General features: G+C 67.6%; 110 protein-coding genes and 2 pseudogenes (1 of these 112 only partly in view). 61 read left to right on the top strand and 51 right to left on the bottom strand.

Features of this window, described 5'->3' with window-relative positions; all coding sequences use genetic code 11:
* Both uxuA and GGR04_RS08905 read right to left on the bottom strand, forming a co-directional pair.
* Window positions 1-854 carry the 5' portion of a mannonate dehydratase gene (gene uxuA / locus GGR04_RS08910; RefSeq protein WP_183199508.1) on the bottom strand. 352 nt of this gene lie to the left of the window's left edge, so only the first 854 of its 1,206 coding nucleotides appear in the window; the start codon lies at window positions 852-854; its stop codon lies off the left edge, out of view.
* A gap of 39 nt (window positions 855-893) precedes the next feature.
* Window positions 894-1,625, bottom strand: coding sequence for a GntR family transcriptional regulator (locus GGR04_RS08905; RefSeq protein ID WP_376769846.1), 732 nt, complete (start codon window positions 1,623-1,625; stop codon window positions 894-896).
* Window positions 1,626-1,742: 117 nt separating this feature from the next.
* Between GGR04_RS08905 and uxaC the strand changes: the two genes are divergently transcribed.
* The 6 genes from uxaC to GGR04_RS08875 all read left to right on the top strand — a co-directional run bounded on the left by uxaC (window position 1,743) and on the right by GGR04_RS08875 (window position 8,991).
* Window positions 1,743-3,143 (top strand): glucuronate isomerase, encoded by a 1,401-nt coding sequence (gene uxaC / locus GGR04_RS08900; RefSeq protein ID WP_183199507.1) that lies wholly within the window; start codon window positions 1,743-1,745, stop codon window positions 3,141-3,143.
* Between the two features lie 57 nt (window positions 3,144-3,200).
* On the top strand, window positions 3,201-4,379 hold the full coding sequence (locus GGR04_RS08895; protein ID WP_183199506.1) for an ABC transporter substrate-binding protein: 1,179 nt from the start codon (window positions 3,201-3,203) through the stop codon (window positions 4,377-4,379).
* A 261-nt stretch (window positions 4,380-4,640) separates the two neighbouring features.
* Window positions 4,641-5,753, top strand: a complete 1,113-nt coding sequence (locus tag GGR04_RS08890) for an ABC transporter ATP-binding protein (protein ID WP_183199505.1) — start codon at window positions 4,641-4,643, stop codon at window positions 5,751-5,753.
* Entirely contained in the window at window positions 5,750-6,658 is a 909-nt protein-coding gene (locus GGR04_RS08885) for an ABC transporter permease (RefSeq protein WP_183199504.1), read from the top strand. Before GGR04_RS08890 ends, GGR04_RS08885 begins: the two co-directional genes overlap by 4 nt.
* A gap of 4 nt (window positions 6,659-6,662) precedes the next feature.
* Window positions 6,663-7,508, top strand: coding sequence for an ABC transporter permease (locus tag GGR04_RS08880; protein ID WP_062203619.1), 846 nt, complete (start codon window positions 6,663-6,665; stop codon window positions 7,506-7,508).
* 7 nt (window positions 7,509-7,515) lie between these two features.
* Window positions 7,516-8,991 (top strand): mannitol dehydrogenase family protein, encoded by a 1,476-nt coding sequence (locus GGR04_RS08875; protein ID WP_183199503.1) that lies wholly within the window; start codon window positions 7,516-7,518, stop codon window positions 8,989-8,991.
* A gap of 85 nt (window positions 8,992-9,076) precedes the next feature.
* Here the strand turns inward: GGR04_RS08875 and eutC are convergent, their stop codons facing one another.
* The 3 genes and pseudogenes from eutC to curA form a co-directional block, all read right to left on the bottom strand.
* Window positions 9,077-9,853 (bottom strand): ethanolamine ammonia-lyase subunit EutC, encoded by a 777-nt coding sequence (gene eutC, locus GGR04_RS08870; RefSeq protein WP_183199502.1) that lies wholly within the window; start codon window positions 9,851-9,853, stop codon window positions 9,077-9,079.
* 28 nt (window positions 9,854-9,881) lie between these two features.
* Window positions 9,882-11,291, bottom strand: a complete 1,410-nt coding sequence (locus GGR04_RS08865; RefSeq protein WP_183199501.1) for an ethanolamine ammonia-lyase subunit EutB — start codon at window positions 11,289-11,291, stop codon at window positions 9,882-9,884.
* A gap of 86 nt (window positions 11,292-11,377) precedes the next feature.
* Window positions 11,378-12,415 (bottom strand): annotated as a pseudogene (gene curA / locus GGR04_RS08860) (NADPH-dependent curcumin/dihydrocurcumin reductase).
* A gap of 148 nt (window positions 12,416-12,563) precedes the next feature.
* On the opposite strand from curA, the gene GGR04_RS08855 reads away from it, so the two are divergent.
* Window positions 12,564-13,238: a spermidine synthase gene (locus GGR04_RS08855; protein WP_183199500.1), complete on the top strand. Its 675-nt coding sequence runs from the start codon at window positions 12,564-12,566 to the stop codon at window positions 13,236-13,238.
* A 3-nt stretch (window positions 13,239-13,241) separates the two neighbouring features.
* Here the strand turns inward: GGR04_RS08855 and GGR04_RS08850 are convergent, their stop codons facing one another.
* The 4 genes from GGR04_RS08850 to GGR04_RS08835 all read right to left on the bottom strand — a co-directional run bounded on the left by GGR04_RS08850 (window position 13,242) and on the right by GGR04_RS08835 (window position 16,457).
* A complete protein-coding gene (locus tag GGR04_RS08850) occupies window positions 13,242-14,186 on the bottom strand; it encodes an NAD(P)-dependent oxidoreductase (RefSeq protein WP_281383071.1) in 945 nt (314 codons plus the stop codon).
* Window positions 14,187-14,207: 21 nt separating this feature from the next.
* On the bottom strand, window positions 14,208-14,699 hold the full coding sequence (gene greA / locus GGR04_RS08845; protein ID WP_183199498.1) for a transcription elongation factor GreA: 492 nt from the start codon (window positions 14,697-14,699) through the stop codon (window positions 14,208-14,210).
* Between the two features lie 196 nt (window positions 14,700-14,895).
* The gene (derI, locus tag GGR04_RS08840; protein WP_183199497.1) at window positions 14,896-15,357 is read right to left on the bottom strand and encodes a D-erythrulose-4-phosphate isomerase; all 462 of its coding nucleotides are present in this window, start codon (window positions 15,355-15,357) and stop codon (window positions 14,896-14,898) included.
* Between the two features lie 119 nt (window positions 15,358-15,476).
* The gene (locus GGR04_RS08835; protein WP_183199496.1) at window positions 15,477-16,457 is read right to left on the bottom strand and encodes a sugar-binding transcriptional regulator; all 981 of its coding nucleotides are present in this window, start codon (window positions 16,455-16,457) and stop codon (window positions 15,477-15,479) included.
* Window positions 16,458-16,695: 238 nt separating this feature from the next.
* On the opposite strand from GGR04_RS08835, the gene tkt reads away from it, so the two are divergent.
* From tkt to GGR04_RS23925, 10 genes and pseudogenes are all read left to right on the top strand, one after another.
* Complete coding sequence (tkt, locus tag GGR04_RS08830; protein ID WP_183199495.1) at window positions 16,696-18,705, top strand: transketolase; 2,010 nt, start codon at window positions 16,696-16,698, stop codon at window positions 18,703-18,705.
* Between the two features lie 93 nt (window positions 18,706-18,798).
* Window positions 18,799-19,566 (top strand): triose-phosphate isomerase, encoded by a 768-nt coding sequence (locus GGR04_RS08825; RefSeq protein WP_183199494.1) that lies wholly within the window; start codon window positions 18,799-18,801, stop codon window positions 19,564-19,566.
* A gap of 43 nt (window positions 19,567-19,609) precedes the next feature.
* Window positions 19,610-20,674, top strand: coding sequence for a class II fructose-bisphosphate aldolase (gene fba / locus GGR04_RS08820; RefSeq protein ID WP_183199493.1), 1,065 nt, complete (start codon window positions 19,610-19,612; stop codon window positions 20,672-20,674).
* A gap of 99 nt (window positions 20,675-20,773) precedes the next feature.
* Window positions 20,774-21,937, top strand: coding sequence for an HPP family protein (locus tag GGR04_RS08815; protein WP_183199666.1), 1,164 nt, complete (start codon window positions 20,774-20,776; stop codon window positions 21,935-21,937).
* 88 nt (window positions 21,938-22,025) lie between these two features.
* Window positions 22,026-22,652 (top strand): TetR/AcrR family transcriptional regulator, encoded by a 627-nt coding sequence (locus GGR04_RS08810; protein ID WP_183199492.1) that lies wholly within the window; start codon window positions 22,026-22,028, stop codon window positions 22,650-22,652.
* On the top strand, window positions 22,645-23,808 hold the full coding sequence (locus GGR04_RS08805; RefSeq protein ID WP_183199491.1) for an isovaleryl-CoA dehydrogenase: 1,164 nt from the start codon (window positions 22,645-22,647) through the stop codon (window positions 23,806-23,808). Before GGR04_RS08810 ends, GGR04_RS08805 begins: the two co-directional genes overlap by 8 nt.
* On the top strand, window positions 23,808-24,200 hold the full coding sequence (locus GGR04_RS08800; RefSeq protein WP_183199490.1) for a hypothetical protein: 393 nt from the start codon (window positions 23,808-23,810) through the stop codon (window positions 24,198-24,200). The genes GGR04_RS08805 and GGR04_RS08800 overlap by 1 nt, the downstream gene beginning before the upstream one ends.
* Window positions 24,201-24,228: 28 nt before the next feature.
* Entirely contained in the window at window positions 24,229-24,348 is a 120-nt protein-coding gene (locus tag GGR04_RS24735; protein WP_512698876.1) for a biotin/lipoyl attachment domain-containing protein, read from the top strand.
* A 145-nt stretch (window positions 24,349-24,493) separates the two neighbouring features.
* Window positions 24,494-24,658 (top strand): annotated as a pseudogene (locus GGR04_RS24550) (hypothetical protein); the annotation flags it as partial.
* A gap of 57 nt (window positions 24,659-24,715) precedes the next feature.
* Window positions 24,716-24,907 carry a Clp protease/crotonase-like domain-containing protein gene (locus GGR04_RS23925; RefSeq protein ID WP_246393031.1) on the top strand — a complete coding sequence of 64 codons (192 nt, stop codon included), beginning with the start codon at window positions 24,716-24,718 and terminating at the stop codon, window positions 24,905-24,907.
* Window positions 24,908-24,926: 19 nt separating this feature from the next.
* Here the strand turns inward: GGR04_RS23925 and GGR04_RS08790 are convergent, their stop codons facing one another.
* Window positions 24,927-25,946, bottom strand: a complete 1,020-nt coding sequence (locus GGR04_RS08790; RefSeq protein ID WP_183199489.1) for a GntR family transcriptional regulator — start codon at window positions 25,944-25,946, stop codon at window positions 24,927-24,929.
* Window positions 25,947-25,961: 15 nt separating this feature from the next.
* Entirely contained in the window at window positions 25,962-27,500 is a 1,539-nt protein-coding gene (locus tag GGR04_RS08785) for a D-arabinonate dehydratase (protein WP_183199488.1), read from the bottom strand.
* Between the two features lie 223 nt (window positions 27,501-27,723).
* Here GGR04_RS08785 and GGR04_RS08780 point away from each other — a divergent pair, with 223 nt between their 5' ends.
* Window positions 27,724-28,464, top strand: a complete 741-nt coding sequence (locus GGR04_RS08780) for a pyridoxine 5'-phosphate synthase (RefSeq protein WP_183199487.1) — start codon at window positions 27,724-27,726, stop codon at window positions 28,462-28,464.
* A 3-nt stretch (window positions 28,465-28,467) separates the two neighbouring features.
* Here GGR04_RS08780 and GGR04_RS08775 read toward each other — a convergent pair whose 3' ends face one another.
* The 4 genes from GGR04_RS08775 to GGR04_RS08760 form a co-directional block, all read right to left on the bottom strand.
* A complete protein-coding gene (locus GGR04_RS08775) occupies window positions 28,468-28,758 on the bottom strand; it encodes a hypothetical protein (protein ID WP_183199486.1) in 291 nt (96 codons plus the stop codon).
* 461 nt (window positions 28,759-29,219) lie between these two features.
* Window positions 29,220-29,561: a hypothetical protein gene (locus GGR04_RS08770; RefSeq protein WP_183199485.1), complete on the bottom strand. Its 342-nt coding sequence runs from the start codon at window positions 29,559-29,561 to the stop codon at window positions 29,220-29,222.
* Window positions 29,562-29,708: 147 nt separating this feature from the next.
* Entirely contained in the window at window positions 29,709-30,044 is a 336-nt protein-coding gene (locus GGR04_RS08765; protein WP_183199484.1) for a hypothetical protein, read from the bottom strand.
* An 11-nt stretch (window positions 30,045-30,055) separates the two neighbouring features.
* A complete protein-coding gene (locus GGR04_RS08760; protein ID WP_183199483.1) occupies window positions 30,056-30,388 on the bottom strand; it encodes a hypothetical protein in 333 nt (110 codons plus the stop codon).
* A 689-nt stretch (window positions 30,389-31,077) separates the two neighbouring features.
* On the opposite strand from GGR04_RS08760, the gene GGR04_RS08755 reads away from it, so the two are divergent.
* Window positions 31,078-31,293, top strand: a complete 216-nt coding sequence (locus GGR04_RS08755; protein WP_062203690.1) for a cold-shock protein — start codon at window positions 31,078-31,080, stop codon at window positions 31,291-31,293.
* Between the two features lie 158 nt (window positions 31,294-31,451).
* On the top strand, window positions 31,452-32,495 hold the full coding sequence (locus tag GGR04_RS08750; protein WP_183199482.1) for a BA14K family protein: 1,044 nt from the start codon (window positions 31,452-31,454) through the stop codon (window positions 32,493-32,495).
* A 17-nt stretch (window positions 32,496-32,512) separates the two neighbouring features.
* Here GGR04_RS08750 and GGR04_RS08745 read toward each other — a convergent pair whose 3' ends face one another.
* The gene (locus GGR04_RS08745) at window positions 32,513-33,154 is read right to left on the bottom strand and encodes an MBL fold metallo-hydrolase (protein ID WP_183199481.1); all 642 of its coding nucleotides are present in this window, start codon (window positions 33,152-33,154) and stop codon (window positions 32,513-32,515) included.
* 109 nt (window positions 33,155-33,263) lie between these two features.
* Window positions 33,264-34,154: a branched-chain amino acid aminotransferase gene (locus tag GGR04_RS08740; protein ID WP_183199480.1), complete on the bottom strand. Its 891-nt coding sequence runs from the start codon at window positions 34,152-34,154 to the stop codon at window positions 33,264-33,266.
* Between the two features lie 289 nt (window positions 34,155-34,443).
* On the opposite strand from GGR04_RS08740, the gene GGR04_RS08735 reads away from it, so the two are divergent.
* From GGR04_RS08735 to GGR04_RS08720, 4 genes are all read left to right on the top strand, one after another.
* Complete coding sequence (locus GGR04_RS08735; RefSeq protein WP_376769845.1) at window positions 34,444-34,974, top strand: MarR family winged helix-turn-helix transcriptional regulator; 531 nt, start codon at window positions 34,444-34,446, stop codon at window positions 34,972-34,974.
* Between the two features lie 5 nt (window positions 34,975-34,979).
* Window positions 34,980-35,711 (top strand): response regulator, encoded by a 732-nt coding sequence (locus tag GGR04_RS08730; RefSeq protein WP_183199664.1) that lies wholly within the window; start codon window positions 34,980-34,982, stop codon window positions 35,709-35,711.
* A gap of 8 nt (window positions 35,712-35,719) precedes the next feature.
* Window positions 35,720-37,150, top strand: coding sequence for an ATP-binding protein (locus GGR04_RS08725; protein WP_183199478.1), 1,431 nt, complete (start codon window positions 35,720-35,722; stop codon window positions 37,148-37,150).
* 107 nt (window positions 37,151-37,257) lie between these two features.
* The gene (locus GGR04_RS08720) at window positions 37,258-38,274 is read left to right on the top strand and encodes a zinc-binding alcohol dehydrogenase family protein (protein WP_183199477.1); all 1,017 of its coding nucleotides are present in this window, start codon (window positions 37,258-37,260) and stop codon (window positions 38,272-38,274) included.
* Window positions 38,275-38,309: 35 nt separating this feature from the next.
* Here GGR04_RS08720 and GGR04_RS08715 read toward each other — a convergent pair whose 3' ends face one another.
* The 4 genes from GGR04_RS08715 to GGR04_RS08700 form a co-directional block, all read right to left on the bottom strand.
* On the bottom strand, window positions 38,310-38,675 hold the full coding sequence (locus tag GGR04_RS08715) for a tRNA-binding protein (RefSeq protein ID WP_183199476.1): 366 nt from the start codon (window positions 38,673-38,675) through the stop codon (window positions 38,310-38,312).
* Entirely contained in the window at window positions 38,672-39,508 is an 837-nt protein-coding gene (gene proC / locus GGR04_RS08710) for a pyrroline-5-carboxylate reductase (RefSeq protein WP_183199475.1), read from the bottom strand. Before proC ends, GGR04_RS08715 begins: the two co-directional genes overlap by 4 nt.
* The gene (locus tag GGR04_RS08705) at window positions 39,508-40,008 is read right to left on the bottom strand and encodes a type III secretion system chaperone family protein (RefSeq protein WP_183199474.1); all 501 of its coding nucleotides are present in this window, start codon (window positions 40,006-40,008) and stop codon (window positions 39,508-39,510) included. The genes proC and GGR04_RS08705 overlap by 1 nt, the downstream gene beginning before the upstream one ends.
* Window positions 40,009-40,329: 321 nt before the next feature.
* Window positions 40,330-40,614 (bottom strand): accessory factor UbiK family protein, encoded by a 285-nt coding sequence (locus tag GGR04_RS08700; RefSeq protein WP_183199473.1) that lies wholly within the window; start codon window positions 40,612-40,614, stop codon window positions 40,330-40,332.
* A gap of 145 nt (window positions 40,615-40,759) precedes the next feature.
* Between GGR04_RS08700 and lgt the strand changes: the two genes are divergently transcribed.
* The 10 genes from lgt to GGR04_RS08650 all read left to right on the top strand — a co-directional run bounded on the left by lgt (window position 40,760) and on the right by GGR04_RS08650 (window position 49,877).
* Window positions 40,760-41,620, top strand: coding sequence for a prolipoprotein diacylglyceryl transferase (gene lgt / locus GGR04_RS08695; RefSeq protein ID WP_183199472.1), 861 nt, complete (start codon window positions 40,760-40,762; stop codon window positions 41,618-41,620).
* Window positions 41,617-42,726 carry a class I SAM-dependent methyltransferase gene (locus GGR04_RS08690; RefSeq protein WP_183199471.1) on the top strand — a complete coding sequence of 370 codons (1,110 nt, stop codon included), beginning with the start codon at window positions 41,617-41,619 and terminating at the stop codon, window positions 42,724-42,726. Before lgt ends, GGR04_RS08690 begins: the two co-directional genes overlap by 4 nt.
* 32 nt (window positions 42,727-42,758) lie before the next feature.
* Window positions 42,759-43,565, top strand: coding sequence for a peptidoglycan editing factor PgeF (pgeF, locus tag GGR04_RS08685; RefSeq protein WP_183199470.1), 807 nt, complete (start codon window positions 42,759-42,761; stop codon window positions 43,563-43,565).
* A gap of 26 nt (window positions 43,566-43,591) precedes the next feature.
* Window positions 43,592-44,746: a M24 family metallopeptidase gene (locus GGR04_RS08680; RefSeq protein ID WP_183199469.1), complete on the top strand. Its 1,155-nt coding sequence runs from the start codon at window positions 43,592-43,594 to the stop codon at window positions 44,744-44,746.
* Between the two features lie 187 nt (window positions 44,747-44,933).
* A complete protein-coding gene (locus tag GGR04_RS08675) occupies window positions 44,934-45,866 on the top strand; it encodes a ribose-phosphate pyrophosphokinase (protein ID WP_183199468.1) in 933 nt (310 codons plus the stop codon).
* A 334-nt stretch (window positions 45,867-46,200) separates the two neighbouring features.
* A complete protein-coding gene (locus GGR04_RS08670; RefSeq protein ID WP_183199467.1) occupies window positions 46,201-46,863 on the top strand; it encodes a 50S ribosomal protein L25/general stress protein Ctc in 663 nt (220 codons plus the stop codon).
* A 78-nt stretch (window positions 46,864-46,941) separates the two neighbouring features.
* Window positions 46,942-47,670, top strand: coding sequence for an aminoacyl-tRNA hydrolase (gene pth / locus GGR04_RS08665; RefSeq protein WP_183199466.1), 729 nt, complete (start codon window positions 46,942-46,944; stop codon window positions 47,668-47,670).
* Between the two features lie 75 nt (window positions 47,671-47,745).
* The gene (ychF, locus tag GGR04_RS08660; protein ID WP_183199465.1) at window positions 47,746-48,849 is read left to right on the top strand and encodes a redox-regulated ATPase YchF; all 1,104 of its coding nucleotides are present in this window, start codon (window positions 47,746-47,748) and stop codon (window positions 48,847-48,849) included.
* 66 nt (window positions 48,850-48,915) lie between these two features.
* Window positions 48,916-49,368, top strand: a complete 453-nt coding sequence (locus GGR04_RS08655) for a MaoC family dehydratase (protein ID WP_183199464.1) — start codon at window positions 48,916-48,918, stop codon at window positions 49,366-49,368.
* Entirely contained in the window at window positions 49,365-49,877 is a 513-nt protein-coding gene (locus tag GGR04_RS08650; RefSeq protein WP_183199463.1) for a MaoC family dehydratase, read from the top strand. Before GGR04_RS08655 ends, GGR04_RS08650 begins: the two co-directional genes overlap by 4 nt.
* Window positions 49,878-49,927: 50 nt before the next feature.
* Here GGR04_RS08650 and GGR04_RS08645 read toward each other — a convergent pair whose 3' ends face one another.
* Window positions 49,928-51,124, bottom strand: a complete 1,197-nt coding sequence (locus GGR04_RS08645) for a GGDEF domain-containing protein (RefSeq protein ID WP_246393047.1) — start codon at window positions 51,122-51,124, stop codon at window positions 49,928-49,930.
* Between the two features lie 30 nt (window positions 51,125-51,154).
* On the opposite strand from GGR04_RS08645, the gene GGR04_RS08640 reads away from it, so the two are divergent.
* Window positions 51,155-51,766, top strand: coding sequence for a hypothetical protein (locus GGR04_RS08640; RefSeq protein WP_183199461.1), 612 nt, complete (start codon window positions 51,155-51,157; stop codon window positions 51,764-51,766).
* 87 nt (window positions 51,767-51,853) lie between these two features.
* Here GGR04_RS08640 and GGR04_RS08635 read toward each other — a convergent pair whose 3' ends face one another.
* From GGR04_RS08635 to GGR04_RS08615, 5 genes are all read right to left on the bottom strand, one after another.
* Window positions 51,854-52,813: a cytochrome c1 gene (locus tag GGR04_RS08635; protein WP_183199460.1), complete on the bottom strand. Its 960-nt coding sequence runs from the start codon at window positions 52,811-52,813 to the stop codon at window positions 51,854-51,856.
* A gap of 23 nt (window positions 52,814-52,836) precedes the next feature.
* On the bottom strand, window positions 52,837-54,135 hold the full coding sequence (locus tag GGR04_RS08630; RefSeq protein WP_183199459.1) for a cytochrome b: 1,299 nt from the start codon (window positions 54,133-54,135) through the stop codon (window positions 52,837-52,839).
* A 14-nt stretch (window positions 54,136-54,149) separates the two neighbouring features.
* Window positions 54,150-54,710, bottom strand: a complete 561-nt coding sequence (gene petA, locus GGR04_RS08625) for a ubiquinol-cytochrome c reductase iron-sulfur subunit (RefSeq protein WP_183199458.1) — start codon at window positions 54,708-54,710, stop codon at window positions 54,150-54,152.
* Between the two features lie 215 nt (window positions 54,711-54,925).
* Window positions 54,926-56,809 carry an ABC transporter ATP-binding protein gene (locus tag GGR04_RS08620; RefSeq protein ID WP_183199457.1) on the bottom strand — a complete coding sequence of 628 codons (1,884 nt, stop codon included), beginning with the start codon at window positions 56,807-56,809 and terminating at the stop codon, window positions 54,926-54,928.
* Window positions 56,806-58,698, bottom strand: a complete 1,893-nt coding sequence (locus tag GGR04_RS08615) for an ABC transporter ATP-binding protein (protein ID WP_183199456.1) — start codon at window positions 58,696-58,698, stop codon at window positions 56,806-56,808. Before GGR04_RS08615 ends, GGR04_RS08620 begins: the two co-directional genes overlap by 4 nt.
* 181 nt (window positions 58,699-58,879) lie before the next feature.
* Between GGR04_RS08615 and GGR04_RS08610 the strand changes: the two genes are divergently transcribed.
* On the top strand, window positions 58,880-59,353 hold the full coding sequence (locus tag GGR04_RS08610; RefSeq protein WP_183199455.1) for a tRNA (cytidine(34)-2'-O)-methyltransferase: 474 nt from the start codon (window positions 58,880-58,882) through the stop codon (window positions 59,351-59,353).
* Between the two features lie 32 nt (window positions 59,354-59,385).
* On the opposite strand, the gene GGR04_RS08605 is transcribed toward GGR04_RS08610, so the two are convergent.
* Window positions 59,386-60,201 carry a metallophosphoesterase family protein gene (locus tag GGR04_RS08605; RefSeq protein WP_183199454.1) on the bottom strand — a complete coding sequence of 272 codons (816 nt, stop codon included), beginning with the start codon at window positions 60,199-60,201 and terminating at the stop codon, window positions 59,386-59,388.
* A gap of 627 nt (window positions 60,202-60,828) precedes the next feature.
* Between GGR04_RS08605 and GGR04_RS08600 the strand changes: the two genes are divergently transcribed.
* Complete coding sequence (locus GGR04_RS08600; RefSeq protein WP_183199453.1) at window positions 60,829-62,157, top strand: O-antigen ligase family protein; 1,329 nt, start codon at window positions 60,829-60,831, stop codon at window positions 62,155-62,157.
* 313 nt (window positions 62,158-62,470) lie between these two features.
* Window positions 62,471-64,156: a right-handed parallel beta-helix repeat-containing protein gene (locus GGR04_RS24270; RefSeq protein ID WP_312857429.1), complete on the top strand. Its 1,686-nt coding sequence runs from the start codon at window positions 62,471-62,473 to the stop codon at window positions 64,154-64,156.
* Window positions 64,157-64,280: 124 nt separating this feature from the next.
* On the opposite strand, the gene GGR04_RS08590 is transcribed toward GGR04_RS24270, so the two are convergent.
* The 3 genes from GGR04_RS08590 to GGR04_RS08580 all read right to left on the bottom strand — a co-directional run bounded on the left by GGR04_RS08590 (window position 64,281) and on the right by GGR04_RS08580 (window position 69,168).
* Window positions 64,281-65,354 (bottom strand): glycosyltransferase, encoded by a 1,074-nt coding sequence (locus tag GGR04_RS08590; protein WP_183199452.1) that lies wholly within the window; start codon window positions 65,352-65,354, stop codon window positions 64,281-64,283.
* A 121-nt stretch (window positions 65,355-65,475) separates the two neighbouring features.
* Window positions 65,476-66,720, bottom strand: a complete 1,245-nt coding sequence (locus GGR04_RS08585) for a lipopolysaccharide biosynthesis protein (protein WP_183199451.1) — start codon at window positions 66,718-66,720, stop codon at window positions 65,476-65,478.
* A gap of 201 nt (window positions 66,721-66,921) precedes the next feature.
* Complete coding sequence (locus tag GGR04_RS08580; protein WP_183199450.1) at window positions 66,922-69,168, bottom strand: polysaccharide biosynthesis tyrosine autokinase; 2,247 nt, start codon at window positions 69,166-69,168, stop codon at window positions 66,922-66,924.
* Window positions 69,169-69,791: 623 nt separating this feature from the next.
* On the opposite strand from GGR04_RS08580, the gene GGR04_RS08575 reads away from it, so the two are divergent.
* The 8 genes from GGR04_RS08575 to GGR04_RS08540 all read left to right on the top strand — a co-directional run bounded on the left by GGR04_RS08575 (window position 69,792) and on the right by GGR04_RS08540 (window position 76,713).
* The gene (locus GGR04_RS08575; protein WP_183199449.1) at window positions 69,792-71,105 is read left to right on the top strand and encodes a nucleotide sugar dehydrogenase; all 1,314 of its coding nucleotides are present in this window, start codon (window positions 69,792-69,794) and stop codon (window positions 71,103-71,105) included.
* A 73-nt stretch (window positions 71,106-71,178) separates the two neighbouring features.
* Window positions 71,179-71,634, top strand: coding sequence for a glycosyltransferase family protein (locus tag GGR04_RS08570; protein WP_210291715.1), 456 nt, complete (start codon window positions 71,179-71,181; stop codon window positions 71,632-71,634).
* A 237-nt stretch (window positions 71,635-71,871) separates the two neighbouring features.
* Complete coding sequence (locus GGR04_RS08565; protein ID WP_183199447.1) at window positions 71,872-72,309, top strand: glycosyltransferase family protein; 438 nt, start codon at window positions 71,872-71,874, stop codon at window positions 72,307-72,309.
* A 20-nt stretch (window positions 72,310-72,329) separates the two neighbouring features.
* Window positions 72,330-72,797: a glycosyltransferase gene (locus tag GGR04_RS08560; RefSeq protein WP_210291714.1), complete on the top strand. Its 468-nt coding sequence runs from the start codon at window positions 72,330-72,332 to the stop codon at window positions 72,795-72,797.
* An 8-nt stretch (window positions 72,798-72,805) separates the two neighbouring features.
* Window positions 72,806-73,900, top strand: coding sequence for a Gfo/Idh/MocA family protein (locus GGR04_RS08555; protein ID WP_183199445.1), 1,095 nt, complete (start codon window positions 72,806-72,808; stop codon window positions 73,898-73,900).
* Window positions 73,901-73,916: 16 nt separating this feature from the next.
* The gene (locus GGR04_RS08550) at window positions 73,917-74,804 is read left to right on the top strand and encodes a hypothetical protein (protein ID WP_183199444.1); all 888 of its coding nucleotides are present in this window, start codon (window positions 73,917-73,919) and stop codon (window positions 74,802-74,804) included.
* A gap of 96 nt (window positions 74,805-74,900) precedes the next feature.
* A complete protein-coding gene (locus GGR04_RS08545) occupies window positions 74,901-76,088 on the top strand; it encodes a glycoside hydrolase family 5 protein (protein WP_183199443.1) in 1,188 nt (395 codons plus the stop codon).
* An 85-nt stretch (window positions 76,089-76,173) separates the two neighbouring features.
* Window positions 76,174-76,713: a serine O-acetyltransferase gene (locus GGR04_RS08540; RefSeq protein WP_183199442.1), complete on the top strand. Its 540-nt coding sequence runs from the start codon at window positions 76,174-76,176 to the stop codon at window positions 76,711-76,713.
* Between the two features lie 11 nt (window positions 76,714-76,724).
* On the opposite strand, the gene GGR04_RS08535 is transcribed toward GGR04_RS08540, so the two are convergent.
* From GGR04_RS08535 to GGR04_RS08520, 4 genes are all read right to left on the bottom strand, one after another.
* The gene (locus GGR04_RS08535; protein WP_183199441.1) at window positions 76,725-78,317 is read right to left on the bottom strand and encodes a M10 family metallopeptidase C-terminal domain-containing protein; all 1,593 of its coding nucleotides are present in this window, start codon (window positions 78,315-78,317) and stop codon (window positions 76,725-76,727) included.
* 140 nt (window positions 78,318-78,457) lie between these two features.
* Window positions 78,458-79,342 (bottom strand): C40 family peptidase, encoded by an 885-nt coding sequence (locus tag GGR04_RS08530; protein ID WP_183199440.1) that lies wholly within the window; start codon window positions 79,340-79,342, stop codon window positions 78,458-78,460.
* Window positions 79,339-79,689, bottom strand: coding sequence for a MarR family transcriptional regulator (locus tag GGR04_RS08525; protein WP_183199439.1), 351 nt, complete (start codon window positions 79,687-79,689; stop codon window positions 79,339-79,341). Before GGR04_RS08525 ends, GGR04_RS08530 begins: the two co-directional genes overlap by 4 nt.
* A 73-nt stretch (window positions 79,690-79,762) precedes the next feature.
* Entirely contained in the window at window positions 79,763-81,157 is a 1,395-nt protein-coding gene (locus tag GGR04_RS08520; RefSeq protein WP_183199438.1) for a leucyl aminopeptidase family protein, read from the bottom strand.
* A 103-nt stretch (window positions 81,158-81,260) separates the two neighbouring features.
* On the opposite strand from GGR04_RS08520, the gene GGR04_RS08515 reads away from it, so the two are divergent.
* The gene (locus GGR04_RS08515) at window positions 81,261-82,178 is read left to right on the top strand and encodes a tetratricopeptide repeat protein (RefSeq protein ID WP_246393028.1); all 918 of its coding nucleotides are present in this window, start codon (window positions 81,261-81,263) and stop codon (window positions 82,176-82,178) included.
* 12 nt (window positions 82,179-82,190) lie between these two features.
* Here the strand turns inward: GGR04_RS08515 and GGR04_RS08510 are convergent, their stop codons facing one another.
* The 3 genes from GGR04_RS08510 to GGR04_RS08500 all read right to left on the bottom strand — a co-directional run bounded on the left by GGR04_RS08510 (window position 82,191) and on the right by GGR04_RS08500 (window position 85,303).
* Complete coding sequence (locus GGR04_RS08510) at window positions 82,191-83,000, bottom strand: inositol monophosphatase family protein (RefSeq protein WP_183199437.1); 810 nt, start codon at window positions 82,998-83,000, stop codon at window positions 82,191-82,193.
* 50 nt (window positions 83,001-83,050) lie between these two features.
* Window positions 83,051-83,950, bottom strand: coding sequence for an ROK family protein (locus GGR04_RS08505; protein WP_183199436.1), 900 nt, complete (start codon window positions 83,948-83,950; stop codon window positions 83,051-83,053).
* Window positions 83,951-84,082: 132 nt separating this feature from the next.
* Window positions 84,083-85,303, bottom strand: a complete 1,221-nt coding sequence (locus tag GGR04_RS08500; RefSeq protein ID WP_183199435.1) for an ROK family transcriptional regulator — start codon at window positions 85,301-85,303, stop codon at window positions 84,083-84,085.
* 339 nt (window positions 85,304-85,642) lie between these two features.
* Here GGR04_RS08500 and GGR04_RS08495 point away from each other — a divergent pair, with 339 nt between their 5' ends.
* The 6 genes from GGR04_RS08495 to GGR04_RS08470 all read left to right on the top strand — a co-directional run bounded on the left by GGR04_RS08495 (window position 85,643) and on the right by GGR04_RS08470 (window position 91,866).
* Window positions 85,643-86,680: a substrate-binding domain-containing protein gene (locus GGR04_RS08495; RefSeq protein ID WP_183199661.1), complete on the top strand. Its 1,038-nt coding sequence runs from the start codon at window positions 85,643-85,645 to the stop codon at window positions 86,678-86,680.
* A gap of 209 nt (window positions 86,681-86,889) precedes the next feature.
* Window positions 86,890-87,939, top strand: coding sequence for an ABC transporter permease (locus GGR04_RS08490; protein ID WP_312857428.1), 1,050 nt, complete (start codon window positions 86,890-86,892; stop codon window positions 87,937-87,939).
* A complete protein-coding gene (locus GGR04_RS08485; RefSeq protein ID WP_376769844.1) occupies window positions 87,936-88,745 on the top strand; it encodes an ATP-binding cassette domain-containing protein in 810 nt (269 codons plus the stop codon). Before GGR04_RS08490 ends, GGR04_RS08485 begins: the two co-directional genes overlap by 4 nt.
* Window positions 88,746-88,819: 74 nt before the next feature.
* A complete protein-coding gene (locus GGR04_RS08480; RefSeq protein WP_210291713.1) occupies window positions 88,820-89,824 on the top strand; it encodes a beta/alpha barrel domain-containing protein in 1,005 nt (334 codons plus the stop codon).
* 3 nt (window positions 89,825-89,827) lie between these two features.
* Window positions 89,828-90,895 (top strand): carbohydrate kinase family protein, encoded by a 1,068-nt coding sequence (locus GGR04_RS08475; RefSeq protein ID WP_183199434.1) that lies wholly within the window; start codon window positions 89,828-89,830, stop codon window positions 90,893-90,895.
* Entirely contained in the window at window positions 90,892-91,866 is a 975-nt protein-coding gene (locus GGR04_RS08470; RefSeq protein WP_183199433.1) for an alpha/beta hydrolase, read from the top strand. The genes GGR04_RS08475 and GGR04_RS08470 overlap by 4 nt, the downstream gene beginning before the upstream one ends.
* A gap of 24 nt (window positions 91,867-91,890) precedes the next feature.
* Here the strand turns inward: GGR04_RS08470 and GGR04_RS08465 are convergent, their stop codons facing one another.
* From GGR04_RS08465 to GGR04_RS08420, 9 genes are read right to left on the bottom strand one after another with little or no spacing between them, the layout of a single operon-like run.
* Window positions 91,891-92,994, bottom strand: a complete 1,104-nt coding sequence (locus GGR04_RS08465) for an ABC transporter ATP-binding protein (protein ID WP_183199432.1) — start codon at window positions 92,992-92,994, stop codon at window positions 91,891-91,893.
* A gap of 35 nt (window positions 92,995-93,029) precedes the next feature.
* Window positions 93,030-94,004: an ROK family protein gene (locus tag GGR04_RS08460; protein ID WP_183199431.1), complete on the bottom strand. Its 975-nt coding sequence runs from the start codon at window positions 94,002-94,004 to the stop codon at window positions 93,030-93,032.
* Window positions 94,004-94,711: a ribulose-phosphate 3-epimerase gene (locus GGR04_RS08455; protein WP_183199430.1), complete on the bottom strand. Its 708-nt coding sequence runs from the start codon at window positions 94,709-94,711 to the stop codon at window positions 94,004-94,006. Before GGR04_RS08455 ends, GGR04_RS08460 begins: the two co-directional genes overlap by 1 nt.
* On the bottom strand, window positions 94,708-95,547 hold the full coding sequence (locus GGR04_RS08450; protein ID WP_183199429.1) for an alpha/beta fold hydrolase: 840 nt from the start codon (window positions 95,545-95,547) through the stop codon (window positions 94,708-94,710). Before GGR04_RS08450 ends, GGR04_RS08455 begins: the two co-directional genes overlap by 4 nt.
* The gene (locus GGR04_RS08445) at window positions 95,544-96,365 is read right to left on the bottom strand and encodes a sugar phosphate isomerase/epimerase family protein (RefSeq protein WP_183199428.1); all 822 of its coding nucleotides are present in this window, start codon (window positions 96,363-96,365) and stop codon (window positions 95,544-95,546) included. The genes GGR04_RS08450 and GGR04_RS08445 overlap by 4 nt, the downstream gene beginning before the upstream one ends.
* Window positions 96,365-97,441 carry a Gfo/Idh/MocA family protein gene (locus GGR04_RS08440; RefSeq protein ID WP_183199427.1) on the bottom strand — a complete coding sequence of 359 codons (1,077 nt, stop codon included), beginning with the start codon at window positions 97,439-97,441 and terminating at the stop codon, window positions 96,365-96,367. The genes GGR04_RS08445 and GGR04_RS08440 overlap by 1 nt, the downstream gene beginning before the upstream one ends.
* Before the next feature lie 11 nt (window positions 97,442-97,452).
* Window positions 97,453-98,271, bottom strand: coding sequence for a sugar phosphate isomerase/epimerase family protein (locus GGR04_RS08435; protein ID WP_183199426.1), 819 nt, complete (start codon window positions 98,269-98,271; stop codon window positions 97,453-97,455).
* A 5-nt stretch (window positions 98,272-98,276) separates the two neighbouring features.
* A complete protein-coding gene (locus GGR04_RS23910) occupies window positions 98,277-99,806 on the bottom strand; it encodes an ABC transporter permease (RefSeq protein ID WP_246393026.1) in 1,530 nt (509 codons plus the stop codon).
* Window positions 99,807-99,835: 29 nt separating this feature from the next.
* A complete protein-coding gene (locus tag GGR04_RS08420) occupies window positions 99,836-101,245 on the bottom strand; it encodes an ABC transporter substrate-binding protein (RefSeq protein WP_246393019.1) in 1,410 nt (469 codons plus the stop codon).
* Window positions 101,246-101,460: 215 nt separating this feature from the next.
* Between GGR04_RS08420 and GGR04_RS08415 the strand changes: the two genes are divergently transcribed.
* Window positions 101,461-102,603, top strand: coding sequence for a Gfo/Idh/MocA family protein (locus tag GGR04_RS08415; protein WP_183199424.1), 1,143 nt, complete (start codon window positions 101,461-101,463; stop codon window positions 102,601-102,603).
* A gap of 54 nt (window positions 102,604-102,657) precedes the next feature.
* Here the strand turns inward: GGR04_RS08415 and GGR04_RS08410 are convergent, their stop codons facing one another.
* Window positions 102,658-103,686, bottom strand: coding sequence for a beta/alpha barrel domain-containing protein (locus GGR04_RS08410; RefSeq protein WP_183199423.1), 1,029 nt, complete (start codon window positions 103,684-103,686; stop codon window positions 102,658-102,660).
* 244 nt (window positions 103,687-103,930) lie between these two features.
* Between GGR04_RS08410 and GGR04_RS08405 the strand changes: the two genes are divergently transcribed.
* Window positions 103,931-104,743 (top strand): DeoR/GlpR family DNA-binding transcription regulator, encoded by an 813-nt coding sequence (locus GGR04_RS08405; RefSeq protein ID WP_210291712.1) that lies wholly within the window; start codon window positions 103,931-103,933, stop codon window positions 104,741-104,743.
* Between the two features lie 3 nt (window positions 104,744-104,746).
* On the opposite strand, the gene GGR04_RS08400 is transcribed toward GGR04_RS08405, so the two are convergent.
* Complete coding sequence (locus tag GGR04_RS08400) at window positions 104,747-105,553, bottom strand: DeoR/GlpR family DNA-binding transcription regulator (protein WP_183199422.1); 807 nt, start codon at window positions 105,551-105,553, stop codon at window positions 104,747-104,749.
* A gap of 253 nt (window positions 105,554-105,806) precedes the next feature.
* Here GGR04_RS08400 and GGR04_RS08395 point away from each other — a divergent pair, with 253 nt between their 5' ends.
* On the top strand, window positions 105,807-107,609 hold the full coding sequence (locus GGR04_RS08395) for a site-specific integrase (protein ID WP_183199421.1): 1,803 nt from the start codon (window positions 105,807-105,809) through the stop codon (window positions 107,607-107,609).
* 12 nt (window positions 107,610-107,621) lie between these two features.
* Here the strand turns inward: GGR04_RS08395 and GGR04_RS08390 are convergent, their stop codons facing one another.
* Window positions 107,622-108,296, bottom strand: coding sequence for a recombinase family protein (locus GGR04_RS08390; protein ID WP_183199420.1), 675 nt, complete (start codon window positions 108,294-108,296; stop codon window positions 107,622-107,624).
* A 207-nt stretch (window positions 108,297-108,503) separates the two neighbouring features.
* On the opposite strand from GGR04_RS08390, the gene GGR04_RS08385 reads away from it, so the two are divergent.
* From GGR04_RS08385 to GGR04_RS08375, 3 genes are all read left to right on the top strand, one after another.
* Complete coding sequence (locus GGR04_RS08385; RefSeq protein ID WP_183199419.1) at window positions 108,504-109,118, top strand: hypothetical protein; 615 nt, start codon at window positions 108,504-108,506, stop codon at window positions 109,116-109,118.
* A gap of 193 nt (window positions 109,119-109,311) precedes the next feature.
* Window positions 109,312-109,764: a hypothetical protein gene (locus GGR04_RS08380; protein WP_183199418.1), complete on the top strand. Its 453-nt coding sequence runs from the start codon at window positions 109,312-109,314 to the stop codon at window positions 109,762-109,764.
* Window positions 109,761-110,075: a hypothetical protein gene (locus GGR04_RS08375; protein WP_183199417.1), complete on the top strand. Its 315-nt coding sequence runs from the start codon at window positions 109,761-109,763 to the stop codon at window positions 110,073-110,075. The genes GGR04_RS08380 and GGR04_RS08375 overlap by 4 nt, the downstream gene beginning before the upstream one ends.
* Here the strand turns inward: GGR04_RS08375 and GGR04_RS08370 are convergent.
* Entirely contained in the window at window positions 110,059-110,346 is a 288-nt protein-coding gene (locus GGR04_RS08370) for a hypothetical protein (protein WP_183199416.1), read from the bottom strand. The genes GGR04_RS08375 and GGR04_RS08370 overlap by 17 nt on opposite strands.
* 844 nt (window positions 110,347-111,190) lie before the next feature.
* Between GGR04_RS08370 and GGR04_RS08365 the strand changes: the two genes are divergently transcribed.
* Window positions 111,191-111,367: a hypothetical protein gene (locus GGR04_RS08365; RefSeq protein ID WP_183199415.1), complete on the top strand. Its 177-nt coding sequence runs from the start codon at window positions 111,191-111,193 to the stop codon at window positions 111,365-111,367.
* Window positions 111,364-112,623: a hypothetical protein gene (locus tag GGR04_RS08360; RefSeq protein WP_183199414.1), complete on the top strand. Its 1,260-nt coding sequence runs from the start codon at window positions 111,364-111,366 to the stop codon at window positions 112,621-112,623. Before GGR04_RS08365 ends, GGR04_RS08360 begins: the two co-directional genes overlap by 4 nt.
* Window positions 112,624-112,674 lie beyond the last annotated feature (51 nt).

Here is a 112,674-nt window from a genome sequence, read left to right as displayed (position 1 = left end):
GCACGCACGCCCAAGCTTCCGGTGCAGAAGCACATGCCGTTGGCCGGCGACGGGACGGCATCGAACAGCGCGGCATAGTCGGCTTCGGTGGAGGCGACGCGCGGCAGGCCGAAGAGCGGGCGCGGCGGATCGTCCGGGTGCAGCGTCAGCTTCACGCCGAAGGCCTCGGCCGCGGGCGTCACGGCCGCGAGGAACTCGGCCAGATGCCGGCGCAGCGTCGCGGCATCGACGTCTCGATAGGCGGCGAGCCGGTCGCGGAAGGCGGGGATCGTCATCGCCTCGGTGGTGGAGCCCGGCAGCGCGCTGGCGATGTTGCGCACGAGATCGGCCGCCGCCTGCTCGTCCATCGCCTCGAACACGGTGCGGGCCCGCGCCTGCTCATCCGGCGTGTAGTCCTGAAGCGCGCCGGGACGCTGGAGAATGTGCAGCTCGAACGCCGCGAAGGTCTCGAAGTCGAAGCGCATCGCGGTGGCACCGGTGTCGGTGACGAAGTCGAGATCGGTGCGGCACCAGTCGACCACCGGCATGAAATTGTAGCAGACGACCCCGATGCCGGCCCGCCCGATGCTCTCCAGGCTGGCGATCCAGGCCTCGATCTCGGCCTTGGCCGCGCCGCCCGTGCGTTTCACCGCATCGGGGATCGGAATGCTCTCGACCACCGACCAGCGCAGGGGCACTCGCCCGACCGGCGTCGTCTCGATCAGGTCGCGTCGCGCCTCCACCGCCTCGCGCGTCCACACCGCGCCGATCGGCGTCTCGTGCAGCGCCGAGACGATGTCCGTCGCGCCGACCTGCCGCACCTCGTCGAGGGTGACGGGCGCCTTCGGCCCGAACCACCGCCAGCCTTGCCGCATGAGAGATCTCCTTGGAAATGGGCCCGCGGCACGTGCCGATCAGGCGAAATAATCGGGAAAGCGACCACGCAACTCCGCGACGTCGGGAATGACGGCACCGAGATGGTCGGTCATCGCGGCGAGCGCGGCGTCCCGATCGCCGCGAACGATGGCGTCGCGGATGATCCGGTGCTCGGCGATCACGCTGTGCGTCCGGCCGAGGACGGGCAGCGTCAGGCGCCGTGCCCGGTCGATCTGCACCTTCACCTGCGCCAGCAGGCGCCAGATGCCGGGATGCCCGCCGATGGCTGCGATCTCGGCATGGAACGCCTCGTCGGCCTCATGGAAGAGACCGAGTTCGCCATGCTCGGCCGCGATCTGCTGGCGCAGGATCACCGCGTCGAGGCGCAGGCCGCGCCGGGGATCGCCGGACGCGGCGGCCGCCTCCACGGTGATGCCCTCCAGCGCCTTGCGCACGAGCACCGCCTCGGGAATTGCCGTCACCGGCACGCGCGAGACGAAAGTGCCCGACTGCGGAAACACGTCCACCAGCCCGAGTTCGGTAAGGCGGATCAAGGCTTCCCGCACCGGCGTCCGGCTCACGGCGAAGCGCTCCAGCAGCATCTTCTCCTGCAGCGGCGTTCCCGGCGGCAGGTCCAGCGCCACGATCTCGGCGCGCAGGGTCTCGAAGATCAGCATGGCCGACGTCTGCCGACGTCGTTCCACGCCGACCACGCGGTACGCGGGTAGGGGCATGGACAGAGTGGCGACGGCATCGGCTTCGTTCGACATACCCCCTCCTCCACGCTTTCGTCCCGCCATTGACATTCTAGTATATCAATCGTTAGGTCGTGCCAACACGGCAGTTGGCAGGATCGGCGAAGCCGCTCGCGGCGGAGAGGAGCAACGATGGCGCTGAACCCGGATCGGCTTCTTCCGCTCGAGCCCGAACCGCGGGCGGTCGCGCGCCGGCTGTTCGCCGAGGTCGAGCGGCTGCCGATCGTCTCGCCGCACGGGCATACCGACCCGCTCTGGTATGCCGACGATGCACCGTTCCCCGATCCGGCCCGCCTCTTCGTCGTGCCCGACCACTACATCTTCCGCATGCTCTACTCGCAGGGCGTGCCGCTGGAGGCGCTCGGCGTGCCCCGAATCGACGGAGCCCCGAGCGAGACCGACGGGCGCGCGATCTGGCGCATCTTCGCCGAGAATTTCGGGCTGTTCCGCGGCACGCCGTCCCGCCTCTGGTTCGAGCATTCGATGGAGCGGGTGTTCGGCATCGAGGAGCGGCTCTCCGCCGCCAATGCCGACACGCTCTACGACGCCATCGCCGCCCGGCTGGCGGAGCCGGAGATGCGCCCCCGCGCACTCTTCGACCGCTTCGGCATCGAGGCGATCTCCACCACCGACTCCGCGATCGACGATCTCGCCGCACACGACCGGATCCGGGCCTCCGGCTGGACCGGCCGCGTGCTGCCCTGCTACCGGCCCGACGCGGTGATCGACGCCGACCGACCGGACTTCGCGGCCTCCATCGCCCGGCTTCTGGAATTGACGGGGCAGCCGCAGACCTACGCGGGCTATCTCGAGGCCCACCGCATCCGCCGCGCCTACTTCAAGGCGCGCGGCGCCACCGCCACCGACCACGGCCACCCGACGGCGCGCACGGCGGCGCTGACGCCGGCCGAGGCGGGGCTCCTGTTCGACAAGGTTGCCGGCGGCGGCGCAAGTCTGGCGGAGACCGAGCTGTTCCGGGCACAGATGCTGACCGAGATGGCGCGCATGAGCCTCGACGACGGGCTGGTGATGCAGATCCACGCCGGCTCGATGCGCAACCACAACGCGGCCCTCGCCGCCCGCTTCGGCCTCGACAAGGGCGCCGACATCCCGACCCGCACCGACTACGTGCGGGCGCTGAAGCCCCTGCTCGACGAGCTTGGCAACGAGCCGCAGCTGACGATCATCCTCTTCACGCTCGACGAGACGGTCTACTCGCGCGAGCTGGCGCCGCTCGCCGGCCACTATCCGGCGCTGCGTCTCGGTCCGCCCTGGTGGTTCTTCGACAGCCCGGAGGGCATGCGCCGCTTTCGAGAGACGGCGACCGAGACGGCCGGCTTCTACAACACGGTCGGCTTCAACGACGACACGCGCGCTTTCCTGTCGATCCCCGCGCGCCACGACGTCGCGCGCCGGGTCGACTGCGCCTATCTCGCGCGCCTCGTCGCGGACGGGCGTCTCGACGAGGACGAGGCGCACGAACTCAGCCTCGATCTCGCCTACCGGCTCGCCAAGCAGGCGTACCGGCTCTGACAATCCGGCCGGCGGACGGGAGACCGCGCATCGGCCATTTCCGGGAGGAGCACCACCATGCATCTGACGCGCAGACGTTTCATGGGCACCACGGCCGCAGGCCTCGCAGGCGCCACGCTCTTCGGCGGCAAGGCCTTCGCCGCGCTCGCCAAACCCTCGTCGCCGGTGACCATCACGGTGGTCGACGTCGCCGGCAATCTGGCGCTGACGCAGGCCGCGATGCAGCGCTACACCGAGATGAAGCCCGAATGGGCGAGCCGCATCGCCTTCACCAAGGCCCCCGCCCCCGAGCTTCCCGCCAAGCTCAAGGCCCAGCAGAACGCCGGGCGCCTCGACATCGACCTCGTTCTCACCGGCACCGACGCGCTCTCGGCCGGGCTCGACCAGGACCTCTGGACGGACCTGACGCCCTACAAGGGCGACCTGCCGAATCTCGAGGGGATCTACATCCCGCAGGCCTTCAAGATGCAGGCGATGGCCAAGGACCGGGGCGTCGTCGTCTCCTACTATCCGTCCGGCCCGTTGATCGAATACATGCCCGACCGCGTGCCGACGCCGCCGAAGACGGCCGAGGAGCTGCTCGCCTACACCAAGGCCAACCCCAACAAGTTCATCTACGCCCGCCCGTCCAACTCCGGTCCGGGCCGCACCTTCCTCATGGGCCTGCCTTACCTCCTCAAGGACGCCGATCCGCGCGATCCCGAGAAGGGTTGGGACAAGACCTGGGCCTTCCTCGAAGAGCTCGGCCAGAACATCGAGTACTACGCGTCGGGCACCACGCAGACGATGCGCGAACTCGGCGAGGGCACGCGCGACATCGTGGTTTCGACCACGGGCTGGGACATCAACCCGCGCGTTCTCGGCGTCGTGCCCGCGGAAGCGCAGGTCGGCACGCTCGCCGGCTTCCACTGGGTGACGGACGCGCACTACATGGTGGTGCCGAAGGGCGTCTCGGACGAGAAACTCGCCGTGCTCCTCGACCTCATGAACTTCATGCTCACGCCCGAAAGCCAAGCCTACGCCTACGACCAGGGCTATTTCTATCCCGGCCCAGCGGTGAATGACGTGCCGCTCTCGATGGCGCCGCAGGAGAGCCAGGACGCGATCAAGGAGTTCGGCCGGCCGCAATACGACCAGTGGATCGCCGAGAACCCGCTTGAGACGCCCCTCGACGCCGACAAGATCGTCGCCGCCTTCCGCATCTGGGACGAGCGGATCGGCGCCAAGAAGAGCTGACGCGCGCCGCAGCCAACCGCCGCGACGACGCGCTTCGACACCTGCTCTCGTCCGCCGCTCAATCGAGCGGCCGAGAGCACCCGATCCGGTGCCCTCGCCCTTCGGCCCGTTCGGGTCGGGGCGAGGGTGGAGACGAGGTGAACCGCGCGCGGCAACGGCCAGCCGGCCGTCCGAGCCGCCTTTGCGAGGCGGCCTCGTCCGCTTCGATCGTCGGCGCCTCGCCGACGCATTTTCTTTCGAGCCGTTCCGGAGCGCCCCGCGATGAACGCCCATTCCACCGCCGTGAAGCCCTCCGGTCGTCTCGCCACTTCCCAAGCGGGCAGCGGAAGGCTGGAACTGCGCGGCCTGCGCCGCTCGTTCGGCTCCTACCATGCGCTCGCCGGCATCGACCTCACGGTGGAGAAGGGCGAGTTCATCGCGCTGCTCGGCCCTTCGGGCTGCGGCAAGTCGACCGCGCTCAACTGCATCGCCGGCCTGCTGCCGCTGACCGGCGGCGAGATCCGGCTGGACGATCGCCGCATCAACGAGTTGCAGCCGGAAGAGCGTGGCTTCGGCATGGTGTTCCAGAGCTACGCACTGTTCCCGCACATGACGATCCGCAAGAACGTGGGCTTCGGCCTGACGATGCAGGGCGTGGCGAAGGCCGAGGCCGAGAAGCGCATCGACCGGGCGCTCGATCTCGTGCGCCTGCGCGAACAGGGCGACAAACTGCCGGGCCAGCTCTCCGGCGGCCAGCAGCAGCGCGTTGCCATCGCCCGCGCCATCGTCATCCGCCCGCCGCTCGTGCTGATGGACGAACCGCTCTCCAATCTCGACGCCAAGCTGCGGCTGGAGATGCGCGCCGAGATCCGCGCCATCCACGACGCCATCGGCTCCACCACGATTTACGTCACGCACGACCAGGACGAGGCGCTCTCGCTCGCCGACCGGATCGTGGTGATGAGCGGCGGCGTGATCCGGCAGACCGGCACGCCGGAAGACCTCTACGAGCGGCCGAACCACCTCGATGTCGCCGACTTCATGGGCTTTCGCACGCGCATCGAGGGCCGCGTCGCCGATCACGGCGTCGGGCGCACCACGATCGAGGCTGGCGGCAGCCGCTTCGTGCTCCACCGCTCGACCGAACTGGCGCAGGGCGCTGACATCGTCTTGTCGATCCGGCCCGAAGATCTTGTGGCCGAGCGCTCCGGCGACGGCCTTCGCGCCGTGGTGCGCTCCAGCGAATACCGTGGCCGGGCCTATTTCGGCGTCGCCGTGCTGCCGGGCGATGCGCTCGCCTATTTCCGCTCCGACACGCCGGTGGCCAACGGAGAGACGATCGTGCTTTCGCCCGATCCGCAGCGCACGCTGATCTTCGCGGGCGACGCGCGATGAGCGACGCGGTGCTTCCCTCCCGCGCCGAGCCGCGCTCCTCGCTGCGCACCCGGCTGGCGGCCAAGGGGTTCGACGTCACGACCCTTCTCGTGCTGCCGGGCCTCGTGTCGATCCTCGCGCTCTTCGTCTACCCGTTCCTCTACGGGCTGGTGGATTCGCTCACCCCCGAGACCGGTGCCTGGTACGAGAACTACCGACGCTTCTTTTCCGACCCGTTCCTCTACAACACGATCGGGGCGACGCTCTGGCTGGCGCTGCCCGTGACCATCCTCAACCTCGCGCTGGCGGTGCCCATCGCCTTCCGCGTGCGGCTGATGCGCCGGCAGAAGCTCCTGACGATCCTTCTCGTCCTGCCGATCACTCTCGGCACGGTGCTCGTCGCCGAAGGCCTGCTGAACTTCCTGGGCCCGCAAGGCTGGTTCAACCGGACGCTGATCCTCGTCGGCCTTCTCGACGCGCCCATCCGCCTGACGAACAACTACTGGGGCGTCTTCGCCTCGCTGTTGATCACCGGCTTTCCCTTCTCGTTCCTGCTGACGCTCTCCTACGTCTCGGGCATCGACCCTGCCATCGAGCACGCTGCGGCAACGCTCGGAGCCAACGCCTGGGAGCGGTTCCGCCGCGTGTTCCTGCCGCTGCTGGTGCCCGGCCTCGCCGTCACCTTCTGCCTCGCCTTCGTCCAGGCCTTCGCGGTCTTCCCCTCCGCGGTGCTGCTCGGCGCCCCGGCGGGGCCGACGCGCGTCATCTCGATCGCCGCCTATTCGGCGGCCTTCGAGGAGTACAATCACTCGCTGGGATCGGCGATCGCCATCATCATGGGCGTCGTGCAGCTCGTCGTCGTGCTCGCGGTGCTGACGCTGCGCCGCCTGTTCTATCGCGGCCCCACCGGCGGAACGAAGGGTTGAACCGATGATCAGGGATCGCGGCCTCGGGTCGAAGCTCTGGCGCGCCGCCGTCTGGGGCGTCACCATCCTCTTCGTCCTCAACCTCCTCGGCGTCATCGGCGCCGTGGTCACCAACTCGCTGGCGACGCGCTGGCTCGGCACCTGGCTGCCGACCGGCTGGACGACGCGCTGGTATTTCGACGCGTGGCGCGAGTTCCAGCTCACCGAGGTGCTGCTCGTCACCTTCCAGATCGTCTTCCTCGTGACGATCCTCTCGGGCCTCATCGGCATCACCACGGCCTATGCGCTGGCGCGGCGCGAGTTCGCCGGCAAGCGCTTCGTGGTGCTGGTCTTCCTGCTGCCGCTGCTGGTGCCGCCCCTCACCTACGGTATCCCGCTGGCGACGCTGCTCTATCAGGTCGGCCTCGGCGGCACGTTCTGGGGCGTCGTCATCATCAACCTCGTGCCGTCCATTCCCTTCGTCGTGCTGGTTATGATCCCCTTCATCGAGCAGATCGACCCGCGCATCGAGGCGGCCGCGCGCGTCTTCGGCGCGCGCACCGGCAGCCTGTTCCTGCGCATCCTGCTGCCGCTGCTCCTGCCGGGCATGCTGGCGGCGCTGCTTCTCGTGCTGGTGCGCACCATCGCGATGTTCGAGCTGACCTTCCTCGTTGCCGGCCCCACCAGCCAGACGCTCGTCGTCTCGCTCTACTACGCCGTCTTCGCGGCGGGCGTTCGCGCCTCGCAGTCGATCGACGCGATGGCCGTGGTCTACATGGTGACGACGCTGTTCTGGCTCGTGCTGGCGCTGCGCTTCGTCAACCCGACGCAGATCGTCGCCCGCGCCAAGCAGCCTTCCAACGCCCACTGAGCCCGTGATGACACGCCTGACCGAACAGACCCTCGCCGCGCTGCCCGAAACGGTCGAGCGCCCCCGCTACGACCGCACCGCCCTGAAGCCCGGCATCGTCCATCTCGGCCTCGGCGCCTTCCACCGCGCCCATCAGGCCGTCTACACCGAGCGGGCGTTGGCCGGCGGCGACCTGCGCTGGGGCACGGTTGGCGTCTCGCTGCGCTCGGCCGAGACGCGCGACGCGCTTCAGCCGCAGGACGGGCTCTACACCGTGGCGGTGCGCGACGGCACGGGCGACCGGTTCCAGGTGATCGGCGGGATCCTTCGGCAACTGGTGGCACCGGAAGACCCGGCCGCGGTGCTGGCCGCGCTCGCCCATCCCGATGCGCGCATCGTCTCGCTGACGGTGACGGAGAAAGGCTATTGCCACCGCCCGGCGACGGGCGAACTCGACGAGAGCCATCCCGACATCGTCCACGATCTCGCCAACCCGCAGGCGCCGCGCTCGGCGCCGGGCTTCGTCGTCGAGGCGCTGCGCCTGCGCCGCGAGGCCGGCCTGCCGCCGCTCACGGTTCTCTCCTGCGACAACCTTCCGTCCAACGGGCATACGGTCGCCAAGGTGGTGCGCCGGCTCGCCGAGCTGCGCGATCCCGCGCTCGGCGCCTTCGTCGCCGCCGAGATCGCCTTTCCCTCCACGATGATCGACCGCATCGTTCCCGCCACGACGGACGCCGACCGCGCGATGGTCGCCGCGGCTCTCGGGGTGGAGGACCGCTGGCCTGTGATGACCGAGCCCTTCTCGCAATGGGTGGTGGAGGACCACTTCCCGAGCGGGCGTCCGCAATGGGAGGAGCACGGCGTCACCTTCACGCGCGAGGTCGGCGCCTTCGAGACGATGAAGCTACGGCTTCTGAACGGCAGTCACTCGACGCTGGCCTATCTCGGGTATCTCGCCGGCCATGAGACGGTGGCCGAGACGATGGCGGCGCCCGGCTTCGAGCCGCTCGTGCGCGCGCTGATGACCGAGGAGGTCTCGCCCACCCTGCCCGATCTCGCTGGCTTCGACGTGGCCGCCTATTGCGAGGAGTTGCGCGCGCGCTTCCGCAACCCGGCGCTGCGCCACCGCACCTGGCAGATCGCGATGGACGGCTCGCAGAAGGTGCCGCAGCGCCTGCTCGGCACGATCCGCGACCGCCTCGCCGCCGGCCAGCCGTTCGATCGTCTGGCGCTCGGTCTCGCCGGCTGGATGGTCTACGCCGCGGGATGCGACGAGCGGGGCGAGCCAATTGACGTGCGCGACCCCCTCGCCGGGCGCATCCGCGAGGCGACGCAGGCGGCATCGACGCCCGAGGCGCTGGTCGCCGCCTATCTCGGCTTCGGCGAGGTGTTCGGCGCGGACCTCCCAGCCTCCGAGGTGTTCCGCTCGGCGGTGACGCGGCAGGTCGCACGGCTGCGAGAGGCCGGTTCGGCGGCAACGGTGGCTTCCACAGCGGCCGGCTGACGCTGCGCCATCCCGCCTGACGCAGGTCGCGCGCAAAGCTCGACGCTCGCATCGCCGTCGGCCGGCTTGCCGGATGGAGCAGCCCCTATTCGAGCACGGGCGCAGACGCGCCATCGATCCGCGTCGCGCCCTCGTCCTCCTTCAGGGCCACGCCGGTGACGCCGCGCTTCAGCGCCTCGCGCACCAGCCATGCGAGCTTGTCCGCTGCCTGCTCGTAGCTGAGCCCGCCAAGGCTATGGACGTTGGAGATACAGTTGCGCTCGGAGTCCCGCCGTCCGCGCAGGGGGTCGAAGGTCAGGTAGATGCCGAGGCTCTCGGCGACGCTGAGGCCCGGCCGCTCGCCGATGAGCACCGCCACCAGCCGGGCGCCCAGCGCCGCGCCGACATCGTCGCCGAGCGCAACGCGCGCTTGGGTGGCCACCACCACCGGCGCGATGCGAAGGTCGCCCAGCCGCCGCACGGCAGCGTGCAGCAGCGGCGCCGCATTCTGTGCGACCGCCGTGGCCGACAGCCCGTCCGCCACCACGAAGGCGATGTCGAAGCCGGTCTCGGCGTTTGCCAGCGTTTCGATGGAGGTAGGCGAAAGGCGGCGCCCGAGGTCGGGCCGCCGAAGATAGGTGGCGCGGTCCGGCGCCTCGCTCGCCAGCGTCAGCACCTCGTGCCCGCCGAGCGCCGCCGCAAGCGCTTCGACGTCGAGCGGAGCGTGCACGGCGTCGCGCGCCTTGGCATGGGCCGCCTGGAACTCCAGCACCGACTGCAGCGGCATGGCATCGCCGCGTCGTCCGAGCCCAATGCGCGCCGTCGTGGCGAGGCGCAGCGGGCCCCAAGGGTCGATCGGGCCGGGAGGCTTGGGATCGCTCATGATGCGCCCCCCGTGAAGACGATCGCGCTCACGCCGCGGCTCCGGAGACCAGCGGAATGCGGTCGAGCATGCGCGAGACGCGAGGGTCGCGCATCTCGAGTTCGCGCAGGCGCCCCTCGCCCGAGACCATGCCCATCTTGTCGAGCCAAGCCTCGAACTCGGGAGCCGCCTTCACGCCCATGACCGCGCGAAGGTACAGCATGTCGTGGAACGACAGCGACTGGTAGTTCAGCATGATGTCGTCGGCGCCGGGCACGGCGATGAGGAAGGTGCAGCCGGCGGCGGTGAGCAGCGTCATCAGCCCATCCATGTCGTCCTGGTCGGCCTCGGCATGGTTGGTGTAGCAGACGTCGCAGCCCATCGGCAGGCCGAGGAGTTTGCCGCAGAAATGGTCCTCCAGCCCGGCGCGCACGATCTGCTTGCCGTCGTAGAGATATTCGGGGCCGATGAAGCCGACGACGGTGTTCACCAACAGCGGGTCGAACGCGCGGCAAACCGCGTAGGCCCGCGCCTCCATCGTCTGCTGGTCGACGCCGTGATGCGCTTCGGCCGAGAGCGCGGCGCCTTGCCCCGTCTCGAAATACATGACGTTCTCGCCCACCGTGCCCCGCTTCAGGCTCCGCCCGGCCTCGTGCGCCTCGCGAAGCACAGCGAGATCGACGCCGAAAGAGCGGTTGGCGGCCTCGCTGCCCGCCACCGACTGGAAGACGAGATCCACCGGCGCGCCGCGCTCGATGATCTCGATGCAGTTGGTGACGTGCGTGAGGACGCAGGTCTGCACGGGAATTTCGTATTGCTGGCGCAAGCCGTCCAGCATCTCCATCAGCGCCACGGCGTTCGGCACGTTGTCGCTCGCCGGGTTGATGCCGATCACGGCATCGCCGACCCCGTAGAGCAGCCCGTCGAGCACCGAGACGGCGATGCCGCGGGGATCGTCGGTCGGGTGGTTGGGTTGCAGCCGCGAGCCGAGCCGGCCGGGAAGCCCGAGCGTGGTTCGGAAGGCCGTGACCACCCGCACTTTGCGCGCCACGGCGATGAGATCTTGGTTGCGCATCAGTTTCGACACCGCCGCCACCATCTCAGGCGTCAGCCCCCGAGCGATCGCCGAAAGGGCCGCAGTGTCGGCCTCATGCGACAGAAGCCAGTCTCGGAAGCCGCCGACCGTCAGATGCCGGATGGGCGCGAAGGCGGCCGTGTCGTGCGTGTCGGCGATGAGGCGGGAGACCTCGTCCTCCTCATAGGGCACGAGCGGGTGGTCGAGGAAGGTCGCCAGCGGCAGACCGGCCAACGCCAGTCGCGCGGCGATCCGCTCGGCGTCGGAAGTCGCGGCGAGCCCGGCCAACTCGTCGCCGGATCGCCGCGGAGAAGCGGCTGCGAGGAGGCGCTTCAGGTCGGCGAAGCCGTATCGCGTGCCGCCGAGATCCCAGTGATAGCCCAAGGCTCACCTCCGTTGCGCTGACGCCTACCAGCATATTCCTTCGGCAGCACGAGACAATGCCCGTCTTCGTGGCAGCGAAGATCCCGTCAGCCGTCGGCGACCTTCACGACGAGCTTGCCGAAGTTGCGACCCTCCAACAGTCCGATGAAGGCATCTGGCGCGGCATCCAGCCCCTCGACCACGTCTTCACGCGCGTGCACACGGCCCTCAGTGAGCCACCCGCTCATTCGCTCGAAGAAGCGCTCGTAGCGGCCCTCGCCGTAGTGATCGCCGATGATGAATCCTTGCACGAAAAGACGTTTGCGCAGGATCGCGCCCATCAGGCCCGGCAGGCGATCAGGGCCCTCCGCCTAGCCGTCGGCATTGTACTGCGCGATCAGCCCGCAGACGGGGATGCGGGCATGGACGTTCAGAAGCGGCAGCACCGCTTCGAAGACCGCACCGCCGACGCTCTCGAAATAGACGTCGATCCCGTCCGGGCAGGCGCGGGCGAGTTGCTCGGCGAAATCCGGTGCGCGATGGTCGAGACCGACGTCGAGGCCGAGCGTCTCGGTGAGATAGCGGCACTTCTCGGCCCCGCCGGCAATGCCGACCGTGCGGCATCCCTCGATCCTGGCGACCTGACCGACCACCGCACCCACGGCGCCGCTCGCCGCGGCCACCACCACCGTCTCGCCACGCCGGGGACGGCCGATGTCGAGAAGGCCGGTATAGGCGGTGAAACCGGGCATGCCGAGGATGCCGAGCGCATGGGACGGATGCGCGAGATCGGCCGGCAGCTTGCGGAGCGTGTCGCCAGCGAGCGCCGCATGACTCTGCCAGCCACTGAAGCCGGACACGAGATCGCCTTCCCGAAAGCCGGAATGGCGCGACGACACCACGCGTCCCACCGTGCCGCCCACCATCGTCGCACCGATCTCCACCGGCGGGGCGTAGGAGGGCGCGTCGCTCATACGGCCGCGCATGTAGGGGTCGAACGAGAGATAGAGCGTCCGCACCAGCACCTCGCCCTCACTCGGCTCCGGCATGGCGGCATCTTCGGCGCGAAAGTCGGCGGCCGTGGGCGCACCGACCGGCCGCGAGGCGAGGACGATGCGGCGGTGGGTGGTGTCGGTTCGCGACATGAAGGGTCTCCTGCTTCACCGGCGCCAGCGCCTACGGAGCGCGGCGGCCTTTCCACCCTAGCTAGGCCTCGGCGGCGGCGGGGCGAGCCGATGGCCAAGCCGCCGGCGGTCTGGCAGAGATCACAACCCGTCCGGCAGGAGGCTGCGCATGATTCCCTGGGTCCATCTCGACACCGCCGCCATCCCAGGCGATGGCGGCACGCTGAAGCTGATGCAGCGGGGTCACGAGTTTTCGATCATGCTCGGCGCGAACGAGCTGATGAACAGCCGCCTCAGCGGCTCGGAAGAAGCGCTGGCGACGCTCGCCTGCGATCGGATCGCCGGCCGGTCGCACCCTCGCGTGCTCGTCGGCGGCCTCGGCATGGGCTTCACCTTGCGTGCGGCGCTCGCCCATCTGCCGGCGGATGCAGCAATGGTGGTGGCCGAGCTCGTCCCATCGGTCGTCGCCTGGGCGCGAGGTCCGATGGCCGGGCTTCACGCCGGCACGCTCGACGATCCCCGCGTCTCGGTCGTCGAGCACGACGTCGCGGCGGTGATCGAGGAGGCGAAGGGCGGGTTCGACGCCATCCTTCTCGACGTCGACAACGGGCCGGACGGCCTGACCATGGCCGCCAATGACGGGCTTTACGACTATACAGGGCTGGCCGCCGCGCGCGAGGCATTGAAGCCGGGCGGCGTCCTCGCGGTCTGGTCGTCCGGTCCCGACACCGCCTTCACGTCGCGGCTGAAGCGCTCGGCCTTCACGGTGGAAGAGGTTCCGACGCGGGCCGGACGAAGCCGACGCGGCGCCCGCCACATGATCTGGCTGGCGACGCGCCCCTGACGATCAGCGCTTCAAGCCGTTGAGTTCGGCCACGACGTCGGTCAGCATCGGCACGAAATCGCCGCCGCGGCCCATGGCATCCGCCGTCGCATAGCTGTTCAGCACGGCCGAGGCGATATGGCTGGCGATGCCGGCATTGTTGGCCATCGACACGAGATAGCGCGTGTCCTTGTGGGCGTTGCGCAGCGTGAACTTGTGGGCGTCGCGGTCGCCGCCCACCACGTATTGCATGAAGGTCTGGTAGAAGCCGCAATCCATCCGGCCGCCGGTGATGACGCCGTGGAAGGTCGAGGCCTCGATGCCGGCCTTGGCCGCGACGGCCAGTGCCTCGGCGTAGAGCGCGCCGTAGCCGAGAGACAGGAAGTTGTTCAGAAGCTTCATCGTGTGGCCGGAGCCGGGCTCGCCGGTGCGGATGATGCGGCCGGACCATGTCTCGATCAGCGGGCGCACCGCCTCGAACACGTCGTCCTCCGCGCCGACCATCGAATCCAGCGTGCCCTCCCACGCCTCCTTCGGCGTGCGTCCGAGCGGGGCATCGACCAGCGTCGCTCCTTTCGCCGTCGCAAGGTCGGCCAGGCGGCGGGTGGAGACGGGATCGGAGGTCGACGCGTCGATGATGACGAGGCCGGTGCGCGCTTCGGACAGCAAGCCGTCCGGCCCGGCCACCGCCGCCTCCACCTGCTCCGAGCCGGGAAGGCAGAGCACGACGACGTCGCAGTCGCGCCCGAGGCTGCGGATGGACGACGCCTCGACGGCGCCGCGCGCCACGAGATCGTCGATCGCCTCGCGCCGCGTGTGGGCAAGCGCGTGGAGACCGTAGCCGGCCTCCACGATGTTCTTGGCCATGCCATGGCCCATGTAGCCGAGGCCGATGAAGCCGATGGTCTGGCTGGGTCGCGTCGTCGTCATGAAATCCTCCCGGTGATCCCCTGCTCTATAGCAGGACAGGACCGGGAGGCGGACCTCGTCTCAAGCCTTCGAGGCGTCGTCGCTTGCCATCTCGATGTCGACGATCTCGGCGTCGTCATGCCCGGCCGGAACGACGTCTCCAACCTCCTTGCCCGCCATGCCGCGGGCGAGCGGCGACAGGTAGGAGAGCAGCCCTTGCGCGGGATCGGCCTCGTCGATGCCGACGATGCGGAAGGTCTGGCGGCGACCGTCGTCACGCTCCACCGTCACGCGGCTGCCGAAATGGACGGTGTCGGCATCGGCCGGCGGCGCCACGAGTTCGGCCGAGGCGCGGCGGGCGTTCCAGTAGCGCAGGTCGCGCTGGATCGTCGCCATCGCGATCCGGTCGTCGGCGGTGCGTGCCGCTTCCAAGCGCTCCTCGAGTTCGTTCAGCTCAGTCTCGATGAGGTGCAAACCGCGTGCGGTCACGAGGTTGAGATCCGTCCCGAGATCGCGGTCCGGCAGCGTCTCGACCTGAAGATCGTTCGGTTCCTTGACGAAAGCGACACTCATGATGACTCCTACCAATGCGTTGAACGTCCGCTCCTGTCCGCCGTGAAGCGGAAGGATCGCGCGGACGATCGATCGTGTATCGTCCGGATATGGGGTGTCTCGGGCCGCAATCCAGTGAAACGGCCGGCAGCGATCACGCGCCTCGCGTGTTCAGACCTTGCCGCCCCAAATTGGACGGCGAGGCCCGGCAGGCCCGTCAGTGCGCCTTGTACTTGCCGTCGAGCGCGTCGATGGCATCGACATTGGGGCCGGATGAGCTCGCAGGATCGAAGTCGGACGCGAGGTAGGCATCGACGATGGACTTCGCGAGTTCCGGCCCGATGACGCGCGCGCCCATCGTGATGACCTGCGCGTTGTTGCTCTTCGCCGCACGCTCCGCCGAGTAGGTGTCGTGGGTCAAAGCGGCGCGGATGCCCGGCACCTTGTTGGCGGAGATGCAGACGCCGATGCCCGTGCCGCAGACGAGAATGGCGCGCTCGTATTCGCCCGACAGAACCGACGAGGCGATGCGGTCGGCAGTCGAGGCGTAGCGCTCGTCCGAGCCGGCGGGGGCGGCGCTGGCATCCACCACTTCGAGGTCGCCGCGCTTCGAAAGGTGCTCGGCCAACACCTTGACCAGCCCGACGCCGGCGCTGTCGCCGCCCAATACGATCTTCATTCCGTGATCTCCGCGAATCGAGTCCCATGCGACGGGGCGTTCGAACGACCTTCGCCGCCGTATCCCGCCGACTGCCGTGTCGGCACTGCCGTTACAATAAACACCTCGCGTTCAGGTGTTCAAGGTCCGGCGCTTGTCCGGGTCGCGTCGTCGATGGCCAGGATGCTCTGCGCGTTGGAAAGCGACGTGGCGATCACGTCCACCACGCCGGTGCGCAGCGCCGCGAGGATCGAGACGATCTTGTTGGGCTCACCGGCGATCGCCAAGACGTTGGGGATCGCGCGGATCTCGTCGAGCCGCAGACCCACGACCCGGCCGCCGAGGATCTCGTTGCGCTCGCGCCCGGCCAGATCGTAGAAATCGTAGCCCATGAGATCGCCGACGACGCCGGCGGCCCGCGCCGCCAGGATCTCGTCGCGCTTGAACCAGCCCATGCGCACCATGTGGCTCTCCTCGCCGAGATCGCCGATGCCGATGAGCGCGAAGTCGGCGCCGCGCGCCACGTCGAGCGTGCGCCGAACCGTCTGGTTGCGCAGGAGCGCATCGCGCAGGTCCGCCTCCGGCACGTAGGCCGGCGCATAGAGCGTTTCGGGCGTGCCGCCGAAGCGCTTGGCGAGCTTGCGGCATATATGGTCGGCATTCCAGGGCTCGCCGGCCCGGTGCGCGCCGCCGGTGGCGCAGACGAAGGTGCCGGACTGCAGCACCGCGCGGCCTCGCGTGTCGGCCACCGCGGCGACGTTGCGACCCATGCCCACCGCCACCGTCGCGCCGTCGAAGAGCATGCGTTCGAGATAGTCGGACGCCACCATCGCGACCTCCGCGCGCTGGGCTTCGGGATCGCGCCGGTCCACCGCGATGAGCGCGGCCTTGACGCCGAAGCGCGCCTTCAGCCGATCCTCGACGTCGCCGGCGACCGAGCGGTGGACGCGGATGCGCACGTCCACCACGCCCTCCTCGCGGGCTTGACGCAGCATGCGGCTGACCTTCATGCGCGAGAGTCCGAACTCGGCCGCGATCTCGGCCTGCGTGGCGTCGCCTTCATAATAGCGCCGGGCGATCCGTGTCAGAGTGTCGAAGTCGGTGGTCCCCAAGGCATCCATGAAACCTCCTTCACACGAACGGAGCGGGCGTCAGAGCAGGCTCGTCGAGCCGATCATATGGCACGACCATGTGCAGATGAACAAATTCATCGACGGGCGATTGATTCCGGCGGGGCCCCGTGGGATTGCTGACGCCCGATCGGGATGCATCGCTCCAGCCGGGGCCGGCGCGTCCTTGCCCGCCACGCCGCCGCTCGGCGCGCGGCGGCGCCCAGACCGAAGCTGAAGGACGTTTCCCATGGACACCGCCAATCTTCCCGCGCTCGATCTCGACGAAACCAAGCTGATGGCCAGTGGCATCCGCTTCCTCTCGATGGATGCGGTGGAAGCGGCCAATTCGGGCCATCCCGGCATGCCGCTCGGCATGGCCGACGTCGCCACCATCCTGTTCAGCCGCTACATGAAATTCGACGCCGCGAACCCCGACTGGGCCGATCGCGATCGCTTCGTGCTCTCGGCCGGCCACGGCTCGATGCTGCTCTATTCGCTTCTGCATCTCACCGGCTATCGCGACTTCCCGATCGACCAGCTCAAGCGCTTCCGCCAGCTCGGCTCGAAGGCGGCGGGCCATCCCGAGTTCGGCGAGGGCGGCGGCATCGAGACCACGACCGGCCCCCTCGGCCAGGGTCTCGCCACGGCCGTCGGCATGGCGCTCGGCGAGAAGATCCTGCGCGAGCGCTTCGGCGAAGATCTCTGCAGCCACTACACCTATTCGATCGCCGGCGACGGCTGCTTCATGGAGGGCGTCAGCCAGGAGGCGATCTCGCTCGCCGGCCATCTGAAGCTCGGCAAGTTGATCGTGCTGTGGGACGACAACCGCATCACCATCGACGGTTCCACCGAGATCTCGACCTCCGACGACCTCCTCGCCCGCGTCGCCGCCTCGAACTGGAACACCGACCAGGTGGACGGCCACGACCCCGAAGCCGTCGATGCCGCCATCGCGAAGGCACGCAACTCCGACAAGCCCACGCTCATCGCCTGCCGCACCACGATCGGCTTCGGCGTCGGCAAGAAGGCGGGCACGCACGGCGTCCATGGCTCGCCGATCGGCGCCGAGGGCATCGCGTTCGCCCGCGAGAACTTCAAATGGGCGCACGAGCCCTTCGTGCTGCCCGACGAGGTCACCGACTTCTGGAAGAAGGTGGGCTCGCGCTGCTCGGCCCAAGCCGCCGACTGGCAGAAGCGCCTCGACGCCGCCGAGCCCAAGCTTGCGGAGGAATGGGCCCGCATCATGAAGGGCGGCTTCGACGGCGACGCCGCGTCGATCCTTGCCGACATGAAGGCCAAGATCGCCGCCGACAAGCCCTCGCTCGCCACCCGCAAGGCCGGCCAGATGGTGATCGAGGCGCTCTCGGCGCAGTCGCGCAAGCTCATCGGCGGCTCGGCCGACCTTTCCGGCTCGAACCTGACGAAGGCCGGCGACGCCAAGCCGATCACGCCGGCGGATGCCAGCGGCAACTACGTGTTCTACGGCGTGCGCGAGCACGGCATGGCCGCGCTGATGAACGGTCTGGCGCTGCATGGCGGCTTCATCCCGTTCGGCGGCACGTTCCTGTGCTTCTCCGACTACGCCCGGCCCGCGATGCGCCTTTCGGCGCTGATGCATCTGCCGGTGGTCTACGTGATGACGCATGATTCCATCGGCCAGGGCGAGGACGGCCCGACCCACCAGCCGATCGAGCATCTGGCGTCGCTGCGCGCCATGCCGAACATGCTGCTGATGCGCCCCGCCGACGGCGTCGAGACCGCCGAGTGCTGGGAGGCGGCGCTCGCCAACACCAAGCACCCGACGACGCTCGTGCTCTCGCGCCAGAACCTCAAGACGCTGCGCTCGGGCGACGTCACGGAGAACCTCTCGGCCAAGGGTGCCTACGTGCTAGCCGAAGCCGAAGGCGGCGAGCGGCAGGTGACGCTGCTCTCCACCGGGTCCGAAGTCGAGATCGCAGTGGCCGCGCGCGAGTTGCTGGCGAAGGACGGCATCCGCGCAGCGGTCGTCTCCATGCCCTGCTGGGAGCTCTTCGCCGAGCAGCCGAAGAGCTATCGCGACACGGTTCTCGGCACCGCGCCGCGCCTCGCCATCGAAGCCGCCAGCCCCTTCGGCTGGACCCGCTTCGTGGAGGAGGAAGACGACGTGATCGGCCTCACCACCTTCGGCGCCTCTGCGCCGGGGCCGGACCTCTACAAGCATTTCGGCCTCACCGCCGAGAAGCTGGCCGAGAAGGCCAAGGCCAAGATCGCCGGCTGAACGTTCGACGCCCCGGCCCGTGCTCGTTCGCGCGGGCCGGGGCGAACGAGCCGTTTCGGAGCGGCGACAGCATCGAATGGGGGGAAGACCATCGTGACCAAGCGTCCCTGGATCGGCACCAGTTGGAAGATGAACAAGACGATCCGCGAGGCCGACGCCTTCTGCGAGGCGTTGCGGGCGTCCGACTGGTCGAAGCAGAGCGATCAGGCGCAGCTCTTCGTCATCCCGCCCTTCACAGTGCTGCACCGCGCGGCCGAGGCGCTGGGCGAGACCGACGTCATCGTCGGCGCACAGAACGCGCATTGGGAGAATGCCGGCGCCTGGACGGGCGAGATCTCGCCGGCGCAGGTCAAGGATTGCGGCGGAAGGCTGGTCGAGATCGGCCATTCCGAGCGCCGCACCTTCTTCGCCGAGACCGACGAGACCGTGGCGAAGAAGACCGCCGCGGCCGTGCGCAACGGGCTGACCGCCCTCGTCTGCATCGGCGACACGCGCGAGGAATACGAGGCCGGCCGCACCGGCGAGGTGTTGAAGCGACAGACGCAGGCCGCGATCTCCATGGTGGAGTGGGCCGGCGGCGCGAAGGTCATCATCGCCTACGAGCCCGTCTGGTCGATCGGCGAGGGCGGCACGCCGGCCGATCCCGCCTTCGCGGACGAGCAGCATGCCCGCGTCAAGGAGCTGACCGCGGCCGAGCTCGGTTCGCCGCTGGCGGTGCTCTACGGCGGCAGCGTCAACCCCGCGAACTGCGTCGATCTCGCCAACCGCGCGAATATCGACGGGCTCTTCATCGGGCGCTCCGCCTGGAAGGCCGAAGGCTATCTCGGCATCGTCTCGGACGTCGTCTCGTCCCTCTCCTGATCCTCAACCCGACCTTCGTTCCAACTTTGGGAATTCGCTTCCGATGGCCCTGATCACCCTTCGCCAGCTTCTCGACCATGCCGCCGAGCATGGCTACGGGGTTCCCGCCTTCAACATCAACAACATGGAGCAGGGCCTCGCGATCCTCGCGGCGGCGGCGAAGACGTCTTCGCCGGTGATCCTGCAGGCGAGCCGGGGCGCGCGCGCCTATGCCAACGATTTCATTCTGGCGCGGCTGATCGAGGGTCTGGCCGAGATGCATCCCGACATTCCCATCTGCATGCATCTCGACCACGGCAACAACGAAGCGACCTGCCTCACCGCCATCCAGCACGGCTTCACCTCCGTGATGATGGACGGCTCGCTTCAGGAAGACGGCACCTCGCTCGCCGACTACGAGTACAATGCCGGCATCACCCGCCGCGTCTCCGACATGGCGCATTGGGCCGGCGCCTCGGTCGAGGGCGAGATCGGCGTGCTCGGCTCGCTCGAGACCGGCGGCGGCGAGCAGGAGGACGGCCACGGCTTCGAGGGCACGCTGTCGCACGACCAGCTGCTGACCGACCCGGCCGAGGCCGCGCGCTTCGTGGCCGACACGCATGTCGACGCGCTGGCCGTGGCGATGGGCACCTCGCACGGCGCCTACAAGTTCTCGCGCAAGCCCGACGGCGACGTGCTGGCGATGAACGTCATCGAAGCGATCCACGCCCGGCTGCCGAACACCCATCTGGTGATGCACGGCTCCTCCTCGGTGCCGGAAGACCTGCAGGAGATCGTCAACAAGTATGGCGGCGAGATCAAGCCGACCTGGGGCGTGCCGGTGGCCGAGATCCAGCGCGGCATCCGCCACGGCGTGCGCAAGATCAACATCGACACCGACTGCCGCCTCGCGATGACAGGCGCCATCCGCAAGGTCTTCGCCGAGAAGCCCGAGGAGTTCGACCCCCGCAAGTATCTCGGCCCGGCCATGGCGGCCGTGACCAAGCTCGCGGCGCAGCGCTTCGAGGAGTTCGGCACCGCCGGCCATGCCGACGCGATCAAGCCGATCGCGCTCGCCGACATGGCCAAGCGCTACCGCGACGGCTCGCTGCGCACCTCGGTCGCGTAAGGCCGCGATGGCCCGGCCGCTCGGCGACGAGGCGCCCGTGCGCCGGCCTTCGCGGCGCGATGCCGCTGCGAACCGAACGTCCACGTGACCGAGCGCCCCATCCTGTCGCGCCTCTCGGCGATGCTGCCCGAAGCGGCCTCCGTCAGCGTGCGCGAGCGCTTGCGGGCCGCTTGCGGCGCGCTGGTCGGCATTCTCGGAACGGGCGTCGTTTCGCAGCTCGCGGTCGCAGACGGCAGCGCCCTGCCCGTCCTCATCGCGCCGATGGGCGCCTCCGCCGTGTTGCTCTTCGCGGTGCCGGCCAGCCCGCTGGCGCAGCCCTGGTCGATCCTAGGCGGCAATCTGGTGGCGGCGCTCGTCGGGGTCAGCGCCGCACTCCTCGTCGCGAACCCGCTTCTTGCCGCCTCGCTCGCCATCGCGGTCGCGATCCCCGCGATGATGACGCTGCGCTGCCTGCATCCGCCGAGCGGGGCGGTGGCGCTGACGGCCGTGCTCGGCGGCGCGGCGATCCGCGATCTCGGCTACGGCTTCGTGGTCTGGCCGGTGCTCGCCAACTCGCTGCTGCTCCTCGCGGTGGCGCTCGCGTTCAACAATGCGACGGGCCGCCGATACCCGCACCGGGCATCCTCCGCCAGTGCCCGCCCGGCGCCGAGCCGTGCCCCGGCGGCGACGGTGGGCGTCTCCGACGACGACCTCGACGCGGTGCTGCGCGACGAGGATCAGGTGTTCGACATCGCCCGCAGCGACCTCAAGCGGATCCTGCGCAAGGCGCAGTTCCACTGGTACGCCCGCCAGTCCGGTGGTTTGTGCGCCGGTGACGTGATGATCCGCGACGTGGTCGCGGTGGCGCCGGACGCCTCGTTGCGCGAGGCCTTCGAACTGCTGCGCGCGCATGGCATCAAGGCGCTGCCGGTGACCGACGACGGCGCGCGCGTGCTCGGCATCGTCACGCAGACCGACCTTCTCGACAAGGCCGCCTGGGGCCGCGGCGGCCCCCGCCTCGCCTCGCGCCATCGCGTGCGGCTCACCCTGTCGCGCGGCCGTGCGCCCTACGGCGCGGTCGAGGACATCATGACCAGCCCGGTCGAGACCGTGTCGCCGGAAACGTCGGTCGCTGCCGTCGCCCTCTTCATGAGCGAGGGTGGGTTACATCATCTGCCTGTGGTCGCGGACGACGGAAAGCTCGTCGGCATCGTGGCGCAGTCGGACATCGTCGCCGCCCTCCTCCAGTCCGCCGCCGGCCGACCGCAGGACGCGGCACCCTAGCGGCCTTTTTGGCTCCTGCACCTTGAGCAGTTGACAAGCATCGTTCGCCAGCCTTTTATGAATGAACGTTCATTTACGGTCTTTTCGCATGTCCGACGTTCCTGCACGCTCTCGCGACACCGCCGCGGTCATCCGCGCCGCCGCGCTCGGGCTCATCGCCGCAAAGGGCTATGCGGCCGTCTCCATGCGTGAGATCGCGGACGGCGCCGGCATCCGGCAGGGCGGCATCTACAATCACTTCGCCGCCAAGCAGGACATCCTGCGCGCGCTGATGGTCGACCATATGGAAGCGCTGATCGCGGCATGGGAGGCCTGCCCGGAGCGATCATGCCCACCTGCGGAAACTCTGGATGCCTTCGTGCGCTTCCACATCAGCTATCACTTCACCCGGCCCGAGGCGGTGCTCGTGGCCTACATGGAGTTGCGAAGCCTCGAGCCCGAGAACTTCGCGGCCGTCGAGGCCCTGCGCGACCGTTACGAGCGGATCCTGCGCGACATCCTGGCGCGCGGCGCGGCCGAGGGTGTCTTCGCGCTGCGCGATCCCGCCGTCGAGACCCGCGCCCTCATCGCCATGCTGACCGGCGTCACGACCTGGGTGCGCGAGGGCGGGCGCCTGTCGATCGCCGACATTACGGACCTCTATGTCGATCTCGTTCGCCGCGCCGTGGGCCTGCATCCGGCACACGATCGAACCCGGGAGACGGCCGATGTTTGACGCGGGACTGAACTTCGGGCTCGGCGAGGACATCGCGGCGCTACGCGAGACCGTCCGCCGTTTCGCCGCCGAGCGCATCGCGCCGCTGGCCGCCGAGATCGACCGCTCCAATGAATTTCCCGACCATCTCTGGCGCGAGATGGGCGATTTCGGCTTGCACGGAATCACGGTCGGCGAGGCCGATGGCGGGCTCGGGCTCGGCTATCTCGCCCACTGCGTCGCGCTGGAGGAGATCAGCCGTGCCTCGGCCTCGGTCGGCCTTTCCTACGGCGCCCATTCCAACCTCTGCATCAACCAGATCGCCCGCAACGGCACTCCGGCGCAGAAGGCACGATACCTGCCGAAGCTCGTCTCGGGCGAGCATGTGGGCGCGCTCGCCATGTCGGAGAGTTCGGCCGGCTCCGACGTCGTGTCGATGACGCTTCGCGCCGAAGACCGCGGCGACCGGTTCGTGCTGACGGGTACCAAGATGTGGATCACCAACGGGCCGGACGCGTCCACGCTGGTGGTCTACGCCAAGACCGACCCGGCCGCCGGTCCGCGCGGCATCACGGCCTTCCTCGTCGAGGAGGGCATGGCGGGCTTCTCCACCGCGCAGAAGCTCGACAAGCTGGGCATGCGCGGCTCCAACACCTGCGAGCTCGTGTTCGATGACTGCGAGGTGCCGCGGGAGAACGTCCTCGGCGCGGTCGGCGGTGGTGTGAAGGTTCTGATGAGCGGGCTCGACTACGAGCGCATCGTGCTCGCCGCCGGTCCACTCGGCATCATGGCCGCCTGCCTCGACGTGGTGGTGCCCTTTGTCCACGAGCGCCGGCAGTTCGGTCAGCCGATCGGCGAGTTCCAGCTGATGCAGGGCAAGCTCGCCGACATGTACGTCTCGGCCAACGCCGCACGCGCCTATGTGTACGCCGTGGCGGCGGCGGCCGATCGCGGCGAGACGAGCCGCAAGGATGCTGCCGGCTGCATCCTCCATGCGGCTGAGACGGCGACGCAGATGGCGTTGCAGGCCATCCAGGCGCTCGGCGGCGTCGGTTACACCCACGATTTCCCGACCGGCCGCCTCCTGCGCGACGCCAAGCTCTACGAGATCGGCGCGGGCACCTCGGAGATCCGGCGCATGCTGATCGGCCGCGAGCTGTTTCGGGAGACGGCGTGATGGCGGTGCTCGGCTCGTCGCTCGCCCCCCGCTCGGCGGAAATTGCCGCCAACCGCGCGGCGATGCGGGCGCAGATGCACATGGTGGAGAAGGCTGCCGAGGTGGCTCTCGCCGGCGGCGGCGCTCAGGCGCGCGCACGGCATCTGGCGTGGGGCAAGCCAAGCTCTGCCGCGCGAGCGGGTGGCGCGGCTGCTCGACCCCGGCTCGCTCTTCCTCAAGATCGGCCTGTTCGCCGCCCACGGCACCGGCAACGAGCCGCTGCCATGGGGCGGCCGGCGCCATCGCGGGCATCGGCTGGGTGTCGGCATCCACAGATCGCGCCCGTGATGGGCTCCTGCACGCCGGTCAGCGCCGACCTGACGCCCATGTCGGACGTGATCGCCGAAGGCTAGGATCCCATCGTCCTCGCCGGCCGCCGCCATGAAGATGGAATACACGATGCGCGTGCTCCGCGACGGGCGACTCGGCGCCCTCCACGTCACGCTCGGCGATCGGGTCGAGGCCGACGCGCTCCTCGCCGAGACGGAGCCCGAGACATGACGGGATTCGTCACCCTCAAGGACGTGTCGACGCACGACAAGGGGATCGAGCAGGCGCTGGCACTCATGCTGCGTGACCTGAACGAACTGCCGAAGCGCTGATCGCGCGCATCGGCGGACAGGCCTATGGCGGTGGCCTCGGGCTGATGGCGGTCTGCGACATCGCGGTGGTGGCGAGAGCGGCCGATCTGCCTTCGCCAAAGCTTGGGTGGGGCGGCTGCCCTCGACGATCTCGCTCTACTCCTCGCGCGGATGGGCGAGGCGCGGGCCGCCGCGTCTTCTTCTCCGGCCGGGTCTTCGATCCGCCCGAGGCCGTCGAACTCGGGCTTTTCGCGCGCTGTGTTGCCGCCGGAGATCTCGACGCCGCCGTGGAGCGGGAGGTTGCGCCCTATCGAACGCTGGACGACGAGACCGTCGCGCGCGCCAAGCGCCTGTGCCGAAGCGCCCGAAGCCTGGTGGAGGACGCTGCGCTGCACCGGACAGCCGAACTCCTCGCCGGCTGTTGGAAGAGGCCGGCGACGCGCACGGCCATCGCCGCCTTCCTCGACGGCCGACGCTGAAGCGGCCTCGCCCTCGCCGCTACAGGCGGACGATGTAGTCCGGATCGGCGTCGCGGGACTCGTCAAGCGCCATCTGGCTCAAACGGTCGATCGCGGTCTGGCGCGAGCTCGTCAGATGGTTCGCGAGCAGACGGGCGGCCTCGGCCGGATCGTTCCCTGCCAAGGCCTCGATGACCGACAGATGCTCTGCGATGAAGTCGTCCACCGGCGGCACCAATCCTGCGGCGACCTGCAGGTGCTTGCCCACGAGCAGGATCGGATGCGAACGGCGCAGCGCCTCCACCATCTCGCGGTTCTCGGCGAAAGACAGGAGGAGCACGTGCAGGTCCCGCTCCAGCCGGTCGAGCGTCGCGATGTCGAGCGCCGGGAAGGCGCCGAGCGCCGCTCGATGCCGCATCCCGACGACCCGAAGCAGGTCGGCGGGAATACGGCCTCCGGTCTGGCGGATCGCCAGCGGTTCGAGCGCGATGCGCAGGTCGTAGATCTGGCGCAGGCGATCGACGTCGAGCGGCACGATGCGCCATCGCCGGAGTTCGTCGCGCACCACGATGCCAGCCGCCTCGGCCCGGCGCAGGAGATCGCCTGCGGCAAGCCGGCCGATCTCGAAGGCGCGCGCCAGCGCCAGCTCGTTCACGCGAAACCGCCCGGCGAGAGACTGTAGCACGAGATCGCGCTCGAACCGGTAGTAGAGCGCATCCTCCCGTGGGCCACGCGCGTCCTCGTCACCGCCCAGGCCGATCATCGACGGATCGAGCTCGATCCGCCGCGGCTCCGCCTCACCCGCGACGACGCCGCGCCCGGCGAAGCGCCGCACGCGCCCTTCCCGCGCCAGCGCCGCGAGCGCTTGGCGCACCGGCGAACGGCTGGAGGCGAAGAGCGCCGCGAGCGGCCCTTCGAGCAGGATCGTGCCGGGCGGTATGGCGCCGGCGTCGAGCGCTCGCCTCAAGCGGCGCGCGATACGCTCGTAGGCCGGAAGCCGCTCGCCGTGCGCTTCGCAGACATCGGCGCCGGGGGCCGCCGATGGCTCGACCGTGTCCACGTCGTCGTGGCCCGACTACGTGACGGCGCCGAGCTGCCAGGGCACGAACTCGTTGTCGCCGTAGTCGTAGATCTCGCTCAGCGTGCGCTCGCCCGAGGCGACCGCGAGCAGCTTGTCGAACATCCGTTGTCCGGCGGCCTCGATCGAATCCTCCCCCGTGACGATGCCGCCGCAGTTGAAGTCCATGTCCTCGACCATGTGCTCGAACATCTCGGTGTTCGTCGCCACCTTGATCGTCGGAACCGGCTTCCAGCCCGAGACCGAGCCCCGGCCCGTGGTGAAGATCAGCATGTTGCAGCCGCCGGCGATCTGGCCGGTCACCGCCACCGGGTCGTAGCCGGGCGTGTCCATGAACACGAAGCCGGTGCGGTCGATGAGCTCGGCATATTCGTACACGGCTTCGAGCGGCATCGAACCGCCCTTGGCGACCGCGCCGAGCGACTTCTCGAGGATCGTCGTGAGACCCCCCGCCTTGTTGCCGTGCGAGGGGTTGTTGTTCAGCTCCATGCCGTGGCGCTCGGTGTAGTCGCGCCACCACGAGATGCGGTCCATAAGCTTCTGCGCCACGGCGGGGCTCACGGCCCGGCGCGTCAGGAGATGCTCGGCACCGTAGATCTCCGGCGTCTCCGCCAGCACCGCCGTGCCGCCGTTGCGCACCAGAAGGTCGGATGCGTAGCCGAGCGCCGGATTGGCCGAGATGCCGCTGTAGCCATCGGAGCCGCCGCATTCGAGCGCGAGCTTCAGGCCCGAGAGCGGCTGGGTGGTACGCGGAATGGCATTGGCGGCCGGCAGCATCTCGCGGATGAGCGCCGAGGCCTGCTCAACCGTCTTGCGGGTGCCGCCGAGCTGCTGGATCGTCATCGTGCGCAGCGTCGGGCCTTCCTCCAGCCCGTATTTCTCGGTGATGAAAGAAATCTGGTTGCTCTCGCAGCCGAGCCCGATCATCAGGATGCCCGCGAAATTCGGGTTGCGCGCATAGCCGCTCAGCGTGCGGGCGAGATAGGTGTAGCCCTCGGTCTTGAGCGACAGCGCGCAGCCCATGCCGTGGGTCAGCGCCACCACGCCATCGACGTTCGGAAAGCCTTCGAGCCCGCCCTTGTTGTTGAAATGGTCGGCGATGGCGCGCGACACGGTGGCCGAGCAGTTCACCGACGAGATGATGCCGATGTAGTTGCGGGTGCCCACCTGCCCGTCGGCGCGTAGATATCCCTCGAAGGTGCGGCGTTCGGCCTCCGGCAACAGCGGCGTGGCGCGCGCGTCGGCGGCGAACTCGTGATGCACCTCGCTCTCGTGCATCGCCATATTCTGCAGATGCACGTGGTCGCCCGCCTCGATCGGCGCGGTCGCATAGCCGATGATCTGGCCGTATTTCAGGATGCTGTCGCCCAGCGCCACCGGACGGATGGCGACCTTGTGGCCGCTCGGTACGGCTTGGCGCGCGAGAATGCCGGGCACGCCCACGGGCTGGCCGGGCTCGATCGGCCGCCGCGCCACACGCACGGTGTCGACGGGATGCAGCAGGATCGTCGGGGCGGCGTCTGGCACGGTGAGCATGGGATCGCGACCCTCGCGCTTGCGGCAGAAATGATCTTTGCCGACAAAAATGCATTCTCATGGATATCGCAGCGCATGCGTCCGCTGACAAGGCCGATTCTTGCGAGGGTTCACGCTTCCCGTCGAAGGCGGACCGGCGCGCCCTTGATCCCCCCACCGCCCGACCGATAACAGCATGCGTCCGGCACCATCCCCGTCGTGCCTTTTGCATGAGGTCGATCCGATGCGCACCGTCCTGTCCGTCAACGTCAACGCCGTGGCGATGCTTCGCAACCGGCGCGATCTGCCCTGGCCGAGCGTCGTGCGGTTCGGGCGGCTGGCCTTGGCGAGCGGAGCAGGAGGGCTGACGGTTCATCCGCGGCCCGACCAGCGCCATGTCCGCTTTTCCGACCTTCCCGACCTGCGCGCGCTCATCGACGCCGAGTTCCCGCAGGCCGAATTCAACGTCGAGGGCTATCCGTCCGAAGCCTTCCTCGACCTCTGCGAAGCCGCGCGCGCCGACCAGGTGACGCTGGTGCCCGACGACCCGTCGCAGGCGACCTCGGACCATGGCTGGGATTTCGTGCGGGAGGCGGAGCGCCTGGAAGCGGCGATCGCTCGCGTCACCGGCTTCGGCGCGCGGACTTCGCTCTTCGCCGATCCCTCGCCCGAGGGGCTGGACGTCGCAGCCCGACTCGGGGCCAGCCGCGTCGAGTTCTACACGGGGCCCTACGGCGCCACCCATTCCGACCCCGAGGCCGCGCAACGGGAGCTCGCCCGACTGAAGGCGGCGGCGGACGCCGCCATTACGGCCGGCCTCACTGTCAATGCCGGACACGACCTGACGGTGGGCAATCTTCCGGAGCTCAAGCGCGCGATTCCGACGCTGTCGGAGGTCTCGATCGGGCATGCTCTGATCGCCGACACGCTGGAGTTCGGCTTGTCCGAGACGATCCGCCGGTTCCTCGTGGCGATCGATGGCTGAGCGCTACTCGGGCGTCTGGCCGGGCACCAGACCGCCGGAGGGCGTGGAGGCGAGCACGGAGGGCGTGGTGCCACGCACCACCGGCACGCTCGACGGCTTGCCATAGGCATCGCCGAGACCGAACAGGAACGGCAGGCCGCCATTGGCGGGAAGAAGCACGACGCGCCCGTCCGGCAGCACGTGACGTTCGGTGGCGACCGCGCGCTCGCGTGACGAGAGAGTGACGCCCGCGCCTTGCGCGAAGACGGGAGCCGTCGAGAGCAGAACGGCAGCGAGCGTGATCTTGGTCTTCATGGCGTCTGGCTTTCGATGGAGGGGGCGCCGGCGTATCGCGGCAGCGCGTTGTGCCTTCAACGGCCATGCTTTCCCCCCGGTTCCCCCAGAGGGCGGCGGTGCGAGCGCCGTCACCGGACGGAAAAAGGGCCCTGAAATCGAAGCCCCTCCCCATGGTCGATGCGGTTCGCGTCAGCCGAAACGATGTCGTGTCGCATGCTGTTGGAAGCACATCGCTACGCGGCCCGGCGCGTTGCCATCTGCATGCCGTCGCTCAGTGTTCGACTTGTCCCGGCACGAGACCGCCCGACGAGGTCTGCCCCGTTCCCGTTGGCAGCACGCCGCGTTGTCGCTCAAGCTGGCACCCGGTGAGCGCAAAGACCAATGCAGCGACGGTCATCAGAGTTGAACGCGTCATCGCCAGATCATCCGTGAGTAGGTCCGGACCGAAAGGTCCGGACGAAATGGCCGGGAAGTGACCATCAGTTGAGGGGAATGCCGATGCCGCTATTCGTGTCGGGGATGGCGCCGGGAATCCGGGTCGTCGCGTTGCCGGCGGTGCCGGAAGCGTCAGGCGCCATTACACCATAGGCTCCGATACCGTTGGAAAGCCCGCCCGGCCCCCTCGGGCTCGTGCTGCGGCTGGAGGAAGACGGCTCGAGGCCGACGCCCGGCAGGTTGTTGTACCGCGGGGCCACATCCGTGCCCTGTCCGAGTTCCACCACCTGGCCCCCCTGCGGAATGGGCGCTGAATCCTGCGCGAAGGTCGGGGCGGCAGAGCCGACGAGAGCCGCAACGGCAAGGGCGGCGAGTGTTCTCGACATGATGTCTTCTGTTCCTCTGAAATGAACTGCGCGATCAACGGTTCGGGAGCCGCTCCGTTCCTCGCCGGACGGTGAGTGAGACGCGGCCATCGATCGTCACGACGATCGCCGCCGCGAAGGCATGCGAAGGCGATCGAACGAAACGGATCAGTTCGAGCTCTGGCCGGGCACGATCCCGCCGGATGGTGTCGTCTCGGTCGCCGTTGCCGCCTCGCTTTCGCTCAGCCCCTGCGTCGGCACGCTCGTTCCATCCCGGGACGTCGAGCTCGTGGCGCTGGCGTCGGTGCCGATCAGCCCGTCCGTTCCGGGCGACTGCGTGGTGTCGCCGGTGGACGCGGCTGCTCCCATGCGATCGGGACTTTCGGGGGCGGCGGTGCTCGCCTCCGGAATGACCGGCGTGGTCGAAGCCGGATTCGGCGACTGCGCGAGACCGGGCGTCGCGGCAAAGGCGAAAGCGGCGGCGATGATGGCGGTACGGTTCATGGCGTCGTGTCCTAGAATTCTTGAACGATCGACACAGGAAGTCGAACGAGCCGATTCCGTTGCGAGCAAGGTGTCACGAAGCCGTCAGGCGTGGGTATGCGCTCGACGCGCCATGCCTTGACGATCACTGGGTGAACCCAAACCTGCGCAGCGGTCGCGAACTGTGGTGCGTACACCGCCGCGAAGGTCTCGGCGACTGATCCGGTTGTCGGCTGCGCAGTCGTCGGCGTGCCAGCATCGAGGTTCGAGGGGTCAGTGGATTGCAGCGGAGCGAAGTGCCGACGTTCGGCGGCCAGTTGAAGACGACGATCACCGATCACAAAGCCGAGATCACGTTGCGCCATCAAAGGGGGGTCGCGGGCGTCGCCATCCCTGCTGCCAACGTATCGAAGACGTTTATACGATCTGCACCGAGACGATCCGCGAGGGTTATCCTTCAGGGGAGACGTTCAATGGCAGGCAGACCGCACCGAGAACCGCGATCCACCTACAACCGTTGGGACGCGCCAAAGCGCCGGATCACACCTGGAATGGCTCGACCACGCCGAATCATCCGCGAAAGCAGCGCTCCCGGCGCATCCATTCGAAGAAATGGCGACGCCTTGTGGTGTCACCTGGCTCTGCGCAAGGCCGGAAAGAACAAGTCTGGCGTCGAACCGCACGGTTCGACGAGAAAGGAAGAACAGCCCGGTCCGACGATGGTCAACGTGTGGCGAAAACCGGATCGCGGCAAGGCAGCGGGCGCATTCGTCCACTTGCTCCAACAACCGCAAGGCTAACGCCAGTCGGCCAGGAAACGAAATGTGAATGCTGTCCATGAAACTTTCGCTTGCAAAGTCAACAGGCAGATTGCAAGAGATTCTCGTTCGGGCAAAATCGCGAACTCGGGTAATGGACGAATTGCGTATCGGAGGCGCCTCCTCCGGGTCATCGGTGAAAGCCGATCACGATGTATCGTTTCCTTTTCCTCGCATCAAGACTTGCCTGCCAGGCCCGCAAGGGCAACGAATAAGCCAAGGAAAAGGGTTTCATCATGTCACAGACTGGTACCGTGAAGTTCTTCAACACCGAAAAGGGCTTCGGCTTCATCAAGCCTGACAACGGCGGCGCCGACATCTTCGTGCATATCTCGGCTGTCCAGGCGTCCGGTCTTTCCGGGCTGGTCGAGAACCAGAAGGTTTCCTACGAGACCGAGCCGGACAAGCGCGGCAAGGGCCCGAAGGCCGTCAACCTCGAGGCGGCCGACTGATCTTCGCGACGTCTCGCAACCTGCCCTTGAACCCGCCCGAGCAATCCGGCGGGTTTTTCATGACCATTTTCACAACCGGTCGTTCCACATCGGAACGTCGTCTTGGCATGCCGATTGCTCCGTAGCTGTTAACGAAACGTTAACGCGCAGGTCACTCGATGAGACTCCTTTCCGTCGCCATTCTCGGTACCGGGCTCTGTGTCGGCGCCGTTCCCGCCTCGGCCGTCGAAGGCGGCGCGGTCTCGGGCGGGTCGTTTTCCCATGCCTATGACCGGGACGTCGGATACGAGCGGACGGGCTCGGTGACGCACATTCATCCGCAGAGCCATCAGGAGCCGTTCTCCGCCGCTTCCGACCTTCGCGGTGGATCCATTCGGACCGTTTCGGGCGGCAACCACTGGGCGGAGCCGCTGCCATACCGGAGCGATCGGAATTGGGAGCGTGGCACGCTCGACGAGATCGATGCCGCGCGCCGAGGCGGCCGCTCCGAGGCCAGCTCGCAGCGACGACAGGACGCTCTCCGCCGGTATGATGGGGCTGAAACCGGGGTGCGTTTCTCACCAGGGGCGGTCGAGCGCGGCTCGTTCTACGGAACGTCGGGGATCGGCGGCGGATCGTCCTTCGTGGTGATCAGCGCACCGGCCGCCGAGCCGCCGCCGCCGACGCTCATGAAATCCCGCGAGGCAGGAAGCGACGCACGGATCATCGACGTCGCATCCGCCCGGCTCGATCGCCGCCCCTACGGACGCGACGGGCTCGACGTCGTCTATTCGGGCGCCACGAAGATCATACGGATCGCACCCGGTTTCGATCGGCCGGGTTCCACATCCCATAAGGACGAGGCCGCGCTCGCGCCGGTGCAAAATGGAACACCCTTTGACGAATTGCCGGCCGAGGACCGTCAGGCGCTGATCTATCCCGACGAGGGATCGCCCGCGCCGGCCGACGAATTGATGCGGGCGCCCGCTCGTTCGCCGGCGGCCGGGCCCGAGCGGGTGCCGACGCCGACGCCGGCCGAGCGCACGGCCAGCGCTGCCACCGCCGCACCCCCGGCAGCCGCGACACCGGCCGCGACGGGTGCGGAGCCGTGGACGGAGGAGTGGCTGCGCGGTTGCGTCGCCCGCTACCCCGATTTCGATGCGTCGCTCGGCACCTATCGCGACGAGAGCGGGCGCCGGCGCTTCTGCACTGGCGAGCCCTGAGGGCGCTTGGACGGGCGTCAGACGAGGAAGGGGTTGGTTCGGCGTTCGACGCCGAGCCGGCTGCCCGGGCCGTGGCCGCAGATGAAGCCGACCTCGTCGCCGAGCGGCAGCAGCTTGGTGCGGATCGAGTTCAGAAGTGCCGCATGGTCGCCGCCCGGCAGGTCGGTACGCCCGATCGAGCCGGCAAAGAGCACGTCGCCGGCATGCAGGAATGCCGCCTCCTTCTGGTAGAAGACCACGTGCCCCGGCGAGTGGCCGGGCGTGTGCAGGACCGCGAAATCGTGGCCGGCGACAGAGACGATTTCACCCTCGTCCAGCCAACGGTCGGGCACGCAGTTGCGCACGGCACCGGGCAGGCCGAACATGCGGGCTTGGTCTTCCAGACGGCCGAGGAGCGAGGCGTCGGCCCGGTTGGGCCCGACGATCTCGACGCCGAGCGCGTCCTTCAGATCCATCGCGCCGCCGGCATGGTCGATATGGCCGTGCGTCAGCCAGATCGCGCCGATGTCGGCGCCCATCCGGTCGATCGCGGCGAGGATGCGGTCCACGTCGCCGCCGGGATCGACCACCACGCCGGCGCGCGTCGCCTCGTCGATGAGGAGGCAGCAATTCTGCTGGAACGGCGTGACCGGAACGATCTCGGCGAGAAGGCGGGACATGGCGAAGCTCCGGCGAACGGGACGGGAGGCCCGCATGCGGCGGACCCGCCGTTCCGTCTGAAGCAAGACGGCCGGCCCCGCAAGCGAGGCCGGCCGTTTCGACGACGAGCTACTCGGCCGCGAGGCGCTTCGGGGTGACCTCGGCCATGTAGTCCTCCACAAGGCGGCGCGTGATCTCGCCGGGCTGGAAGCTGTAGGGCCCGACCTCCGACACCGGCGTGACCTCGGCCGCCGTGCCGCAAAGGAAGCACTCGCTGAAGCCTTCCAGTTCCTCCGGCAGGATCGTGCGCACGACAACCTTGTAGCCGCGCCGCTGGGCAAGGTCGATGACGGTGCGGCGGGTGATGCCATCGAGGAAGCAGTCGGGGTCGGGGGTGTGGATGACGCCGTCCTTCACGAAGAAGACGTTGGCGCCCGTCGCCTCGGCGACATGGCCGCGCCAGTCGAGCATCAGCGCGTCGGCATAGCCCTTGGCCTCCGCCGCATGTTTCGAAATGGTACAGATCATGTAGAGGCCGCTCGCCTTGGCGCGCGAGGGCGCGGTGCGCGGATCGGGCCGGCAATATTCGGCGATGTCGAGCCGGATGCCCTTCATGCGCTGCTCGGGATCGAAATAGCTCGGCCACTGCCAGATCGCGATCGCCACGTTGATGCGGTTCTTCTGCGCCGAGACGCCCATCGATTCCGAACCGCGCCAGGCGATCGGACGCACGTAGGCGTCGGCGAAGCCCTGCCGGCGCAGCAACTCGTTGCAGGCGGCGTCGATCTCCTCGGCGCTGTAGGGCAGGTCGAAGCCGAGGATCTTGCCGGATGCAATCAGCCGCTCGGTGTGCTCGCGCAGCTTGAAGATTTCGCCGCCATAGGCCCGCTCGCCCTCGAACACCGAGGAGGCGTAGTGCAGGCCATGGGTCAGCACGTGAATCTTGGCGTCCTTCCAGGGCAGGAACTCGCCATTGAACCAGATCTGGCCATCCAGCTGGTCGAAGGGAACGGTGCTCATCGCTGATGTCGCGCCATCGGACGATGGCGCCCTTTCCGATTGGTTCGGCGCCGGACCCGGCAGCGCGCTCACGTCCTCCCACCCGCCCGGGCACGGCGGAACAAGCTCATGTCGCCCCCGACACTGGGGCAGGCTTGGGCTGGAATTGCGGCCAATGCAGCCGTGGTGGTTGAGTTTCCACCCGCCGACCATCGGCTTTGCCGGTTGTCGGACTGTTCCAACCGGCCGTCAACGGTGTAACAATGGACCGCATATACGTCAACAGTGCTGACCTATTTTGGATACGAGTTTGAACCCCACGGCCCTGCCCGACGCGGACGAGATCGTCCGGGAGCCGCTGCCGACGCGCGGCGAGCTGGACTTCCGCCTGATCGAGCTGTTCTTCTTCGCCTATCGCGAGTTCACCGCGGACGCCGACTCGATCCTGGAGCGCTACGGGTTCGGGCGTGCCCATCATCGCATCCTGCATTTCGTCAACCGCGACCCCGGCATGACGATCGCCGACATTCTGGAGCTGCTGCAGATCACCAAGCAGTCGCTCTCGCGCGTGCTGCGCCAGCTCGTCGACGAAGGCTTCGTGGTGCAGATCCAGGGCACCGACGACCGACGCCAGCGCCGCCTCTATCCCACCCACAGGGGCCGCACTTTGACTTTGGAGCTCTCGCGGGCCCAAGGTCGCCGGATCGACGCGGCCTTCCGGGCGGCGGCGCTGACCGATCCCGGTCTCGTCAACGATTTCCTGCTCGAAATGGGAATCGACCGAAAGGCGACGCGGGACTGGTTCGCCAAGAAGGGCATCGGCAAGGAAACGGACCTGTGACGGACATCACCCCCGACACGACCCCGGCAACGGCGGCGGCGCGGCCCGCGGTGCTCGACGACGACGCGCCGCATCTCCTCGTGGTAGACGACGACCGCCGCATCCGCAGTCTGCTGTCTCGCTTCCTCACCGAGCGGCGGTTTCGCGTGTCGGTGGCGGCCGATGCCGCAGAGGCACGCAAGATCCTCGGCGGCCTCGACTTCGACCTTCTCGTGGTGGATGTGATGATGCCCGGCGAGAGCGGGCTCGATTTCGTGCGCTCCATCTCGCCGCTGCGCGACATCCCCATCCTGATGCTCACGGCACGTTCGGAGACGAACGACCGCATTCTCGGCCTCGAAGCCGGGGCGGAGGACTACCTCGCCAAGCCCTTCGATCCGCGCGAGCTGCTGCTTCGGATCAACAACATCCTGAAGCGCGGCAACACCCAGCCGATCCAGAAGGTCGAGCACGTGCGCTTCGGTCCGTTCACCTTCTCGCTGTCGCGCAAGGAGCTGAAGCGCGGCGTCGAAATCATCCGGCTGACCGAGCGCGAGCAGGAGATCATGGCGCAGTTCGCCGCCAAGGCCGGCGAGACCATCCAGCGGCAGGATCTTCTCGGCGGCGAGGCGGACGTGGGCGAGCGCACGGTGGACGTGCAGATCAACCGGTTGCGACGCAAGGTCGAGAGCGATCCGGCCAACCCGCTCTGGCTACAGACCGTGCGCGGCATCGGCTACCGACTCAACGTCGACTGAGACGCGGTATGACCCTGCTCGATCGCTTTCGGCCGGGCCTCTCCGGCGTCGGTTCCGCGACCGAGACCCTGCGCGCCGCGCTGCGGCGCCCTCGCCTTTTCCGCGGGCCGCTGCGCCACGTGCCGCGCTTCATCTCGCGCAACACGCCGAAGGGCCTCTACGCCCGCTCGCTCATCATCATCATCGCGCCGATGGTGCTGCTGCAGTCGGTGGTGGCCTTCGTGTTCATGGAGCGACACTGGCAGACGGTGACGCAGCGCCTTTCGGCGGCCGTGGTGCAGGACATCGCTGCCGTCATCGACGTGCTCGACACCTACCCGCAGGACGACGAGTTCCTCGAGATCAACCGCATCTCGCGCGAGCGACTGGGGCTGAACGTCCTCGTGCTGCCGCCCGAGCCCTTGCCCGCGCCCGCGTCCAAGCCCTTCTTCAACATTCTCGACGGCATTCTCTCGGACGAGATCCGTCGCCAGATCAACCGGCCGTTCTGGATCGACACGGTGGGCGAGTCGCGGATCGTGGAGATCCGCATCCAGCTCGACAAGCACATGCTGCGCGTCTTCGCGCCGCGCAACTCGGCCTATGCGTCGAACACCCACATCTTCCTGCTTTGGATGGTCGGCACCTCGCTCGTGCTGCTGCTCATCGCCATTCTCTTCCTACGCAACCAGATCCGCCCGATCCAGAAGCTGGCGCAGGCCGCCGAAGGCTTCGGGCGCGGCCAGCCGATGCCGAGCGACTTTCGCGTGCGCGGAGCATCGGAGGTCCGCCGCGCCTCGCTTGCCTTCATCCAGATGCGCGATCGCATCGAGCGCCAGCTGGAGCAGCGCACGCAGATGCTCAACGGCGTCAGCCACGACCTGCGCACCGTGCTCACCCGCTTCCGCCTTCAGGTGGCGCTTTTGGAGGAGGGCGAGGACCGGCGCGAGCTGGAGCAGGACGTCGACGAGATGGGGCGGATGCTCGAAGGCTATCTCGACTTCGCCAAGGGCGAGGCCGGCGAGGATGTTGGCGAATTCGACCTGGAGCGCGCCTTCCTCAAGTTCGAGGGCGAAGCCGCGCTCAAGGGCCGCACGATCGCCACCGAGATCGACGGCGACCCGATGGTGACGGTGCGTCCCGACAGCTTCCTACGGCTGATCCACAACCTCGTCGCCAACGCGCTGCGGCACGGCGAGCACGTGCGGCTGACGGCGCGCCACGACGATCGCTGGCTGACCGTGGCGGTGGAAGACGACGGCCCAGGCATCCGGCCGGACCAGCGCGAGGACGTGTTCAAGCCCTTCGTGCGGCTCGACGAGGCCCGCAACATCGACGCGGGCGGCACGGGGCTCGGCCTCGCGATCTCGCGCGACATCGCCCGTTCGCATGGCGGCGATATTCTTCTGTCGGAGTCCGAACTCGGCGGCTTGAAGGCGCTGATCCGCATTCCCGCCTGAGGCCGACCGACATTCGGTGGACGCTGCGTCGCGCCGGACGGCCTTGTCGAAGCGCGGCGACGACGACATCTCCGGCGTCCTTCGAACCCACGCCGGAGACCCGCCTCGTGAAAGCCGTCGCCTTTCGTACGCCCCTGCCCGTCTCGGACGAGCGGTCCCTAGTCGACGTCGAACTCGGCACGCCGGAGCCGACGGGCCGCGACCTGCTGGTCGCTGTTCGCGCCGTTTCCGTCAATCCCGTCGACACGAAGGTGCGCGGCGGCGCCATTCCGCTGGACGGCGAGACGAAGGTCATCGGCTGGGATGCCGCCGGTATCGTGGCGGCGGTCGGGCCGGACGTCGAGCGTTTCGCTGTCGGCGACGAGGTCTTCTATGCCGGAGAGTTGCTGCGCGCCGGATCGAACGCCGAGTTCCAGCTCGTCGACGAGCGGCTGGTGGGCCGCAAGCCGCGCTCGATCGGCTTCGCCGAAGCCGCCGCGCTGCCGCTGACGGGCATCACCGCTTGGGAAACCCTGTTCGACCGGCTCGACGTGACGCATCGCCCGCCCGCCGGCGCGACCAACACCATCCTGATCATCGGCGGCGGGGGCGGCGTCGCCTCGATCGCCGTGCAGCTCGCCAAGGCCCGGACTGATCTGACGGTGATCGGCACCGCCTCGCGGCCGGAAACGCGCGACTGGGTGCGAGCGCAGGGCGCCGACCACGTCATCGACCATTCGAAGCCGCTGCCCGAGCAGATCGCCGCGCTCGGCCTCGGCGCGCCTGCCTACGTCTTCTCGACCACCCACACCGACAGCCATCTGGCGGGCATCGGCGAGTTGATCGCGCCGCAGGGTCGGCTGGCGCTGATCGACGACCCCGAGCGTTTCGACGTCGTACCGCTAAAGACGAAGGCCATCTCGGTGCACTGGGAGCTGATGTTCACGCGTCCGCTCTTCCGTACCGCCGACATGGGCGAGCAGGGCCGGATCCTCGACGCGATCGCCGCGATGGTGGATGCCGGGCAGATCCGTTCCACCATGACGCAGAACCTCGGCCGCATCGATGCCGCCAACCTGCGGCGGGCACACGCTCTCCTCGAAAGCGGCCGAGCGATGGGCAAGATCGTGCTCGAAGGCTTCTGACGGAACGGGGGCCGCGCCCCACGGTCCCCTCGCCTTCAGAACAGGCGGCCACCATTCGGCACGGGATGGCTCAACGCCGCCAGCACCACGTTGCCGGCGTCGTCGGGAAAGCCGAGCGTCAGCACCTCGGAGCGCATCGGACCGATCTGGCGCGGCGGGAAGTTGACCACCGCCATCACCTGCCGACCGACGAGTTCGTCGAGCGAATGGCGAACGGTGATCTGCGCCGACGACTTCTTCACGCCGATCTCCGGCCCAAAATCGATCGTCAGCCGAAAGGCCGGCCTGCGCGCCTCCGGGAACGGTTCCGCGGTGAGGATCGTCCCGACGCGGATGTCGACCCTGAGAAAGTCGTCGTAGCCGATCTCCGGTGCGACGCCCCCCTCTGCGCCCGCGCTCACGCCTCGCCTCGTGCGAGTTCGCCCGCTCGGCGGCGCGCCGCGTCGACGGCGTGGCGCATGAGCTCTTTCAGTCCCCCATCGTCCACCGACAGAACCTTCAACGCGGCTTCCGTCGTGCCCTTCGGCGAGGTGACGTTGCGGCGGAGCTGCGCCGGTTCGTCGTCGGAGCGGATCATCAACTCTCCGGCTCCGGCCATCGTGTGGCGCGCGAGGCGCATGGCCAGCGCGGGCTCCAGCCCAAGCGCGACGCCGGCCTCGGCCAGCGCCTCGGCCATCAGGAAGACATAGGCGGGGCCGCTGCCCGAAACCGCCGTGACCATGTCGATCTCGGCTTCGGAATGCACCCATTCCACCGGCCCGCTCGCCTTGAGAAGAGCGGTGGTCGTCGCACGTTGAACGCCGCCCACTAGCGCGTTGCCAAAGGCGCCGGTGATGCCACGCCCGATGAGAGCCGGCGTGTTGGGCATGGCGCGCACCACGGGCCGGCGCCCGAGATGCTCTTCGAGAAAGGCGACGGTGATGCCGGCGGCGATCGAGATCACCAGCGTGTCGGGGGCCATCGCCGCCGTCAGCGCGCCGATCGCCTCGCGCATCATCTGCGGCTTCACCGCGAGGATGACGACGTCGTGCGGCTGCGCGGGAATGCTCGCCTCGTGCCGCACGCCGGCCGCGAAGGCCGGGGCGAGCGTCTCGGAAGGACGGGGATCGACGACCGTGACCGTGGCGGGATCCAGCCCCTCGGCCATCCAGCCGCGCAGCATCGCCCCGCCCATGTTGCCGCCGCCCAGAAGCAGCAGGCGCCCGACGCTCGCCGATTGTCCGACCGCCGGCATCAGGCGTTGCCCACGGTGTCGAAGACGGCGCAGGAGAGCGCGCTCGCGGCGTCCTTGTCGGCCCAGACTACGAACTGGAACGCCTGGTAGTAGCGCTCGCAGGCTTCGAGTGCCGAGGCGAGTAGCCGCTCCGCCTGCTCGCGCGTCGGCTCTGCGCCGCCGCACAGCAGCAGCGCGTGACGGAACATGATCGCGCCTTCCGAAGCCCAGAGGTCGAAATGCCCGAAGACGAGCTGCTCGTTGATCCTGGCGAGAAGCCTCAGAACTTCCGTCTCGCGCCGCGCCGGCACCTTCATCGAGAAGGCGCATCCCAGATGCAGCGCCTCGACCGCCTCCATCCACGAGAAGGAGACGGAATAATCCGTCCACACGCCCCGCACCGAGACCGCGATCTCGTCGTCGCAAGGCCGCTCGAACGACCAGTCGCGCGTCGCCGCGACGAGCTCGATCATGTCCACCGGGTTCGATTGACGACCCGATTCCCATTCGCCCAAATGCATGCCGATGTCTTTCCCCGTGCCGCATCCCTGCGCGACCGGAAGGGCGCCGCATGCGACCCGCCGTCTCGGGGCAAGTTCCTCGCAAGCCCCTTTTTCGCAGACGGGGAGACCCGCCGCCGCGGCGAATCACCCAGTAGATTCAGTGTAGCCACGGGGAGTCGCGGCACCAGTACGGAAACGGTATTTTAAGCTTTCGTCCGGCCGAAATGCCGGACGCCGCGACCGGGGTGAGAGCTAAGCGACTCCGCCGCCAAGCGTTTCGGAATCGCAGCCTCGCCCACAGACCCGCTCAAACCTGTTGAGGGCTTGTGGATAAGCTGTTCACATCGCCTCGGGAACCGGCGCGGGACCAGGGCCGCCGAGCTTCGCTTCGAGATCGGCGATGCGTTTCTTGAGCGCTTCGTTCTCCGTGCGGGCCTTCACGGCCATCTCGCGCACCGTCTCGAACTCCTCACGCTGGACGAGATCCATCTGGTTGATGAAGCGCTCTCCCTGCGTGCGGAACACCGTTTCCATCTCGCGTCGCACGCCCTGGGCGGCCCCGGCGGCATCGGTCATCATGCGGGCGAATTCGTCCAGCATGCGGTTCGGGCCTTTGGTGGTCATCGGTGTCGCTCCATCGGGACGTGATCTCTCGCAGGTAGGCGGTCGCCCCCCGCTTGGCAATGGAACGGCGCCTGCGCCTTGACCGGGGCGCCGCTGCGTCGCAAACCCGCGCCCGACCCTCGCGACCCCGACGATCGGACCCGCCATGCTCGACACCGCATTCCTCGGCGTCCTCGCCTATCCGAACATCGATCCGGTCTTCCTCCAGGTCGGGCCGATCGCGCTACGCTGGTACGGCCTCGCCTATGTCTGCGGCATCCTCTGCGGCTGGCTCTACGGGCGCCACCTCGTGGGAACGCCGCATCTCTGGCAGAACGGCGTCGCGCCGATCACCAAGCTGCAGATCGACGACTTCATCGTCTGGATCACGCTCGGCATCGTGCTCGGCGGGCGTATCGGCTCGATCCTCTTCTACGATTTCGGCCGCGTCATCGACGATCCGCTTTCGGCGTTGCGCATCTGGGAGGGCGGCATGTCCTTCCACGGCGGGCTGATCGGCGTGACGATCGCCGTGCTCCTGTTCTGCCGCCGCAACCGAGTGCCGTTCTTCAGCCTGATCGACGTCGTCGCGGCCTCCGTGCCCTTCGGCCTGTTCTTCGGCCGCGTCGCCAACTTCATCAACGGCGAACTCTGGGGCGCGCCGTCCACCGTGCCCTGGGCCATGGTCTTCCCGACCGGCGGGCCCGAGCCGCGCCATCCCAGCCAGCTCTACGAGGCTGCGCTCGAGGGCGTCGTCGTGTTCCTGATCCTGCGCCTTCTCACCCATCGTTTCCGGCTGCTGTCGCGTCCCCGCTTCGTCGCCGGCGCCTTCATCTGCCTCTATGGCTGCGCCCGCATCGCGGTGGAGTTCGTGCGCGTACCCGACGTGCAGCTCGGCTATCTCCTCGGTACGGGCTGGCTGACCATGGGCATGGTCCTGTCGCTGCCGATGCTGGCCGTCGGCGTCTGGGCGATGGCGACGGCGCGTCCGCGCGCCTACGAGCCCCGGCCCGTCGCGGCATCGTGAGCGCGAGCCTGATCGAGCGCATTCGCGCCGAGATCGGGGCGCGCGGGCCGGTGCGGCTCGACCGGTTCTGGAACCTCGCGCTGTTCGATCCGGCGGAGGGCTACTACGCGACGCGCGAGCCCTTCGGCTCGGCGGGCGATTTCGTCACCGCGCCTGAGATCAGCCAGATGTTCGGCGAGCTTCTCGGCGCCTGGGCGCTCGCCGCTTGGCGCGAGCTCGGCGCGCCCTCGCCCTTCGTCTTCGCCGAGATTGGGCCAGGGCGCGGCACGCTGATGGCCGACATGCTGCGCACGGCCGCGCGGCTCGACGGCGCCTTCCTCAGGGCGGCACGCGTCCGACTGGTGGAGACGAGCGACCGGCTTGCGGCGCTGCAACTCTCGACGCTGTCGCGCTTCGATCTGCCGGTGGTGCGGCATCGGCGCTGGAGCGAGGTGGAGGCGCTGCTCGCGATCGTCGTCGCCAACGAATGGCTCGACGCGGTCGCAATCCGCCAGCTCGTGTTCGAAGCGGGCGCCTGGCGCGAGCGGTTCGTCGCGGCGAACGCCGACGGTTCGCTCCGCTTCCGCTGCGGCGACGCGCTCCGGCACGTTCCGGTGGCGCTCGCAGCGTTGCCCGCTCCGCAGGAAGGCGACGTCTTCGAGGTGTCGCCCGAGCGCGAACGGCTCGTCGCCGAGATGGCGGCCGATCTGTCGCGGCGCGGCGGCGCAGCGCTCCTCGTGGATTACGGTCACCCAGCGCCCGGTTTCGGCGACACGCTGCAGGCCCTGCGCCGCCATGCCTTCGCCGAGGTTCTGGCCGAGCCCGGCCGGGCCGACATCACCAGCCACGTCGATTTCTCGGCCCTGCGCGCGGTGGCGCAAGCGGCCGGTCTGCCATCCGCGGGCCTCACGACGCAGGGGCGGTTTCTCCTCGACCTCGGCCTGGTGGAACGCGCCGGCCGCCTCGGCGCCTCTGCCGACGAATCCGGCCGGGCGGCGCTGACGGCCGCCGTGCGCCGCCTTGCCGGCGACGGGCACGGCGAGATGGGCGATCTCTTCAAGGTGCTGGCGATCGCCTCCGCGCCTTTGAGCCTGCCGCCCTTCGAGGTTGCCACTACCTTCCGTTGACTTGGCTTCGGGCCTCCCCCACCATCGCGCCCATGCTTGATCCCCGCCTCGAATCGGCCTCTCATCTCGTGGACGCCGGTGTCGTCCGGGACGAACGCCTCTCCGTCCTGCCGGGCCTGCGCCACGCGTTCTTCACGCGCCGCGGCGGCGTTTCGACCGGCATCTACACCTCGCTCAACGCCGGCAGCGGCTCGCACGATGCGCCGGAGGCCGTGCACGAGAACCGCGAGCGGGCGATGCGCTATCTCGGCTTGACCGTGGCCGATCTCGCCTCGCCCTGGCAGGTGCACTCGCCCGACGTCGCGATCGTCGACGAGCCCTTCGGGGCGGATCGGCCGAAGGCCGACGCTGTCGTGACGAAGGTGCGCGGCCTCGCACTCGGCATCCTCACGGCCGATTGCGGCCCCGTCCTCTTCGCCGACGCGCACAACGGCGTCGTCGGGGCGGCCCATGCCGGCTGGCGCGGGGCGCTCGGCGGCGTCCTCGACAACACGGTCTCGGCGATGGAGAGCCTCGGCGCCGAACGCGGCGCGATCACCGCGGTGCTCGGCCCCTGTATCACCCAGCCGAACTACGAGGTCGGCGCCGAGATGATGGCCGGCTTCCTCGACGAGAACCCCGCGAACGAGCGCTTCTTCGCCGCCGGCACGCAAGGGGACAAGCGGCAGTTCGACCTTCCCGGCTACGTCGTCGCCCGGCTCGCCGCGCTCGGCGTCGCGGCCGGCTTCGTCGGCCGCTGTACCTATGCCGAGGAGGAGCGCTTCTTCTCGTTCCGCCGCACCACGCATCGCGGCGAGCCCGACTACGGCCGCCAGCTTTCCGCCATCGTCCTCGCCTGACCTTCTCCCGGCAACCGGATCCGTCCATGCTGCATTTCTCTGCCGACGAGTTCGCCCAGCGCCGCGAGCGGCTGACCACCGCGATGACCGAGCGCAAGCTCGACGCGATGCTCCTGTTCGCGCAGGATTCGACGTACTGGCTGACGGGCTACGACACGTTCGGCTTCTGCTTCTTCCAGTGCCTCGTGGTGAAGGCCGACGGCGAGATGCGCCTTCTCACCCGCTCGGCCGACCTGCGGCAGGCCCAACACACCTCCACGATCGAACGCATCGAGATCTGGCGCGATCGGGGCGGTGCCAACCCCGCGATCGAACTGCGCGACATCCTCGACGACATGGGCCTCCTCGGCGCGCGGATCGGCGTGGAGTGGGCGACGCACGGCCTCACCGCCGCCAACGGGCGGCTCGTCGAGGAGAAGCTCGGCTCCTTCGCCAGCCTGCAGGACGCCTCCGACCTCATGCCGGCGTTGCGGCTGGTGAAGAGCCCCGCCGAGATCGCCTACGTTCGCGAGGCCGCGCGGCTCGGCGACGAGGCCTTCGAGGCGATGCTGCCGCTGGTGCGCGAGGGCGCCGACGAGGCCGATCTCCTCCATGCGCTTCAGGGCACGATCCTGCGCGGGGGCGGCGACTATCCGGCCAACCCCTTCATCCTCGGTTCAGGACCGGACGCTCTCCTCTGCCGCTACAAGTCGGGGCGCCGCCGGCTCTCAGGCCAGGACCAGCTCACCGTCGAATGGTCGGGTGTGAAGGCGCAGTATCACGCCCCGCTGATGCGCACCGTCGTGGTCGGCAAACCGCTGATCCGCCATGAGGAACTGTTCGCCGCCGCGCGCGAGGCATTGGCCGCGGTGGAGGAGGCCCTGCGCCCCGGCCGCACCTTCGGCGACGTGTTCGACGCCCACGCGCGGGTGATGGAAGAGCACGATCTCGTTCGCCACCGCCTCGCCGCCTGCGGCTACTCGGTGGGCGCGCGCTTCGCCCCCTCGTGGATGGACCCGCAGATGTTCGTCTCGGGCAATGCCGAGCCGATCCGCCCCGACATGACGCTCTTCGCCCACATGATCCTGATGGATTCCGACAGCGGCACGGCGATGACGCTGGGGCGGACCTATCGGACCACCGACGAAGCCCCCGAGAGCCTGTCGCGCCTTCCGATCGAGCTGCCGTTCGCCGCGCCATGACCGGCTCGACGGGCTACGACGCTCGTGTCCGCCGGGCCCTCTGCGGCGGGGCATTCGGCGGTCTGTGGGTTGAATCTTCATCCGATCTTGTTATGAGCGCCGCAGATGCGAACGAGGGTCCGTGGGCGACGGTCCCCGGTGCGGCCGACAGGCCGCCGTCTCGCGCCCAAGGACGGAAGCGGACACGATGAAACTCTTTGTCGGCAACTCCAATCGCATCCTGGCCGAGGCCATCGGAAAGTATCTGGAACTGCCTCTGGGCCTCGCGTCCGTCCGGCGCTTCGCCGACCAGGAGATCTTCGTCGAGATTCAGGAGAACGTGCGCGGCGAGGATTGCTTCGTGATCCAGTCGACCTCTTATCCGGCGAACGATCACCTGATGGAGCTCCTGATCATCATGGACGCGCTGCGACGCGCCTCGGCCCGCCGCATCACCGCCGTGCTGCCCTATTTCGGCTACGCGCGGCAGGACCGGAAGGCCGGTGGGCGGACCCCGATCTCGGCCAAGCTCGTCGCCAACCTCATCACCCGCGCCGGTGCCGACCGGGTGATGACGATGGATCTCCACGCCGGGCAGATCCAGGGCTTCTTCGATATTCCGACCGACAATCTCTTCGCCGTGCCGCTGCTGGCGCGCGACATCAAGGAACATCTCGACACCGAGCACGTGATGGTCGTCTCGCCCGACGTCGGCGGCGTGGTGCGCGCCCGCTCGCTCGCCAAGCGGCTCGACGCTCCACTGGCCATCGTCGACAAGCGCCGCGAGAAGCCAGGCGAGTCCGAGGTGATGAACATCATCGGCGAGGTCGAAGGTCGGCACTGCATCCTCATCGACGACATCATCGATTCCGGCGGTACGCTCTGCAACGCGGCCGACGCCTTGATGGCGGCCGGCGCCAAGGGCGTGCGAGCTTATATCACGCACGGCGTCCTCTCGGGCGGTGCCGTCGCCCGTATCGCCGCCTCCTCGATCGAGGAACTGGTGATCACCGATTCGATCGAGCCGACCAAGGCGATCCGCGACGCCCGCAACATCCGGGTCGTCACCACCGCGACCCTCCTCGGCGAGGCCATCGCCCGCACCACCACCGAACAGTCGGTGTCGTCGCTTTTCGACTGAGCCGCGCGGAGCGGATCTTCGGTACGACGCGGGCCGGGTCGGTCGACCGGCCAGCCCCGCTGCACTGGGGCCGGCGATCGCATCCTCCATCACCGTCCCATCCCAAGCCGCTTCGGTCACGTCCAGGCAATCTGTGAACTTGCCAGCGGCGAGCGCCAAGCCCTCTGGCTTGCGATGCGCGCCCCTCCACGCTATAGGCACGGCGTCCGCGCGGACACCCTTGGAGGCAGCGCGGACGAAAAGCGGCTGCGTTCCAGCCGCTTTTCGTCGTTTCGGTCCCCCTCGCGGGATACCGTCCCGGCAACCTCTGATGAACCACGAAGGACTTCAAACCATGAGCGAGAGCTACACGGTCAAGGCTGAAGCGCGCGAGAAGGTCGGCAAGGGGGCCGCCAGACATCTTCGCCGCAGCAACATGGTGCCCGCCGTCATCTACGGTGACAAGCAGGCGCCCCTGTCGATCGCGGTCCCCTACAAGGAGACCTTCCTGAAGCTGCACGCCGGCGGCTTCCTGACGACGATCGTCAACATCGACCTCAACGGTCAGCAGATTCAGGTCCTCCCCAAGGATTACCAGCTCGACGTCGTGAAGGACACGCTCGTCCATATCGACTATCTGCGCGTCTCCGCGCGCACCGTCGTCACGGTCCGCATTCCCGTCCACTTCGAGAACGAAGACGCGGCGCCGGGCATCAAGGCCAATGACGGCGTGCTCAACGTCGTTCATCACGACATCGAGGTCGAGTGCCCCGCGCAGTCGATTCCCGAGAGCTTCACGGTAGACCTCACGGGTCTCGAGATCGGCGAAGCAGTCCACGCCTCGGCGCTCAAGCTGCCGAACGGCGTGTCGCTGACCACCGACGAGGACTTCGTGATCGCCACGATCGTGCCGCCGATGGCCGAGGAAGTCGACGAGCTCGACGCCGAGACGCCGGTGACCGAGGTCACCGAGCAGACCGACGCCACGGCCGAAGACGAGCCGAAGTCGGGCAACTGACGAGGAGCCGGGCGGACGGGGTCGGAAGACCCCTTCGCCCGATCCCGTCGCGAGCGTGGGCCGCAAGAGGTCGCTGAGATGCTGCTGATCGCAGGATTGGGCAATCCCGGCCCGCAATATGCCGGCAACCGGCACAATATCGGCTTCATGGCCCTGGACGAAATCGCTCGCGATCCCGCCTTCGGGCCTTGGTCGAAGAAGTTTCAGGGCGAGATCTCCGAGGGGCAGATCGCCGGGCGCAAGGTGCTGCTGCTGAAGCCGCTCACCTTCATGAACGACAGCGGCCGCTCCGTCGCCGCCGCGGCGAACTTCTTCAAGATCGAGCCTGCCGACATCGTGGTGATGCACGACGAGCTGGATCTCGCCCCTGCCAAGGTGCGGGTGAAGACGGGCGGCGGCAACGGCGGCCACAACGGTCTGCGGTCGATCGACGCCCATCTCGGCAAGGACTATCGCCGCGTGCGGCTCGGCATCGGGCATCCCGGCTCGAAGGAGCGGGTGAACCCGCACGTGCTCGGCGACTTCGCCAAGGTCGATCGTGACTGGCTGGTGCCGCTGCTCGAAGCCGTGGCCCGCCATGTCGAGACGCTGGTGAAGGGCGAGGACACGGTCTTCATGAACCGCGTAGCTCTGGCGCTGAATTCCGAGGAGCCGAGTGGCGCCAAGGGCGGCGGGGCGAAGACCGCCCCACCCAAGCCGAAGGCGGAGAGCCACGTGCGGGCGGCGCGGTCCGCCTCGCCGCCGCCGATGCCGGACACCGGTCCGATGGCGGGCATGCTGCGCCGGCTGTTCGGCACCAAGGACTGACCATCATCCGTCGCCGGCCTCCTTGAGGCGGGCGACAGGGCGCAGGGCGCCACCAGAGATCGAGGACGAACAGACATGGGCTTTCGCTGCGGCATCGTGGGACTTCCGAACGTCGGCAAGTCCACCCTCTTCAACGCGCTGACCAAGACCGCGGCCGCGCAGGCCGCCAACTACCCGTTCTGCACGATCGAGCCGAACACCGGCGACGTCGGCGTGCCCGACAAGCGTATGCAGGCCATCGCCAAGATCGGCAAGTCGGCGCAGATCATCCCGACCCGCATCACCTTCGTCGACATCGCCGGCCTCGTGCGCGGCGCCTCGAAGGGCGAAGGGCTCGGCAACCAGTTCCTCGCCAACATTCGCGAGGTCGACGCCATCGTCCACGTGCTCCGCTGCTTCGAGGACGACGACATCACCCATGTCGAGAACCGCATCGACCCGGTGGCCGACGCCGAGACCGTCGAGACCGAGCTGATGCTCTCCGACCTCGACAGCCTGGAGCGCCGCATCGTCGCCACGCGCAAGAAGGCGGCCGGCAAGGACAAGGAAGCGCTCGCGCAGGTGCCGGTGATGGAGGCCGCGCTCGCCAAGCTGCAGGCCGGCGAGCCCGTACGCGTGCTGCTCGCCACCTTCGACGCCGACGAGCGGCAGATCCTGCGCAACCTCAACCTTCTGACCTCCAAGCCCGTGCTCTACGTCTGCAACGTGGCCGAGAGCGACGCGGCGACCGGCAATGCCTATTCGGCCGCCGTGGAGGAGATGGCCAAGCGCCAGGGCGCCCGCAGCGTCGTCATCTCGGCGGCGATCGAGTCCGAGATCGCGCAGCTGCCGGAGGCCGAGGTCACCGAGTATCTGGAGGCGATGGGCCTGCACGAGCCCGGCCTCGACCGGCTGATCAGCGAGGGCTACGGGCTGCTCGAGCTCATCACCTACTTCACCGTCGGCCCCAAGGAGACGCGCGCCTGGACCGTGAAGCGCGGCTCCAAGGCCCCGGCGGCCGCGGGCGTCATCCACACCGACTTCGAGAAGGGCTTCATCCGCGCCCAGACCATCGCCTACGACGATTTCGTGGCGCTCGGCGGCGAAGTGGCGGCCAAGGAAGCCGGCAAGGCGCGGGACGAGGGCAAGGAATACGTCGTGCAGGACGGCGACATCCTGATGTTCAAGTTCAACGTCTGACCGGTTGGCCGCAGCGCGGCCGGCCCCTATCTCAGATCACGCGGCGAGAGGCCGACGGGAGACCCGATGCGGACCTTCGAAGATCTGACGGTGGATACGACGATCCCGCTCGGACCCTACCGGGTCGAGCGCGAGGCGGTGCTGGCCTTCGCGAGCGAATTCGACCCGCAGCCTTTCCATCTCGACGACGCCGCGGCCGAGGCCTCCATGCTCGCAGGGTTGTCGGCCTCGGGCTGGCACACCTGCGCGATGATGATGCGGATGATGTGCGACGCCTTCGTCGTTGACTCGACCTCGCAAGGGTCGCCCGGCGTCGACGTCATCAAATGGATGCGTCCGGTGCGGCCCGGCGACGTGCTGAGCGGCGAGGCGCGGGTTCTCGAGGCGCGACTGTCGGGCTCTCGACCCGGCCTCGGCATCTGCAAGCTTCGCAACACGATCCGCAACCAACGCGACGAGATGGTGCTGGTCTGCGACTACGCCGTGATGCTGCTGACGCGCGCCGGCGCCCTCGCATGAGCTACTGGAACGAATTCGACGTCGGGCATGTCGAGGATCTCGGGCACTATACGTTCACGCGCGAGCGCATTCTCGATTTCGCCAGCAAGTTCGATCCCCAGCCGTTCCATCTCGACGAGAAAGCCGCACGGGCGAGCGTGCTCGGCGGCCTCTGCGCTTCGGGCTGGCAGACCGCCGCCATCTTCATGCGCCTGAACGTCCAGCATCAGCAGCGGATCGCGCGGGAGCGGGCCGCAGCGGGCATCGAGATCCCGCAATTCGGCCCCTCCCCCGGCGTGGCGGACCTTCGCTGGCTGCGTCCGGTGCGGGCGGGCGAGACGCTGCACTACACGCAGACCGTCACCGAGAAGCGGGTGTCCGCATCGCGTCCCGAATGGGGTCTGATCTCGACGCGCGTGGAAGCCGCCGACGCCGAGGGCCGCCTCGCCTTCTCGATGACGGGTCGGGTCTTCGTCCGCATCCTGCCGACCGCGCCTGAAGCGACGAGCGAACCCGCGGACGGATCATAGACGCCGACGCGCCTTCGCGTGACTTGGGGCCCTGGAAAACATGGCGTCGTTCACGCAGCATCTTCAGTGATCGGAAACTGTCGATCGGGCTCCGCGCGCTCGGCGGGCCCCCATCGGCGCAGAATGCCGTTGGTCGCGCGCACGCGGTTGCGCCCCGAAGCCTTGGCTTCGTAAAGCGCGGCGTCGGCCTGTTCCACCAGCCAGTCCCAGCGGGCTTCCGGCAACGACTCGACGGCCACCCCGCAGCTGACCGTCAGCGCGATCGACCCCACGGTGGGGACGACCACGGGCGTCGCCTCGATCGATTCGCGAATGGACTCGGCCAGGTCCAGCAGTGTCCCGATCTCGCGATCGGCGACGGCGACGGCAAATTCTTCGCCGCCGTAACGCGCCACCATCCCGTCCGAACCCGCCACATGCGTCAGTCGATTGGCCACCTCGGACAGCACTCGGTCGCCGGAACTGTGACCGAAGCGATCGTTGATCGACTTGAAGTGATCGACGTCGACGAGAATGAACCCGAGGCTGTCGTCGGCCTGCGCCGACATCGCGCTGAGGGCCAGATCGAGGCCGCGGCGATTGGCAAGGCCCGTGAGTTGGTCGGTCTCCGACAGCATCTTCAGCCGCTCGGCGAGGCGATGGCGCTCGACGTCCAGCGCCTCGCGCTCGTGCTCGCGATCCCACAGCGTATCGACGGCGCGAACGAGATTGCGAACCTGGGGAACGGTGCCGGCATCGCCAAGGACCGGCCGCGGCTCTCGATCGCAGATCGCCTGAATCTGCGACCGGATCTGGAGGAGCGGGCGTAGGACCTGTCGATAGGCGATCCAGGCCAGTGCCGGGACGGCCGCGACCATCGTCGCCGCGAGGCCGAGCGTCGCGAGCATCGCCAGCAACGACTCGTGCTGGCGCATCTCCGCCTGCGCGATCATGCGCTCGACATAGAAGTCCCGCAGTTCGGCGATCGGCGCCGTGGTTTCGGCATAGAGCTCGGCAGTTTTCCGGATGTCCAGCGCCGGATTGACGCGCAGCGACTGCCGCTCGACGATCCGCGACAGGAACGAGAAGCCGGTGCCGAAATAGCGGCCACGAATAGCCTCCAGCGCCGGGGCGAATCGAGAGTCCTGGTTGTCGCGTTCGATCTGCGATGCACCGACGTCCCACAGGGCCAGAATGCGCTGCTGCGTTCGATAGGCAGCCATCGCCTGATCGGGCGGGATGATCTGCCCGGCTGCCAGCGTCGGCATCACCTCCGACGGAAGGCGAAGCGCGGCCTCGTGGAGGGCGCCGAGAAGGCGCACCATCGTCACCTCGCCGGCCAGTCCCCGGTCGGTATCGCTGACGGCCGTCGCGGCGTGGGCGACGAACGGCTCGGCCGTCTCGCTGATCGAGATCATACCCCGGATGATGGAGAACTGATCCCCGACGCGGCGCGCCGAGAGCGGGGTCGCGACCATCGCATCCACACGCTGCCGTTCGGCTGCAAGACGCGCCTCGACGAAGGAAAGCCGCGCGGCGACGATCGGCTCGAGGTTCTCGGGCAGCCCCCGAAGGCGCGTCAGCTTGCGGTCCGTCGCGAGGCGGGCGGTTCGCATGCGCCCCAGCTCCGCGTCGTCGCGCCGTTGGTCGGTGGCGAGCAGCGCTTCCGTCGGCTGGCGTTCGGCGGCGATCGCGGACAGCGCGGAGAAGGCGATCTCGAAGGACCCGATCCGACGCAGGCTTTCGTCCGCGGTCGCACTGCGGTGGAGCGAGTTGTCGAGGGCGCTCCAAGCCATCGCGACCGTGCAACCCACGAGAACGACGCCACCGACGCGGAACAACCAAAGCGCGTTCAGTCCCGTCATGGTGTCCCCCGATCTCACACAACCAAGGTTAATCGCCGGTTCTGAAGAAAGGGTTGCACTACCCGGAAAAGTTGAAAGGGGCCTCGCGGCCCCTTTTCCTTCTCAACGGCTTTCGTCGCTTGTCGTCGGCGCTCAGTGCGGCGTATCGGCCCAGACCCGGTTCTTCACCAGGTAGAGCATAATGGCGAACCCGATCAGGAAGATCATCACCACGAAGCCCGTCGCCTTGCGCTCCACGAGATGGGGCTCCGCCGCCCACATCAGGAAGGCCGAGACGTCACGCGAGTACTGCTCCACCGTCTGCGGAGCGCCGTCGTCGTATGTCACGGCGCCATCGCTCAACGGCGCGGGCATCGCCAGCGCGAAGCTGGAGACGAAGGCTGGGTTATAGTAGGTGCCCGGCTGTACGACGAAGTGCTCCGGCACGGGCTCGCCGTAACTCGTCAACAGGTTGTGGATGTAATCCGGTCCGCCTTCGGCATACTGCGTGAAGATGTCGAACACGAAGGTCGGGAAGCCGCGCTCGATCGAACGGGCCTTGGCAAGCAGCGAGAGATCCGGCGGATGCGCACCGCCGAGGGCGGCCGCAGCGGCTTCGGGGTTCGGATAGGGCGACGGCAAGCGGTCGGACGGAATACCCGGACGCTGGAACATCTCCCCGGACGCATTCGGGCTGGGGTCGGTGATCTGGTACTCCGCCGCCAGCGCCCGCACCTGCGCGTCGCTGTAGCCGAGCGCCCCGAAATCGCGGAACGACACCAGGTTCATCGAGTGACAGGTCGAGCAGACTTCCTTGTAGACCTTCAGGCCGCGCTGCAGCTGGCCGAGATCCCAATGCCCGAACGGACCGGCGAAGGTCCAGTCGAGCTCGGAAGGCTTCTCCAGGGGATAGTGGGGCGTGGCGTGCGCCTCGCCGCCCGAACCGGAGGTCGAGGCCTCGGCGCCCTTGGCCGAGTCGGGCGCCGCACCTGGCGCGTCGCCGACGATCTGCCCTTCCGCGGCCGGAGCGGCGGCCGGGTTGTGCTGCGCCATCGCCAGCGTCGGGGCGACCAGCACGCCCGCCGTCAACAGAACGGAGAGAAGCCGTTTCATTGCAAAGTCCTTCGAGCGCTTCATCAGCCTTTGGTTTCCGGGGAGGCGGCGGCACCTGCGGGCATCGAACGGGCTCCCGCATGCTTGCCGAGAACCGCCTCCGTGATCGAGTTCGGCAGCTTGCGCGGCGTCTCGATGAGACCCAGCACCGGAAGCACGATGAGGAAGTGCGCGAAATAGTAGATCGTGCCGATGAGCGACAGCGTCGGATAGATCCACTCCGCCGGGCGCGAACCGAGCCAGCCGAGCAGCACGGCGTTCACCGCGAAAACCCAGAAGAAGATCTTGTAGATCGGCCGGTAGGTGGTCGACTTCACGCGGCTTGTGTCGAGCCAGGGCAGGAAGAACAGCACGATGATCGAGCCGAACATCACGAGCACGCCGCCGAGCTTGGAATCGATCGGGCCGACGTTGAATGTGATGGCACGCAGCATGGCGTAGAAGGGCAGGAAATACCATTCGGGCACGATGTGCGCCGGCGTCTGCAGCGGGTTGGCCGGAATGTAGTTGTCGGGGTGACCGAGGTAGTTCGGAATGTAGAACAGGAAGTAGGCGAAGATCGCGAGGAACACGACCATCGCGAAACCGTCCTTGATCGTCGCGTGCGGCGTGAACGGTACCGTGTCCTTCGAGGACTTGATCTCGACGCCCGTCGGGTTGGTCTGGCCGACGACGTGCAGCGCCCAGATGTGCAGGATCACGACGCCCGCGATCATGAAGGGCAAGAGGTAGTGCAGCGAGAAGAAGCGGTTGAGCGTGGCGTTGTCCACGGCGAAACCGCCGAGGAGCAAGGTCTGGATCGCGGTTCCGACGCCCGGGAAGGCGGTGAAGAAGCCGGTGATGACCGTCGCGCCCCAGAAGGACATCTGACCCCAGGGCAGAACGTAGCCCATGAAGGCGGTGGCCATCATCAGGAGGAAGATGATCACGCCGAGGATCCAGAGCACCTCGCGCGGCGCCTTGTAGGAGCCGTAGTAGAGACCACGGAAGATGTGGAGGTAGACGGCGACGAAGAAGAACGAGGCGCCGTTGGCGTGCATGTAGCGCAGCAGCCAGCCCCAGTTCACGTCACGCACGATGTGCTCGACAGATTGGAAGGCGAGGCCCGAATTGGCGGCGTAGTGCATCGCCAGCACGACGCCGGTGAGGATCTGCGAGACGAGGAAGATCGCGAGGATGCCGCCGAACGTGTAGGCGTAGTTCAGGTTGCGCGGCACCGGGAAGGCCACGAAGCTGTCGTAGAGAAGCCGCGGAAGCGGAAGGCGCGCGTCGAGCCAGCGCATCACGCCGGTCGAGGGCACGTAGGACGAATGACCGCTCATGGTGGGCCTCTCCCTTAGCCGATGCGAATGGTGGTGGGGGTCGCGAACGTGAACAGCGGTACCGCCATGTTCTCGGGCGCGGGCCCCTGTCGAATGCGCCCGGCCGTATCGTAGGACGAGCCGTGGCACGGGCAGTACCAGCCGTCGTAGTCGCCGGACTGGCCGAGCGGAATGCAGCCGAGATGGGTGCAGACGCCCACCATCACCAGCCACTTCTCCTGGCCCGGTGCGGCGCGGTTGGGATCGGTGGCGGGAGCGTCGGGCGGCAGGTTGGCGTTGCGAGCGATCGGGTCCTTCAACGCGCTGAGATCGACGGCCTTGCCCTCTTCGATCTCCTTCGGCGTGCGCTGCCGGATGAAGATCGGCTTGCCGCGCCACTTGGCGGTGATCGACTGGCCTTCGGCGACCTGGCTGATGTCGACGTCCACCTGCGCCAGCGCCAGCGTCGCGGCGTCCGGGTTCATCTGGTCGATGAAGGGCCAGGCGAGCGAGGCGGCGCCGACGACGCCGGCGGCACCGGTGGCGATGTAGAGGAAGTCCCGGCGTGTGGGTTCGCTGCTGTGGTCGACGCTCACGGGAAATGACGCTCCTTCAGGGACCGCGGACGCTGGAGAGCCCACAAGCCAGTTGCATGCGACGACCTCGATCGCATATCGCGGGCGCAGCGAAGCGCCCTGTCGAAAGCCGTTTTCAGCGCGTTTTCTTAGGCGGCCCCTTGGAACTTGTCCAGACTGGGGCAACCGATCCGGGCAGTATGTCGCTCATGAGGCAAGGGCGACACAGGCTCGGCTCACTCCGCGGCCTCCGAACGCAGAAACCCGCCGGACTGGCGTGCCCAGAGCTGCGAATACAACCCGCCGGACGCCACCAGCGCGCGATGGGTCCCCTCCTCCGCGATTCGCCCGCCGTCGATCACCACGAGGCGATCGAGCCCGGCGATCGTCGACAGCCGGTGGGCGATCGCGATCACGGTCTTGCCCTCCATCATGGCGCCGAGATTCTCCTGGATCGCGGCCTCCACCTCGGTGTCGAGCGCCGACGTCGCCTCGTCGAGGACGAGGATCGGGGCGTTCTTGAGGAAGACGCGGGCGATGGCGATTCGCTGCCGCTGCCCGCCCGAAAGCTTGACGCCGCGCTCGCCCACATGCGCATCGAGCCCGGTGCGCCCTTGCGGATCGCGCACGGTGCGGATGAAGTCGAGCGCGTTGGCGCGGCGGGCGGCGGAGAGCACCTCCTCCTCGCTGGCATCCGGCCGCCCATAGGCTATGTTGTCTCGAATGGAGCGGTGGAACAACGAGGTGTCCTGCGTGACGACGCCGATCGCCCCGCGCAGCGAGGCCTGCGTCACCCCGGCGATCTCTTGCCCATCGACAAGGATGACCCCGCCTTCGACGTCGTAGAGGCGCAGCAGCAGGTGCATGAGCGTCGTCTTGCCGGCGCCAGAGCGCCCGACGAGGCCGATCTTCTCGCCCGGCGCGACGCGCAGCGAGCAGCCCTCGATGATGCCCTGCCCCTTGCCGTAATGGAAGGTAACGTCGCGAAACTCGACCGCGCCTTCTTTGGGCACGAGATCGGGCGCCGCCGGCCGATCGACGAGCTTCGGCGGGACGGTGACGGTGGCGACGGCGTCCTGGATCGTGCCGTAGTTGCGCACGAGGCCGTTGATGTTGAACATCATCCAGCCGCTCATCTGATTGAGCCGCAGCACGAGGCCGAGCGCCGTCGCGACGGCACCAGTGGAGATGCGACCGTCCTGCCAGCCGACGATCGCCAGCACGCCGACGCCGGCCATCATGAAGCCGTTGAGGATGGCGACGGCGGTGCGCACCGTGGTCAGCGCCCGCGTCATGCGCCGCACCGTCTCGACGAAATGGCGGAATCCGTCTTCCACGAAGGCATCCTGCCGGCGGCGCGTGTCGAAGAGCTTGACGGACAGGATGTTGGTGAAGCTGTCGACCACCCGGCCCGAGACCACCGAGCGCGCATCCGCCGTCTCGCGGCCATACTTGCGGATGCGCGGCAGCAGGTCACGCACGATCCAGGCGTAGCCGAGCGCCCAAAGGGTGAGCACCAGCGCCATCCACGGGTCGAGGGCTCCGAGGATGGTGGCGGCGAGGACGACGAAGGTGATGAAGGCCCAGAAGGTCTGCAGCGTGGTGACGATGAAGTCGCCGGTGGCCTCGCCGACCTGCTGCACCTTCTGCGCGATGCGGCCGGCGAAGTCGTTCTGGAAGAACGTGTAGCTCTGGTCCATCAGCCGCCGATACGCCTGCCAGCGAATGCGGTTGTAGAAGGACGGGATGATCATCTGCTCCTCGAACACCGAGGCCGCGAAGAGAACCACGGTGCGGACCACGAGCGTCAGCACCACCAGCGCCACGAGCATGGGCCCGTGCTCGGCCATCAGCGTCGCCGGCGTCGAGGCGGCGAGCGCATCGACGATCCAGCCGACCCCCGTGTAGAGCGCCGCTTCCACCGCACCGGTGAGGCCGCCGGTGACGAGGAGCCCGATCAGCGGCCCCTTCGCCTGGCGAGCGAAGTGCCAGATGAAGCGGTTGGTGTCGGCGGGCAGAGGCGCGAGTTCGCCGACGCGGCGCGGCCGGTCGGCGGCCTCGGCGGCCTCGCCGAAGGGATCGATGACCCGCTCGAAGCGTCGCAGGAACCGGTCGATCACTCGGCGGCCCGCCGTTCGCTCGCACCGCTCGCATCCGCATCGTCGCCATCGGCGAGGAAGCCGCCGGCCTGGCGAGCCCAGAGGGAAGCATAGAGGCCGCCGCGGGCGATGAGATCGGCGTGCGTTCCCTCTTCCAGAATGCGGCCCTGGTCGATCACCACGAGCCGGTCGAGCGCGGCGATGGTGGACAGGCGATGGGCGACGGCGATCACCGTCTTGCCCTCCATCAGCCGGTAGAGGTTCTCGGCGATGGCCGCCTCGACCTCGGAATCCAGCGCCGAGGTCGCCTCGTCCAGCAACAGGATCGGCGCGTCCTTCAGCATCACGCGCGCGATGGCGATGCGCTGGCGCTGGCCGCCCGACAGCTTGACGCCGCGCTCGCCGACCTCCGCATCGAGACCGCGCCGGCCCGAACTGTCGGCAAGGCCGGCGATGAAGCCCGAAGCCTCCGCCCGTTCGACGGCATGTCGCAGATCGGCCTCGGAGGCGTCCGGCCGGCCGTAGAGGATGTTCTCGCCGATGGTGCGGTGGAGCAGCGAGGTGTCCTGCGTGACCACGCCGATGGCCGAGCGCAGCGAGTTCTGCGTGACGCCGGCGATGTCCTGGCCGTCGATCAGGATGCGACCGGTCTCGACGTCGTAGAAGCGCAGCAGCAGGTTCAGCAGCGTCGACTTGCCGGCGCCCGAGCGCCCCACGAGGCCGATCTTCTCGCCCGGCCGGATGCGCAGCGTGAAATCCTCGATCACCGGACCGGCCGCGCGATGCGGCGCGGCCTTGCCGTAGGAGAAGCCGACGCGCTCGAACACGACCTCGCCCTGCGGCACGGCGAGCGCCTTGGCGTCGGACGCGTCGGTCAGTGCCACCGGCAGGGTGAAGGTGGCGATGCCGTCGCGGATGGTGCCGATGTTCTCGAAGAGCTCCGACACCTCCCACATGATCCACTGGCTCATGCCGTTGAGGCGGAGCACCAGCCCGAGGCCGACGGCTATGGCGCCGACCGACAGCGAGTTTGCGGTCCAGAGCCAGATGCCGATCGCGCCGACCGAAAAGAGAAGCAGCGAGTTGAGCGCGTAGAGAGTCGAGAAGAACAGGTTGATCAGCCGCGCCTGGCCATGCACGGTGGTCAGGAACTCCTCCATACTGCGGCGCGCATGTACGGCCTCGCGCTCGGTATGGGCAAAGAGCTTCACCGTGCCGATATTGGCATAGGCGTCGACGATGCGCCCCGTCATCGCGGCTCGCGCGCCGGCCTGATCGGAGGCGACGAGCATCAGCCGCGGAATGAAGTGGCGCAGCATCAGGACGTAGAGGCCAAGCCACGCGACGAAGGGCAGCACCAGCCGCCAGTCGGCCGCCGCGATCAACACGACGATGCCGGTGAAATAGACGGCGACGTAGAGCATCACGCCGATCGACTTCATCACCGTCTCGCGCACGGCGAGCGCGGTCTGCATCAGCTTGGTGGAGATGCGACCGGCGAACTCGTCCTGGAAGAAGCCGAGCGACTGGCCGAGCAGCCAGTTGTGCACGCTCCAACGGAAGCGCATCGGGAAGTTGCCGAAGATCGCCTGAAACGAGATCAGCGACGAGAGAAAGGTGAGGATCGGCAGCGCCACGAGCACGACCCCGGCGATGAGCGCCAGTCGCCAGCCCTCCTCCTGCAGGAAGGTCTCGCGAGACCGCGTGGACAGCCAGTCGACGATCGAGCCGAGAAAGCCGAACAGCGAGACCTCCGCCACGGAAATCAGCGTCGTGCCGAGGGCGTAGAGGAGAAGCAGCGGCCAGACCGGCCGGGCGTAGTGCCAGATGAAGCGGCCGAGCGAGCTGGGCGGGCTATCCTCCCGCACCGGCGGAAACGCATCGACCAGCTTCTCGAAATATGAAAACATCAAGGAAATCCGCTCGTTTCGCACGTTCGCTGCCATGCGACAGGAAGCCGGCACCGTCGCGGCCCGTCCCCCGCACCGCATATAGGTTGGACCGCGTGGCTTTCACGCCGTCCTTCCCCTCGCTGTACGTCCGCGGCGACGGCGGTTGGCCGCAGCGCCGGGGGCCGGTAAGACGCCCCGCATGGGACCCTTCTCGATCACCCTCTATCAGCCCGACATCGCGGGGAACACCGGCACGATCCTGCGCCTCGCCGCCTGCCTCGGCGTGCCCGTGGAGATCATCGAGCCCGCCGGCTTCGACGTCTCGGACCGCAACCTGCGGCGCGCCGGCATGGACTACCTGGATCAGGTGACCCTGACGCGTCACGTGGACTTCGCAGCCTTCGATGCGGCGCGGCTCGCGGCCGGGCGCCGCCTCGTGCTGCTGACGACGAAGACGACGCGATCCTACTACGACGTGGCGTTCGCCCCCGGAGACGTTCTCCTGTTCGGACGCGAAAGCGCCGGCGTCCCGGCGCATGTGCACGAGAGCGCCGATCTCGCGGCCACCATTCCGATGCAGGCCGGCGCGCGATCGCTGAACCTCGCCGTCAGCGTCGCGATGGTAGCGGGCGAAGCGATGCGGCAACTCGGCGGCGCATCGCCGTCGTCCTGAACCATCGTCTCGCCTCGGGCGAGGTTCGTCGGTCAGTCGGACTGGAAGAACGCGACCGATCCCGGCAGCAAGCGGGCGGCCGAAAGACGGCCGCTGAGATAGGCACCGGTGTCGACGCCGACGCCGCGTTCGTCATAGGTCGGCGCGGGCAGCGGGCTGTGGCCGTAGACCACGATCCGCTCCGTCAGCGGCTTGCCGCGCAGAAAGTCTTCGCGGATCCAGAGAAGGTCCCGCTCGCTCTGATCGCGCAGCGCGACGCCCGGGCGCGCGCCGGCATGGGCGAAGAAATAGGCGTTCGTGGTGAGCGACACCGGCAGCCCCCGCAGAAAGACGCGATGGGCGAGCGGGATCGCCTCGACGATCTCGTCCAGCAGGCTCTCGGACAAGGCCCTGCCTCGCGCCGCGAACGCCGGCAGGTCCACGCCGTATGAGAGGAGCGTCGGAAGACCGCCGAAGCCCATCCAGCCTTCGAGCGGGATCTGGCCGTCGAGGAAGCGCAGGAAGGTCTCGTCGTGATTGCCGCAGAGGCAGATCCGGCGGAAGCCGTCCGGCGGGGGCTGGAGCAGGTGCTCGACGACCTCGGCGCTCTGCGGGCCCCGATCGACGTAGTCGCCCATCATGACGATGAGCTTCAAGCCGGCAAACCGCGAGCCGTCGCGGATGATCGCGTCCTCGACGACGCGCAACTGCCGCAGGCAGCCGTGAACGTCGCCGACGGCGTAGACGACCTCGGGATCGGAGGGCAGCACGATGCGCGGCCGGGTGGTCCCGCCCGTCGCGGCCCCGTCGATCCCGTTCGGTTTACCCCGGCCCGCACGGCGCAATTTGGAGACGATGCCGGCGAGCACGCGTTGTTTCCTGTTTTCACGATCGAGACCGACGCAGGAAAGTCCTCCGCCGGGCGGGCGATCGTCTCGTCGATCATACGGTCCCGCATCGGAATCGGATGCCGACGCCTAGACGATCGAAACGGTGTCCTCCGTGTCGTGCCACTATGGCAACACGAGGCCCTAACATCGAGTTTCGTCGCTGGTGGCGGAACAGGGTCCGCTGGCGCTTCGGCAAACCGTCGCTGCCGGCCGGACGACCGTCGTCGATGCCGGTGCGGGTGCGGATGACGAGACGATCCGTCCGACGACGGGCTCGCACGCGTCTGCGCGGTTTTTCCCACTCGCCGGTCGCATCGACGAGGCGTGCGATGACGGCGGCTTGTCATTGCGCGGTTCTCGCCTTTGATGGCATGGTGCGATGCAATCGCAGCGACGGCGAGACCGATCACGGCAACGAGGTCGGCGTTGCGTAGCGGCATGGATTGAACGGGTTGCGGTTCTCGGTCGGACGTTCGGCGCCCCCCGACTGGACGGCGGGAGACTCGACCCGACGCCTTCGTCCGCCCGTTGCCGGATCGACCCCGGAGGCCGATCCGCATGGGGAATTGTCTTGAAGGTTCGCGGCGAGTGCAGAACGGCTTGAGCTTGATCCGCACACGCAGGACGCCTTCGCCGGTCGTCGCCCCGATCGCAACCGCCGACGATCGCTGGGCGTCGCTCGTGCCGGTCGCCGCGCTGGCCTATCCGACCTTTCTCCAGCCCCTGACGAACTTCCGGCCCCCGGCCGCCTACGCCCGGTTGAGCGAATTGCAGAACGTCGCCGGAGCCGATTCCAACATCGCCAACCAGATCTTCTGGCTGGCGCTCCTCGCGGCGGGCCTTTTCCGGTTTCGCCGACGGCTGGGGCTGCTCGGCGCGCTGTTCGTGCATCCGGCGGTGCTGCTGATCGCGACCTATCTCGCGGTCGCTGCGCTCAGCGTCTCCTGGGCATCGGCGCCCGACATCGCCCTGCGGCGTCTCGTGCTCCAGACCGTGGTGATCTCGATCACGGTCTGCTCGATCTTCCTGACGGCGAACCGCGAGCGCATCCTCAACGGGATGGTGCTGCTCGCTTCCGCGATCGTCGTCGTCAACCTCCTGTTCGTCGCCGCCTTTCCGCCCGGTCGCCTCGGTTATCTCGGCATCTATTCCAACAAGAACATCCTCGGGCTGGTGGGCTCGCTCTGCTTCCTGTTCCTCGCCTATGGGGCGCTCGTGCGGCAGAGGTTGAGCCGCGTCGCCTTTCTCGGCCTTGCGGTTCTGGCGCTGCTTCTCGTCGCACTCAGCCAGTCGAAGACCTCGCTCGGCTTCGTGCTGATCGCCCCGATCATGGCCGCAAGCCTTCTCTGGCTGCAGGGGCTGCTGCGTATCCACATGCTCGCCCTCGTGCTCGCGGTCGTCTTCGCGGGATCGACCCTGGCGGGGCTGTTCTCGCAGATCTCGGGCATGGGCTTCGACGACCTGTCGCTGGCCCTTCTCGGCGACGACACGTTCACCGGACGCACGCAGATCTGGTCCTTCGTCCTCGGGGTCTACGAGCGCTCGCCCTATGTCGGCACGGGCTACGCGTCGTTCTGGGGCACCGGGATCAACTCGGTCGCCTTCCTCGAGGCGCCCGGCTTCATCGTCGGCCTCCTGCAGGCCCACAACGGCTATCTCGACGTGCTGCTCGAGACCGGGCTGCTGGGTTTCGCCGTTCTCGTGGCGATGATCCTGGCCTCGCTCAACCACGCGAACCCCTCGCCGGGAACGCCGCGCGAGGTGCGCTGGCTCGCCCTTTCGATCATGCTGTTCGTGGTGTTCCACAATCTTCTGGAGAGCAGCTGGTTCAGGGCCTTCAGCGCTCAATGGCTCGCCTTCGTCGTCGCCACCGCACTGATGCTGCCACCCCCTTTCGCCCTACGGTCGAAGCGCGCGGCCTCGCCTCGCAGTTGAGGCGACCGTCCGGGGTCGTGGCCCCGAGCCGTCGCGATCAACCGTCACGCGGCGCGGCACCATTCGGTGGACGCTTCAGAAGGCAGGACCAAGTGGCGACAGTCGCCTGCCGCACATACTGAGCGGGATTAACTTTCATCCTTTGTTAAGCATGAAGAACGATGCTTTGCCGCATGTAAACGGCCGAACGGAGCAATAGACTTCGAGGAAGGCGGTCGGGAACCCATCCATATCGATCTCCCGCGCGCTTTGGGGGGATACGGGCCAACGATACCCGGATGCCGACGGCATCTCCCACCATGAGGGCGCACCCGTGCCAAATCCGCAGATCGTCTCGAACGATGCCGAACTCCTGTCGGCGTTGAAGCACGCGAACGGGGGCGAGACCATTCTCCTCGAAGGAGGCTCGCGCTATTCGCTGGACCTCAAGCATGTCAGCTTCGCCAGCAACGTGACGGTGAAGTCGCTGTCGTCGAACGATCAAGCCGTGTTCACCGACGTCAAGCTCGACCACGTCGCCAATCTCAGGCTGGACGGCGTGACATTCGACAGCCACGGCGACAAGCGCCCCGACTGGCAACCCGATCTCTTCGTCGAAGACAGCCGCAATATCAGCGTCGTCAACTCGACGATGAAGGGGGATGCGAGCGCTTTCAACAATGGCAAGGTCCATGTCGCCACGGACGGCGTCCGGGTCTCCGGCACCAACGGCTTCACCTTCGAGAACAACGAGGTCTCGAACTACAATTTCGGCATCAAGGTCACGGTGTCCGACAACGTGACGATCGCCGGGAACGACGTGCACCACATGCAGGCGGACGGCATGCAGTTCGCCGACGTCGACAAGATCGTGGTCGACGGGAACCAGATCCACGACTTCCTGGGATCGCTGTTCTCGATCAACCACAACGACATGATTCAGTTCTTCACCAGCCACACCACTTCGGCGTCGGACGGCATCACCATCCGCAACAACGTGCTGGACAGCGGCGACGGCCATTGGACCCAGGGCATCTTCATGGGCAACGAACTCGGCATCGCCTATCGCGGCGTCCTGATCGAGAACAACACCGTCTTCAACAACAGCTTCCATGGGATCACCGTGGGCGAGGCCGACGGCGTCGTGATCCGCAACAATTCGGTTCTGCTGAACGAGGAAACGCCCCGGACCGAGTTTCGCAACGACAACATCTACATCTCGATCAAGCCGGGCTCGCGCGACGTCGTCGTCGAAAACAACATCGCCGGCAAGTTGGACATTCATTCGCCGGCCAGCGTTCACGACAACCTCACCGTCGACTACCGCAACCCGAACGCGCAGAACTACTACGCCAAGGTTCTCGATCTAGCGGGCCAGACAGACGATTCGCATGTGGCGGGGATCAAGCTTTCGAGCCAGTCGGATCTCGTGCGCGAACTGCTCGGCGCCGGTCCGCTGGGCTCGAGCCTGACGCGCCAAGGCTCCGGGCCGAGCGAACCGCCAGCCACCACGCCGACCAAGCCGGAACCGACGAACCCCGTGCAGACCGGCACCGGCGGCAACGACCGCCTGTTCGGCACCGGTGGCGACGACGCGGTTCGCGCCGGCGCGGGACACGATCTCGTGGATGGCGGCGCGGGAGACGACAAGCTCTATGGCGACGCCGGGAGTGATCATCTTCGCGGCGGCAACGGCGACGACAGCCTGTTCGGCGGCGATGGTGCCGACATGCTGTGGGGTGGCGCCGGCAACGATCGCCTCGACGGCGGGGCCGGTCGCGACAATTACTACGGCGGCGACGGCCTGGATGTCTTCGTGCTCGTGAAAGGCGAAATCGCCGACGACCGGATCCATGGCTATGAGCCCGGACGCGACCGGATCGTCCTGTCCGGTTTCGGCGACGACGCCAGCGTCAGCCTCGCCGGCCGCGGGGTCTATGCCGTTCATGAAGGACAGGACACCGCCCAGTTTCGCGTCGTCGGCTACAGCGGCGAGACGGACGGCTGGCTCGTCGGCTGACGTTCGCGGCCTTCCCGCTCAATCACCGTCGCGGCGCGGATTATCGGACCCCGCGCGCGTCTGGCGCTCCCAAGTCCATCCGCGCGCCATCCTTCGGACGAGGCCCTGCCGCCCCGCCCGCCCTTTAGGGGACGAGCCGTTCGAGACAGGCTTCGGCCTGCAGACGCCAGCGCCGCTCGCGCTTGTCCTTGAGCGTGCGGCTGGCCTGCCGCAGCTCGCCCTGCCGCGAAAGAGCATCTTGCACCGCGGCCGCCATCGGCGCGGTCTCGTTGGCCGCGAAGAGCGCGGCATCGCCGAAGAGCGAGCGCAGCAGCTGCGTGTCGCTCAGCACCATCGGCCGCCCTGCACCCACGGCCTCGTTGGCGCCGCTGAGCTGGATGCCCTCCCCCGTGGTCAGCCCGATCACCAGGCTGCAGTTCGTGAGCAGGTGCGTGTACGCCTCGGCCGAAAGGTACCCGGTGAACTGGACGTTGGCGGGCGCACGTGCCGGATAGTTCTTCGACTGCGCACGCGCCAGATTGCCGGTGAGCTTGAACGTGGCGTCCGGCACCCGCGCGGCGACCTCCATCAGCATCTCGATGGGCTCGTCGTCGTGGTAGGAGCACGGCACGAGAATGACCTGCGGCACGGGATCGCCGGCCGTTTCATCGACGGGAAGCGGCGCCGGCCGGGTCTCCAGGACGAGCAGCCGGTCGCTGCGCACGCCGAGCCCAGCCGCCTTGGCGCCGACGGCCGCATTGTGGGCGATCACCACGTCGAAGCTGTTCAGCGCCGGGATCGTGCCGGGGATCTTCATCCAGAAATTGCCGGGCACGTCGGGGTCGAGGCCCATGTTGTGGCAATCCGCGACCACCTTGAGCCGGCGCCCTCCGAGCGCGCGATAGGCCACCAGAAGATGGGCGAAGAAGGTCGGCGGCGACTGGAACCAGAGAACGTCGGGCTTGTGGCGCCGGATCGCCGCGATCGTCGAGGCGGCCTGCCGGATGTAGCCGAACGGCTTGGCCCATTTGGCGGCGTAGGGCGGTGGGAAATAGAGAAGGTCGTAGCCGATGAAGGAGCGCATCGACTCGGGTCGGCGCTGGAAGCGCACCCAGGCGATGTAGAGATGCTTCAACGCGAGCGCCTGTACGGCCTTGGCCGACGATGCCGGCATGTCGTCTGCTGGCGTCACCGTGACGGGGGCGTTTGGATCGGTCATCGGGGTCTGCTCCTTCGCAAGAGCCGGGCCGTTTGCGGTCCGGTTCGACGTTTCATCTGCGGACGGGGCGCATTCTGGCGCCCCGGATCATTGTCGGCTCTCTCAGCTCCCCGCGCCGGGCTCAGCTATGCCGGAAGTAGCGCACGCCCAGCCAGCTCGCCGCCACGAGGCTCGTCTGCACCAGCAGGCGGGCGGCGACGGCGCCCGTCAGGCCGCCATAGGTCGCGCCGATCCAGCAGAACGGCACGATCGCGATCGTCGACGAGGCCATGATGACGACGCGCACCCCCTGCCGGTCGATGGCGCGCAGGATGTCGGCGCCGACGCCCATGAGGCCGAGCATCAGCGGATGGATCGCCAGCCAGCGCAGCGGCGTGACGATCGACTCGTATTCCGGGCCGATCACCAGCGGCACGAACTGGGCACAGACGATGATGCCCAGGGCGGCGGCGGCTGAAAGCAGGCAGGCGTAGGGCACCATGCGCACGCCGAATGCGACGCTCGCCTCGCGGCTTCCCTTCGCCGCGCGGAAGTAGCGGGTGTAGGTCGCATAGAGGAAGGCGCGGATGGGGGCGGACGCGGCGTCCACGATGCGGAACGCCGCGGTGTAGATGCCGCCGAGCTCCGGCCCGAGGACCTGGACGACCACCGGCTTGTCGAGGTCCTTCACGCCGTTCACCGAGGCGAACTCGAGGCTGAAGAGAAATCCCATCCACAGCGAGTTGCGCTCGAAGTTCCAGACGGGGCGCCCGAGCTTCCAGAGCATCCAGCCGAACGCCGCCGCTGCCGAAAGCGCCGATCCGGCGACGTAGAAGGCGGCCCAGATGTCCAGCGTCAGGTCGGGAACGAGCACGAAGGCCAGCGCCGCCGCCGCCAGCCGGAACAGTTGGCTGCCGATGTCGATGCAGGTCTGCGTCGCCGCGCGGTCGAAGGCCATGAAGGCGAAGGTCGAGATCATCGTCAGTTTGCGGAAGACGATGTCAGCGAGGAGAATCAGGAACAAGCCGGTCCACGACAGGCCGCTCGTGTCGAGATAATGGAAGGCCAGCAGCGTCGCCGCGAACAACGGCACGACCGTCAGTGCGTTCAGGATGAGCGCGTGGCCGAGTTGGCGCGGGAAGGCGTCGTGATCGACTGTGACCTTCTGGATCAGCAGTCGGTCGCTGCCCCATCCGACGAAGACGCCGACGAACAGCGCCACCGCCGTGACGCTGGCGAAGACGCCGTAGCCGGCCGGGCCCAGCGATCGGCTGATGAGCACGAAGTAGCCGAGCTGCACGAGGATCTGCGACCCGAAGTTGATCGCGTAGAAGAACGTGTTCTTCGCCAGGGCGGACGAGCGAACACGTCGCAGCTGGTTGAGCATGCGGGATCCCCAGGGTTGTCGAACGAGTGCGGACGGCGCGCGGACCAAGGGCCCATGCGGCCGCGCGGCATGGCCGAGGTCTCGAAAGGGCGGTCGGGCGAGCCGCTCGCCTTTCGGCCCGCCCGCGACCTCATGGGGCCACAGGCCCGTCGCGCCTCGACCGGAGCCGGTTCCGGCACGCGGCCGACGATCGCTTGACGCTCAGCGCTCGAAATACTGCGTGTATTCCTGATGATAGAACTCGGCCGATCCATACGAGCGGTAGAGCTTCAGCTTGGCCTCGTCGGACCGGTTGAGGATCACGCCGACGCATTTGTTGCGGATCGTCGGGTTCGTCGCCAGCAGGCTGTGCACCAGCTTGCGCGAGGTATGGCCCCACTGCACCACGAAGACGAAGGCATCGACCCGCGAGGCCACCGCCTTGGCGTCCACGACAGGGCCGATCGGCGGCAGGTCGAGAAGCACGTAGTCGTAGTGGGCACGGCTGTCGTTGATCAGCTTCGACATGCGCGGCGAGGACAGAAGCTCGCTCGAATGGAACACCCGCTGCCGCAGGACAACCGGCAACAGCGAGAAACGACCCGAGGCATCGCTGAGCAGCGTGCCGGCGGCCTCGTTCGGGTTCAGCAGCGTTTCCACGAGGCCGGACTTCGGCTTTTCCGCCAGCATGCGGCTGAGGCCGGGATTGCGCATGTCGCCGTCGATGATCAGCGTCTTGGCGCCCTGCATCGCGAGAAGCTGCGCCAAGTTGGCCGAGATCGTCGATTTCCCTTCGCCGGGTAGGCAGGAAATGATGCCGATGACCTTCGACGCCTGATCGGGCAGTGTCATGTCGACCGCCACCTTGGCGTTGCGCAACGTCTCGGCGAAGGACGAGATCGGGTGGGTCTGCACGTAGAGCGCCGGCGAGCCGGGCGGAAACAGGCTGCCGCCGGCCTGCGAGATCTGCTGGCTCTTGTCCGACATATCCTGCGCCGTGAGTTCGGGCGTGAAGCCCAGGAACTCGATGCCGAGACCGTTGCGCACCTGATCGCCCGTCCGGAAGAACCGGTCACGATACTCGCGCACCACCGCGACGCCGGACGCGGCGGCGACGCCGAGCATCAGGAAGAGCGCCAGCACGAGCGGCTTCTTGGGGTGGCTGGGGAACTCCGCCAGCGAGGCCGGCGTGATGACGCGCGCATTGATCGAGGGAAACGACTGCTGCTGCAGCGTGGCCTGATAGCGGGTCAGGAAGTTGTCGTAGAGCGACTTCAGCGTTTCGGACTGGCGCTCGAGCTCGCGCAGGCGGACCTGCGTCGTGCCCGCCGCGGCGTTGACGTTGAGCGCCTTGGCGAGGTTGTCCTCGAGCGACTTCTGGCGCGACTGCGCGACCTGGTAGTTGTTGTTGTAGCTGTCGGCAATGCGCTTCAGCTCCTGGAAGATCAGGCGCTCGTAGTCGGCCATTTCGGCGCGCAGGCGAACCGCCTGGACATGGTTCTCGCCGAGCTTGGAGCTGATCTCGCTCTCGCGGCGCGAGGCATCGAGATAGCGCTCGCGCAGCGTGGTGATGGTGCCGCTGGCCAGCGCGTCGTTGACCACGGCGTCGGTGCGCCCGCTGGCGATGAGGTTCTCGATCTGGTCGTAGCGAGCCTTCGCCTCGGCGGTGGTGGCCTGCGCCGTGATCAGCTGCGAGTTGATCTCGCCGAGCTGCTGCTCCGAAACGAGCGTGCCGCCCGCGGACTGGAGATTGTTCTCGGCGCGGTATCGCTGGACCGCGAGGTCGGCCTCGAAGGCCTGGCCCCGAAGATCCGCGATCCGATCCTGCAGCCAGGTGCTGGCGCGACGCGTCGCGTCGAAGCGGGCGTTCAGCTGATCGTCGATATAGGCGTCGGCGTAGGCGTCGACGACCTGCTTCGACAGCGTGCGGTCGGGAGAAACATAGGAAAGCGACAGCGCGTAGGTCAGCCCGACGCGATCGACCTTGACGCCGTCCTGCAGGCTGGATGCCGCCTCCTGCACCAGTTGCTCGCGCGTGGGCGCCACCTCGGGCTCGGAGCTGCCGAACACCGAGAATAGCGACTTGATGCCGCTCTTCAGGCTGGCGATCGGCGAGAACCCGCCCTCGCCGGTGAACGCCGAATTCTCGGTCAGGTTCAGCGTTTCGACGACCTTGCGGGCGAGACTCTCGGAGCGCAACAGCTCGACCTGGCTGAGCATCTCGGCGTCGTCCTTGAACACGCCGCTGGCGACGGCGGCCTCGTCGACGGCCTGCGTCTGGCTCTTGTCGATGAGGATGCTGGCCGACGACGTGTAGAGCGGGACCGTGGTGAACAGGTAGATCAGTCCGATGACGGCGCCGATGACGGCGCCCGCGACGAGAACCCAGATCTGCCGGCGGACGGCCCCGATGATCTGCTCGATGCTGGGAAGCGAAGACCCGAACTCGGCATCCTCGTTCTGCGGCATCGGATCGCTTTGGATGTGGGACTCGCTGACATGTAGCATCGACGCATCTCGCCTTGGACGAAGGTGGGGTGCTCCGTTCAGCCGGCGGTCGGCCGGGCGCACCCCGAGAAAATCAAGTCGGGCGCGGACATTCTCCGACAGAGAATGCACCCGCCCCCTGTCCGCCGATCGATCCCCGTCGACCGGACGAAACGAGATGTCATGTTGCACCGCACATTCTCCAGGCCCGAAGGATGGGGAGATGTGAAGTCGTGCAACTCCGAGTCTTCGACGACGAGGCTCGGAACGCCCGTCAGCGCCACCTAGCGTTTACCTATTGCACTGCAGCACCGTCGTCCAAATGCCGAAGGAGTATACGCGTTCCCGGTCCGCTACAAGATACGGCATGCGCCCTGATGGATCGTCTGCATGATATTTCGTAGACCAACCGGATCACCCAGGGGTAGCTGCAAGGGCCCCTGTTTCGCCTGCAAACGTACGCCGTTACGTGGCATCGGCCAATCGTCGCACGCGATTAAAATGGGTGATTTTTCTTCCATCCTCTGTCCGATAGCTAGGCAACCTGTGTAATCCCCGTTAGATGTGCGCCGCAACAAGATGTCGTCTCACGCCGGAGCTGCTCGATGAAGATAGCCATATTCGGGATCGGATATGTCGGAGCCGTCGCCGCTGCATGCCTTGCGCGGGACGGACACGAGGTCGTCGCGGTCGACATCAACCAGCAGAAGGTCGACACGCTTCTCGCCAGGCAGTCGCCGATCATCGAACCCGGTCTGGACGAGCTGATCGACACCGCCGTCGACGGCGGAATGCTGCGGGGCACCACGTCCGCCGACGAGGCGATCGCGGCCTGCGACATGTCGTTCGTCTGCGTCGGCACGCCGGCCCGCCCCAACGGATCGCTGGACACGACCTACGTGGAGCGCGTCTGCGAGGACATCGGCCGCGCGCTGACCAAGCGGACGGGTTTCCACTCCGTGGTGATCCGCTCCACCATCCTCCCGAACACGATGGACAACGTCGTGGTGCCGCGGCTCGAGGCGGCATCGGGGATGAAGGCCGGCGAGGATTTCGGCATCGCCTATTATCCCGAGTTCCTGCGCGAGGGCTCGGCCATCGCCGACTACGACAATCCCGGCGCGATCGTCTTCGGCAAGCGCGACGACCGGACGCTGGATCGGCTGATGGAACTGCACGCCCAGTTCGCCGTGAAGCCGCACGTGCTCTCGCTGAAGGCCGCAGAGGCGATCAAGTACACGAACAATGCCTGGCACGCGATGAAGATCAGCTTCGCCAACGAGATCGGGCTGATCTGCAAGTCGCTGGGCGTCGATAGCCACGACGTGATGAACGTCCTGACCGCCGACACCAAGCTGAACATCTCGCCGGCCTACCTGAAGCCGGGCTACGCGTTCGGCGGCTCGTGCCTGCCAAAGGACGTCAAGGCGCTCCGCCACCGCGCCGGGCGCGAGGACGTCGACACGCCGATCCTCGACGCCATTCTCGAAGCCAACGAGAACCAGATCCGCACCGCGTTTCGCCTCGCCACCGCGCCGGGCCTGCGTCGCATCGGGCTGATCGGGCTGAGCTTCAAGCCGGAGACCGACGACCTGCGCTACAGCCCGTTCGTGGAACTCGCCGAACGCCTGATCGGCCGCGGCTACCGGGTGCGGATCTACGACCCGATCGTGCAGCCTGCCCGTCTCACTGGTTCGAACAAGGCGTATCTCGCCGAGCAGCTTCCGCACATCAACGAGATCCTACTCGACGACGTCTCGGCGCTCGTCGACGACAGCGACGTCGTCGTCATCGGGAACCGGAAGGAAGCCGCTCCCATTCTCGACACGCTGGCGAGGCGCAACATCCACGTCGTGGACCTGGTCCGCGTCTCCGGCGACGAGCGGTCGCACGACAATTACCAGGGACTCTGCTGGTAGGCCTACCGACGATTCCAGCGCCCCGTCGACAGGATCGATGGCGGCGCCAGTGAATGGCAGCATGGAGACTTCGATGGCAGAGAAGATCATGGCGATCGCGTCCGGTGGCGGACACTGGATCCAGATGCGCAGGCTCCTTCCTGCCTTCGACGGCCTCGACGTCTTCTTCGTGAGCGTGTCGCCGTCGTCCAAGATCGACGTACCGAACAGGCGGTACTACGCGATCCGGGACGTCAGCCGGCGCAACCGGCTCGGCGCGGCGCTTCTGTCCTGGCAGCTCCTGCGTATCCTGCTGCGCGAGCGGCCGACCACCGTCATCAGCACCGGATCGTTTCCGGCACTGATCGCCTTCGGCCTCGCCAAGACGCTTCTGGGGGCGCGCACGATGTGGATCGACAGCATCGCCAACGTCCGGGTGATGTCGGCATCGGGTCGTCAGGCCAAGCGCGTCGCCGACGTCTGGCTGACGCAATGGCCGCATCTGGCGGCGGAGGAATCGGGGCCCAAGCATTGGGGCTCGGTGTTCTGAGATCGATCATGGCACGGGCTGGGGTGATGAAAGCCCGGCGGTGACGAAGTGACACGCGCACGACAGATCAGACTCCGGAAGCGAAGGGCGGCTTGCTTTTACGATCAACTTCCAGTCTTGTTTGACCTATTATAAGTTGTGATGCCACCCACGACAATAGATCGACGAGCGGCATAAGGCTTCTTTTCGCCTTGATGAGACTGGAAAGGTATGGTCCGAATGCGACCGGATAAGATCATGGCCATTGCATCCGGCGGCGGACATTGGATCGAGATGCGCCGGCTGTTGCCGGCGTTCAAGGATCTCGATGTCTTCTTCGTCAGCATCGCGCCATCGGCGGCGCTCGATGTACCGGACCATCGCTACTATTCCATTCGCGATGTCAGCCGTCGCAACAGCCTCGGGTTCTTCATTCTCATCTTGCAGCTCATCCGCATTCTTCTGGTCGAGCGACCGACCAAGGTCATCACGACTGGCTCGGCCCCGGCTCTCGTCGCACTGAGCCTCGCCAAGGTTCTGTTGCGCGCGCAGACGATGTGGATCGACAGCATCGCCAATGTCCGCGTCATGTCCTCGTCCGGCCGTCAGGCGCGCCGCGTCGCCGACGTCTGGCTGACGCAGTCTCCGCAAGTCGCCACGCCCGCCGGGCCGCAACACTGGGGTTCCGTTCTATGATCTTCGTCACGATCGGATCGATGTTTCCGTTCGACCGCCTCATCACCTACATGGACGAGTGGGCGGCCGCGAACCCGACCGTCGACGTGCGTGCGCAGATCGGCGACGGCGAATACGAGCCTCGCCACATGCCCTTCGACCGCAAGCTGGCCCAGAACGAATTCGACGACGTTCTCTCCCGCGCCGATTTCATCGTCGCGCATGCCGGCATGGGCAGCGTCATCCAGGCCGCCGAGTTCCAGAAGCCGATCATCATCCTGCCCCGTCTGCAGGAATGGGGCGAGCACACCACGAACCATCAGGTCGACACCGCCAACTGGCTGCGCGACCGGCCCGGCATCAAGCTGGTCGAGACCAAGGAGGCGCTGTTCTCGACGGTCGAGGACTGGCTCGTCGCCCCGGAATATCCCGACGGCGCCCTCTCCAAGACGGCACCGCCGGAATTCATCGACCGCATTCGCGGTTTTCTCGTCAGCAAAGAGCGTTGAGGCACACAATGATCGAGCTTGGCCTGGTCGGCCTCGGAAAGATGGGGATCTCGCATTTCGCGATCGCCAATGCCCATCCTCAAGCCAAGGTGTCGGTCTGCGACGCGACGGGCTACGTCCTCGACGTGGTCAAGAAGTACACGGGCGTCGAGACCTACGCCGAGTTCGACGAACTCCTCGCCCGTCCCAACCTCGACGCGGTGATCATCGCCACGCCCTCGCGCTTCCATGGACCGATGGTCCGGGCGGCGCTCGAAAAGGGCATTCATGTCTTCTGCGAGAAGCCCTTCTGCCTGGACTGGCGCGAGTCCGAAGAGCTGGCGGATCTCGCCGAGAGCAAGGGGCTGGTGAACCAGGTCGGCTACCACTACCGGTTCGTCGGCGCCTTCCGCGAGATGAAACGTGTCGTCGACAGCGGTGCCATCGGCCAGGTGACCCACGTTCTCGCCGAGGCCTATGGCCCGGTGGTGCTGAAGCCGAAGGGCTCGACCTGGCGCACGAAGAGCGCCGAGGGCGGCGGCTGCCTCTACGACTATGCGGCGCACCCGATCAACCTGCTCAACTGGTGCTTCGGCGTGCCGGAGACGATCTCGGGAACGATCCTCAACCCGATCTTCTCGGCCGACACCGACGACGAGGTCTACAGCACCTTCACCTATCCAGCTGGCGGCCCGAGCGCGCATGTCTCCGTCAACTGGAGCGACGAGTCGCAGCGCAAGATGTCGACCAAGATCACCCTGATGGGAACGAAGGGGCGCATCTATGCCGACCGGCAGGAATGCCAGGTCTATCTGCGCGAAGAGTCCCCTGCCCTGCCTGGATACGGCAAGGGCTGGACGGTGAAGTACACGACCGAACTGACCGAAGAGGTCTGGTTCTACCTGCGCGGCGAGGAATATTCCGCCCAGATCGACCATTTCGTGCGAGCGGTCGAGGCTCGGAAGAGCGACGGCTTCAATTCCTTCCGCAGCGCTGCCGAGACCGACAAGGTGATGGGGCGCATGATCGCCGATCACAAGGGTCTGGGCGAAGAGGCCCCTCGCCCCGTTCGCCAGACCTCGACGGCGCCCCGCAAGCGCTTCTCGCTGTTCTCGCGTCGCTGAAGACCGGAGATTTCCCATGGATAGACTTCTGCTCGGGGACAATCAGTTCTTCGGCGTCAACCATATGTCCGAGGAGAAGGCGCGGGCGCAGTCCATGCGCTTCCAGGACATCCAGGCGATCATCGACGTGCTCGACGCCGCCTACGAGGAGGGCGTGCGCACCTTCATGTGCACCACGCACGATCGTATCGAGATCGTCGCCGAGCACGTGCGCAAGAACCCGGACAAGTATCCGGACTTCAAGTTCTTCCCCTGCATGCCCTACGCGCACAAATACGCCAACGCCGTCACCGAACACGGCATGATGGGCGCCGCGAAGGCCTTCCTGCCGGACGAGGGCCTGCTGAACGCGGCGATGCGCGGCGGCATGTCGCTGGCTCGCAAGGACGTCGACGGGTTCGCGACGCTGCTCGTCGATGCCGAGATGAAGATGTTCCGGGGGCTGCAGACGCCCGTGATCTTCCTGCAGAACGTCGTGGTCGACCTCCTGCTCGGCATGGGCTTCAAGGAGGCGTTCCGTATCTTCGCCGACCACGTCAAGACGCGCTACAACGCCGAGCCCGGCTTCATCACCATGAACATGCCGATGCTGCTGAAGGCGCTGGAGGAGGTCGGGGTCGACAACCCGATCGTCTGCGCCAACATCAACAAGATCGGCTTCCGGATGAGCGGCGGTCTCGAGGCCTATGACGACGCCTTGAAGACCAAGCGCTTCCGGTCGATCGCCATGTCGGTCTTCGCGTCCGGCGCCATTCCCGCGCGCGAGGCCATCGAGTGGGTGTGCGAGCAGCCCAACGTCCAGGCGATCTGCTTCGGCGCGTCGGGTCGCGGCAACATCCGCAACACGCGCGAGCTGGTCGATCGCTACTGGAAAGCGCCTGCGACGGAGTTCGCGTCCGCCTGAGAGCCAGCGCGCGCTGCACGAAAACCCGCTTGGCGGGTCGACGTCCGATCCTTCGTGGGGCCGGGCGTCGGAACAACATCTCGAAGGATGGCTGCCATGACCGATGCGACCCGCCGGGAGTTCGTGCTGGGCCTGCTGGCGAGCACCGTCGCAGCCGGGCCGCTCGCGCTTACCGGACCGGCCTTCGCGCAGGCGCCGATGGCGACGTCAGGCCGACCGCTGACCTGGGACGAGGCGCTGGCTGGGCATCGCTACGGCGTCGCCCTGGCAGGGCTCGAGTTCGGCGAGAAGGTGTTCCCCGGTCGCCTCAACGCCGAGATCGTGCCGCCCCAGCCGGACCGCTACGCCTATTACGCGTCGAAGGGTCTGAAGACGATCCGACTCCCCTATCTCTGGGAGCGCTTCCAGCCGGAACTCTTCGGCGACATCGACGGCCGCGTGGACCTTTTGAGCACCGATCGCCATCGCGGCGTCGTCCTCTTCAAGGATCTCGTGCGCGAGCAACTCGATCTGGCCGAGCAGCACGGCATCAAGGTGCTTCTCGATCCGCACAATTACGGCGCGCGCGCCCTTCGGCGCGACGGACGCTGGCTGGTCACCGGCGGCACGGGACGCGGCGGACGTTTCGCCATCGGCAGCCCGGACGTGCCGGTGGAGGCCTTCGCCGATTTCGTCGGCAAGCTCGCCGCCGAGTTCGCGGACCATCCGGCCCTGATGGGCTTCGACATCATGAACGAGCCGACGGCAATGCCGGAGGGGCCGGACAGTTGGTTCGCGGCGGCGCAGGCGGCGATCGACTCGATCCGCGACGTCTCGCCCGATGTCCTCATCTTCGTCGAGGGCTACCACTACGCCAACCCGTTCAACTGGCAAAAGCTCAACCCGCGACTGCACGAGTTGAAGGACCCGTCCGATAAGCTGGTCTTCTCGGCGCATCTCTATTTCGACGGCGATCATTCCGGCCGTTACCAGCAGGCCGAGGCGCGGGCGCCGCTGGCGGCCGGCACGGGCCGGCGCGCGGTGGACGACATCGAGCCTTTCTTCCGCTGGCTGGACGAGCATGGCCTTCGCGGTCATATCGGCGAGTTCGGCACGCCCGACACGCCGGAATGGGCCGACGCCGTCGAGAACTTCGTCGACGCCTGCCGTCAGCGTGAGATCGTCGTCCATGCCTGGGCCGACTGGCCCGGCGTGTCGAACTACGTGTTGCAGCTCAATCCGCAGGGCGGCCCGGACAAGCGGATCGTCACGCTTCTCTCGGAAGCGGCCCGCGCGCTGAACTGAGGACACGCCGCAAGCCCGGCGAGCCGTACGCCGTGGCGACCCGCAGCGACCTCGGCGGAACGCTCTCCCACCTCCCGAGGATCGCATGTGGACTCTCCTGAAAGAAGACTGGAAGACCTACCAGCGACCTCTCCTGGCGCAGGGTTTCTGGGCGCTGCAGATCCACCGGTTCGGCACCGGGCGCCTGCGCTTCCGCTCCAAGCTGATCCGCGTTCCCTGGGGCATCGTGCTTCAACTGCTCATCAAGATGTCCGAGATCCTGTTCGGCATCTATCTCGGCAAGGACGCCCGCATCGGCCGCCGCTTCCGGATCGAGCATTTCGGAACGATCATCGTCCACAACCGCGCGATCATCGGTGACGACGTCACCATCCGCCAGGGCGTGACGATCGGCATGCGTTCGGTGGAGCGTGCGCTGGAGGCGCCGGTCATCGGGTCGCGGGTCGAGATCGGCGCGGGCGCCAAGATCCTCGGCAACGTCCGGGTCGGCGACGACAGCGCGATCGGAGCCAACGCCGTGGTGCTTCAGGACGTGCCGCCCCACTCGCTGGCAGTGGGCGTGCCCGCGATCATCAAGCCGCGACGCGGCGCAGGAACGCCGGCCGAGGCCGCCGCCCTCGGCTGATCCTTCGAGCCTCAGGCGAAGACGAAGTCGGAGGCATCCAGCTGCGACACGTCGATGCCGAGGAGCCAGATACTGCCGCCCTCGCCGGTCTCGATCAGCACGTTGGCGTGCCGCTGGTCGAGGTGATCGGCGGCCCAGCCGGCGAACATCGCGTTGGTCACGCGGCCGAACACCGCGGAGAGATCGATCCGGTCCTCGTTGCCCGCCACATCGCCGAAATCGGCGATCTTGTCGCTCGACGCGCCGTCCCGGGTGAAGACGAAGACGTCGTTGCCGGCGCCACCGACCAAACGGTCGTCGCCTGCCCCGCCGCTCAACGTGTCGTTGCCGTCCTCTCCCATCAGCATGTCGTTTCCGGCCCCCCCGGCAAGCAAATCGTCGTCGGCCTGACCGCGAAGCGCATCGTCGCCCTCGCCGCCGGTCAGCGTGTCGTTGCCGAAGCCGCCATACATCACGTCGTCGCCAGCGCCGCCGCGAAGGTCGTCCGAGCCGGCGCCGCCCCAGAACGTGTCGTTCCCGGCGCCGCCCGACAGCGTGTCGTCGCCGGTATGGCCGAGCAGCCGGTCGGCACCGGCCGCGCCGGATATCAGGTCGTTGCCGCCGCCGCCTTCGAGCCGATTGTCGGCCGCGTTGCCGAAGATCGCGTCGTCGCCGGCTCCGCCAACGGCGTTCTCGATCAACGAGCGCGCATCGCCGCCGACCTGCAACGCGTTCGCGACGTTGCCGCGTGCGGGATGAGAGCCGTCGAAATGGAGCTGCGAAACCTTTGCGAAGGAGGACCAGCCGCCCGGCGTGAGGTCGATCTCGGCGGCGGCGGTGGCGTTCGAGAGATCGTAAGTGTCCTGTCCGCCGCCGTCCCAGATCGTCTCGAAGACCGGCGACCCAGTGCCGGGTCCCTGCGAGGCGCCGTCGACGAAGCGCTCACCGGTGGCGAGATCCCAGCGGTAAACGGTGTCGCCGGCGCGCGTCTCGTAGTTCGCGCCGTAGAGATGCTGAAGCGCGGCGATGTCGAGCGCCATCGGGCCGGTCGGGTAGTTGCCGTCCTCGGCCGCATAGGCGGAGGCGCCGACATAGGACCGGTACGACATGACCGTGTATTCGATCGAATCGTAGGGCGTCGGCACCGTTCCGAACGCGCCGGTTTCGTGCGGATGCTTGAGTCCGAGCGTGTGGCCGATCTCGTGAACCAGCGCGAACCCGCCGTAGCTGCCGGGCTGCGGGTCGGCGAACCGCGCGCCGGCGGACTGGAACCAGGCGTCACCGCCCGCCGAACCCGCCTCGGGTAGGTAGGCGTAGGCGGTTTCGGGCACGGCGGACATCGCGTAGAGCAACGTCGCCCCGGCCGCCGCATCGCCGAAAGCCTGCGTGAAGGTGAGTCTGGCGACCTCCGCATAGGACGCGAGGATGCGCGAGACGCTCGCCTGCGCCAAGGCTGAGAGGGGCTGAAACCCGCTGGCGGCCTCGCCGGCGCCGTACCCGGCCCCATACGCGGCGGCGGATGACGGAAAACCGTATGTCAGCTGGCCGGAAGTCCAGGCTTCGCCACTCAGAAGGCCGTCGATCGACGCGTTCCCGCTCGAAGACACCGTTCGGATGGCCACCATGTCGATCGCTCCTTGCACATCGCCCGCGCGGCCGCAGGCGATCCCTCCCTCCCGAGGAGATCGACTATGAAGCGATGGACCTGATCAAATGCTGAAGGCGATCGTTCGAATGCAGCGACACGAGGAACCGTCGGACGCTGCTATCGGGCCCCGAGGCGGCGGCGCATCGTCACGGACGATCCGCGTGCCGCGCTGCGTGCCACCGCCGAATCCAAGGGCTCCACCGCCGTCATCATGTGATGGACGTTGGCATGGAGCAGCCGTTCGGCGTCGAGCATGATCCCGACATGGCCGAGCCAGAACACGAGATCGCCACGTGCGAGCGGCTTGTCAGATTCGAGCGCACGACCGCATTGGAAGGCCTGCAGATCCGAGTCGCGGGGCGTCGCGATGCCGGCCTGTGCGAGTGCCACCTGGACCAGCCCCGAGCAGTCGATGCCCAGAGCCGACTTGCCTCCCCACAGATAGGGAACGCCGACGAAGCGTTCGGCGACAGCGACGAAATCCTCCGCCACTTCGGAAAGCGGGCTTAGATGCTGGCGAACCACAGCGCCGAACGGCGCTACCAGCGCGTACTCGGCATTGTGGTCGCGCGCCTCGCCGGTAACGGAGACGACCGCACCCATCGGCAGATCGTGCAGCGGCGGCAGCTTCACGTCCGGCCCGGGGAAGACGAACGTGCGCAGCGCCGAAACGCGGTGGGTCGGCGCGGACGAGGCGGCATCGCGAACGAGCGCGGCCGTCGGCATCCAGCCGACATAGCCGTCGCCGGCGAGTTGCACCCAGCACCAGCCCTCGTCCGTCTCCTCGAAGATCCCGACCGCTTCGCCGAAGAGCGCCTGCGTCTCCAGCGGTGCGCCGGACGCCGGCTGGCGACGCAGATCGGCGAGCGGCACGGCGACCCGCGCCGGCTGCGCCTCGACGAAGCGTGCCGCCTCCACCCGGCCCACGAGCCGGGCATCGGCGAGATCGGGTCGTGCCGCATGAAGCCGGCGATCGAGCGACACAGATTCGGTCACCGTCATCGGCTCAGTGCTCCCGCCTCGTCCACCAGCCGGTCGGCCATCTGCGATACGAAGAGACTTCCCTTCACCGTTCGGCGCACGAGAACGTTGCGAAGGTCCGCCGGGTCGCGTCGACGCTCCAGAAGTTCGAGCCGGCCCATCGTGTCGAGCGCACGCGTCACCACGGGCTTTGCGACGCTGAGCTTCGAGGCGAGCCCGCGCACCGTATGGGGCGGCGGCTCGAGATAGACGGTGAGGAGAATCGCCGTCTGGCGCAGCGTCAGATCGGGACTGGCGTCCTGCGTCTGGCGCAGCGCATTGCGATGGAGCAAGCGCAACGCCTGCGCCGGCCTGATCTCGATCCCCATCACCACCTCGCCTGCGACTCAAACGCTCGTTTCGGACCCGTACCGTCCAGTCACGACAGGGACGATGGCGTTTTCAAGACACCGCCGGGTAGCGCGCGGCAAAAACCGCCGCGAGCGCGCGAATTCCCTGCGCCTCGCCGCCGACCGGGCCGGTCGGCCCGGCCTGCGGCCGCCATCCGAAGACGTCGAGATGCGCCCAGCTCGCCGATTTCTCCACGAAACCTTGCAGGAACAGTGCGGCGGTGACGGCGCCCGCATGGCCGTCGCTCGTCACGTTGTTGATGTCGGCGATCTTGGAGCCGAGATTCTTCGCGTAGGGCTTCCAGAGCGGCAGGCGCCAGAGCGGGTCGGCCAGACGCCGGCTCTCGGCGGCGATCTCGGCCGCCAGCGCTTCGTCGTCGGTGAAGAAGGGTGGCAGGTCGGGCCCCAGCGCGACGCGCGCTGCGCCCGTGAGCGTCGCCATATCGACAAGGATCTCCGGCGCTTCCTCGTCGGCGAGCGACAGCGCGTCGGCGAGGATCAGCCGCCCTTCCGCGTCTGTGTTGCCGATCTCCACGGTCTTGCCCTGCCGGCTGCGCAGGATGTCGCCGGGACGGAAGGCGTTGCCGGCGATCGCGTTCTCGACGGCGGGAATGAGCACGCGCAGGCGCACCGGCAGGCCGGCGCCCATCACCAGCCGGGCGAGGCCCAGCACGTTGGCAGCGCCGCCCATGTCCTTCTTCATGAGGAGCATGCCCGAGGCCGGCTTGATATCGAGACCGCCGGTGTCGAAGGCGACGCCCTTGCCGACGAGCGTGACGCGCGGCGCATCCTCAAGGCCCCAGCGCAGATCGATCAACCGCGGCGCGACGGCACTCGCCCGGCCAACGGCATGGATCATCGGGAAGTTCGCCGCGAGCAACGCGTCGCCAGTGATCACCGAGATGTCGGCGCCGAACTCTTCGGCCACCGCGCGGGCCGCCGCCTCGATCCCGTCGGGCCCAAGATCGTTGGTCGGCGTGTTGACGAGATCGCGCACCAGCGCCACCGCATCGGCCTCGCGCAGCACCCGCGCGCCATCGGCGCCGGTCGGCAGCACGAGCCGCGCCCCGCCCTCGCGCGGCTTGGCGAGATAGCGCTCGAACCGGTAGCCGCCGAGAAGGAAGGCCAGCCCTGCGAGGTCGGGATCGAGCGCCGGCGCGCTTCCCGCCGCCAGATGCCAATCGCCGACGGGCAGATCCCTGCCGAGGACACCGGCGAGCAAGGCGTCCTGCGCCGGATCGCCGCCGTCCCGGCCGAGACCAAGGAGCGCGGAGTCGAGCCGGCCGTCCGCGCCCGGCACGACGAGGACCGAACCCGCTCCGCCCTTGAAGCCGGTCTCGGCGGCCCAGGCCCGCGCGCGCTCGGGCAGCGCATCGAGCGCGCCCTCGCGGACAGGATGAACCGGACGCGAGCCCTGCGTCGCTGCGGGTAGAAGACGATCGATCATCGTGCACTCCATCGAGCCGGACGCTCCGATGGTTTAACGGAGCGTTAGGGTTAACGATTTACTCTCAACGCACGTCCCCAGCCGATTTCCGGGAAGCGAGCGAATGCGCCGACACGACCTGATCCGTTCCGTCTCCGCTCTCGCGGACACGGCCGCATGCCGTTCCGGCGGCGTTTGCCGGCCGGCCTACGCGCGGCTCGGGCCGAGCGCAAGTCGCTCGCTCGCCGCGGCCGGCCTCCTCTCGCTTCTCGCGCTCGCCGGCTGCCAGACCTCGCGCGATCGCACCGGCTCCATTGGCCGGCCCGACGTCGCCTCCTCCACCTCGACGGCTATGGCGGCGCCGGTGCGCGACCTGTCGCAGCTTTCGGCCGCAGACCTTGCAGGGGCGGTGAAGGTCTATGGCGCCAGCTACGAGAAGAACCCCAAGGACAAGGGCGTTGGCCTCACCTACGCTGCGGCGCTGCAGGCGACCGGCCGCAACGACCAGTCGCTCGCTGTGATGCAGCAGGTCGCGATCAACCATCCGACAGACCGCGACGTGCTGGCCGCCTACGGCAAGGCGCTGGCGGCGGCCGGCGAGTTGCCGAAGGCGCTGGAGACGGTGCGCCGCGCGCAGACGCCGGACCGGCCGGACTGGCGCCTTCTCTCGGCCGAAGGCGCGATCCTCGATCAGCTCGGCGAGCGCCAGAAGGCGCGCATACTTTACGAGAAGGCGCTGGTGCTGCAGCCCGAGGAGCCCTCGGTGCTCTCCAATCTCGGCATGTCCGCGCTGCTCGCCAATGACCTGCCGACGGCGGAGACCTACCTCAAGCGCGCCGCGGCACAGCCGGGCGCGGATGCGCGCGTACGCCAGAACCTCGCGCTCGTGGTCGGCCTGCAGGGGCGCTTCGACGAGGCGAAATCGATCGCCACGAGCGTTCTTTCGCCGGACGAGGCGCAGGCCAACACCGCCTATCTCAAGCAGATGCTGTCGCAGCGCAACACCTGGTCGGAGCTCGAACGCGACGGCCGCCGCAGTTAAGCCGCGAGCATCTCACGCCGACGCCGTCGCTCCATCGTCGCTGAAGATCGCCGCGAGTTCGCCGTAGAGTCGCGGCGGCGCGGCCACGAGGGCGTTGCCGTTCCAGAGCCCGTCGCCGGCGAGGAAATCCGAGACGCGCCCGCCCGCCGCCTCGATCACAGCGAGGGCGCCGAGGCAGTCCCATGCGTTGATGTGCCGTTCGGCATAGCCGACGAGGCGGCCGGCCGCGAGATAGGCTAGTGCCAGCGCACCCGACCCGTCGCGGTAGAACATGCCGCCCGCCTGCAGCAGCCGCTCGAAGGCCGGCAGGAAGGTCTCGGGCGGCAGGCGCGTGGAATAGCCTGCGGCGACCAGTCCTTCCGTCACCGAGCCGGCATCCTTCACGCGAATCTCGCGCCCGTTGAGCAGCGCGGGGCGCCCAACACCGCCGGAAAAGCGCTCGTCGCGGGCGGGGGCATGAACGAAGCCTATGAGATTGCGGCCGTCCTTCACGAAGGCGATCGACACGCACCAGCTCGACAGGCCGTTGACGAAGGGCTGCGTCCCGTCGATCGGGTCCACCACCCAGATCCCCTGCCCGGCACTGAACTCGGTGCGGCCGGTTTCCTCCCCTAGAAACGCATCCTGCGGAAAGGTGGCGGCGAGGCGCTCGCGGATCAGCGTCTCGACGGAGAGATCGGCCTCGCTCGCCATGTCCTGCAACCCTTTCGAGCGCACGGTCAGGCTCTCGAAACGGCGGAAGTAGTCGAGGGCCAGAGCTCCGGCCTCGACAGAGAGGGCGTCGGCGAAATGGAAGCGGGCGTCGAGATCGGCTGGGGTCATGGTCGGGTTCGCTTTAGGAGTTTGAGACAGCGTTGATCCGAACGACCGCCTCAGCCGTCGCGCCAGAGCCAGGCGGCGCCGCGCACGCCGCTGGAATCGCCGTGGAGAGACTTGACCACCGGCGTGTGGAAGACTGTCGAGAACGTGTAGCGGGCGATCAGCGGCGGCAGGTCCGCGTAGAGTTCGGGCACGTTGGACATACCGCCGCCCATCACGAGGATGTCGGGGTCCAGAGTGTTGACGACGACCGAGAGCCCGCGTGCCACCCGGTCGACATAGCGCCCCCAGAGCAGCCCCGAGAGCCGGTCGCCGGCGCGCATGTCATCCATGATCTCGCCGGCGCGGCGCTCGCGCCCCGCGTGCAGGGCATAGTCCGCCTCGAAGCCGCGGCCCGAGACCCAGGTCTCCAGGCAGCCATGCTTGCCACAATAGCAGGGGCGGCCGGGCAGTTCCGACTGGTGGGGATAGGGCAAGGGATTGTGCCCCCACTCGCCGCCGGAATTGTTGGGCCCGTGATGGGCCCGCCCGCCGACGGCGATCCCGGCGCCGGCGCCGCTTCCCAAGATCACCGCGAAAACGACGTTGTGGCCGGCGCCCGCCCCGTCCATTGCCTCGGAGGCGGCCAGGCAGTCGGCATCGTTCTCGACGCGCACCGTGCGCCCGAGGCGCTCCGTCAGGTCGCGTTCCACAGGGCAGCCGAGCAGCCAGGTCGAACTGGCGCCCTTGCCGAGGCGCGACTTCGGCTCGAGCGAGCCGGGAATGCCGATCCCGACGCTCGCCGGTCCGCCGATACGGCGTTCCAGCTCGGCGATGATCTCGCCGATGGTCGCGATGCATCCGTCATAGTCGTGTCGCGGCGTGTCGCGCCGCAGCCTCGCCGCCTCGGCGCCGTCCGGCCTGAGGGCGATGCCCTCGATCTTCGTGCCACCCCAGTCGATCCCGATCAGCATGCCTCTCGCGTCCTCCCTTTCACCCCGGTCCTGCCGAAGACCGAAATCGTCGCGACGGACGGGTTTCGGCGGCTTCCGAAGGCTCCTGCTTGTTCAGTGTTCTCCCCGCGCCCTCCCGGCGGTGGGCGTCGCTCACCCGGCTTGTGCGGCGAACCAGCGTCCGTAGCGACCGAGGAAGCGATCGACCCCGGCCGCGGAGAAGACCCGCTCGCGTACGCAGATCGCGGCCCCGACGAGACAGGCGTAATCGGGCGTCGACGACGCCGTCAGCACGAGGTCACGCGTCGCCAGTGGCAGGCAGCGCTCTTGGACGAGTTCGCGAATGCCCTCCATCAGGTGTTCGCCGGCCAAGGCGAGCGTTCCCCCGACGACGATCCGCGCGGGATTGAGGATGCTGACCGCATCGCTGAGCGCCTCGCCGACGGCCCGTCCTGCCGCGCGAACGAGAGCGATAGCTTCCGTCGCGCCATCCTCGACATGCGCGATCACGTCGCGGGCGTTGCTCGCCTCGAACCCCTGCGAGCGCAGGTCTCGCGCCAGTGCCCAGCCGGCCGCGCGCGCCTCGAGGCAGCCGAGCTTGCCGCAGCGGCAGAGCGGTGGGGCGCGGTCGTCGAAGAACTGGATGTGGCCGATGTCCCCGGCCGCTCCTCGCGCTCCCCGATAGAGCCGCCCTTCGGTCATCAGCCCCGAGCCGATGCCAGTGCCGACCTTGACGAACAGAAACGCCTCGTCGCCCTCGTGATGTCTGAGGTGCTCGTGGAGGGTGATGAGGTTGACGTCGTTCTCGGCAAAGGAGGGTGCGCCGAAGCGCTCCACCATCCATCCGGCGACGGGGAAATGGTCCCAGCCGCGCAGGATCGACGGGCCGACCGCGTGGCCCGCCCGGTGATCGACCGGCGCAGGCAGGCTGATGCCGATGCCGGCGACGAACGGATCTCCCGGTTGCCGTAGCGCTTCGAACGCGGCGGCGATGCGCTCCATCGTCGCCTCGGGATCGTCCGTCGGCCGAAAATCGATCGCATCGCGTCGAAGGATCACGCCGGAAAGGTCGGTCGCCGCCAAGCGCACCTCCTGCTCGCCGATGTCTGCGGCGAGGATGCATCCCGCGTCGTCGGCGAGCCCGAGAAGCCGCGTCGGACGCCCGCCGCTCGGCACCGTCTCTTCACCCTCACGCACCAAGCCCGCCGCGGCGAGAGCGCTGAGCCGCTGCGCGAGGGTGACGCGCGAAAGCCCCGCCGCCTCCATCAGCTCTGCGCGCGACAGTCCGGGCGACGAGGCGAGCTGCGAGAGCACGGAACCTGTGGCGTCCAGCGAAGCGGGATCGAAGCGAAGGTCGGGAGCGATCAGCGACATGGTGCCGACGATGGCGTCGGGTGTGAGACCGCGTCAACCACTCTTCATGCTCGTACCAGCACTTTTGTAAAATTCTGAGCAAAAGCGTCTTGTGCGGCTCACGAAATCGTCTTCTATTCTCAGGGAACACCAGGCGAGACGGCTTTCTCGTCGCGTCGGATCGGTGGTGGAGCTTCACGTTCCACCACGAACAACCTCGGACCGATCTCACGCCAGGTCGGACGAAAGCCGGTTCACTGCCCACCGGGATCAAGAGGCAGACGGTCGGAACTCGTCGCAGCCGCTCTTCAGAAGCGGCACGATGGGCTTCGATCCTTGGGAGGACGAACCATGATCCGCATGACGTCGAAGCTGCGTCTCGTCACCTGGCTGTCCGGGGCCGCCCTCGCTGGGCTGGTCGGCGGCGCCGCGCCCGCCTTCGCCCAGTCCGGCGACATTCTCGTCGGTCTCGTGGTGAAGACGGAGGCCAATCCGTTCTTCGCCAAGATGCGCGAAGGCGCAAGCCAGAAAGCGGCGGAGATGGGCGTGAAGTTCCAGAGCTTCGCCGGCAAGTTCGATGGCGACAACGACAGCCAGGTCACCGCCATCGAGAACCTGATCTCGGCCGGCGCCAGCGGCATTCTCCTCACCGCCAGCGACCCGAAGGCCATCACCCCGGTGGTGGAGCAGGCCCGGCAGGCCGGCATTCTCGTGATCGCGCTCGACACGCCGCTCGATCCCGCCAACGCCGCCGACGCGACCTTCGCCACCGACAATTTCAAGGCCGGCGAACTCATCGGCCAGTGGGCGGCCAAGACCGTAAAGGACGCGGCCACGACGAAGGTCGGCTTCATCGACGCCATCGAGACGCAGCCCACCGTCGACGTCGCCCGCGACCAGGGCTTCATGAAGGGCTTCGGCATCGATCCGAAGGACCCCACCCGTTATCTCGACGAGGACGACGCGCGCATCGTCGGCCACCAGTGGAGCCAGGGCGCCGAGGAAGGCGGGCGCACGAGCGCCGAGAACCTTCTGCAGAAGGACTCTGAACTCAGCGTCTTCTACACGATCAACGAGCCCGCCGCGGCCGGCGCCTACGAGGCTTTGAAGGCCGCCGGCAAGGAAAGTTCGGTCATCATCACCTCCGTCGACGGCGGCTGTCCGGGCGTTCAGAACGTCAAGGCCGGCGTCATCGGCGCCACCTCGATGCAGTATCCGCTGCTCATGGCCTCGATGGGCGTCGAGGCCATCGTCGCCTTCAAGAAGACCGGCGAGAAGCCCAAGACCTCGCCCGGCCTCGACTTCTTCAACACTGGCGTGACGCTCGTCACCGACAAGCCGGTGGCGGGCGTCGAGTCCATCACCTCCGAGGAAGCGCTGAAGAAGTGCTGGGGCTGATGCCGTTGCGGCATCGGTGAGATCGAGCGCCCGTCCCCTCGGCGTCCCGCCGCCTGGGACGGCGCTCAAGTCCTCGAAGCGGTCGTGACCTCCCGGAGTGGCCGCTTCGAGGCCTGACAGGACGGACCGGGCCGGCGCCCAGGCGACGCCCGTCCGGTCCCGTCTTCGCCCCCTTCGTCCCCATCAAGATCAGCCAGGAGGTTGCGGAAGTGTCCCCGACCGACAACCGCCTCAGTGCGGCCGACGCCGTCGCGCAATTTGCCGACGAGAAGAAGACCCCGCTTCGCCGGTTGCAGCACGTGCTGCACCGCTATCCGACGATCGTTCCCTTCGTGGTGCTGGGCATCGGCCTCGCCGTGTTCAGCGGCATCGTCGGCGACCGGTTCTTCCAACCCTTCAACCTGTCGCTGATCATGCAGCAGGTCACGATCATCGCGATCATCGGCATCGCGCAGACGCTGGTGATCCTCACCGCCGGCATCGACCTTTCGGTCGGCGCGATAATGATCCTGGCGACGATCGTGATGGGGCGTCTGGCCGTCGTCCTGGGCGTTCCCGCCGAACTCGCCTTCGCCATCGGCCTCCTCGTCGGCTGCGCCTGCGGCGCGGTCAACGGCGTCCTCATCACCTATCTGCGCCTGCCGCCCTTCATCGTGACGCTCGGCACCTGGAGCGTCTTCGGCGCGACATTCCTCTGGTATTCGGGGTCGCAGACGATCCGGGCGCAGGAAGTCGCGGCCGAGGCACCCTTCCTCCAGTTCACCGGCACCGCGCTCCAGTATGCCGGCGCCCGCCTCACCTTCGGCACGATCATCGCCGTCGCGCTGGCCGCCGCCGTCTGGTACATCCTCAACCGCACCGCCTTCGGGCGCCATGTCTATGCCACCGGCGACGACCCGGAGGCGGCGCGCCTCTCGGGCATCGACACGCGGCGCGTGCTCCTCTCGGTCTACACGCTGGCCGGGGTCATCTGCACCATCGGCGCATGGGTCCTCATCGGCCGTGTCGGCGCGATCTCGCCGACCTCGGGCGGCACCGCCAATCTCGATTCGATCACCGCGACGGTCATCGGCGGCACCTCGCTCTTCGGCGGGCGCGGCTCGATCGTGGGCACGCTCGTCGGGGCGCTCATCGTCGGCGTCTTCCGCAACGGTCTGGCGCTCTCGGGCATCGACGCGCTCTGGCAGGAGTTCACCGTCGGCGTTCTCATCATCGTCGCGGTCGGCCTCGACCAGTGGATCCGGAAGGTCTCGGCATGATGACGATGGCCGCTCCGCAAGTGCGCGCGGGCACCACCCCTCCGGCCTTGGAGGCCACCGGACTTCGCAAGCGCTATGGCCGCGTCGTGGCGATGGACGGGGTCGAGTTCGAGCTGCGACAAGGCGAGATCCTCGCGGTGATCGGCGACAACGGCGCCGGCAAGTCGACGATGATCAAGGTGCTGGCCGGCGCGATAAAGCCCGATGCCGGCGAGATCCGGCTCGGCGGCGAGACCGTCTCGTTCCGCTCGCCGATGGAGGCCCGCCATGCCGGCGTCGAGAGCGTCTTCCAGAACCTCGCGCTGTCGCCGGCCCTGTCGATCGCCGACAACCTGTTTCTCGGCCGCGAGATCCGCAAGAGCGGCTGGTCCGGCCGCATCCTGCGCTCGCTCGACCGGCGGGCCATGGCCAACGAGGCGCGCAAGCAGCTCTCGGCGCTGGGCCTCACCACGGTGCAGGACATCCACCAGAAGGTCGAGACGCTGTCGGGCGGACAGCGGCAGGGCGTCGCCGTGGCACGGGCCTGCGCGTTCGGCGGCCGGGTCGTGATCATGGACGAGCCCACCGCGGCGCTCGGGGTGAAGGAAAGCCGCAAGGTGCTCGACCTCATCCTCGACGTGAAGCGTCGCGGCCTCTCGGTGATCCTCATCTCCCACAACATGCCGCATGTGTTCGAGATCGCCGATCGCATCCACATCCACCGCCTCGGCAAGCGGCTCGGCGTCGTCGCGCCGCAGGACTTCACCATGTCGGACGTCGTCGGCTTCATGACCGGCGCGGCCGTTCCACCCGGCGCCGCAGCCTGACGGCTTCCCTTCCGGCCGACCGGCGAAGCGCCGCGGCCTCTCCCCCATCGATCGCATTCGAAGGACGACACCCGATGATCACCGCCAAGCGCATGGACGCCAAGCTCGCCCGCATCCGCAACGGCCAGTATACGCCGAAGGACTTCATCATCGCCGACGCCAAGGACGGCGACATGGCGCTCGGCACCGGCGTTTCCGGCCCCGAGCTCGACGAGGCCGGCAATCCGACGGGCCGGATGAAGCCGCTGAAGGTCTATCGCGATGCGATGGAGGAGATGATCCGCTCGGACCTCGTCGACATCATGCTGACCTCGCTCTCCTCGGCCGAGCATCTGGCGCGACGTGGCCTCTACGGCGAGAGCGAGGTGACCGCCGCCGTGCGCCTCAACGACGGCTCCGACATCTGGCACTGGCGCGGCGCCAACTACAAGCATCTGCCGACCGTGCCCTTCCGCACCGCGCGGCTCGACCGGGTGAAGCCCGTGGCCGATCTCGGCCTCTACGCCCTCACCTTCTTCAACGATCTCGACCAGGACCGCCGATCGCTCGACGCCTATTCGCAGTTCCGCGACGAGGCCTCGGCGGCCGGCGTGCGTCACTTCCTCGAAGTCTTCAACCCGCAGTTCGACGTGGCGGCGCCCGGCTCCGACTTCGCGACCTACAACAACGACGCCATCGCGCGGTGCCTCGCCGGCGTCTCGGTGCACGACCGGCCGCAGTTCCTGAAGGTCGTCTACAATGGCCCGCGCGCGACCGAGGAACTCGCGGCCTTCGACCCCGGCAACCTCATCGTCGGCATTCTCGGCGGTGCCTCGTCCACCACGCGCGACACGCTGGAAATGGTGAAGCAGGCCGAGAGATACGGCGCGCGCGTCGCCCTCTTCGGCCGCAAGATCTTCTTCGCCGAAGATGCGAAGGCCATCGTGCGGGCGATGCGCTCGGTGATCGAAGACGACGTCTCCTCCGAGGAGGCGACGAAGGCCTATCACGACGGCCTCGCCAAATCGGGTCTACGCCCGAAGAAGCCGCTCGCGGAGGATCTGGAGATCACCGATCCCTCGCTCAAGATGGGAGCATGAGCCGTGTCCGCATCGCCTCGCCGCGGGTTCCTTACCGGGGGAACCTGGTGCGCCGACCATAACAAGACCGTCGATCGCTGGCCGCGCGAGGACACCGTCACGCAGATCCTCGGCGAGACCGTCGAGGGCGGCGGCTCGGCCTGCAACTTCGCGATCGACATTCGCCGGCTCGATCCGAGCATGCCCGTCGCCACGATCGGCTGCATCGGCGACGACGCCGACGGGGCGATTCTTCTGGCGCAGGCCGACGCGGCGGGCGTCGACCGCACCGGCATGGTGATCCTGCCGGATCAGCGCACCAACTATACCGACGCCTACACCGCGACCGCCACGGGGCGGCGCACGCACCTGTTCCTGCCCGGCGCGAGCGCGCATCTCTCGCCCGACCATTTCGACTTCTCGCGCACCACGGCCCGCATCTTCCATCTGGGCTTACCGGGCATTCACGACCTCATGGACGGGCCGTGGAAGGGCGAGGCCAACGGCTGGGTCGCGACGCTGAAGGCGGCCCGCGCGGCCGGGCTGGAGACGAATTTCGAGCTGCTGCAGATCGCGCCCGAGCGCCTGCGCGGTTTCGTCGAGCCCTGCCTCGGCCATCTCGATACGCTGGTGATCAACGACTACGAGGTCGGCGCGATCACCGGCCGCGCCACCACCGACGACGGGCAGACCGACGTCGAAGCCTGCCTCGAGGCCGGCGCGCTCGTGATGGAGCGCGGCGCGATGAAGGTTCTGGCGATCCACTTCCCCGACGGGGGCCTCGCCTTCGAGCGCGACGGCACGGTGACGCGCGTCCCCTCGGTGAACGTGCCACCCGCCGTCGTGAAGGGCGCGAACGGCGCCGGCGACGCCTTCGCCGCCGGCTTCATGTATGGCTGGCACGAGGGCAAGGCGGTGGCCGACGCCCTGCGGCTGGCCCATGCCTGCGCGGCGTCCTCGCTGCGCTCCGTCGGCACGACCGGCAGCGTCGAGACGGTGGCGGGATGCCTCGCGCTCGCCGAAGGCTGGGGCTGGCGCAGCCACGCCGCGCTTCACCCGGTCGATCGCCAAACCCGATCGACCTCGGCATGACCGGACTTCGGTCGGACCCGCAGCGTGAATCGCCGGTGTTGACGGACGGCGCACGGGCGGTTCTCGCCCTCGCCGATCCCACCGCGCCACCGTTCGAGACGGGCACCCCGCAGGCGGCGCGGGCCGCCTACGACGCCGGACGCCCGGCGGTGCAGGGCGAGCGCGCGGCGGTCGCCGCGGTCCGCGACCTCGTGATCGAGGACGGGATCGGCGCGCTGCCGGCACGCCTCTATCGCGGCCATGGCGCTCCCGCAAGCGGCGCTCCCGCGCTTCTCTACCTGCATGGCGGCGGATGGGTGCTCGGCGGCCTCGACTCGCATGACGAGGTCTGCCGCGCCTTTGCCGACATGGCGGGCGCGGTTGTGCTCTGCCCCGACTATCGCCTCGCCCCCGAGCACAGGTTCCCGGCTGCCGTCGAGGACGGGCGACGGGCGCTCGCCTGGCTGCGCAAACGAGCGGGCGAGTTCGGCGTCGATCCCGCCCGCATCGCGGTGGGCGGCGACAGCGCCGGCGGGAACCTCGCCACCGTGACGGCACTCGCTGCGCGCGGCGACGACGCCCCGCCGCTCACGGCACAGCTTCTGTTCTATCCCAACACCGACGCAGCGCAGGATAGCGACAGCTTCCGGCTCTTCGCATCAGGCTACGGGCTGACGGCGGCGACCATGCGCTGGTTCCGCGACCTGACGATCCGCGACGCCGCCGATCTCGCCGACTGGCGCTTCTCGCCCCTGAAGTCGGCGGACCTTACGGGCGCCCCGCCCGCCTATGTCGCTATCGCCGAGGCCGACATCCTTGCCGACGAGGGCATCGCCTATGCACGGCGGCTGGAGGCGGCGGGCGTGCCGACCGTCTTCGAACGCTGGCCGGGCCTGATCCACGGCTTCGTCTCGATGGGGCGGCACATCCCGCAGTCGCGCGAGGCAATCGCGGCAGCCGTCGCCGCCTGGAAGCGCTTCGAGGCGCGTTGAGGGCGCCTCGCCAGGCCTCGCGCCCTATCCGGCGAGCGGGTGACGCAGCAGCCTCGGCAAGGTTGTGCCATCGGCCTTGAAGACATGGCCGGCCGCAGCGTCCACTGCCAGACGGACCGGCGCGTGGGCGGCGGTCGGATCGCCGCCGGGCATCTGCACCACCACCGTGCCGCCGATGGCGAGATCGACGTAGAGCACGGTCACGTTGCCGAGACGCTCGGCGACGAGGGTGGTGCCGGCGAGCGGGCCCACCTCGATAAGCGAGAGATGCTCGGGCCGAAGCCCCAGCGTCACCGCCTCACCGGGCGCGACGCCCGCGCCATCGACCGGCACCGTCAGCTCGACGCCACCCGCCAAGGCCAGCCGGACGCCCGCGGCATCGCACGAGACGACGCGCGCTTCGAGCGTGTTCATCTTCGGCGAGCCGATGAAGCCGGCGACGAAGAGGTTCTTCGGGTGGTGGTAGAGCTCGAGGGGCGTGCCGACCTGCTCGATGCGGCCCGCGCTCAGCACCACGATCTTGTCGGCCATGGTCATGGCCTCGGTCTGGTCGTGCGTCACGTAGATCATCGTCGCGGCCAGTCGCTCGTGCAGGCGCATGAGTTCGAGCCGCATCTGCACGCGCAGCGCGGCGTCGAGATTGGAGAGCGGTTCGTCGAAGAGGAAGATCTTGGGGTCGCGCACGATGGCGCGACCGATCGCGACGCGCTGGCGCTGGCCGCCGGAAAGCTCGCGAGGCCGCCGCTCCAGCAGCGCTCCGAGCTGCAGCACCTCGCCGGCGGCGCGCACCTTGGCCTCGCGCTCGGTGCGGCCGAGGCCGGCAAGCTTCAGCGCGAAGCCCATGTTCTCGGCCACCGTCATGTGCGGGTAGAGCGCGTAGGACTGGAACACCATGGCGAGGCCCCGGTCGGACGGTCCGACGTCGTTGACCCGCTCGCCGTCGATCTGGATCTCGCCGCCCGAGATGCCCTCCAGCCCGGCGATCATCCGCAGCAGCGTGGACTTGCCGCAGCCGGACGGCCCCACGAACACCACGAACTCGCGGTCGGCGACTTCGAGATCGACGCCCTTGATCGCCTCGAAGGAGCCGTAGCGCTTGCGCACGTCGTGAAGGGTCAGGGTGGACATGGTGGGGTTCCCGATCGTGTTCTCTTGGTTTGGTCTCAGGCCGCCTCGACGATGCGCGTCGAGCCGGGTTCGAGAACGAGGCTGGCGGCGCCGACGAGCCCGGCATGGCGGCCGAGCGCGGCCGCAACCACCGGCACGTCGCGATAGGCCGGCATGGCGCGCTCGATGATCGTCGCGGCGATGCCGCCCGCCATCAGGTCGAGCGCCACTGAGAGACCGCCGCCGACGACGATGGCCTCGGGCGAATAGAGATGAAGGAGATTGGTGAAGCCGATACCAAGCCAGCGCGCCTCCTCGGCGAGAAGCGCCGATGCCTGGGCGTCGCCCTCGCGTGCGGCGTCGGCGACATGACGCGCCGTCACCGCGCCGCTCCCGGCCAGCGCGCGCAGGCGCGATCCGTCGCCGGGACGCGTAGCGGCATCCGCGCGCCAGCCGAGCGCGGAGCCGGACGCCACCGCCTCGAAGCAGCCGATTGCGCCGCAGAAGCAGCGCCCGCCGCGCTCGGTGATGGTCATATGGCCGATCTCGGCCGCAAGCCCCCGTTGGCCATGCAGGATGCGCCCGTCCGCGACGACGCCGCCGCCGATGCCGGTGGAGACGGTGACGAAGACGACGGAATGGAGGCCACGCCCTGCCCCGAAGCGCCACTCGCCGAGCGCTGCCGCGTTGGCGTCGTTTTCCAGCATCACGGGCATGGCGAGCCGATCGCTGAGGATCGCCGTCAGCGGCACGTCGCGCCAGCCCTTGAGCGTCGGCGGGGCGATGGCGATGCCGGCGACGGGGTCGAGCGGACCAGGCGCACCGATGCCGAGGCCGAGGAAGGTCATGTCGGGAACGCGCGCCCGCACCTCGCCAATGAGCGCGACGATCTGGTCGATCACCCGCGCCGGACCCGCGGTCGCGTCGGTCGGCGTGTCGATCTGCGCCAGAATCTGCCCGCCCGGCGCCACCGCGGCGGCGCGCAGCTCGGTGCCGCCGAGATCGACGGCGAGGGCGAGCGGCTCGGACATCAGGCGGCGGTCTTCAGATCGTGCAGCCAGCGCATGCGGGCCGCGAGATCGGGGTCGCCGAAGGCGAGCGAGCCCAGCACCACCGTCTCGGCCCCCGCCGCACGCAGCCGCGGCACCGTCTCCTGCCGAATGCCGCCATCGGCCGCCAGCACGACGTCCGCCTCGCGCCCATGGCGGCGCAGGATGGCGCGTGCTTGCTCGAGGCGCGGGCAGGCCGTGTCCGAGAGGCCCTGCCCCTTCACGCCGATTGCGGTTCCGAGCAGCGTCACGAAGGAGACCGCGCCGACGAAGGGCTCGATCGCCTCGACCGGCGTCTCCAGCCGCAGCACGACGCCGCCGGCGACCCCCATCCCCGCCACCGTCTTCAGCGCACGCAACCCCGCCTCGCCGTTCTCGGCGTGGACGCTGATGAGATGCGCCCCAGCCTCGGCGAACTGCACGGCCTGCGCCTCCACGATGTCGGCCTCGACCATCAGGTGCACGTGCAGCGGCCGGTCGGTGAGCTTGGCGATGCGGGCGACCTGATCGGGGAAGAACAGGAAGGTCGGCGCGAAGCGACCGTCGGCGACGTCGATGTGGTAGAGATCGACGTGATCGCGGGTGCGCTTCAGGTCGGCTTCGAGGTTGGCGAGGTCGGCCGACCAGAGCGAGAACTCGCCGAGCAGGCGGTCGCGCGGCAGCGAGGCAACGGTGAATCGTTCGGTCATCGGAGGATCCCTTCGGACGGGGCGACCGGCAGGGCCGCGAGAAAGCCGGAGATGGCGTGGCGCACGGCGGCCTGATGCGCGGCCTTGTCGGCGGCCTTCGCCGGCACTTCGACAAGGCGAGCGGCCGGGATGAGCTCGGCGATCTCGCGTGCCAGCGCGAGCGGATGCACGTGGTCCTCGCTGTTGCCAACAACGAGCACGGGGAGCCGCAGCGCCGCGATGGCTTCGCGCGTCACGCCCGGCCCGTCGGCCGCGATGTCGGCGAGGAGATCGGCCGTGGACGCGAGGTCGGGCCGCTCGAAGAAGCCGACGAGCGAAGCGAGATTGTCGGGCGAGACCTCGGCTAGTCGCCGGGCCTCGGTGGACGCGGCGAACGTCTCGCGTGCCGCCGCCGGGTGACGGGGATGGCGTAGCATCGCGTCAGCGGCCACACCATAGGCGCGCATGTTGCCGGGCGCGGTCTCCGCCACCCAGGCGGGGCGCACGAGAACGAGCGCCGAGACGAGGTCCGGCCGCGTCACCGCCAGTCGCAGCGCGATCGCCGCGCCCATCGATACGCCGCCCGCGACGAAGCTGCGCATGCCGGCCGCCTCCGTTGCCGCCGTCGCATCATCCGCGAACATTGCGATGGAGAAGGGCCGGGTCCTGCCGGGCTCGGATTGCCCCTGCGCCCGGCATTCCAGCGTCAGCCGATGCCAGCCGGCACCGTCGGGAAAATTGCCCTCGGCCTGCGCCGCATCGCCGCCGAGGCCATGCTGGAAGAGCACCGCAGCCCCCTCGCCGGCCTCCACGATCCGAAGCCGGGCACCGTCGCGGCGGATCCAGCGCTCGCTCATCGCAGCGCGCCGCGCAGGAAGGCGGCGACCTCGCCGGCCTCTTCCGCCGCCAATCCGTGCGTGACGAGCGGACCGTCGAAACCCACGGCGCGGAGCCGTCGCAGAAAGTCCGGGAAATCGACGACGCCCCGGCCGGCCGTCGCGAAGCGCCCGTCCGGATAGCGGTCCTTGGCATGCGCCATGGCGATGAGCGGTGCCGCCTCGTCCACCGCCTTCGCCACGATACGCCGGGCCTCGTCCGGACCGGCGGCCTCGAAGAGATTGGCGGGGTCGAGCACCACGCGAAGGCGCGGCGAGCCCATCTCGGCGGCGAGCCGCACGGCATCGGCGGCGGAGGTGACGATGTTGGCCTGCTCGGGCTCGATGCCGAGATCGACGCCTTGTCGCTCGGCCAGATCAAGCGCCTTCGCCATCTCGGCGGCCATGTCGCCCCAGGCCGACGCGTCGGAATTGTCGGGGTGGTGGGCCCATTGATCCGTGGGGTGCCGGGTGCCCGTGCAGAGCGTCACCAGCGGGATGTCGAGCGCCCGCGCCGCTCCCAGGACGACCGCGAGACGGTGCAAGCCGTCGTCGCGCACGGCCGGATCGGGATGGGCCATGTTGTAGGTGCCCGACAGCGCGGCGAGCGAGACGCCCGTCGACGCCGAGGCCGCGCCGATGCCGGCGATCACGTCCGCCGGCACCGCGTCCGGCATCGAAGCGAGGCCCGCGCAGGCGAGATTGAACTGCGTGGTCTCGTAGCCGGCCGCCGCCGCGGCTGCGAGCACGGCCGCGGGGTCGGTGCCCGCGAAGGTCTTGACGAAGATGCCGAGGCGCATCACACCGCCCCCGTCACGGAGGCGAGTTCCACCCGCTCGCCCGTCTCGACCGAGCGGGCGATGGCGACCATGGCGCGGATCGAGGCGACGCCGTCGGCGGCATCGGCCCCGCGCATCGGCGCCCCATCGAGGATCGTGTCGGCGAAGCCTTCGAGCTGGCGGCGGAAGAAATGTCCGTCGGCGCCGAGCGGCTTGTGCGTCGTGGCGGTCTTCTCGTGAAATATCTCGACCTCGGACGACCGGAAGTACCAGGGGTTGAAGGTGCGGGCGAGCACCGAGCCGTTCTCGCCGTAGAGCTGGAAGCCCTCGAACCAGTCCATTCGCACGGCGACGGTCAGGTCGAGATGGCCGAGCGCGCCGGAGGCGAACTCCGTCTCCACGAACCAGCAATAGGCCCCGAACGCTTCGCGCAGCCGGGCGCGCACGGCCGTGATCTCGCCGCAGAGGAAGCGCGCGGTGTCGACGAGATGCGAGCCGTGCGCCAGCATGAAATACTGCCGAAGGTCCGCCTTCGGGTTGCCGCCGGGCTTCCTGGCGAGCTTCGAGGTGACGGGTAGCGGCTGCACGGCGTCGGTGTTGGTGTAGCGATGGGTCGAGTCGCAATACCAGGCCTTCAACGCCAGCACCTCGCCCATCTCGTCCCGCACGAAGTCGCGCGCCGCCTCCAGCGCCGGGTCGAAGCGCTTCATGTGCCCGACCTGATAGGTGCGCCCGGAGCGCGCCACGGTGGCGGCCAGCGCCTCGCCCTCCTCCACCGAGACGCCCACCGGCTTCTCGCAGAGCACGTGCTTGCCGGCCTCCAGCGCTTTCAGCGTCATCGGGACGTGATAGGCGTCGGACGTCGCGACGATCACGGCGTCGAGCGCGGGGTCGGCGAGCATGGCGTCGTAGTCGGCGAAGGCCTTCTGTGGTTCGTAGGTCGCGGCCATCCGGGCCAGAAGATCCGGCGCGGCGTCGCAGATCGCGTAGAGGTCGGCGTTGCGGGCCTTCACGCAGGCTTCGAGATGCGCGAACTGCGCGATCGGCCCACATCCGAGCACGCCGACGCGCAGCCGGCGTTCGTCCTTCTTCAGCATGTCACTCGTCCTCAGGCGCCGTAGCGCCGCATGGTTTCGCGGTTGGTCTCCACCGCCGCAGCGGGATCGGCGGCGGCCTCGTGCGACTCTTCTTCCAGCACCAGCCAGCCATTGAAGCGCGGCGCGGCGCGCACGATCTCGATCACCGCCGGCGTGTCGCAGACGCCCTGCCCGAGCATCGCCCAGGTGCCGCCGGCATCGACGTCCTTGAGATGCAGGTAGCGGATGCGGTCGCGGTGGGTCGTCAGCGTATCCAGCATATCGCGGTGGCCGCGCAGGATGTGGCCGGTGTCGGGCACCCAGCCGACGCCGGGATCGAGCAGCGCGAAGAGCGCATCGTAGTCGCCGCGGTCGTAGAGCAACGTGTCGTGGTGCGAGCTCGGATGCACTGCCACCTCGACGCCGGCCTCCTGCCCGAGACGAGCAGCCCGGTTGTAGACCTCCGCCGCAACGCGGAACTTGTCCTCGCGCGGCCCGTCCGACATCACCGTGGCCGATCCCATGGAGACGAGCGCGCCGGGAAAGCGACTGGCAAAGTCGAGCCAGCGCTTCACCGCCTCGAGATCGGTCTCCACCTCGTCGGTCTCGGTGAAGCCGCTCCGCGATCCCATCGCGAAGGACACGAGCTGCAATCCTCGATCGTCCAGCGAGCGCGCGAACTCGCCGGGCTTGCCGGCATAATGGCCGATCATCGTGTCGGTGATCTCGATGCCGGCGTAGCCCGCGTCGGCGATGGCCGCGAGAAGATCGTCGGGCCCGCCGTGGAACTCCTCCCCCAGCATTTCCCAGGTGAAGGTCTGGCAGCCGACCTTGAGGTCCGTACTGGTCATGTCGGTCATTCCTTGACGCCGCCCTGCGTCAGCCCCTCGATGATGTGGCGCTGGAACACGAGGACGAGAGCGATGAGGGGCACGGTGACGACGACGGACGCGGCCGCGATGTCGCCCCAGGGCACGTAGTAGAGGTTGGTGAAGTTGGCGATGCCGACGGGGATCGTCTGGTGGTCGGGCGTCGAGGTGAAGGCCAGCGCGAACATGAACTCGTTCCACGCCGCGATGAAGGCCAGCAGTCCGGTGGTGACAAGGCTCGGCAGGGACATCGGCAGGATGATGCGGAACAGGAGGCCGAGCGTCGTCACCCCGTCCATGCGCGCAGCCTCGTCGATCTCGCGCGGCAGCGTCTCGAAATAGCCGAAGAGCACCCAAGTCACGAGCGGCAGGCCGAGCGCCACGTAGGTGATGACGAGCCCGGTGAACGTGTCGAGCAGGCCGAAGGTCGAGGCCACGAGATAGAGCGGGCCGACCAGCGCGATCTGTGGAAACATCGAGATCGACAGGATGAGCCCGAGCACGCCGAACCGCCCCTTGATGTCGAGCCGCGACAGGGCGAAGGCCGCGAGCGCCCCGATGAAGAGGCAGACGAGCGTGGTCAGCCCAGCAACGATGATCGAGTTGACCACGTAGTCCTGAAACTGCTTCTCCACGAAGATGTTGCGGTAGTGCTCCCATGTGAACGGGTCGGGAAAGAAGGTCGGCGTGCCCGCCGTCAGTTCGCGGTCGAGCTGAAACGAGGTCGAGAGCTGCCAGACGAAGGGCCCGCCCGACCAGAGCAGGATCAGTGCCCCGCCGAGATAGAGGACGAGGCTATGAAGGACGGGCCGGGTCTCGTTCATCCCGCCCTCCGCATCTGGCGCACCACGAAGATGCCGAAGCCGAGCGCGATGAAGGCTTCCGTCACGAACATGGCGGTGGTCAGCGTCGAGCCGTAGCCGAACTGCAGGGTCGAGAATCGGAATGGTATGAAGCCCGGCGAGCAGCAGCAGCGCCATGAAGGGCGTCGTCTTCCAGACGTCGGCGAAGATGATGGTGCCGAGCGCGTTGTCCACCGAACCGTACCAGTTGACGTTGGCGTCGATCAGGCCGGCCTGCAGCAGCAGGTAGTTGACGAGCCCATGCTGGCCGTCGAACAGCCAGCCGAACATCTTCGAGGTCACCACGGTGGGCATCGCCCAGGGCACGAGCATCGCCGCGCGCACGATGGCGCGGCCGCGGAACGGCTCGTAGAGCAGCAGCGCCATGGCGAGCCCCAGCATGGTCTCGGCCAGCGTCGAGACGAGCGTAAACACCAGCGTGTGCCGCCAAGCGTTCCAGAACAGCGTGTCGTTCCAGAGGAGCCCATAGTTGGCGAGGCCGACGAAGTCGTTCTCCTGCGTCACCAGCGAGGTGTTTGTCAGCGAAAGCCAGAGCCCGTTGAGGATCGGATAGACCGAGACGGCGCCGAGCGAGACGAAGGCCGGCACGAGCAGCAGCCAGGGCGACATCGAACGCCGGGCGAACAGTCCCGCCCCCTTTCGGGGACCGGACATCGGCATCGTGCCGGCGAGCGCGGAGGCCATCAGGCGAGGATGCTGGTGATGCGTGCGGCCGCGGCGTCGAGCTCCTTCTTGATGTCGCCCGAGACGAGCGCGCGCGAGACGCCGGATTGGACGGCCAGCGTCACCTGCGCGTATTTCGCCGTGACCGGGCGCGGCGTCGCGCCGGTGAAGACGGGCTTCAACGTCTGCATGAAGGGCTGCTCGGCGCCGAGCTTGGCGCTGTCGAAGACGCTTGGCCGCGTCGGCGCGAGACCGAGCTGTAGCGCATAGTGGAGCTGCGTGTCGGGCGAGGCCATCCAGGTGAGGAAGTCGACCGCCGCCTCGCGGTTCTTGGTGTTGGCGTTGATGCCGTACTGGTAGCCACCGAGGCAGGCCGCGCTCTTGCCGCCCGCAAAATGCGGCAACGGCGCGACGCCGACCTTGTCCACCACCGACGAGCCGCTCGGGTCCTGCGCGATCGGATAGACGTAGGACCAGTTGCGCAGGAACGCCGCCTTGCCGCCCGTGAAGGGCAGGCGCGAAGGTTCCTCGTCCCAGGAGAGGACGTCGGAGGGCGAGATCTTGGTCTTGTTGATCGTGTCGTAGAGGAACTGCACGGCCTGCACGGCCTTCTCGCCGTTGATCGCGGCCGACTTTCCGTCCGGCCCCAGGATCGAGCCGCCGTTCGAGGCGATGGCCTCCACGACGTCGCAGACGAGAACCTCGGCCTGCTTGCCCTGCCAGAGATAGCCGAAATCGACCTTGCCGGCCTTCTGCAACTCGGCCGCGGCGGCAGCCAGTTCGTCCCAGGTCTCCGGAACCTTGGCGCCGGCGCCTTCCAGCAGATCCTTGCGGTAGTAGAGCATGCCGCTGTCGACGAACCAGGGCAGCGCCGTGAGCTTGCCTTGATAGGTGCAGGCCTCGATCAGGCCGGGGAAGAAGTTCGAGCGCTCGGCCGCGGGGAAGTATTCGTCGAGCGGCAGGGCCCAGCCGGCGCCGGCGAACTCGGCGATCCAGACGACGTCCTGCGTGAACACGTCCGGCGTGCCGGAACGCCGCGCCAACTGCTGCACCAGCGCCTGATGCACCTCGGTGGAGGAGGACGGCGGCGGCAGCTCGATATATTTGACGTGAACCTTCGACTGCGCCTGATTGTACATCTCGACGACCTCGGCGATCGTCTGCTTCCCGAAGAACTTGGCGCTGGCGAAGGTGATCTCGGTGCGAGACTGCGCGCGGGCCGTGCCGGGAAAGCCGGCGACCAGGGCGCCGCCGGAGAGGCCGCTCACCGCCACGGCGCCGGCCATCAGCCCCGCGCCCTGCAGAAAGCGGCGACGATCGGTCGGGCCTGCGAGTGCCGAGCCGCGCACGGGCGCCGGCTCACGATCCGGTGCCGCCGTGTCGGCGCGCACGCCTTCGCCGATCGGCGTATCGGTTTCGAACTTCGACATGGTTCTCTCCCAGGTGCCCGACGGCTCGTTGTCCGCGGATCGCTTCATTGGGCGGCAGTCTGATCCGATTCGTGCGGCAGTCAAGCAGACTCACGCGCAAAACCGCATTCAAGAATCGATCATGGACTGCTGGTCTTGAGAAATGCCGCATGCTGGCGCATCAAACGAGCAGGCCGCACCCGATGATCCAAAAATGGCGGCGAACGGAGGATGAGATGGCTCCCTTGCGGATCGGCGTCGTCGGCTGCGGCAACATCGCGATGACCTACATGCGCAACGCCGCGCTGTTCCCGGGCGTGCGTCTCGCCGCCTGCGCGGATCTCGCACCCGAGATGGCGGCGCTGCGCGGGCGCGAATACGGCGTGCCGGCGATGGACGTCGACGAGCTGATCGCCTCGCCCGAGATCGACCTCGTGCTCAACCTCACCATCCCCACCGCCCATTTCGCGGTGTCGATGGCGGCGCTGGACGCAGGCAAGCACGTCTTCACCGAGAAGCCGCTCGCGGTGACGGCGGCCGAGGGCCGGCGCCTCGTGGAGCGCGCGAAGGCGGCGGGCCTCGCGATCGGCTCGGCGCCCGACACGTTCCTCGGCGCGGCCGGGCGTCTCGCCCGCCGGCTGGTGGACGAGGGCGCCATCGGCACCCCCGTGGCCGGCACCGCCTTCATGATGGGCCGCGGCATGGAGCATTGGCACCCCAACCCGCAATTCTACTACCAGCCCGGCGGCGGGCCGGTGCTCGACATGGGGCCCTATTACATCACCATGCTCGTCGGCCTGCTCGGTCCGGTCGTGCGGGTTTGCGCGGTTTCGCGCATCGGGCAGGACGAGCGCACGATCACCGCCGAAGGCCCTCACCAGGGCTCGAGTTTCGCGGTGGGCACGCCGACCACGGTGATGGCGCTGCTGGAATTCGTGTGCGGCGCGGCCGTGACGCTGGTGATGAGTTGGGACGTCTTCGCCCACGGCAACCATCCGATCGAACTGCACGGCACGAAGGGCTCGCTGCGCCTGCCCGATCCCGACACGTTCGGCGGCACGGTGGCGTTGAACGTCGGCGGCGCCGGATGGGACGAGCGCTCCACGGCGGCAAAGCTGCACGGCGAGATCAACTGGCCCTTCGCGGCGCCCGATCGAGCGAATTACCGCATGCTCGGCGTCGCCGACCTCGCCGACGCGCTGCGCACCGGCCGCAAGCCGCGCGCCTCCGGCGATCTGGCGTTGCATGTGCTGGAGATCATGGAATCGGTGCTCAAAGCCGGCGAGACGGGCCGGCCTGTCGAGGTCGCCCCCGCCGGCGACGTCCGGCCGGAGCCACTCGGTGAAGACGAGGCGGCGCGGCTTCAGAGCGGCGGCTGAGCCGGCCGGGGGGAGGGACGCGGCAGTCGCCCTCCCCCCGATTCGACGCTCGGATCAGGCGCTGGCGCCGGCCTTCAGCTGCGGCTCGGTGACGACGGCGTCGTCCTCGGGCGAGCGGATCGGCGTGAGGCCCTTGGTCGCCAGCGTCGCGTGGTAGGATTTCACCGCCTCGGTCGGAGTCAGATCGCCGTCGGCGACGTGGCGCATCAGCTTGACGATTTCGAGCGGCACCTCGGCCTGATTGATCTTGCGCCCGAACAGCGCGAGCCGCGCACCGTATTTCTCGGCCTGCCAGATGATCTCGAACGTGTCGCGCGCCGTGCCCGCGCCGCCACCGAGCACGCCGACGATCAGCGTCGGGTCGAAGGACGCCAGTTCCTCCATCGCCTTCGGACCGTTGTAGGGGATCTTGAGGAAGAGCGGCCGGTCGGCCTGCGAGACGCCCGAGAGCGAGCGGATGAGGCAGTCGTTGACGTAATGCGGCACGAGGTCGGGATCGATGCCGGTGTTCACGTTGGGATTGAACACCTCGTAGAAGTATTTCATCCCCACCGCCGCCGCATCCGCGCGAAAGCGCGAGAAGGCCTCGAGCGAGCGCACGTCCGACTCCACGTCGTTGTTGAAGGTGACGGAGTAGAGCCCGAGATCGGTGAGCGGCTGCCCCTTGTTCGGCCCGACCGTCGCCTTCATCACCCGGTCGAGATTGGCGGAGCGGAAGGGTCGGCTCGGTGTCGAGTTGTAGTCGTGGCCGCGAATGCCACCCCAGCAGTCGGTGGCGTCGTTGGCGCGGATCGCGGGCTTCACGTCCGAGCCCTCGAAGACGCCCATCTCCACCAGCTTCTCCAGATTGGAGACCGACGTCAGCATGATGTCGACGATGTCCTGCTCGACGATTTCTTTGATGCCCTGAAGAAACTCCGCCCGCGTCTTGAAGCCCGACACCGTGCCGTCGGGGCTACGCCGGGGCGCGGCATAGGACGGGCCCGACCCCATGTCGGGATCCTTGGCGTCGGCGATCACGAAGTCGCTGCGCTTGTAGGTGCCAGCGTGGATGCTGGCGAGCTTGCGGTCGAGACGGGTCATGCGGCGCTCCTGCGTCGGCTGGGCAGTCGTGGAATATTTTGGAATTTTCTGGCGTGATTTGGACGATCACCGCTCGTTCTGTCAAGCGTGCGGCGGCGACGATGCATGCTGCGTTGCAACCGATCGATAAACTGTCAGCCGTCCCTCGCGGCTGATGATCTCGATCGCGTTGGAGAGCCCCTTCCAAAACCTTCCAAAATCCGTCACGACTTCCGCTCAAGCGAACCGGAAGGCGATCCCCCGCATGGAGCCGAGCCCTCGCCGCGTCGATCTCATCCCGGTGAAACGACGGGCGCTCATTCTCGAATGGTTCCGAAGGCACGGCGCCGCTTCGATCGGCGAACTGGCCGCGGGCATCGGCGCGTCCGGCTCGACCATCCGGCGCGATCTCGAACACCTGACCGAGGCCGGCTATCTCGAGCGAACCCATGGCGGCGCCGTGCTGGCGACGCCGACCCACGCGACCTTCGAGCTCGACGCCTCGATCAACGCCGAGATGTTCGCCGCGCAGAAGCGGGCGATCGGCCGCGAGGCCGCGGCACTGCTGCAGGCGCGTGACAGCGTGATCTTCGATTCGTCCTCCACGGTGCTGGAGGCCGCGCGGGCGGCGCTGGCCCGCGAGATCGAGCTGACCGCCGTGACCAACGACCTCGACATCGCGCGGCTCTGCGGCGGCGAGCGGCGCATGCGCGTGGTGGTGCCCGGCGGCTCGGTGCGGCCGGGCACGTCGACGCTCGTCGGCAATCCCGGCGAGACGTTCCTCAAGGGCGTCCACGCCGATCTCTGCCTCATCGGCACGCAGGCGATCACCGGCGGCGACCTCACCGACGCCTCGATCGAGATCGTCTCGGCCAAGCGCGCCATGCTGGCCGCGGCCCGGCGCACGATCCTCCTCGCCGATAGCTCGAAGTTCCACGCGCCGGCCTTCTGCACCTTCTGCCGGCTCGGGGAGATCGACGAGATCATCACCGATTCCGGCATCGCGAGGGAGCATCGGGCGGGGCTGGCCAAGTTCGGCCTCACGGTGACGGTCGTTGCCGTGGACGACGGGACCTGACCGTCAGCAGACGGTGATCTGCACGTCGGCCGCCAGCAGCGCCTCGCGCAGCGCGCCGGCCGGTTCCGCATCGGTGACGAGATGCTGGATGCGATCGAGCGGGGCGATGCGCGCAAAGGCTTCGGCGTCGAATTTCGAGCTGTCGACGAGCAGCACGGTGCGGTCGGCGATGTCGATCATCGCGCTCGTGCCGACCGCCTCTTCCAGTCGCCCGACGGAGGGGCCGGCGGCCGAGAGCGCGGCGGCGCCGATCACCGCCGTGTCGGCCCGGATGCCGGCGACGCTCGGAAAGCCGATCGCACCGATCGTCACCTGCGACACCGACCAATAGGCACCGCCGAGAATCTGCAGCGCTCGAAGGCTGGCGTCGGGCACGACGGGGGGAATGCGCAGATTGTTGGTCACGAGCGTCAGGTCGCGGTGGCCGCCGAGCTCGCCCGCGAAGTAGCAGGTGGTCGAGCCGCCGTTGAGGATCAGCGTCTCGCCGTCGCGCACCAGCCGGGCGCAGGCCCGCGCGATCCGCATCTTGGCGTCGGAATGCTCGTCCATGCGCTGCCCGAGCGTGGTGTCGACGCGCACCATCCGGTCGTTGCGCACGGCCCCGCCATGGGTGCGCACCAGCAGCTCTCGCTCCTCCAGCACGTCGAGATCGCGGCGGATCGTGTCGCGCGAGACCTCGAACAGGGCCACGAGCTCGGCCACGGTCACCTGCCCCCGCTCGTTCAGGAGCTGGACGAGCCTGTTCTGCCGCATGGCCGGCAGCGCAACGGGCCGCTCGCCGTCCTCCCGTCTCGAAACGTTCTCGTCCATCCTGGCCTCACGCACGACCTGCAGGGCGCAACCGCCGAGACCGGCATAAGGTTCAGCCGCGCTGCCGACAACCCGGACTCCGAGGAATCGCGGTGAGCAAGCCGAAGGCCGGGAACGTTGGCTGGGGCGCCTGGACGTTAATCCAAAAATTATCAACCCTTTATATGCATTCAAGCAATTGGCCTTATTGACCTTTTTTGATCGCGACTAGTACACATGGCGAGGAAACATGGCCTAGTCGCAGGGATCGAACTTGTCGCGAATCTCGTACCTCATCCGCAACGGCGCGACGTATTATGCGCGCCTTCGGGTGCCGCTAGACCTCGTGGAAGTCGCGGGCGCCGAGTACCGGAAACGGTCACTTCGCACCAAAGACCTCGCGGAAGCGAAGCGAGCCTTATGGAGCGTCATCGCCGAGTGGAACCGCGAGTTCGATGATCTTCGCTCTCGCCGGAATTTGACTGACGCCGACAAGGCTGATGCGGTCTGGCAGCACTACACAGGAGCCCTCGACCGCGACGAGCGCGCTCGTCTGCACCTGCCGTCACCTGACGAGATCGATGCGGCAAAGACGCTGACGATTGCCGACATTGAGCGGCGAGAGGTCGATGTCACGGACAAGCTTGCCCTGCTCGACGCGAGCGCCGATTTGCTTGTCCTGACGGGTCGCCGCGAGTGGAACGAGAAGTCACGACGCTCCAAGCTCGAAACCCTTCGCAAGCATCTTCAGACGGGCGAAACGGCTCTCGTGATCGACGAGGTGGAACGCTACCTCGAAGCGAATCATCTGATCATCGATCACGCTTCGCCAGACTTTAAAGATCTCGCACGGCGAATGATGCGAGCGGAAATCGAACAACTAGAGCGAACGATCGAGCGCGACCGTGGAGACTACTCTGGCGTTCCGAAAGACCCGATCGTCAAGCCAGCTGCCGGCACCGCTCGCGGGACCGCGAACAGTGGCGAAGCGATCATGGACCTCTTCGAGAAGTATGCACAACAGAACCCGAACCGGGTGAAGCCAGATACGTTGAATCAAGCTCGTCGTGACATCGGCACCTTCCTCGACGTTCACGGCCGACATTTCCCGGCAAACAAGATCGACAAGCCGTCTGTCGCCGAGTGGATGGACCTTCTCGCGCTTTACCCAGTCAAGGCGAGCGAGACGAAGGCGTTCGCGGGCATGTCGCTTGTTCAGATCGTGAAGGCAAACGAGCGCGTCGGGAAGCCCGTCCTACTGCCGAGAACGATTAACCGCTACGTTTCTTCGCTCGGCGCCTACTGCGAGTGGTTGGCGAAGCGTGGCGTTCTACCCGTGAACCCGACGCAAGGCATGAGCCTTGCGAAGGAAGATAAGATATCGACCGTTCCTTTCACCGTGGATCAAATGACGGCGCTCTTCCGATCGCCGCTTTTCACAGGCTCGCAAAGCGCCAAGGAATGGCGTTTGATTGCTCAGCACGGGAATGTGCTGATCCGCGATCATCGCTACTGGGTGCCGCTTGTCATGCTCTACAGCGGCGCACGGCCGGGCGAAATCGCGCAGCTTTCAGTCGCCGACGTTCGGGAACAGGGCGGGGTGCATCTCATGCACATCACCACGCTTGGAGACGAGACCAAAAGCGTGAAGACCAAAGGATCGATGCGGGTGGTGCCGATCCACTCCGAACTCATTCGGCTCGGCTTCCTCGAGTACCACACCGCCATGCGCGAAGCCGGGAAGGCAAAGCTATTCCCTGAAGCAGTGCGCAACGAGCGCGGCCAGATGATAGCCGAGTTCTCGCGTGAGTTCGGACGATACCTAGTCCGCATCGGCCTCAAAGATGGGAGAGGCCTTTCGCTCTACAGCTTTCGGCACGGTGCAACGGACGCCTTCCGTCGCGCCGGTCACATGGACGAAACGTTTGGCTACATACTGGGGCACGCGAAGGGCGGAACGACCGGGCTGTACGGTATCCTTCCGCAGGGAATGCTAGACCAGCGCGTTAGGCATATCGAGTCCATAGCGTATCCCGGCCTCGACCTCGGTCATCTCATGAAGCCATCGACAGCATAACAAACCTCGCTCCTATGCCGCGTCACGATCCAGAACGCGCTTGACCGTCATAGCAGTCCACTCACCGCCCCGCACCGTGCGGACACCGCGCACGTTCAAAGCCTCGGCCAGATCCCGCAAGGTTCGCAGACCTGACGCCTGGAGCTGGCGCACGATCGGCACGACATTCCCGGCGAACACGTCAGCAGCGACCGCGTTGGACGCCGCACCAGCCTTCTGTGCGACCTCAAGGTTCGTCCGGTTGCCAAGCTTGGCGCCGGCAGCTTTTTTCGCCTGGAGCGCAGCCTTGGTCCGCGCTGCGATCATGGCGCGCTCCTTCTCGGCCAAGGCAGCATAGATGTGGAGCATGAACGGATCAGCGTCCGCACCAAGCTCGGTCACGATGAAGGGCACGCGCTGCGCCATGAGCCCGGCGACGAACGCAACATCACGAGAGAGACGATCAAGCTTGGCCACGATCACGGGAGCCTTGAGCTTCCGGGCGCTCGCCAACGCAGCCTTGAGGATCGGCCGGCGATCGAGAGCGTCCGAACCCTTGCCGGTTTCGATCTCTTCGAACCACTCGACAACAGCGAAGCCCTCGGCGTCGGCAAAGCGAACGATCGCAGCACGCTGAGCATCAAGGCCCAGGCCAGACCGGCCCTGCGTCTCAGTCGAAACTCGAAGGTAGGCGATCGCGGTCTTCATGGTTTCGGCCCCTAGTGGTCTACCTGTATCACCCTTATACGGACATTTAGTGATGATACAAGGGACGATCGTGAGATAGCTGATCGAACACCTGATACACGTCGCAATATGAACGCCTCTCGTTTGCGCGTCCAACTCTTCTCCTACGCAATTCATCCAGCTCCCTGGTAAGATAAGCCGAACAAGACCTCAGACCGGCAGAGCACCATGGAAGACGACGCAGAGACAACGACCCGGAAATACATTCGCCTCACTGAGACCGAATGGGCCGAGTGTGAAGCGCTCTGGGAGACCGGCGACGCGACACTGGCTGAGCTGGCTGATCAGTACGGCGTTGCAGTCCGAACGCTGCAATCTCGGTTCGAGCGCCACGGCGTTGTGAAGGGCCGCGCCGCGTCTGCCCTTGCAGCCGACGTGCGCGAGCGCGTCAACGAAGCCATGGGCGATCCTGGAGACCTTGCCAGCCGCGCTATCGACATCCGCGAACTCACGTTCGCGAACGCTGAGAAAATCGAGCGGCTGATCATGGCGCAGCTCGCCACAGCGCAGACTGACCCCGGCGCGGCATACAAGGCCGGAACCGCTATCAAGACCTTATCGCTTGCGGCTGGCGCACTACAGCGTCTTCACGATCTTAAACGCTCAGCCCTTGGTTTGAGTGATAGCGACGTGCTCGGCAAAGAGATCCCCGAGCTGGTCATTCGCGACATCACGACCACCGAGATTGAGATCATTCAGAACGGTGGCGAGGACGACGCAGACATCGAGAGCGAAATAATCACCGAGGCAGAAGCCCGCAGAGAACGGGCTTTTGCAAGTTAAGTGCAAACGTTCAGTGCAAAGGCGAAGTCTTAGATAATATGCGATGCCTCCTAGGGGGTCATGCCTGTGATCGATGGCATTTTTTCAAGACGCATTTCGTTATTATCGAATAAATATGCCGTCCTTGATTTTTGGCTAACTGGTCCTTGCCAGCTATGGGTATCCTATTGTCAACCGAACGGCAGGATCCTTCATGACAACTCGGCATATTAAGATCAACTCGAGTCGCGCAGCCCAGCTTCGCGTTCTCGCCACAAAAACCAAAATCTCGGTCTCAACACTGATCGAGCACCTGATCAACGATCGCGTCGCGGCCGGCGAGATCCCGGATCGGTTCGACGGCCTCGCGATCACTCGCCGGGGTGACCTTGTCGCGATCGTCATCGCCGGCAAGGCGCTCCCACTGGTCTCACTAGGAGCCGCACAGCACCTCGCCCGTGCATTCGGCCAGATGCTCGCTGGCGAGGCCGGCGCGGTCATCTGCGTGAGCATTTCCGGTCATGATCACGTTGAATGCCGACGGGTCGGCACCGCGTACCGCCTCGCCTGGATCAAGACGGACGCACAGACGAGCGTCGCGGCGTTCGTCGCCACCCGAACGATGCTCGGTGACGTGATCCGGCAGCTCGGGGAAGCAGTTCGATGACCGCGTCCGTGCTCCCCTCGCTTCCGTTGAACTCTCCAGCCGGCCTCGGCGGGCTGGTTGACGCGCTGGCTATGACCTTGTGCCGGGGCGTCGGAACCGGGGTCGTCTACTCATGGGACGCTCACCAAGCTTCACCGGCCGGCGAGGTCGCAATCCTTCGGCTCGAAGACGGCGTTAAGCTCACCATGGACGGCCAGCACGAGGTGCTTCCGGAAAAGAACGCAGAGCGCTTCCTGAAGCTCATTCAGGATCGATATGACCTCTGCCTCGGCGCTAGCGTGGTGCGTCAGAAGCTCAAATCTCGAAACTGAAAACAGAGATGGCGCTGAGGGTCTTCACACCCTCAGCGCCATGATTTTTTGCCGCATCAAACAGCAAGTTGAACATACCGTGCCGCACCCCGGATTGCAACGAATTGACGACCGATTGGCCGTTGTTCTCGACGAACTCCAGATCGTTCTCGATAGCCTCGAAATCGGCTACGGTCAGATCAGCAATCAGGTTTTGGTAAGTCGCGAACCTTCGAAGCCGACCTGGACAAAAGTCTTCGCGGCCCTTTGCAGTCAAGGCGTTGAGACCCACGATGCTCTGCGTCTGGCGACAGAACGCTGCGGGTCTCCTTCAGTAAGGGGGGCAGCGCCAGCACGGCATACGCTCGGATCGTCCACACCAAGCGTCGATACCAGATCGGCCGGCGCGTTCCAGCAAGCACCAAGCCGACCGCGACCGGAACCTCTGTCGATCTCGGAACGCGCGCTCGCAGTGTGCCGGCAGCGTCGCGCTCGTCAGCCCCGGACTGACAGTCGGCGGCGTCACGCGATGGACGATCGAACGCTCGCAGCGGCGTTCCAGCAATTGACGTTGGTCCCCGGCACGATCTTGGTTCGCTTCGACGTGAACCTAACCGAGAAGCGCCAGGCACAAGCTCTGTCGAAAGACGAAGCTACGGACTGGTTTCGTCGCCTCGTTCGTGCGGAGAGCAAGAAGCTCGACGCGCTTGGCTATGCGGCCCCGATGATCCTTGCAGCCGGCATCGTGTCCCGAGGTGGGCCTAGACTTCATTTCCACGGGATCGCAGCACTCAAGCCCGGCGAGGAAGCGGCGTTCGGAGGGGTACTGCACCGGGCTCGTGGTGCGACCGGCAAGCTCTGCCAGAACCGTCAGGTCAAGATCAGAACCGTTCGCAGCGCCGAGGAGGCTCGATACCTGCTCGACAACGCCGAAGAGTCACAAGCGTCCGGTCTCGTGAAGGGTCGAACGCTCGTCGTCTCGGATGATCTGCGTGGCACGCACCACCCACCAGGACCGGCGAGTAAGTCAGAACTGACTTATCTAACTGAATTACAACCACAAAATTCCGTTGCCAACTCGCCGGAAATGACTCAAGACCCCGGCGACACCACGCAGCATGAAAGCAGGACCACAGATGACGCAGACGTACCTTCCCGAGGCCACGCACAACGCTCTGATCGCCGCCCTAGTCGCAGCAGCCGGCAAGCTGACGGGCCTGTCCGAGCTGGTCGATCGCAACGACATCGTCATCGCCCTCGGCGAGGTCGGCGGTATCTGGCCGGACACGATCCGCCCGAGCGTCGCAGCATGATCCCGCTCGAGGACCAGCTCCGGTCGGCCGAGCTTCGGCTCGCTGCTGCGCAGCACGAGTTGGTCCTCAAGCTCGCATGGCAACGCCAGGACTGGTCCTCCTACGTCATGGCGCATCCTCTCGCGGGCCAGCTAGGCGCCCTGGTGCGCGTTCTCGAACATCATGGGGCATTGCGGCTCGATCCCGACGCAACGCTCTCCACGGCCCTCCCTGACGGTCTTAGCATCATGCTGCGGAACATCTGGTCCGCAGCCGGCCAGTCCGACCATGCCATGACATGGGCCTGGGTGCTCCGCGTGCTTCGCAACTCCGGTCAGCCGCTTGGACGCCACGCAGACCAAGTGCGCTATGCGGCGCTCCCGGATCTCGTCACGATCTATCGAGGGTTCACGTCCGGTGCTGATGACGCCGAGAGCTACGCCAGAGGGTTTTCCTGGACGACGGACCGTTCGATCGCGATGCGCAGCGCCCATCCCACCAGCGCGCCGCTCCGCTCGTTCGTCGCGACGACCACGGTCCCGAAATCCACGATCCTCGCGTGCCTAGTGACGGCTGGTGAGGACGAGATCGTGATTGACCGCCCGGAAGAGCTGCGATGGATCGCGCTTGAGGAGATCGACCACGTTCTCCTGCGGCGAGAGCGGCTTTCGACCACGCCGGCCGGCGCTCAAGCCGACTGGCCGACCTACATCAGATCGGCCAGCAATCGACTGGACGCCGCACTTCTGGTCCTTGAGCATCACGGTGCGGTCTCGTTCGATCCAGACGCCAAGCTCACGACCACGCTACCTCCCGAGCTTCTGGGTGCCTTGCACACCGAATGGCTCCTAACCGGCAACCATCACGACGCCCGAAAGTGGTCCTGGATCCTCCAGGTGCTTCGGTCTTCCGGGCAGTCGCTGACACCGGACGAATGTCGCGAGATCTATCGAGATCTCCCAGACCAAATCACACTGCATCGCGGGTTCGGTTGTCATCCGGCAGCCGTGGAAACATGCACGCGAGGTTTTTCGTGGTCGCCAGATCGATGCGTCGCGCAATCGTTCGCCATCGCCCTTGCGGGCGTGAGCGCCACTTGGTTGCCCTACCTAGCGACCGCGGTTGTCTCGAAGGCAGCGATCCACAGCGTCGTCATGCGAGCCGAGTTCGTCATCGATCGTCCAGGCGAGCTGCGAGACTTCGCCGTTCAACCTGTGTGCACAGCCAAAGCGGTGGAGTGGACCCCATTTCGCCGGACAGGCGGCTGTTGGGTTTAGGCACTGAGCCTTATGAACTCACGAGGCGAGCGGAACTTCAGGCCTGAGTGC

The organism is Aureimonas pseudogalii, assembly GCF_014196835.1.
GTDB classification, from domain to species: Bacteria; Pseudomonadota; Alphaproteobacteria; order Rhizobiales; family Rhizobiaceae; genus Aureimonas; species Aureimonas pseudogalii.
Note: the sequence above shows the minus strand (reverse complement) of the source record. Positions and strands in the feature narration are given on the sequence as shown.

Coding starts and splice junctions, on each gene's coding strand:
- GGR04_RS08680 (WP_183199469.1), top strand. CDS start 43,592: ATGCTGCATTTCTCTGCCGACGAGTTCGCCCAGCGCCGCGAGCGGCTG.
- GGR04_RS08905 (WP_376769846.1), bottom strand. CDS start 1,625: ATGTCGAACGAAGCCGATGCCGTCGCCACTCTGTCCATGCCCCTACCC.
- GGR04_RS08380 (WP_183199418.1), top strand. CDS start 109,312: ATGACAACTCGGCATATTAAGATCAACTCGAGTCGCGCAGCCCAGCTT.
- GGR04_RS08400 (WP_183199422.1), bottom strand. CDS start 105,553: ATGGACGAGAACGTTTCGAGACGGGAGGACGGCGAGCGGCCCGTTGCG.
- GGR04_RS08420 (WP_246393019.1), bottom strand. CDS start 101,245: ATGTCGAAGTTCGAAACCGATACGCCGATCGGCGAAGGCGTGCGCGCC.
- GGR04_RS08855 (WP_183199500.1), top strand. CDS start 12,564: ATGATTCCCTGGGTCCATCTCGACACCGCCGCCATCCCAGGCGATGGC.
- GGR04_RS08700 (WP_183199473.1), bottom strand. CDS start 40,614: ATGACCACCAAAGGCCCGAACCGCATGCTGGACGAATTCGCCCGCATG.
- GGR04_RS08580 (WP_183199450.1), bottom strand. CDS start 69,168: ATGCCGCAGAACGAGGATGCCGAGTTCGGGTCTTCGCTTCCCAGCATC.
- GGR04_RS08880 (WP_062203619.1), top strand. CDS start 6,663: ATGATCAGGGATCGCGGCCTCGGGTCGAAGCTCTGGCGCGCCGCCGTC.
- GGR04_RS08415 (WP_183199424.1), top strand. CDS start 101,461: ATGGCTCCCTTGCGGATCGGCGTCGTCGGCTGCGGCAACATCGCGATG.
- GGR04_RS08470 (WP_183199433.1), top strand. CDS start 90,892: ATGACCGGACTTCGGTCGGACCCGCAGCGTGAATCGCCGGTGTTGACG.
- GGR04_RS08390 (WP_183199420.1), bottom strand. CDS start 108,296: ATGAAGACCGCGATCGCCTACCTTCGAGTTTCGACTGAGACGCAGGGC.
- GGR04_RS23910 (WP_246393026.1), bottom strand. CDS start 99,806: ATGTCCGGTCCCCGAAAGGGGGCGGGACTGTTCGCCCGGCGTTCGATG.
- GGR04_RS08560 (WP_210291714.1), top strand. CDS start 72,330: ATGTTTCCGTTCGACCGCCTCATCACCTACATGGACGAGTGGGCGGCC.
- GGR04_RS08590 (WP_183199452.1), bottom strand. CDS start 65,354: ATGACCGATCCAAACGCCCCCGTCACGGTGACGCCAGCAGACGACATG.
- eutC (WP_183199502.1), bottom strand. CDS start 9,853: ATGAGCGATCCCAAGCCTCCCGGCCCGATCGACCCTTGGGGCCCGCTG.
- fba (WP_183199493.1), top strand. CDS start 19,610: ATGGCCCTGATCACCCTTCGCCAGCTTCTCGACCATGCCGCCGAGCAT.
- GGR04_RS08385 (WP_183199419.1), top strand. CDS start 108,504: ATGGAAGACGACGCAGAGACAACGACCCGGAAATACATTCGCCTCACT.
- derI (WP_183199497.1), bottom strand. CDS start 15,357: ATGAAGATCGTATTGGGCGGCGACAGCGCCGGCGTCGGGCTGGTCAAG.
- GGR04_RS08375 (WP_183199417.1), top strand. CDS start 109,761: ATGACCGCGTCCGTGCTCCCCTCGCTTCCGTTGAACTCTCCAGCCGGC.
- GGR04_RS08630 (WP_183199459.1), bottom strand. CDS start 54,135: ATGAGCGGTCATTCGTCCTACGTGCCCTCGACCGGCGTGATGCGCTGG.
- GGR04_RS08565 (WP_183199447.1), top strand. CDS start 71,872: ATGGCCATTGCATCCGGCGGCGGACATTGGATCGAGATGCGCCGGCTG.
- GGR04_RS08835 (WP_183199496.1), bottom strand. CDS start 16,457: ATGGATGCCTTGGGGACCACCGACTTCGACACTCTGACACGGATCGCC.
- GGR04_RS08450 (WP_183199429.1), bottom strand. CDS start 95,547: ATGAGCGAGCGCTGGATCCGCCGCGACGGTGCCCGGCTTCGGATCGTG.
- GGR04_RS08875 (WP_183199503.1), top strand. CDS start 7,516: ATGACACGCCTGACCGAACAGACCCTCGCCGCGCTGCCCGAAACGGTC.
- GGR04_RS08645 (WP_246393047.1), bottom strand. CDS start 51,124: ATGCCGACGCTGGCAGCCGGGCAGATCATCCCGCCCGATCAGGCGATG.
- proC (WP_183199475.1), bottom strand. CDS start 39,508: ATGCCGGCGGTCGGACAATCGGCGAGCGTCGGGCGCCTGCTGCTTCTG.
- GGR04_RS08675 (WP_183199468.1), top strand. CDS start 44,934: ATGAAACTCTTTGTCGGCAACTCCAATCGCATCCTGGCCGAGGCCATC.
- GGR04_RS08810 (WP_183199492.1), top strand. CDS start 22,026: ATGTCCGACGTTCCTGCACGCTCTCGCGACACCGCCGCGGTCATCCGC.
- pgeF (WP_183199470.1), top strand. CDS start 42,759: ATGCTTGATCCCCGCCTCGAATCGGCCTCTCATCTCGTGGACGCCGGT.
- GGR04_RS08570 (WP_210291715.1), top strand. CDS start 71,179: ATGGCAGAGAAGATCATGGCGATCGCGTCCGGTGGCGGACACTGGATC.
- GGR04_RS08705 (WP_183199474.1), bottom strand. CDS start 40,008: ATGCATTTGGGCGAATGGGAATCGGGTCGTCAATCGAACCCGGTGGAC.
- GGR04_RS08545 (WP_183199443.1), top strand. CDS start 74,901: ATGACCGATGCGACCCGCCGGGAGTTCGTGCTGGGCCTGCTGGCGAGC.
- GGR04_RS08535 (WP_183199441.1), bottom strand. CDS start 78,317: ATGGTGGCCATCCGAACGGTGTCTTCGAGCGGGAACGCGTCGATCGAC.
- GGR04_RS08530 (WP_183199440.1), bottom strand. CDS start 79,342: ATGACGGTGACCGAATCTGTGTCGCTCGATCGCCGGCTTCATGCGGCA.
- GGR04_RS08485 (WP_376769844.1), top strand. CDS start 87,936: ATGATGACGATGGCCGCTCCGCAAGTGCGCGCGGGCACCACCCCTCCG.
- GGR04_RS08725 (WP_183199478.1), top strand. CDS start 35,720: ATGACCCTGCTCGATCGCTTTCGGCCGGGCCTCTCCGGCGTCGGTTCC.
- GGR04_RS08520 (WP_183199438.1), bottom strand. CDS start 81,157: ATGATCGATCGTCTTCTACCCGCAGCGACGCAGGGCTCGCGTCCGGTT.
- GGR04_RS08635 (WP_183199460.1), bottom strand. CDS start 52,813: ATGAAACGGCTTCTCTCCGTTCTGTTGACGGCGGGCGTGCTGGTCGCC.
- GGR04_RS08575 (WP_183199449.1), top strand. CDS start 69,792: ATGAAGATAGCCATATTCGGGATCGGATATGTCGGAGCCGTCGCCGCT.
- GGR04_RS08760 (WP_183199483.1), bottom strand. CDS start 30,388: ATGGCGCAACGTGATCTCGGCTTTGTGATCGGTGATCGTCGTCTTCAA.
- GGR04_RS08585 (WP_183199451.1), bottom strand. CDS start 66,720: ATGCTCAACCAGCTGCGACGTGTTCGCTCGTCCGCCCTGGCGAAGAAC.
- GGR04_RS08435 (WP_183199426.1), bottom strand. CDS start 98,271: ATGACCAGTACGGACCTCAAGGTCGGCTGCCAGACCTTCACCTGGGAA.
- GGR04_RS08515 (WP_246393028.1), top strand. CDS start 81,261: ATGCGCCGACACGACCTGATCCGTTCCGTCTCCGCTCTCGCGGACACG.
- GGR04_RS08555 (WP_183199445.1), top strand. CDS start 72,806: ATGATCGAGCTTGGCCTGGTCGGCCTCGGAAAGATGGGGATCTCGCAT.
- GGR04_RS08750 (WP_183199482.1), top strand. CDS start 31,452: ATGAGACTCCTTTCCGTCGCCATTCTCGGTACCGGGCTCTGTGTCGGC.
- GGR04_RS08410 (WP_183199423.1), bottom strand. CDS start 103,686: ATGACCCGTCTCGACCGCAAGCTCGCCAGCATCCACGCTGGCACCTAC.
- GGR04_RS08775 (WP_183199486.1), bottom strand. CDS start 28,758: ATGAAGACCAAGATCACGCTCGCTGCCGTTCTGCTCTCGACGGCTCCC.
- GGR04_RS08765 (WP_183199484.1), bottom strand. CDS start 30,044: ATGAACCGTACCGCCATCATCGCCGCCGCTTTCGCCTTTGCCGCGACG.
- GGR04_RS08505 (WP_183199436.1), bottom strand. CDS start 83,950: ATGCTGATCGGGATCGACTGGGGTGGCACGAAGATCGAGGGCATCGCC.
- GGR04_RS08885 (WP_183199504.1), top strand. CDS start 5,750: ATGAGCGACGCGGTGCTTCCCTCCCGCGCCGAGCCGCGCTCCTCGCTG.
- GGR04_RS24735 (WP_512698876.1), top strand. CDS start 24,229: ATGAAGATGGAATACACGATGCGCGTGCTCCGCGACGGGCGACTCGGC.
- GGR04_RS08805 (WP_183199491.1), top strand. CDS start 22,645: ATGTTTGACGCGGGACTGAACTTCGGGCTCGGCGAGGACATCGCGGCG.
- lgt (WP_183199472.1), top strand. CDS start 40,760: ATGCTCGACACCGCATTCCTCGGCGTCCTCGCCTATCCGAACATCGAT.
- GGR04_RS08740 (WP_183199480.1), bottom strand. CDS start 34,154: ATGAGCACCGTTCCCTTCGACCAGCTGGATGGCCAGATCTGGTTCAAT.
- GGR04_RS08360 (WP_183199414.1), top strand. CDS start 111,364: ATGATCCCGCTCGAGGACCAGCTCCGGTCGGCCGAGCTTCGGCTCGCT.
- GGR04_RS08745 (WP_183199481.1), bottom strand. CDS start 33,154: ATGTCCCGCCTTCTCGCCGAGATCGTTCCGGTCACGCCGTTCCAGCAG.
- GGR04_RS08615 (WP_183199456.1), bottom strand. CDS start 58,698: ATGTTTTCATATTTCGAGAAGCTGGTCGATGCGTTTCCGCCGGTGCGG.
- GGR04_RS08895 (WP_183199506.1), top strand. CDS start 3,201: ATGCATCTGACGCGCAGACGTTTCATGGGCACCACGGCCGCAGGCCTC.
- GGR04_RS08500 (WP_183199435.1), bottom strand. CDS start 85,303: ATGTCGCTGATCGCTCCCGACCTTCGCTTCGATCCCGCTTCGCTGGAC.
- GGR04_RS08510 (WP_183199437.1), bottom strand. CDS start 83,000: ATGACCCCAGCCGATCTCGACGCCCGCTTCCATTTCGCCGACGCCCTC.
- GGR04_RS08785 (WP_183199488.1), bottom strand. CDS start 27,500: ATGCTCACCGTGCCAGACGCCGCCCCGACGATCCTGCTGCATCCCGTC.
- uxaC (WP_183199507.1), top strand. CDS start 1,743: ATGGCGCTGAACCCGGATCGGCTTCTTCCGCTCGAGCCCGAACCGCGG.
- tkt (WP_183199495.1), top strand. CDS start 16,696: ATGGACACCGCCAATCTTCCCGCGCTCGATCTCGACGAAACCAAGCTG.
- GGR04_RS08550 (WP_183199444.1), top strand. CDS start 73,917: ATGGATAGACTTCTGCTCGGGGACAATCAGTTCTTCGGCGTCAACCAT.
- GGR04_RS08440 (WP_183199427.1), bottom strand. CDS start 97,441: ATGCTGAAGAAGGACGAACGCCGGCTGCGCGTCGGCGTGCTCGGATGT.
- GGR04_RS08460 (WP_183199431.1), bottom strand. CDS start 94,004: ATGTCCGAGCCGCTCGCCCTCGCCGTCGATCTCGGCGGCACCGAGCTG.
- GGR04_RS08365 (WP_183199415.1), top strand. CDS start 111,191: ATGACGCAGACGTACCTTCCCGAGGCCACGCACAACGCTCTGATCGCC.
- GGR04_RS08650 (WP_183199463.1), top strand. CDS start 49,365: ATGAGCTACTGGAACGAATTCGACGTCGGGCATGTCGAGGATCTCGGG.
- GGR04_RS08465 (WP_183199432.1), bottom strand. CDS start 92,994: ATGTCCACCCTGACCCTTCACGACGTGCGCAAGCGCTACGGCTCCTTC.
- GGR04_RS08495 (WP_183199661.1), top strand. CDS start 85,643: ATGACGTCGAAGCTGCGTCTCGTCACCTGGCTGTCCGGGGCCGCCCTC.
- GGR04_RS08890 (WP_183199505.1), top strand. CDS start 4,641: ATGAACGCCCATTCCACCGCCGTGAAGCCCTCCGGTCGTCTCGCCACT.
- greA (WP_183199498.1), bottom strand. CDS start 14,699: ATGAGTGTCGCTTTCGTCAAGGAACCGAACGATCTTCAGGTCGAGACG.
- GGR04_RS08770 (WP_183199485.1), bottom strand. CDS start 29,561: ATGTCGAGAACACTCGCCGCCCTTGCCGTTGCGGCTCTCGTCGGCTCT.
- GGR04_RS08655 (WP_183199464.1), top strand. CDS start 48,916: ATGCGGACCTTCGAAGATCTGACGGTGGATACGACGATCCCGCTCGGA.
- GGR04_RS08800 (WP_183199490.1), top strand. CDS start 23,808: ATGGCGGTGCTCGGCTCGTCGCTCGCCCCCCGCTCGGCGGAAATTGCC.
- GGR04_RS08780 (WP_183199487.1), top strand. CDS start 27,724: ATGCGCACCGTCCTGTCCGTCAACGTCAACGCCGTGGCGATGCTTCGC.
- GGR04_RS08540 (WP_183199442.1), top strand. CDS start 76,174: ATGTGGACTCTCCTGAAAGAAGACTGGAAGACCTACCAGCGACCTCTC.
- ychF (WP_183199465.1), top strand. CDS start 47,746: ATGGGCTTTCGCTGCGGCATCGTGGGACTTCCGAACGTCGGCAAGTCC.
- GGR04_RS08445 (WP_183199428.1), bottom strand. CDS start 96,365: ATGCGCCTCGGCATCTTCGTCAAGACCTTCGCGGGCACCGACCCCGCG.
- GGR04_RS08405 (WP_210291712.1), top strand. CDS start 103,931: ATGGAGCCGAGCCCTCGCCGCGTCGATCTCATCCCGGTGAAACGACGG.
- GGR04_RS08670 (WP_183199467.1), top strand. CDS start 46,201: ATGAGCGAGAGCTACACGGTCAAGGCTGAAGCGCGCGAGAAGGTCGGC.
- GGR04_RS08610 (WP_183199455.1), top strand. CDS start 58,880: ATGGGACCCTTCTCGATCACCCTCTATCAGCCCGACATCGCGGGGAAC.
- GGR04_RS08480 (WP_210291713.1), top strand. CDS start 88,820: ATGATCACCGCCAAGCGCATGGACGCCAAGCTCGCCCGCATCCGCAAC.
- GGR04_RS08525 (WP_183199439.1), bottom strand. CDS start 79,689: ATGGGGATCGAGATCAGGCCGGCGCAGGCGTTGCGCTTGCTCCATCGC.
- GGR04_RS08455 (WP_183199430.1), bottom strand. CDS start 94,711: ATGACCGAACGATTCACCGTTGCCTCGCTGCCGCGCGACCGCCTGCTC.
- pth (WP_183199466.1), top strand. CDS start 46,942: ATGCTGCTGATCGCAGGATTGGGCAATCCCGGCCCGCAATATGCCGGC.
- GGR04_RS08755 (WP_062203690.1), top strand. CDS start 31,078: ATGTCACAGACTGGTACCGTGAAGTTCTTCAACACCGAAAAGGGCTTC.